101 protein-coding genes, 3 pseudogenes and 1 riboswitch (1 of these 105 running past the window's edge) are annotated in these 112304 nt (G+C 65.4%); of the genes and pseudogenes, 47 read left to right on the top strand and 57 right to left on the bottom strand.

The features are described 5' to 3' along the window. The 5 genes from G0A00_RS11685 to G0A00_RS11665 form a co-directional block, all read right to left on the bottom strand. On the bottom strand, window positions 1-144 hold the 5' portion of the coding sequence (locus tag G0A00_RS11685; protein WP_066109941.1) for a hypothetical protein. The gene continues 141 nt to the left of window position 1, outside the view; only the first 144 of its 285 coding nucleotides appear in the window; the start codon lies at window positions 142-144; the stop codon falls past the left edge of the window. Window positions 145-240: 96 nt separating this feature from the next. After that, a complete protein-coding gene (locus G0A00_RS11680) occupies window positions 241-876 on the bottom strand; it encodes an ABC-type transport auxiliary lipoprotein family protein (RefSeq protein WP_164180394.1) in 636 nt (211 codons plus the stop codon). 6 nt (window positions 877-882) lie between these two features. After that, complete coding sequence (locus tag G0A00_RS11675; protein WP_164180396.1) at window positions 883-2601, bottom strand: MlaD family protein; 1719 nt, start codon at window positions 2599-2601, stop codon at window positions 883-885. Between the two features lie 2 nt (window positions 2602-2603). Next, the gene (locus G0A00_RS11670) at window positions 2604-3416 is read right to left on the bottom strand and encodes an ABC transporter ATP-binding protein (protein ID WP_164180397.1); all 813 of its coding nucleotides are present in this window, start codon (window positions 3414-3416) and stop codon (window positions 2604-2606) included. Further along, a complete protein-coding gene (locus G0A00_RS11665; protein ID WP_164180398.1) occupies window positions 3413-4537 on the bottom strand; it encodes an ABC transporter permease in 1125 nt (374 codons plus the stop codon). Before G0A00_RS11665 ends, G0A00_RS11670 begins: the two co-directional genes overlap by 4 nt. 300 nt (window positions 4538-4837) lie before the next feature. Between G0A00_RS11665 and G0A00_RS11660 the strand changes: the two genes are divergently transcribed. The 7 genes from G0A00_RS11660 to G0A00_RS11630 all read left to right on the top strand — a co-directional run bounded on the left by G0A00_RS11660 (window position 4838) and on the right by G0A00_RS11630 (window position 12319). After that, entirely contained in the window at window positions 4838-5836 is a 999-nt protein-coding gene (locus G0A00_RS11660) for a LacI family DNA-binding transcriptional regulator (RefSeq protein ID WP_164180399.1), read from the top strand. Between the two features lie 5 nt (window positions 5837-5841). Further along, window positions 5842-6858, top strand: coding sequence for a PotD/PotF family extracellular solute-binding protein (locus G0A00_RS11655; protein WP_164180400.1), 1017 nt, complete (start codon window positions 5842-5844; stop codon window positions 6856-6858). Window positions 6859-7033: 175 nt separating this feature from the next. Further along, entirely contained in the window at window positions 7034-7858 is an 825-nt protein-coding gene (locus tag G0A00_RS11650; RefSeq protein ID WP_164180401.1) for an ABC transporter permease, read from the top strand. Between the two features lie 4 nt (window positions 7859-7862). Next, on the top strand, window positions 7863-8651 hold the full coding sequence (locus G0A00_RS11645) for an ABC transporter permease (RefSeq protein ID WP_203595350.1): 789 nt from the start codon (window positions 7863-7865) through the stop codon (window positions 8649-8651). Then, window positions 8644-9657, top strand: a complete 1014-nt coding sequence (locus G0A00_RS11640; protein ID WP_164180402.1) for an ABC transporter ATP-binding protein — start codon at window positions 8644-8646, stop codon at window positions 9655-9657. Before G0A00_RS11645 ends, G0A00_RS11640 begins: the two co-directional genes overlap by 8 nt. Then, complete coding sequence (locus G0A00_RS11635) at window positions 9654-10544, top strand: nucleoside hydrolase (protein ID WP_164180403.1); 891 nt, start codon at window positions 9654-9656, stop codon at window positions 10542-10544. The genes G0A00_RS11640 and G0A00_RS11635 overlap by 4 nt, the downstream gene beginning before the upstream one ends. Continuing rightward, complete coding sequence (locus G0A00_RS11630; protein WP_164180405.1) at window positions 10541-12319, top strand: adenine deaminase; 1779 nt, start codon at window positions 10541-10543, stop codon at window positions 12317-12319. The genes G0A00_RS11635 and G0A00_RS11630 overlap by 4 nt, the downstream gene beginning before the upstream one ends. Before the next feature lie 15 nt (window positions 12320-12334). On the opposite strand, the gene G0A00_RS11625 is transcribed toward G0A00_RS11630, so the two are convergent. Continuing rightward, window positions 12335-13339, bottom strand: coding sequence for an ROK family protein (locus tag G0A00_RS11625; protein ID WP_235952967.1), 1005 nt, complete (start codon window positions 13337-13339; stop codon window positions 12335-12337). 174 nt (window positions 13340-13513) lie between these two features. Continuing rightward, the gene (gene katG / locus G0A00_RS11620) at window positions 13514-15688 is read right to left on the bottom strand and encodes a catalase/peroxidase HPI (protein ID WP_164180408.1); all 2175 of its coding nucleotides are present in this window, start codon (window positions 15686-15688) and stop codon (window positions 13514-13516) included. Between the two features lie 189 nt (window positions 15689-15877). Here katG (G0A00_RS11620) and G0A00_RS11615 point away from each other — a divergent pair, with 189 nt between their 5' ends. Further along, on the top strand, window positions 15878-16783 hold the full coding sequence (locus tag G0A00_RS11615; RefSeq protein WP_164180410.1) for a formate/nitrite transporter family protein: 906 nt from the start codon (window positions 15878-15880) through the stop codon (window positions 16781-16783). Between the two features lie 2 nt (window positions 16784-16785). On the opposite strand, the gene G0A00_RS11610 is transcribed toward G0A00_RS11615, so the two are convergent. The 6 genes from G0A00_RS11610 to G0A00_RS11585 all read right to left on the bottom strand — a co-directional run bounded on the left by G0A00_RS11610 (window position 16786) and on the right by G0A00_RS11585 (window position 21647). Next, window positions 16786-17415, bottom strand: coding sequence for a YitT family protein (locus tag G0A00_RS11610; RefSeq protein ID WP_164180412.1), 630 nt, complete (start codon window positions 17413-17415; stop codon window positions 16786-16788). A 179-nt stretch (window positions 17416-17594) separates the two neighbouring features. Beyond that, window positions 17595-18020 (bottom strand): YbaN family protein, encoded by a 426-nt coding sequence (locus G0A00_RS11605; protein WP_203595349.1) that lies wholly within the window; start codon window positions 18018-18020, stop codon window positions 17595-17597. Window positions 18021-18291: 271 nt separating this feature from the next. Next, complete coding sequence (locus tag G0A00_RS11600; RefSeq protein WP_164180414.1) at window positions 18292-18600, bottom strand: hypothetical protein; 309 nt, start codon at window positions 18598-18600, stop codon at window positions 18292-18294. A gap of 273 nt (window positions 18601-18873) precedes the next feature. After that, window positions 18874-19455, bottom strand: coding sequence for a DUF1190 domain-containing protein (locus tag G0A00_RS11595; RefSeq protein WP_164180416.1), 582 nt, complete (start codon window positions 19453-19455; stop codon window positions 18874-18876). 28 nt (window positions 19456-19483) lie between these two features. Beyond that, complete coding sequence (locus tag G0A00_RS11590; RefSeq protein WP_164180418.1) at window positions 19484-20698, bottom strand: glutathionylspermidine synthase family protein; 1215 nt, start codon at window positions 20696-20698, stop codon at window positions 19484-19486. A gap of 157 nt (window positions 20699-20855) precedes the next feature. Then, window positions 20856-21647: an META domain-containing protein gene (locus G0A00_RS11585; RefSeq protein ID WP_164180420.1), complete on the bottom strand. Its 792-nt coding sequence runs from the start codon at window positions 21645-21647 to the stop codon at window positions 20856-20858. A gap of 311 nt (window positions 21648-21958) precedes the next feature. Between G0A00_RS11585 and G0A00_RS11580 the strand changes: the two genes are divergently transcribed. Then, a complete protein-coding gene (locus G0A00_RS11580; RefSeq protein ID WP_164180422.1) occupies window positions 21959-22429 on the top strand; it encodes a hypothetical protein in 471 nt (156 codons plus the stop codon). Between the two features lie 73 nt (window positions 22430-22502). Here G0A00_RS11580 and G0A00_RS11575 read toward each other — a convergent pair whose 3' ends face one another. Further along, the gene (locus G0A00_RS11575; RefSeq protein ID WP_164180424.1) at window positions 22503-23882 is read right to left on the bottom strand and encodes a YncE family protein; all 1380 of its coding nucleotides are present in this window, start codon (window positions 23880-23882) and stop codon (window positions 22503-22505) included. A 293-nt stretch (window positions 23883-24175) separates the two neighbouring features. Here G0A00_RS11575 and G0A00_RS11570 point away from each other — a divergent pair, with 293 nt between their 5' ends. The 3 genes from G0A00_RS11570 to G0A00_RS11560 all read left to right on the top strand — a co-directional run bounded on the left by G0A00_RS11570 (window position 24176) and on the right by G0A00_RS11560 (window position 27022). Beyond that, window positions 24176-25195: a TRAP transporter substrate-binding protein gene (locus G0A00_RS11570; RefSeq protein ID WP_164180426.1), complete on the top strand. Its 1020-nt coding sequence runs from the start codon at window positions 24176-24178 to the stop codon at window positions 25193-25195. 75 nt (window positions 25196-25270) lie between these two features. Next, the gene (gene denD / locus G0A00_RS11565; protein WP_164180428.1) at window positions 25271-26236 is read left to right on the top strand and encodes a D-erythronate dehydrogenase; all 966 of its coding nucleotides are present in this window, start codon (window positions 25271-25273) and stop codon (window positions 26234-26236) included. 18 nt (window positions 26237-26254) lie between these two features. Continuing rightward, entirely contained in the window at window positions 26255-27022 is a 768-nt protein-coding gene (locus G0A00_RS11560) for a FadR/GntR family transcriptional regulator (protein ID WP_164180430.1), read from the top strand. A 159-nt stretch (window positions 27023-27181) separates the two neighbouring features. Here the strand turns inward: G0A00_RS11560 and katG (G0A00_RS11555) are convergent, their stop codons facing one another. The 3 genes from katG (G0A00_RS11555) to G0A00_RS11545 all read right to left on the bottom strand — a co-directional run bounded on the left by katG (G0A00_RS11555) (window position 27182) and on the right by G0A00_RS11545 (window position 32131). Continuing rightward, on the bottom strand, window positions 27182-29356 hold the full coding sequence (katG, locus tag G0A00_RS11555; RefSeq protein WP_164180432.1) for a catalase/peroxidase HPI: 2175 nt from the start codon (window positions 29354-29356) through the stop codon (window positions 27182-27184). Between the two features lie 279 nt (window positions 29357-29635). Then, on the bottom strand, window positions 29636-31045 hold the full coding sequence (locus G0A00_RS11550) for an alkaline phosphatase D family protein (protein WP_164180434.1): 1410 nt from the start codon (window positions 31043-31045) through the stop codon (window positions 29636-29638). Between the two features lie 93 nt (window positions 31046-31138). Further along, window positions 31139-32131: an asparaginase gene (locus G0A00_RS11545; RefSeq protein ID WP_164180436.1), complete on the bottom strand. Its 993-nt coding sequence runs from the start codon at window positions 32129-32131 to the stop codon at window positions 31139-31141. A gap of 609 nt (window positions 32132-32740) precedes the next feature. Beyond that, a riboswitch (cobalamin riboswitch) is annotated at window positions 32741-32942 on the top strand. 96 nt (window positions 32943-33038) lie between these two features. Between G0A00_RS11545 and nrdH the strand changes: the two genes are divergently transcribed. The 7 genes from nrdH to G0A00_RS11510 all read left to right on the top strand — a co-directional run bounded on the left by nrdH (window position 33039) and on the right by G0A00_RS11510 (window position 41179). Continuing rightward, the gene (gene nrdH / locus G0A00_RS11540; RefSeq protein WP_066110033.1) at window positions 33039-33260 is read left to right on the top strand and encodes a glutaredoxin-like protein NrdH; all 222 of its coding nucleotides are present in this window, start codon (window positions 33039-33041) and stop codon (window positions 33258-33260) included. 19 nt (window positions 33261-33279) lie between these two features. Further along, window positions 33280-33693, top strand: a complete 414-nt coding sequence (nrdI, locus tag G0A00_RS11535) for a class Ib ribonucleoside-diphosphate reductase assembly flavoprotein NrdI (RefSeq protein ID WP_066110035.1) — start codon at window positions 33280-33282, stop codon at window positions 33691-33693. Next, the gene (nrdE, locus tag G0A00_RS11530) at window positions 33678-35801 is read left to right on the top strand and encodes a class 1b ribonucleoside-diphosphate reductase subunit alpha (protein ID WP_164180438.1); all 2124 of its coding nucleotides are present in this window, start codon (window positions 33678-33680) and stop codon (window positions 35799-35801) included. The genes nrdI and nrdE overlap by 16 nt, the downstream gene beginning before the upstream one ends. A 112-nt stretch (window positions 35802-35913) precedes the next feature. Then, window positions 35914-36888 (top strand): class 1b ribonucleoside-diphosphate reductase subunit beta, encoded by a 975-nt coding sequence (nrdF, locus tag G0A00_RS11525; protein ID WP_066110483.1) that lies wholly within the window; start codon window positions 35914-35916, stop codon window positions 36886-36888. A 450-nt stretch (window positions 36889-37338) separates the two neighbouring features. Further along, window positions 37339-38040 (top strand): gluconate 2-dehydrogenase subunit 3 family protein, encoded by a 702-nt coding sequence (locus G0A00_RS11520; RefSeq protein ID WP_164180440.1) that lies wholly within the window; start codon window positions 37339-37341, stop codon window positions 38038-38040. Window positions 38041-38042: 2 nt separating this feature from the next. Then, on the top strand, window positions 38043-39812 hold the full coding sequence (locus tag G0A00_RS11515) for a GMC family oxidoreductase (RefSeq protein WP_164180442.1): 1770 nt from the start codon (window positions 38043-38045) through the stop codon (window positions 39810-39812). 11 nt (window positions 39813-39823) lie between these two features. After that, a complete protein-coding gene (locus tag G0A00_RS11510; RefSeq protein ID WP_164180444.1) occupies window positions 39824-41179 on the top strand; it encodes a cytochrome c in 1356 nt (451 codons plus the stop codon). Window positions 41180-41359: 180 nt separating this feature from the next. Here G0A00_RS11510 and G0A00_RS11505 read toward each other — a convergent pair whose 3' ends face one another. From G0A00_RS11505 to glpD, 9 genes are all read right to left on the bottom strand, one after another. After that, a complete protein-coding gene (locus G0A00_RS11505) occupies window positions 41360-43630 on the bottom strand; it encodes a FepA family TonB-dependent siderophore receptor (protein WP_164180447.1) in 2271 nt (756 codons plus the stop codon). 198 nt (window positions 43631-43828) lie between these two features. Continuing rightward, window positions 43829-45358, bottom strand: coding sequence for a glycerol kinase GlpK (glpK, locus tag G0A00_RS11500; protein WP_164180448.1), 1530 nt, complete (start codon window positions 45356-45358; stop codon window positions 43829-43831). A 367-nt stretch (window positions 45359-45725) separates the two neighbouring features. Further along, window positions 45726-47429 (bottom strand): ABC transporter substrate-binding protein, encoded by a 1704-nt coding sequence (locus G0A00_RS11495; protein ID WP_203595348.1) that lies wholly within the window; start codon window positions 47427-47429, stop codon window positions 45726-45728. Between the two features lie 70 nt (window positions 47430-47499). Next, complete coding sequence (locus G0A00_RS11490) at window positions 47500-47772, bottom strand: DUF2160 domain-containing protein (protein WP_164180450.1); 273 nt, start codon at window positions 47770-47772, stop codon at window positions 47500-47502. 12 nt (window positions 47773-47784) lie between these two features. Beyond that, window positions 47785-48636: a carbohydrate ABC transporter permease gene (locus G0A00_RS11485; RefSeq protein ID WP_066110055.1), complete on the bottom strand. Its 852-nt coding sequence runs from the start codon at window positions 48634-48636 to the stop codon at window positions 47785-47787. Between the two features lie 219 nt (window positions 48637-48855). After that, entirely contained in the window at window positions 48856-49725 is an 870-nt protein-coding gene (locus G0A00_RS11480; RefSeq protein WP_164180452.1) for a carbohydrate ABC transporter permease, read from the bottom strand. Continuing rightward, window positions 49725-50807 carry an ABC transporter ATP-binding protein gene (locus G0A00_RS11475; RefSeq protein ID WP_164180454.1) on the bottom strand — a complete coding sequence of 361 codons (1083 nt, stop codon included), beginning with the start codon at window positions 50805-50807 and terminating at the stop codon, window positions 49725-49727. The genes G0A00_RS11480 and G0A00_RS11475 overlap by 1 nt, the downstream gene beginning before the upstream one ends. Before the next feature lie 12 nt (window positions 50808-50819). Then, window positions 50820-51908 carry an ABC transporter ATP-binding protein gene (locus G0A00_RS11470; protein ID WP_164180456.1) on the bottom strand — a complete coding sequence of 363 codons (1089 nt, stop codon included), beginning with the start codon at window positions 51906-51908 and terminating at the stop codon, window positions 50820-50822. Window positions 51909-51944: 36 nt separating this feature from the next. Beyond that, window positions 51945-53540 (bottom strand): glycerol-3-phosphate dehydrogenase, encoded by a 1596-nt coding sequence (gene glpD, locus G0A00_RS11465; RefSeq protein ID WP_164180458.1) that lies wholly within the window; start codon window positions 53538-53540, stop codon window positions 51945-51947. Between the two features lie 235 nt (window positions 53541-53775). Between glpD and G0A00_RS11460 the strand changes: the two genes are divergently transcribed. After that, on the top strand, window positions 53776-54537 hold the full coding sequence (locus tag G0A00_RS11460) for a DeoR/GlpR family DNA-binding transcription regulator (protein WP_164180460.1): 762 nt from the start codon (window positions 53776-53778) through the stop codon (window positions 54535-54537). Window positions 54538-54549: 12 nt separating this feature from the next. Here the strand turns inward: G0A00_RS11460 and G0A00_RS11455 are convergent, their stop codons facing one another. From G0A00_RS11455 to G0A00_RS11445, 3 genes are read right to left on the bottom strand one after another with little or no spacing between them, the layout of a single operon-like run. Further along, complete coding sequence (locus G0A00_RS11455; protein WP_368667693.1) at window positions 54550-55635, bottom strand: ABC transporter substrate-binding protein; 1086 nt, start codon at window positions 55633-55635, stop codon at window positions 54550-54552. Continuing rightward, window positions 55632-57044: a sensor histidine kinase gene (locus G0A00_RS11450; RefSeq protein WP_164180462.1), complete on the bottom strand. Its 1413-nt coding sequence runs from the start codon at window positions 57042-57044 to the stop codon at window positions 55632-55634. The genes G0A00_RS11455 and G0A00_RS11450 overlap by 4 nt, the downstream gene beginning before the upstream one ends. Continuing rightward, entirely contained in the window at window positions 57037-57708 is a 672-nt protein-coding gene (locus tag G0A00_RS11445; protein WP_164180464.1) for a response regulator transcription factor, read from the bottom strand. The genes G0A00_RS11450 and G0A00_RS11445 overlap by 8 nt, the downstream gene beginning before the upstream one ends. 192 nt (window positions 57709-57900) lie before the next feature. On the opposite strand from G0A00_RS11445, the gene G0A00_RS11440 reads away from it, so the two are divergent. From G0A00_RS11440 to G0A00_RS11430, 3 genes are all read left to right on the top strand, one after another. Next, window positions 57901-58890 (top strand): tripartite tricarboxylate transporter substrate binding protein, encoded by a 990-nt coding sequence (locus G0A00_RS11440; protein WP_164180466.1) that lies wholly within the window; start codon window positions 57901-57903, stop codon window positions 58888-58890. An 89-nt stretch (window positions 58891-58979) separates the two neighbouring features. Then, on the top strand, window positions 58980-59411 hold the full coding sequence (locus G0A00_RS11435) for a tripartite tricarboxylate transporter TctB family protein (protein WP_164180468.1): 432 nt from the start codon (window positions 58980-58982) through the stop codon (window positions 59409-59411). Window positions 59412-59423: 12 nt separating this feature from the next. Then, the gene (locus tag G0A00_RS11430) at window positions 59424-60962 is read left to right on the top strand and encodes a tripartite tricarboxylate transporter permease (protein WP_164180469.1); all 1539 of its coding nucleotides are present in this window, start codon (window positions 59424-59426) and stop codon (window positions 60960-60962) included. An 81-nt stretch (window positions 60963-61043) separates the two neighbouring features. Here G0A00_RS11430 and G0A00_RS11425 read toward each other — a convergent pair whose 3' ends face one another. Continuing rightward, window positions 61044-62177, bottom strand: coding sequence for an alanine racemase (locus tag G0A00_RS11425; RefSeq protein WP_164180471.1), 1134 nt, complete (start codon window positions 62175-62177; stop codon window positions 61044-61046). A 236-nt stretch (window positions 62178-62413) separates the two neighbouring features. Here G0A00_RS11425 and G0A00_RS11420 point away from each other — a divergent pair, with 236 nt between their 5' ends. The 4 genes and pseudogenes from G0A00_RS11420 to G0A00_RS11410 all read left to right on the top strand — a co-directional run bounded on the left by G0A00_RS11420 (window position 62414) and on the right by G0A00_RS11410 (window position 66180). Continuing rightward, window positions 62414-63382, top strand: coding sequence for a TRAP transporter substrate-binding protein (locus G0A00_RS11420; RefSeq protein WP_164180473.1), 969 nt, complete (start codon window positions 62414-62416; stop codon window positions 63380-63382). A 96-nt stretch (window positions 63383-63478) separates the two neighbouring features. Continuing rightward, window positions 63479-63976, top strand: a pseudogene (locus G0A00_RS26520) (TRAP transporter small permease); the annotation flags it as partial. A gap of 138 nt (window positions 63977-64114) precedes the next feature. Then, entirely contained in the window at window positions 64115-65440 is a 1326-nt protein-coding gene (locus G0A00_RS11415; protein ID WP_235952973.1) for a TRAP transporter large permease, read from the top strand. A gap of 50 nt (window positions 65441-65490) precedes the next feature. After that, the gene (locus G0A00_RS11410; RefSeq protein WP_164180476.1) at window positions 65491-66180 is read left to right on the top strand and encodes an aspartate/glutamate racemase family protein; all 690 of its coding nucleotides are present in this window, start codon (window positions 65491-65493) and stop codon (window positions 66178-66180) included. A 2-nt stretch (window positions 66181-66182) separates the two neighbouring features. On the opposite strand, the gene G0A00_RS11405 is transcribed toward G0A00_RS11410, so the two are convergent. After that, complete coding sequence (locus tag G0A00_RS11405) at window positions 66183-66896, bottom strand: TetR/AcrR family transcriptional regulator (protein WP_164180477.1); 714 nt, start codon at window positions 66894-66896, stop codon at window positions 66183-66185. Window positions 66897-67026: 130 nt separating this feature from the next. Between G0A00_RS11405 and G0A00_RS11400 the strand changes: the two genes are divergently transcribed. The 5 genes from G0A00_RS11400 to G0A00_RS11380 all read left to right on the top strand — a co-directional run bounded on the left by G0A00_RS11400 (window position 67027) and on the right by G0A00_RS11380 (window position 72775). Continuing rightward, complete coding sequence (locus G0A00_RS11400; protein WP_164180478.1) at window positions 67027-67929, top strand: shikimate dehydrogenase; 903 nt, start codon at window positions 67027-67029, stop codon at window positions 67927-67929. 11 nt (window positions 67930-67940) lie between these two features. Next, the gene (locus tag G0A00_RS11395; RefSeq protein ID WP_164180479.1) at window positions 67941-68951 is read left to right on the top strand and encodes a DctP family TRAP transporter solute-binding subunit; all 1011 of its coding nucleotides are present in this window, start codon (window positions 67941-67943) and stop codon (window positions 68949-68951) included. A gap of 114 nt (window positions 68952-69065) precedes the next feature. Further along, window positions 69066-69593, top strand: coding sequence for a TRAP transporter small permease (locus tag G0A00_RS11390; protein ID WP_164180480.1), 528 nt, complete (start codon window positions 69066-69068; stop codon window positions 69591-69593). A gap of 4 nt (window positions 69594-69597) precedes the next feature. Beyond that, window positions 69598-70872 carry a TRAP transporter large permease gene (locus tag G0A00_RS11385; RefSeq protein ID WP_066110091.1) on the top strand — a complete coding sequence of 425 codons (1275 nt, stop codon included), beginning with the start codon at window positions 69598-69600 and terminating at the stop codon, window positions 70870-70872. A 13-nt stretch (window positions 70873-70885) separates the two neighbouring features. Further along, the gene (locus G0A00_RS11380) at window positions 70886-72775 is read left to right on the top strand and encodes a bifunctional sugar phosphate isomerase/epimerase/4-hydroxyphenylpyruvate dioxygenase family protein (RefSeq protein WP_164180481.1); all 1890 of its coding nucleotides are present in this window, start codon (window positions 70886-70888) and stop codon (window positions 72773-72775) included. A 78-nt stretch (window positions 72776-72853) separates the two neighbouring features. Here G0A00_RS11380 and G0A00_RS11375 read toward each other — a convergent pair whose 3' ends face one another. From G0A00_RS11375 to dapA, 7 genes are all read right to left on the bottom strand, one after another. Continuing rightward, on the bottom strand, window positions 72854-73756 hold the full coding sequence (locus tag G0A00_RS11375) for a nucleoside hydrolase (RefSeq protein ID WP_164180483.1): 903 nt from the start codon (window positions 73754-73756) through the stop codon (window positions 72854-72856). Between the two features lie 114 nt (window positions 73757-73870). Next, on the bottom strand, window positions 73871-75358 hold the full coding sequence (locus G0A00_RS11370) for a class I adenylate-forming enzyme family protein (protein ID WP_164180485.1): 1488 nt from the start codon (window positions 75356-75358) through the stop codon (window positions 73871-73873). A 7-nt stretch (window positions 75359-75365) separates the two neighbouring features. Then, complete coding sequence (locus tag G0A00_RS11365) at window positions 75366-75779, bottom strand: DUF3830 family protein (protein WP_066110098.1); 414 nt, start codon at window positions 75777-75779, stop codon at window positions 75366-75368. A gap of 20 nt (window positions 75780-75799) precedes the next feature. Next, complete coding sequence (locus G0A00_RS11360) at window positions 75800-77086, bottom strand: TRAP transporter large permease (RefSeq protein ID WP_164180487.1); 1287 nt, start codon at window positions 77084-77086, stop codon at window positions 75800-75802. Beyond that, window positions 77086-77598, bottom strand: coding sequence for a TRAP transporter small permease (locus G0A00_RS11355; protein ID WP_164180489.1), 513 nt, complete (start codon window positions 77596-77598; stop codon window positions 77086-77088). The genes G0A00_RS11360 and G0A00_RS11355 overlap by 1 nt, the downstream gene beginning before the upstream one ends. An 83-nt stretch (window positions 77599-77681) precedes the next feature. Further along, window positions 77682-78659, bottom strand: a complete 978-nt coding sequence (locus G0A00_RS11350) for a TRAP transporter substrate-binding protein (protein WP_164180491.1) — start codon at window positions 78657-78659, stop codon at window positions 77682-77684. Window positions 78660-78724: 65 nt separating this feature from the next. Further along, the gene (dapA, locus tag G0A00_RS11345; protein WP_164180493.1) at window positions 78725-79603 is read right to left on the bottom strand and encodes a 4-hydroxy-tetrahydrodipicolinate synthase; all 879 of its coding nucleotides are present in this window, start codon (window positions 79601-79603) and stop codon (window positions 78725-78727) included. A 143-nt stretch (window positions 79604-79746) separates the two neighbouring features. Between dapA and G0A00_RS11340 the strand changes: the two genes are divergently transcribed. From G0A00_RS11340 to G0A00_RS11325, 4 genes are all read left to right on the top strand, one after another. Further along, window positions 79747-80112: a DUF1904 family protein gene (locus tag G0A00_RS11340; RefSeq protein WP_066110110.1), complete on the top strand. Its 366-nt coding sequence runs from the start codon at window positions 79747-79749 to the stop codon at window positions 80110-80112. A gap of 66 nt (window positions 80113-80178) precedes the next feature. Beyond that, window positions 80179-81321: an acyl-CoA dehydrogenase family protein gene (locus G0A00_RS11335; RefSeq protein WP_164180496.1), complete on the top strand. Its 1143-nt coding sequence runs from the start codon at window positions 80179-80181 to the stop codon at window positions 81319-81321. Beyond that, the gene (locus G0A00_RS11330; protein WP_164180498.1) at window positions 81318-81761 is read left to right on the top strand and encodes a MaoC family dehydratase; all 444 of its coding nucleotides are present in this window, start codon (window positions 81318-81320) and stop codon (window positions 81759-81761) included. The genes G0A00_RS11335 and G0A00_RS11330 overlap by 4 nt, the downstream gene beginning before the upstream one ends. Before the next feature lie 14 nt (window positions 81762-81775). Next, window positions 81776-82447, top strand: a complete 672-nt coding sequence (locus G0A00_RS11325; RefSeq protein ID WP_066110114.1) for a GntR family transcriptional regulator — start codon at window positions 81776-81778, stop codon at window positions 82445-82447. A 60-nt stretch (window positions 82448-82507) separates the two neighbouring features. On the opposite strand, the gene G0A00_RS11320 is transcribed toward G0A00_RS11325, so the two are convergent. The 5 genes from G0A00_RS11320 to G0A00_RS11300 all read right to left on the bottom strand — a co-directional run bounded on the left by G0A00_RS11320 (window position 82508) and on the right by G0A00_RS11300 (window position 87741). Next, on the bottom strand, window positions 82508-83101 hold the full coding sequence (locus tag G0A00_RS11320; RefSeq protein ID WP_066110116.1) for an outer membrane protein: 594 nt from the start codon (window positions 83099-83101) through the stop codon (window positions 82508-82510). A gap of 267 nt (window positions 83102-83368) precedes the next feature. Then, complete coding sequence (gene hydA / locus G0A00_RS11315; protein WP_164180500.1) at window positions 83369-84778, bottom strand: dihydropyrimidinase; 1410 nt, start codon at window positions 84776-84778, stop codon at window positions 83369-83371. A 76-nt stretch (window positions 84779-84854) separates the two neighbouring features. Further along, on the bottom strand, window positions 84855-85817 hold the full coding sequence (locus G0A00_RS11310) for a TRAP transporter substrate-binding protein (RefSeq protein WP_164180502.1): 963 nt from the start codon (window positions 85815-85817) through the stop codon (window positions 84855-84857). Window positions 85818-85873: 56 nt separating this feature from the next. After that, window positions 85874-87151 (bottom strand): TRAP transporter large permease, encoded by a 1278-nt coding sequence (locus G0A00_RS11305; protein ID WP_164180504.1) that lies wholly within the window; start codon window positions 87149-87151, stop codon window positions 85874-85876. Then, the gene (locus G0A00_RS11300; protein WP_164180506.1) at window positions 87148-87741 is read right to left on the bottom strand and encodes a TRAP transporter small permease; all 594 of its coding nucleotides are present in this window, start codon (window positions 87739-87741) and stop codon (window positions 87148-87150) included. The genes G0A00_RS11305 and G0A00_RS11300 overlap by 4 nt, the downstream gene beginning before the upstream one ends. Window positions 87742-88007: 266 nt before the next feature. Here G0A00_RS11300 and G0A00_RS11295 point away from each other — a divergent pair, with 266 nt between their 5' ends. Then, window positions 88008-88745, top strand: coding sequence for an HpcH/HpaI aldolase/citrate lyase family protein (locus G0A00_RS11295; protein ID WP_164180508.1), 738 nt, complete (start codon window positions 88008-88010; stop codon window positions 88743-88745). 20 nt (window positions 88746-88765) lie between these two features. Here G0A00_RS11295 and G0A00_RS11290 read toward each other — a convergent pair whose 3' ends face one another. The 8 genes from G0A00_RS11290 to G0A00_RS11255 form a co-directional block, all read right to left on the bottom strand. After that, complete coding sequence (locus G0A00_RS11290) at window positions 88766-89695, bottom strand: LysR family transcriptional regulator (protein WP_235952970.1); 930 nt, start codon at window positions 89693-89695, stop codon at window positions 88766-88768. Window positions 89696-89792: 97 nt separating this feature from the next. Then, window positions 89793-90080: a DUF4286 family protein gene (locus tag G0A00_RS11285; RefSeq protein WP_066110124.1), complete on the bottom strand. Its 288-nt coding sequence runs from the start codon at window positions 90078-90080 to the stop codon at window positions 89793-89795. Beyond that, window positions 90077-91000 carry a dihydrodipicolinate synthase family protein gene (locus tag G0A00_RS11280; protein ID WP_164180510.1) on the bottom strand — a complete coding sequence of 308 codons (924 nt, stop codon included), beginning with the start codon at window positions 90998-91000 and terminating at the stop codon, window positions 90077-90079. The genes G0A00_RS11285 and G0A00_RS11280 overlap by 4 nt, the downstream gene beginning before the upstream one ends. Next, window positions 91000-91929, bottom strand: a complete 930-nt coding sequence (locus tag G0A00_RS11275; RefSeq protein WP_164180512.1) for a dihydrodipicolinate synthase family protein — start codon at window positions 91927-91929, stop codon at window positions 91000-91002. The genes G0A00_RS11280 and G0A00_RS11275 overlap by 1 nt, the downstream gene beginning before the upstream one ends. Next, entirely contained in the window at window positions 91926-92360 is a 435-nt protein-coding gene (locus tag G0A00_RS11270) for a MaoC/PaaZ C-terminal domain-containing protein (protein WP_164180514.1), read from the bottom strand. Before G0A00_RS11270 ends, G0A00_RS11275 begins: the two co-directional genes overlap by 4 nt. A 2-nt stretch (window positions 92361-92362) precedes the next feature. Beyond that, a complete protein-coding gene (locus tag G0A00_RS11265) occupies window positions 92363-92761 on the bottom strand; it encodes a MaoC family dehydratase (RefSeq protein ID WP_164180516.1) in 399 nt (132 codons plus the stop codon). Between the two features lie 79 nt (window positions 92762-92840). Next, a complete protein-coding gene (locus G0A00_RS11260; protein WP_164180518.1) occupies window positions 92841-94001 on the bottom strand; it encodes an acyl-CoA dehydrogenase family protein in 1161 nt (386 codons plus the stop codon). Between the two features lie 44 nt (window positions 94002-94045). Continuing rightward, window positions 94046-95248 (bottom strand): CaiB/BaiF CoA-transferase family protein, encoded by a 1203-nt coding sequence (locus G0A00_RS11255; protein ID WP_164180520.1) that lies wholly within the window; start codon window positions 95246-95248, stop codon window positions 94046-94048. 1020 nt (window positions 95249-96268) lie between these two features. Here G0A00_RS11255 and G0A00_RS11250 point away from each other — a divergent pair. The 4 genes from G0A00_RS11250 (at window position 96269) to G0A00_RS11235 (ending at window position 99341) form a co-directional block, all read left to right on the top strand. Then, window positions 96269-96994, top strand: coding sequence for a molybdopterin-binding protein (locus G0A00_RS11250; protein ID WP_164180522.1), 726 nt, complete (start codon window positions 96269-96271; stop codon window positions 96992-96994). A gap of 89 nt (window positions 96995-97083) precedes the next feature. After that, complete coding sequence (locus G0A00_RS11245) at window positions 97084-97809, top strand: N-acetyltransferase (RefSeq protein ID WP_164180524.1); 726 nt, start codon at window positions 97084-97086, stop codon at window positions 97807-97809. Between the two features lie 4 nt (window positions 97810-97813). After that, entirely contained in the window at window positions 97814-98383 is a 570-nt protein-coding gene (locus G0A00_RS11240; protein WP_066110144.1) for a peroxidase-related enzyme, read from the top strand. Continuing rightward, entirely contained in the window at window positions 98355-99341 is a 987-nt protein-coding gene (locus tag G0A00_RS11235; protein ID WP_164180526.1) for an OmpA family protein, read from the top strand. Before G0A00_RS11240 ends, G0A00_RS11235 begins: the two co-directional genes overlap by 29 nt. A 27-nt stretch (window positions 99342-99368) precedes the next feature. Here G0A00_RS11235 and G0A00_RS11230 read toward each other — a convergent pair whose 3' ends face one another. Next, the gene (locus G0A00_RS11230; protein WP_164180528.1) at window positions 99369-100274 is read right to left on the bottom strand and encodes a LysR family transcriptional regulator; all 906 of its coding nucleotides are present in this window, start codon (window positions 100272-100274) and stop codon (window positions 99369-99371) included. Between the two features lie 102 nt (window positions 100275-100376). Between G0A00_RS11230 and G0A00_RS11225 the strand changes: the two genes are divergently transcribed. Continuing rightward, on the top strand, window positions 100377-101063 hold the full coding sequence (locus tag G0A00_RS11225) for a TetR/AcrR family transcriptional regulator (protein WP_164180530.1): 687 nt from the start codon (window positions 100377-100379) through the stop codon (window positions 101061-101063). Window positions 101064-101148: 85 nt separating this feature from the next. Here G0A00_RS11225 and G0A00_RS11220 read toward each other — a convergent pair whose 3' ends face one another. The 3 genes from G0A00_RS11220 to G0A00_RS11210 form a co-directional block, all read right to left on the bottom strand. Further along, window positions 101149-102054, bottom strand: a complete 906-nt coding sequence (locus G0A00_RS11220; protein WP_164180532.1) for a LysR family transcriptional regulator — start codon at window positions 102052-102054, stop codon at window positions 101149-101151. Between the two features lie 255 nt (window positions 102055-102309). Next, on the bottom strand, window positions 102310-103035 hold the full coding sequence (locus tag G0A00_RS11215) for a response regulator transcription factor (protein WP_066110153.1): 726 nt from the start codon (window positions 103033-103035) through the stop codon (window positions 102310-102312). Then, window positions 103032-104261, bottom strand: coding sequence for an ATP-binding protein (locus G0A00_RS11210; RefSeq protein WP_164180533.1), 1230 nt, complete (start codon window positions 104259-104261; stop codon window positions 103032-103034). The genes G0A00_RS11215 and G0A00_RS11210 overlap by 4 nt, the downstream gene beginning before the upstream one ends. 211 nt (window positions 104262-104472) lie before the next feature. Between G0A00_RS11210 and G0A00_RS11205 the strand changes: the two genes are divergently transcribed. The 5 genes from G0A00_RS11205 to G0A00_RS11185 are packed head-to-tail and all read left to right on the top strand — an operon-like array spanning window position 104473 to window position 109744. Continuing rightward, entirely contained in the window at window positions 104473-105495 is a 1023-nt protein-coding gene (locus G0A00_RS11205) for an ABC transporter substrate-binding protein (RefSeq protein WP_164180535.1), read from the top strand. A 6-nt stretch (window positions 105496-105501) separates the two neighbouring features. Next, the gene (locus tag G0A00_RS11200; protein WP_164180537.1) at window positions 105502-106932 is read left to right on the top strand and encodes a sugar ABC transporter ATP-binding protein; all 1431 of its coding nucleotides are present in this window, start codon (window positions 105502-105504) and stop codon (window positions 106930-106932) included. 1 nt (window position 106933) lies between these two features. After that, window positions 106934-107863: an ABC transporter permease gene (locus G0A00_RS11195; protein ID WP_368667692.1), complete on the top strand. Its 930-nt coding sequence runs from the start codon at window positions 106934-106936 to the stop codon at window positions 107861-107863. A gap of 10 nt (window positions 107864-107873) precedes the next feature. Beyond that, window positions 107874-108809 carry an ABC transporter permease gene (locus G0A00_RS11190; RefSeq protein ID WP_164180539.1) on the top strand — a complete coding sequence of 312 codons (936 nt, stop codon included), beginning with the start codon at window positions 107874-107876 and terminating at the stop codon, window positions 108807-108809. Beyond that, on the top strand, window positions 108806-109744 hold the full coding sequence (locus tag G0A00_RS11185) for an SMP-30/gluconolactonase/LRE family protein (RefSeq protein WP_164180541.1): 939 nt from the start codon (window positions 108806-108808) through the stop codon (window positions 109742-109744). Before G0A00_RS11190 ends, G0A00_RS11185 begins: the two co-directional genes overlap by 4 nt. Before the next feature lie 253 nt (window positions 109745-109997). Here the strand turns inward: G0A00_RS11185 and G0A00_RS11180 are convergent. Both G0A00_RS11180 and istA read right to left on the bottom strand, forming a co-directional pair. Then, window positions 109998-110874 (bottom strand): annotated as a pseudogene (locus G0A00_RS11180) (ATP-binding protein). Further along, a pseudogene (gene istA / locus G0A00_RS11175) lies at window positions 110858-112304 on the bottom strand (IS21 family transposase); the annotation flags it as partial. The pseudogenes G0A00_RS11180 and istA, both read right to left, overlap by 17 nt.

Raw genomic sequence — 112304 nt, 5'->3', positions numbered from 1 at the left:
GCGATTGCCAATGTGCACGAAGAGATGCTGCCGCGCGCTTGGCACCAAGTCCGCCACGCGGCGCTGTGCAAGCCGAAAGGCCTCGTCCGCCTCAAGCCAGGCGCGATAGGATTTCAGTAGAAGTCGTCGTGATGCAGTTGCCATGCCTCTCCTCCCAAGGAATGCAGCGGTCCCGACAGACTCGAAGTATAGCCCGAGGGCCCGCAGCTGTCAGCCCGGCATGGCGTCGCAGCCGGTCCCTTAGGCGCCGCCGCGCGTCGCGCCGACGACCCAAGGCAGCACCTCGGCCAGAATGCGCGAGGTGCCGCGATCGAAGGCGGCCACCAGCGTGTCGGTCTCGGTGTCTGCGGCGGGTTCGGTCACCTCGAAGGTGCGCGCCGCCACGACAGAGGCGTCGCGTTCCCGCACGAGCCGCAGCATGATCCGGATGCGCACGGCGGCACCGCTCTCGGCTCCCTGCGCCTGAAAATCAGTGAGCTCTCCCAGCAAGGCGTAGTCGCCCTGCGCCCCCAAGGGTGCCCGCCCGACCGAGGCGAAGGCGCCGGTCTCGGACAGGCTGCGCACCAGCAGGGTCTGCAGCATCGCCGGGGCCTCATCCGACCAGCGCACCCCGGGCAGATATTGCGCCTGCAGCGGTGCCGGGCGGATCATGATCCGCTCGGTCGAGAGCGCACCGCTGGCGATCGGCGGCTCAACCACCAACTCCAACCGCCCGCGCGCCGTCGAAGGCTGGATCGGCGGGGTCTGCAACTCGTAGATCTCCAGCGGCGTCGAGGCGTCGTCGAGCGCGGCAATGGCACCGCAGCCCGAAAGCCCGAGCGCAAGCAGCAAGGCGGGCAGGCGGGAGGGCAGGGATCGCGGGGACAGCTGGAACATATGGGGCTACCTTCGATATTCTGGGGCGCGCGGGTCGAGGAAGAAGCGGCTCGGATCGCGGCGGATCTGCGTGGTCAGCGCATCGAGATTGTCGATCAGCGCGCGCGCCTCGGCGGCCAGCCGCCCGAACTGGGGCAGGGCGGTGGCGGAGAACTCGCGCAGCGCCGGGCGGGCATCGCCCACCGCGCCTTCGAGCCCCGAGAAGGCCGAGGCCGCCGAGCGGCTGGCGCTGCGCAGCTCGCTGGTGATTTCGGGGATCTCTCCGGCCACCGTGCCGATCGCGCTTTCGAGGCCCGCCAGCGTCTCGCGCAGCTGCGCGGTGATCTGGCCCACCTCGTCGCGGATCACCTTGTCGGCTCCGTCAAAGGCACGCTCGGCGGCGACAAGCGCGCGGTCCCCGGTCTCCAGCGTGCCGTTGATCGCCGCGAGCGTCTCATTGGCATTGGCGAATGTGGTCCGCGCCGCCTCCAGTGTTTCGGAGGCATTTTGCGCCAGCCCATCGAGCTGGCCAGAGGCAGAGGTCAGATCCGCGCCCACCGTGTCGATGGTCTGCGCGGCGGAGCGGGTGGCGCTGCGGATGTCCTCGAAGATGGCGGTCAGATCGCCGCCCGCGGTTTGCCCAAAGTCGCGGATGACCGCTGTGGCCTCGGCGGTGGCGGTGCGCAACTCGGCGACAAGGGCACTGGTGTCGCCCGCGATCAACCCGTCGAGCCGCTGCGCCGCGCCATCCACGCTGCGCGAGGTCTGCGTCAGCTCGGCGATCAGCGCATCGACCGAAGCCAGGGTCTGCTGCGCCTCAGCCAGGCGCTGCGTCGCGGTCTCTCCGGTGGTGGTGAAGGTGCTGGCGAGCGTCTCGGCCCGGTCGCTGAGCGCGGCAAAGCGGCTCTCGATCTCTGCAACCGACCGCTGCACCTGTTCTGTCGCCGGGCCGAGCTGCGTGGTGATGTAGTCCTCGGCCACCTGCACGCTTCCAGAGCCTTGCGCGATCAGCCCGCGCGCCTCTTCCGAGAGCGCCTCGACCGAGCGCATGGCGGCGCTTGCGTCCTGCAGCGTGGTGCCCGCCTCACGGCTCAGCGTGTCGATGCTTTCGGTGATCGTCCCGACACCCTCGGCAAAGCCATTCACCGAGTCCGCCACCGAAGAGATCGCATCAAGCGTGTTTGTCAGATCCGCAGAGGCCCGCTCGACGTTTTCCAAGATATTCTGCACCCGCGCCTGCGTCTCGCCCCCGATGAGGCCGCGCAACTCGCGCACCAGTTCCAGCGTTTCCGACAGGATCTCGGGGCCTTCCTCGGTCAGCGACTGCAGCGCGGATTGTCCGGCCTCGATCATCGGCACGTCGCCCTCGGCCTGATCCGACAGCAGCCGCGCGCCGGGGCTGCCCGCGGTGATGCCCACATAGCCGACGCCGGTCACCCCCTGCGCCTCGATCGTCGCCAAAGAATTGCTGCGCACCGGCGTTCCGGCGGTCACCTCGGCCCGCACCCGCACCGAGCCGTCGCCCTCGGGGGAGAGGCCAAGGCTCACCACCTGTCCGACGGGGAGGCCGGAAAAGCGCACCTCCGAGGCGATGCTCAGGCCTGATACTGACGGGAAGTCGATGTCGTAATAGTCAAACTGCTTGTCGAGTTCGACATTGGCGAACCACAGCAGGAAGCCCAGAAGGCCGATGAAGCCCGCGATGGCGAAGGCTCCGACAAGGACGTAATTGGCGCGCGTCTCCATGATCACTCAGCCCCGGCCTGTGGCCCGGCGGCGCCGGGCTTTGCCGCAGCAGCCTGCGCGAGGCGGGCGCGCGGTCCGGTGAAATACTCTTGGACCCAAGGGTGATCGACCTCCAGCATGTCCTGCAGCGAGCCGGTGACAAGAACGCGCCGCTCGGCCAGCACGGCGATACGGTCGCAGGTTGCGTAAAGCGTGTCGAGGTCATGAGTGACGAGAAACACCGTAAGTCCCAGCGCCGTTGTAAGATTGTTGATCAGCTGATCGAAGGCCGCGGCCCCGATCGGATCGAGCCCGGCCGTGGGCTCGTCGAGAAAGACGATCTCGGGGTCGAGCGCCAGCGCCCGTGCCAGCCCCGCACGTTTGCGCATCCCGCCCGACAGTTCCGATGGGTAAGCATCGCCCGCGCGATAGGGCAGGCCGACCATCGAGATCTTCAGATCGGCCAGTGCGCGGCGCAGCGGCGCAGTCAGCCCCGGCACCCGCTGCAGCGGCACTTCGACATTCTCGCGCACGGTCAGCGACGAAAACAGCGCGCCATCCTGAAACATCACGCCCCAGCGGTCGTCGAGCCTTTCGCGTGCGTCGCCGCGGGCGGTGAGCACCTTGGTGCCAAAGGCCTCGATGTCTCCGGCGGCGGGCGTCTCCAGCCCGGTGATCGCCCGCAGCAGCACCGACTTGCCGGTGCCCGAGCCGCCGACAACGCCCAGCACCTCGCCGCGGTAGACATCGAGATCGAGATCCTCATGCACCACATGGCTGCCGAACTGCGTGCGCAGCCCGCGCACCCGGATCACCGTCTCACGCGGCGCGCTCATAGCCCCAGCTCCGCGAAAAAGACCGAAAACAGCGCATCGGCGACGATCACCGCAAAGATCGCCGTCACCACCGCGCTCGAGGTCATCCGGCCCAGAGATTCCGCGTCGCCCTTCACCTGCATCCCCGCGTGGCAGCCCACCACGCCGATGATCAGCGCAAAGACCGGCGCTTTCACCAGCCCGACGATCACATGCGACACATCGGTGCCCTCGATCAGCCGGGTGCGGAACATCGAGGGCGAGATCCCAAGCTCGATCCACGACATCAGCGCGCCGCCGAACAGCCCCATGATGTCGGCCACCAGCCCGAGGATCGGCAGCATCAGCAGCAGCGCAAGGATGCGCGGCACAAAGAGCACGGTCACCGGGTCGAGCCCAAGGGTGCGCATGGCGTCGATCTCCTGCCGCATCTTCATCGAGCCGATGGCGGCGGTGAAGGCCGAGGCGGTGCGACCGGCGACGATGATCGCGGTGAGCAGAATGCCCAGTTCGCGCAGCACCGAGATGGCGATGAGATCGACCACGAAGACCTCGGCCCCGAACTGGCGCAACTGGCTCGCGCCCTGAAAGGCCAGCACCACGCCGATCAGGAAGGCCATCAGCGACACGATCGGCACGGCGCGCAGGCCCACATCGTCGCAATGCGCGACCAGCGAGGTGAAGCGGAACTCGCGCGGATGGGTGATCACCCGCAAGAGCCCGGCAAGAAAGAGCCCGAGATACGCCAGCAAGCCGCGCACGAAGGCAAAGCCGCCGATGACCCGCTTGCCCGTGGCCTCGAGGAACGCCTTGGGGCCATGCGGGGCGGGATCTGCGGCATCGGGCTGCGGCATGGCGCTGCGCACGGTGTCGAGCAGCAGCGTCGCCGTTTCGCTGGCGTTTTCAAACCGGACGCTGCCGCCTGCCTGCGCCACGCGCTGTTCAAAGGCGATGAGTGCCCAAGCCCCGGCGGTGTCCATGCGGGTGACACCGGCCAGATCGACGCTGACGTCCCCGCCGTGCATTTCGCCAAGCGCCGTTTCCAACGCGCCGACCTCCTGCACGCTCAGCGGGCCGGAGAGGGTGATCCGCCCGCCTCCGACTGATTCTTCGTGCTGAACCTGCATATGCTCGGCGCTCATGCGCGGGACCCTCCCGGCCTATGCTGCTCATTTTTAAAGGCTTTGCTTGGCGGCGCCAGCGCTATTCACCCGGCCAGCCCGGCGCTGTTGCCGCAGGGGCGCGCTTTGCCACAGGTGCCGCCCGGCACAGGAAGCTGCCGCTTTGCGCGCATCAAAGCCTCAACAGAACGCCTCATGCGGGAGCTCGCGCGCAGATTTTGGGCAAACACGAGTAGGCCGCCTTCTCTCGTGATTAATCGTTTAATTAGGCGTTGACCGACGCGAAATGCCCTGATTAATCGTTTCACCAAAGAGGACATCATGGCCAGCATCAAGCAGATCGCACAGGATATCGGCGTCTCGACCGCCACCGTCTCGAACGCGCTCTCCGGCAAGGGGCGGGTGTCGAAGGATCTGGTGGCGCGCATTCAGGCGCGCGCGGCAGAGCTTGGCTATCAGCCCAGCAGCGCGGCGCGTGCGCTGAAAACCGGGCAAAGTGGTATCCTTGGTCTTGTCATGCCCGATCTGACCAATCCGCTGTTCCCGCGCATCGCGCAGAACCTCTCGGTTGCCGCCGAGGCGCGTGGCCTTGGCATCCTCATCGCCGACTCCCGTGGCAGCGAGGCGCGGCAGGCCGAAGCCTTGCAGCGGCTCATTGGGCGCGGCGTCGACGGGGTGGTGATCGTGCCACAAAAAGGCACCTCGCCAGAGGCGCCGGGCCTTCCTTCGGTGACCATCAATACGGTCTCGGATCCGCGCAACACCGTCTCGGCCGACCATGCCGGGGGCGGCGCGCTGCTGGGGCGGCATATCCGCGATCTGGGCCACCGCCATGTGGTGCTGCTGGGCGGCGACAGCGTGTCGGACGTGCAGCGCGACCGGATGCGCGGCATGACCGAGGGTTTGGGAGAGGGTGCGCGCTTTGAAGCCGTATGGGGTGAACCGGGTCTGGAAGACCTGCCGGGCCTCGTGCGTCAGGGCGCCACGGCGATCCTTGCAACCTCGGACCTACTGGCGCTGGCCGCGCTGTCGCATCTTTCGCGCGCGGGGCTTTCGGTGCCCGGTGACGTCAGCCTCACCGGCTTTGACGATCTGCCCTTTGCCACCGCCATGCATCCGGCGCTGACCACAACCGCGCAGGACATGGCAACCATCGCCGAGCGCGCGCTCGAAGTGCTCACCGGCATGATCGCCGGCGGCGCCGCGCCAACTGCAGGCCATGCGGTGCCCATGCGCCTTGTGACGCGCGCCTCTGCCGCCGCGCCGCGCACGCATAAGATCAACGAAGACCCAACCAAGACCCCGACCAACACGGAGTGACTGCCATGAAGACCTCGCTTTCCATTCTCGCGCTCGCCAGCGCATTCGGCACGGCGGCGCATGCCGCTGACAAAACGCTGACCATCTCGGTCTATTCCTTCGCGCAGGACGAATACAAAGAAGCGCTCTACGATCCCTTCGAGGCGATCTGCGGCTGCGATCTGGTGGTCGAGACCGGCAACAGCGTCGAGCGTATGGCAAAGATCGAAGCCAATGCCGCCGACCCGGTGATCGACATGGCCGTGATCTCGACGCAGGACGCGCTGGCGCTGGCGCGCAAGGGGCTGATCCAGCCGCTCGACAGCAGCAAGCTCAGCAACTTCGACAAGCTCTACGACAGCGCCAAGGATCCGATCGGCGACAACATGGCCGTGGGCTACACCTTCTATGCCAGCTCCATCGTCTACCGCTCGGATCTGGTGGACATCCAAAGCTGGGGCGATCTGATGGGCGACGAGCTGGCCGGTCAGGTGGCGCTGCCCAATGTGACCACCACCCAAGGCCCGCTGACGCTGATGATGCTGGGCAAGGCGATGGGCCACGAAGAGGACTTCGGCCCGGTGATCTCTGAAGTCGGCGCGCATGCGAATGACATCGTGACCTTCTTCTCGCGCTCCTCCGAGCTGGTGCAGCTGATGAACCAGCAAGAAGTGATCGCCGCCCCCGTGGGCCGTTTCGCATGGGCCAGCTTCAAGGACGCGGGCCTGCCATTCGCATGGGCCGAACCCAAAGAAGGCCAGGCCGGCGGCATGAACGTGATGATCATGACCAAAGACAACGGCAACGAGGATTTGGCATATCAGTTCATGGACTACTGGCTCTCGACCGAGGTGCAGACCAAGATCGGTGAGATGCTGATCGACAGCCCGGCCAACAAAGAGGTTGAGCTGAGCGAAGAAGCCGCCAGCAACCTCACCTATGGGGCCGAGGTGATCGACGCGCTGAACATCCTGCCGGCGGCAGAGGTGCTCGACAACCGCGAAGGCTGGGTCGAGCAGTGGAACGCTGAGGTCATCCAGTAACCGCATCGCCGGGGGCACCCTCCCTCCCTTGCAGCCCCCGCGAATGGCCATGGACGTCACTTATTTCCCGGCGTCCATGGCCCCCGAATACGCCTGATCGCACGCGATCCGCGCGCTCCGGCCAGCAGGCCGAACGCGTTCCGACATAAGCCCCAGACAGAGGGGAACACGCATCATGTTTCGCAACACCCGAGAGGGGCTGGCGCTGGCGCTTCCGGCGGCCATCTTCTCGACGCTGCTCTTCCTCGTGCCGGTGGGCATCCTGCTTTCCGAAGCCTTCCGCGGCGACGGCAGCGGCTGGTCGCTGCAGGGCTACATCGATTTCTTCTCCACGCCGCTCAACCGCACGGTCTTTCTGCGCACGCTGAAACTGGGCGTGCTGGTCGCGGGCACGGCGGCGGTGATCGGCTATGCCGCCGCCTTCTGCATCGTGAACCTTGGCCCGAAGTCGCGCGGCAAGGTGTTCGGCATGGTGGTGCTGCCGCTGATGATCTCGCCCGTGGCCCGGACTTACGCATGGATCGTCATTCTGGGCCGCACCGGCATCGTCAACGAGGCGATCACCGGGCTGGGCCTGTCGGACACGCCGCTGCGGCTGCTGTTTACCGAGACCGCCGTCTTCCTCGGGTTGCTGCAACTGTTCCTGCCGCTGATGATCATCAGCCTCGTGTCGGCCATGGAGAACATCCCGCGTGACGTGGTGCCCGCCGCCCGCGTGCTGGGCGCAAGCTGGATCGCCGTATTCTTCAAGGTGATCCTGCCGCTGACCAAGGAAGGGCTCGTCATCGGCGGCACGCTGGTCTTCACCGGGGCGCTGACCGCGTATATCACCCCGGCGATCCTCGGCGGCTCCAAGGTGCTGATGCTGGAAACGCTGCTCTACCAACGGGTTAACGTCTCCAACGATTTCGTCTCGGCCAGCGTCATCGCCATGATCCTCATCGTCATGTCCTTCTCGGCGAACCTGCTGCTGAAGCGCATCGCCACCGCCCGGAGCTGACCTCATGAACACCTCCATGCGCCACCTCGCCAACTGGTCCATCTTGGGCCTTACGCTGACCTTCCTGATCGGGCCGTTCCTGATCATCATCCTCGCCGGGGCGTCGGATACCGAATATCTCGCCTTCCCGCCCGAAGGGCTGACCCTGCGCTGGTATCTCAAGGTCTTCACCGTCGAGAGCTTCCGCGCCTCCTTCCTGCTGTCGATGGCGTTGGCGGTTTTCGGCACCCTCGCGGCGCTGCTGCTTGGCGTGCCCGCCGCCTATGCGCTGAACCGCTACGACCTGCCGATGGCCGAGACCGTGCGCACCATCGTCGCCGCGCCGATCATCGTGCCGGGCATCATCGTCGGCCTTGCGCTCCTGCGCTACATGGTGGTGCCCACCGGGGTCACGGTGACGCTGGCGCTCTTCATGGCGCATACCGCGCTGGTGCTGCCCTATGCGGTGCGCGTGGTCAGCTCGTCCATGCACAACCTGCGCGCCGATATGGAAGAGGCCGCCGTGCTGCTCGGCTGCACGCGCCTGCAGGCCTTCACCAAAGTGGTGCTGCCGAACATCCGGGGCGGGGTGCTCGCCGCTTTCATCCTCGGCTTCGTCACCTCCTTCAATCAGGTGCCGGTCTCGCTGTTCCTCTCGGGGCCGGGCGTCCGCACCCTGCCCATCGACATGCTCGCCTATATGGAGATCACCTTCGATCCCTCCGTCGCCGCGCTTTCGGCGCTGCTCGCCTTCATGTCGCTCGCCATCGTCTTCACCGCCGAACGCCTGCTGGGATTCTCTCGCTATGTCTGACGCTTTCGTCCAACTCTCCGACCTCACCCTCAGCTACGGCAAATCGGTCGCCGTGCCGAACCTTGATCTGTCGATCCGCGAGGGCGAACTGATCGCGCTGCTCGGGCCGTCGGGCTGCGGCAAGACCACCACCATGCGCGCCATCGCCGGGCTGCTGTCGCCCACTGGCGGCAGCATCACCATCGACGGGCGCGACGTGACCCGCGTGCCCGCCAACAAGCGCGGCATCGGGCTGGTGTTCCAGAGCTACGCGCTTTTCCCGCACCTCACCGCCTACGAGAACGTCGCCTTCGGCCTGCGCCTGCAGAAGCTGCCCGAGGCCGAGATCAAGCAGCGCACCGAGGAAGGGCTGGCGACCGTCGGCCTCACCGGGTTCGAAAAGCGCAAACCGGCTGAAATGTCGGGCGGTCAGCAGCAGCGCGTGGCGCTGGCGCGCAGCCTTGTCATGCGGCCCAAGGTGCTGCTGCTCGACGAGCCGCTGTCGAACCTCGACGCCCGGCTGCGCCTCGAGATGCGCACCGAATTGCAGCGGGTGCAGAAAGAGACCGGCATCACCATGGTCTTCGTCACCCACGATCAGGCCGAAGCGCTGGCGCTCGCCGACCGCATCGTGCTGATGAAGGATGGCAAGATCGAACAACTCGGCACGCCCTCCGATCTCTATGCGCGCCCGCAGACGGCATTTGCGGCGGAATTCATGGGGTTCGAGAATATCTTCAAAGTAGAGGGCGAGGAGATTGTGACAACCAAAGGGCGGCTTTCTCTGGCCTCCCGTCCCGATGCTCCGATCCTTGCATGGCGCCCGGGAGCGGTGACCGTGGGCAGCGGCCCGCATCAGGGCCGCGTCGCCGCCTGCAGCTTTGCGGGCGCGCACCGCGAATATGTCATCGACAGCGCGGTCGGCCCGATCAAGGCCGATGCCGCCATCGACCTGCCCGAGGTGGCCTTGGGCGAGACCATCGCCTTTGATCTGCCGCTCGCGACCGCGCGGGGCCTTGCCGCATGAGCCTCTGGGTCGATACGGATTACGGCTTTGACGATCTCTGGGCGCTGCTACTGCTGCGCCGCTATGGGGCAACCGTCGAGGGCATCTCGCTGGTCGCCGGCAACTCGCCGCTGCCGCAGGTCATCGCCAATGCGCTCGGCGCGGCGCAGGCCTATGGGTTCGACGCACCGCTGCACGCGGGGGCCCACCGCCCGCTGAAGCGCGAGCCCGAGACCGCACAGGCGATCCTCGGGGAGCGCGGCATGGACAGCCGGGGCCGTTTTCTGCCCGACGTGGACGGCCCGCAGCCGCCCGCCGACGCCATCGAGGCGCTGGCCGATTGGCTGATGCAGGGCGGCCCGCGCGAGGTGCTCGCGCTTGGCCCGCTCACCAATATCGCCCTACTGGTGCAGGCGCACCCCGAGGCCGCCGCCCGGATCACGCGGCTGGTCTGGATGGGCGGCAGCAACGGGCCGGGCAACCATTCGCCGCTGGCCGAGTTCAACGCGCTCTGCGATCCCGAAGCGGCCGACGTGGTGGCGCGGGCCGGGCTGCCGCTCGACGTGATCGACCTGATGATCTGCCGTCAGGCCCGCTTCGGTGCCGCCGACATGCCGCAGACCGATCCGCTGACCGCCGACCTTCTGGGCGGCTACCTCGACATCGGCCTCAGCCGGGGCCGCGACGGCATGGCGATCTACGATCCCGTCGCCGCGCTGGCGCTGGTCCGCCCCGAGGCCTTCGACTTTGCGCGCCAGACGCTGCAGGTCTCGGTGGCCGCGGATGACACCTACGGCGCGACGACCTTCACCGCCGACGCGGCGGGGCTGACCCGTCTGCCGACCGCCCCGCGCGAGGATATTGCCCGGCTCTGCCTCGACGCGCTGCGGCAGGAGGACGCGCAATGAGCTTCCCGGCCGATCTCAACGACCCCGATCTGCGCGCCCGTGCGGTGCGCGCCGCGCGCGGCGAGGTGCCTTTCGATCTGCTGATCGAGGGCGGCGAGCTGCTCGACATGGTCACCGGGCGCACGCGCCACGCCGACATCGGCCTCATCGGCCCGCTGATCGCCAGCGTCCATGCGCCGGACCCGAGCCGCGACGCCACGCAGCGCATCAGCGCCCATGGCCAGACCATCGTGCCGGGCTTCATCGACAGCCACATGCATGTGGAAAGCTCGATGATCACCCCGGCGGACTATGCCGCCGCAGTGGTGCCGCGCGGCGTCACGACAGCGCTGTGGGATCCGCATGAGCTGGCCAATGTGGTGGGCGAGGCGGGGCTGGACTACGCCTGCGCCGCCGCCAAAGGGCTGCCGCTGCGCCTGCTGCCGCTGGTGCCGACCTGCGTGCCCTCGGCCCCCGGGTTCGAGGCCAGCGGCGGCGATTTCACCCCCGACACCGTGGCTCGCTGGCTCGACCGAAGCGACACCCATGGCGCGGCGGAACTGATGACCATGCAGCCGCTCTTGGAGGGCGATCCGCGCGTGTCGGGGATCGTTCAGGCCGGGCTGCAAAGCGGCAAGCGGGTCTGCGGCCACGCCCGTGGCCTTACGGGCGGCGATCTGGCGGGATTCGCGGCGGCAGGGGTCGAGACCGACCACGAGCTGACCGGCGCGGCGGATCTGATGGCCAAGCTCGAAGCGGGGTTCACCATCGAGCTGCGCGGCTCGCATCCGCATCTGCTGCCGGAACTGGCAGAGGCGCTGCTGGAGCTTGGCGAGTTGCCGCAGACGGTCACGCTCTGCACCGATGATATCTTCCCCGACGATCTGGCGGCCAAGGGCGGGCTCGACGGGGTGATCCGGCTGTTGATCTCCTGCGGCCTGCCGCCGCTCTGGGCCTATCGCGCGGCGACGCTCAACGCGGCCAGCCGGATCGGGCGGTCCGATCTGGGCCTTGTCGCGCCGGGACGCCGCGCCGATCTGGTGCTGCTGTCGGATGTCGAGGCGGTGACGGCCCGCGCGGTGATCGCAGACGGGCGCCTTGTGGCGGAACGCGGCGAGCTTGCCGCGCCGCCCGCCGCTGTGCCCGTGCCCGCGACGCTCGCCCAGACGATGCGTCTGGACCCGATCACGGCAGAGGATTTCGAGATCCCCGCGCGCGGCCCGCAGGCGCGTATCGCGACGCTGTCGAAACCCCGCTTCCCGGTCTGGGGAGAGCGCCGGGTGGAGGTCGCGAACGGGCGGCTCGTGCTGCCTGACGACATGATCCGCATGGGCATCGTCAACCGCCACGGCGCGGGCACGCCGATGCGCACCGCGTTCCTCGAGAACTGGGGCGACTGGCGCGGCGCGTTTGCCAGCAGCGTCTCGCATGACAGCCACAACCTCACGGTCTTCGGGCGAAACCCCGAGGATATGGCCGCCGCCGCAAATGCGGTGCGCGCGGCGGGCGGCGGGCTCGCGGTCGCGGCGAAGGGCAGGGTGCTCAGTTGCCTGCCGTTGCCGGTTGCCGGGCTGATCAGCGAAGCGCCGCTGCCGCAGATGGCGCTCGACTTCGCGGCGCTGCGCGCGACGCTCGACGGGCTGGTGACATGGGAGCCGCCCTATCTGGTGTTCAAGGCACTCTTCGGGGCTTCGCTGGTCTGCAACGCCGGTCCAAGGCTGAGCGATCTGGGGCTGGTCGAGGTCTTTGAAGGCACCGTGCTGGAAAGCTGCGTGCTCGAAGACGGGCTGGGCTAAGCGCCCGACCCCAAGTCAGACGTCGCGGGCCTGCGCCAAAGCGTGCAGGGCCGCGCCGCGCGCACCCGAGCTGTCGCCATGCTGCGCGATGGCGATCTTTGGCGCGCGCATGCTGCCGAGCCGCACCCGCTCCAGCGCCGCCGCGAGCCGCAGCTCGACGCCCGGTATCTGCGACAGGCCGCCCCCCAGCACGATGCAATCCGGATCATGCGCCAGCTGCAGCGTCAGCAGCAACTCGCCCGCCAGATGCGCCCAGATCTGCAGAACCACCTCGGCGGCGCGTTCGCCGTCGCCAGCGCGCTGCGCAAGATCCGCGGGTTCCAGTTCAGCGCCGAGATACTGCCGCGCCAGCCACGACAGGCCGGGACCAGACAGACAGGTCTCAAAGCAGCCGCGCCGTCCGCAACCACAGTCGCGCAGGGCCAGATCGACGCCCAGCCGGTCGCGCAACTCCTGAAGCGCGTGGGCGGGAAGCCCGATATGACCAATTTCCACAGCCGAGCCATTGGCGCGATAGCCCGCACGCCCGTCCTGCGCCAGCCCCGCGCCGATCCCCGTGCCCATGATCAGCCCGATCACCCGCCGCGCCCCGGTGCCCGCGCCGCCGTGGGCCTCGGACAGCGCAAAGGCCTGACAGTCGTTGAGCAGCGGCACCGGGCGTCCCAGCGCCTCGGCCAGCGCGGCGGGCAGGTTATGGCCGGTGATGGGGATGTTCGCGGCAAACCCAAGGCCGCTTTCGGGGTCGATAAGACCGGGCAGGCCGATGCCCACCGGCAGCGCCGCGCCAAGCCCCGAGGTCTCTTCCAGCCAGCGCACCTGCGCGGCCGAAGCCTTTACGAAAGCGGTGAAATCCTCTGCGGGGGTCGGCAGGCGGCGGGTATCCAGCGTCTGCATCTGCGCATCGAAGAGCCGCGCCTCGATCTTGGTGCCGCCAAGGTCGATCCCGCCAGAGGTCGCGCCATTGGATGCGCGCGGCATATCCGCAGGCGCAAAGCGGGGCTGATCTGGCTGCGCGGGCATAGGCTCTCCTTATCCGTCGGCGTGGTGCGGCCTTTTCTGGCACGGGCATAGAGCCTGTCGCGGCGGCAAACGGCAAGGGGATTGCGCGCAATCGTGCGGCGGGCGTGATGCATAAAAACGAAAAAGGCCCGCACCTCAATGAGGTACGGGCCGATCTTCACCTAGGTGCCGCGATCACTTCAGATCGAAGCGATCGGCGTTCATCACCTTGGTCCATGCCGCCACGAAGGCCGGCAGGAAGGCTTCGGCACCGTCGTCCTGAGCGTAGATCTCGGCGTAGGCGCGCAGGATCGAGTTCGAGCCGAACACCAGATCGACGCGGGTCGCGGTCCATTTGGTCTCGCCGGTCTTGCGGTCGCGGATCTCGTAGAGGTCCTTGCCCACCGGAACCCACGAATAGGCCATATCCGTCAGGTTGACGAAGAAGTCGGTGGTCAGAGCGCCCGCCCGGTCGGTGAACACCCCGTGCTGGGTGCCGCCGTGGTTGGTGCCCATTGCGCGCATGCCGCCCAGAAGCACGGTCATCTCGTTCGCGGTGAGACCCATGAGTTGCGCCCGGTCGAGCAGCATCTCTTCGGCGGACACCACATAGGACTGCTTTTGCCAGTTGCGGAAACCGTCGGCGACGGGCTCGAGCGGATCGAAGCTTTCGGCGTCGGTCATCTCGTCGGTCGCGTCACCACGGCCCGGCGCGAAGGGCACCGAGATGTCATAGCCCGCGGCTTTGGCGGCCAGTTCCACACCGGTGTTGCCCGCCAGCACGATGGTATCCGCAAGGCTCGCACCGGCAGCGCTTGCCAGCGGCTCGAGCACGCTCAGCACGCGCGCCAGACGCTCGGGCTCGTTGCCCGCCCAGTCCTTTTGCGGCGCGAGGCGGATGCGCGCACCATTGGCACCGCCGCGCATGTCAGAGCCGCGGTAGGTGCGGGCGCTGTCCCATGCGGTCGAGACCATATCGGCGACGCTGAGGCCCGAGGCCGCGATCTTTGCCTTGAGGCCACCGATGTCGTAGCCGGTTGTCCCCGCGGGGACAGGGTCCTGCCAGATCAGGTCTTCGGACGGCACATCGGGGCCGACGTAGCGGGCTTTCGGGCCCATGTCGCGGTGGGTCAGCTTGAACCAGGCGCGGGCGAAGGTTTCCGAGAAATACTCCGGATCGGCCATGAACTTCTGGCAGATCGCGTTGTAGATCGGGTCAACCTTCATCGCCATGTCGGCATCGGTCATCATCGGCATGCATTTGATCGAAGCGTCTTCCACGTCGACCGGCATGTCCTCGTCGTTGATCTCGACGGGTTTGTACTGCCAAGCGCCTGCGGGCGATTTGGTCAGTTCCCACTCGTGACCAAAGAGCATCTCGAAGTAGCCCATGTCCCATTGGGTCGGGTTCTTCGTCCACGCGCCTTCGATGCCCGACACCACGGTATCACGGCCAATGCCGCGGCCCTTGGTGTTCATCCAGCCCATGCCCTGCGCGGTCACATCGGCGGCTTCGGGATCGGCCGAAAGGTCTTCGGCGTTGCCGTTGCCGTGCGACTTGCCGATGGTGTGGCCACCGGCGGTGAGCGCGGCGGTTTCCTCGTCGTTCATCGCCATACGGGCGAAGGTCTCACGCAGATGCGCGGCGGTCTTCACCGGGTCCGGCTGGCCGTTGACGCCCTCGGGGTTCACATAGATGAGGCCCATCTGCACGGCGGCCAGCGGGTTTTCCATGGTCGAGGGATCGGCCACATCGTCATAGCGGTTGTCCGACGCGGCGAGCCATTCTTTCTCGGCGCCCCAGTAGACGTCTTTCTCGGGGTGCCAGATGTCTTCGCGACCGAAGGCGAAACCAAAGGTCTTCAGGCCCGCGACCTCATAGGCGATGGTGCCCGAAAGGATCATCAGGTCGGCCCAGGAGATCTTGTTGCCGTATTTCTTTTTGATCGGCCAGAGCAGGCGGCGGCCCTTGTCGGTGTTGACGTTGTCCGGCCAGCTGTTGAGCGGGGCGAAACGCTGGTTGCCGGTGCCGCCGCCGCCACGGCCATCGGCCAGACGGTAGGAGCCTGCAGCGTGCCATGCCACGCGGGCGAACATGCCGACGTAGGAGCCCCAGTCCGCGGGCCACCATTCCTGGCTGTCCTTCATCAGCTGACGGAGGTCGTCTTTCAGCGCCTCGACGTCCAGCTTCTTGAGCTCTTCGCGGTAGTTGAAGTTCGGCGCGAAGGGCTGCGTCTTGCTGTCGTGCTGGTGCAGGATGTCGAGATTGAGGGCGTTCGGCCACCAGCTGGTCACCGAATTGGCGGTCGAGGTCTGACCGCCGTGCATCACCGGGCAGCCGCCCGTGGGTTTCACATCATTTCCGTCCATCACTGGCTCCGACATTCGCTGGGTTATCTGTTACCGGCGGGGCAGTTGCCGCCGCGCAGGAAAGACCTACATGCGCCGGGCAATAAAAAGAAATCGTAATTTTTTCGCATTGCGATAAGGCAAAGCTATCAATCTACGGAGGCAGGCGCCCGCAGCGGAACCCAATGCGCCGCCGGGTGTTGCCTGTGCATGAACAGCCCTGAAAGCCCGTCCCGCACCCAACCAGCCCAAAGCGAGGCCATGCATCGCCGCGCCGAGGAACGCTCGGTCCTGAGCGCCTCGCGCCTCTCCGCACGTCTGATCTATGAGGTCATCCGCCGCGACGGCGAGGAGGAGCTTAACCGCCCCGCGGTCTCATTGATCTGGTCCGGCCTCGCGGCGGGCATCCTGATCAGCCTGTCGGTGATCGCGCAGGCGGTGCTGAAAGCCTATCTGCCGAAGGCCGACTGGGCGTGGCTCATCGAGTGCTTTGGCTACTCGCTGGGCTTCATCGTGGTGATCTATGGGCGGATGCAGCTGTTCACCGAGAACACGATCACCACGGTGATGCCGGTGGTGGCGCAGCGCTCGGCGACCTGCCTGCGCAAGATGCTGCGGCTCTGGGGCATCGTGCTGGCGGCGAATGTGACCGGGGCGACCATCGCCTCGGCCTTCCTGCTGCTGCCCGGCGTGGTGCCGACCGAACTGGCCGACAGTCTGTTGGCCGTGGCGCGTCATGCGGTCGAGGGCACGGCCTCGGGCAACTTCTTCCGGGCGCTGCCTGCGGGTGTGCTGATTGCGGCGCTGGTCTGGGTGATGCCCGGCGCGCGCGGCGAGTCGCTGCTGATCGTGCTGGCGATGACGTGGCTGCTGGCCGCCGCTGGCTTTGCGCATGTCATCGCGGGCACGGTGGAGGCCGGGCTGCTGGTCTGGCACGGCGAGATCGGTGTCGGCCATGCGCTCTTCCGCTTCTTCCTGCCGGTGCTGGCGGGCAACGTCGCGGGCGGTACGGCGATCTTCACGCTGGTCACATGGGGGCAGGTGAAGAACGAGGTCGCGCAGGCCGATGAGGGCGGGCAGGAGATCGGCCTGCCTTCGGGCACCCGGCGCGCTTAGGCTTAGGCTTTGGGTTTGGGTGCGGCCTGATCAGGCGATGCGCCGCTCTGATGGATGCGGAAGTTCCACGCGATCACCGCGTTGAGCACCGCCGCCCCAAGCGCCGAGTAGAGGATCAGATCCAGCGGCAGTACGAAAAGCGCCACGCCAAAGACCACCGCGTCAAAACACATCTGGAACCAGCCGGTGCGAAAGCCCGTGCGCTCTTCGACGATGAGCGCAAGCACGCCCAGACCGCCCGCCGAGGCGTTGTGGCGGAAGAGGGCGATCAGCCCCGCGCCCGCGGTCGCTCCGGCAAGGATCGCCGCCAGAAGCGGCGGCAGACGCTCGAAGCTGATCCAGCTTTCCAGCAGCGGCGTGGTCACCGAGATGCCGACCACCGCCACCAGCGTGCGCAGGGTGAAGACCTTGCCGCGCCGCTTCCATGACAGCCACAGGAACGGCAGGCTCACCACGAGGAAGATCACCCCGAAATCCACCGGCAGCAGATAGCTCAGCAGCACCGAAGCCCCCGCGGTCTGGCCGGTGATCAGCCCGCAGGCCTTGAGCAAGACCACGCCGAGGCTGGCCATCAGGATGCCAAAGGCCAAGCCCTGTGCATCATAGAGCGAGATCGGGGAGCGGAGTTTCATCGGGGCAGGGGTCCGGGCTGGGAACAGGGGAATGCGGGCCTCTTGCCCCCCTTCGCGCGCTATCGCAAGCCGCAGATCAACCGGCGGGCGAAATTTCCGGGTCTGCCTGCGTGTCTGCCTGCGTGTCTGCCTGCGTGTCTGACGTCGCGTATGCTGCGTCGAGAACCGGCGGGCGGGTGTCAGACGCGAGGACGGCGGCCCGGTCCGTTCGGTCGGCTCAGCACGAAGATCGCCGCACCGCCCATGCAGACCAGCTGGATCAGCAGAACGCGTCCCGGCAGGTCGAGATACACGCTCAGCAGGAAAGCCGCGCTCATCATGCCCACCGCCATGGCCTTGTGCCGCGGCGCGATGGCGCCATTGGCGCGCCAGTCGGCAATCATCGGGCCAAAACGCGGATGCGATTGCAAATAATCATGCAGCCGCGGCGAACTGCGCGAGAATGCGAAGGCCGCAAGAAGCACCAGCGGCGTCGTCGGCAGCACCGGCAGCACGATCCCGACAATCCCGGTCACCAGAGAAATTGAGCCAAGCGCCAGCCACAAAAGGCGCAGCCCGCCGGTGGCGGTGCGCGGAGGATGCAGGTGAGGATCAGACTTGGTCATCGCGGCGTGCCGATTGCAGAAACGCCCCTCAGGGCCGTGCCTTCCAAGATAGGTCAAAACGGCGGGGGTTCAAAAGGCGCAAGCGGCAGTCGGCACGTTTCGGGCATTTATTTCGTCATGCGGCGACGGCAGCCAGAGAACCAGCCGAGGGCAGCGGAGGGCAATCTAAGACATGCCCTTAGGCGATCCATAGAACTCATAAGTAAGATTATGTTAATAAAACTTCCGTTCCGGGCAAGGCTTTCTAGCCGAGCGCCGACATCAGCCCACCTCATTCGACGGGCTGCTGGCGGCTGTCTTTCTTAGCTGCTGTGCCGGATTTCCCAGTCTTTAGAGGCGCTTTCTCTGGTGTCTTAAGGCTTTTGTCGCGGTCCTTGGGGCGCATGGCGACAAAGAGCCCGACGATCAGAACCGCCGGAAAGCCGAGATACGCCAAGAGCACGACGAGAAAACTTGCGTCCGATAGCCAAAGGATGATCCCGCCCACGACACCAAAGAGGCCCATCAGGCACCCGATGACAAAGCCTCCCCCTGGGCCGACGCGACCGGGCTGTTCGCCTTTTTTGGCGTCGTCTTCCATAGACTACTTCCCTCCCTGAAAAGCAGAATGTAGATGCCGAAAGTTGCGGAAGAATACTCCTGTGCTGAGGACAAAATTGGCTATTTCCAATAAATATAAAGCAACGGATATATTTGAAAAAGACAATTTTTGCGCGATTGAAATCCCCCGATTCCCCAAAGCGTATTTTAAGTAGAGTTCCATATCTTATTAGGTATTTCTAAGCCATTTAGCGCCGCACGACAATCTGGCGGTCGCTCTGATCCGCTCGCGCGGGATCACAACTTTAGGACGTTAACCGCCAAAACTGCTGCGCGCGCCGCCGGTACGACCGAAGCCACCGCGCGAGGCGACGCTGGCGCGGGTCATCGGCGCTTTGCCAGCGGTGGTCGGCGGTTTCGAGAACATGCTGGTGCCCAGCTTCGCGCGGCCCGAATTGCTGGAATAGGTGCTGGCGCCGGTGGCATTGGTGAAGCGCCCGTCGGGGGTGCGATACAGCGGCTGCGCGGCCGCCATGCCGGAACGCCCGCCGAGCATATTGCCAATCAGATAACCCGCCAGCAGCGGCATGAAGATACCGCCAGAGCCGCCCTGAACCTGCTGCGCTTCGCTGTCACAAGCGCCTTCGCCATGCTGCTCTTCGCAAACCTGCAGGCTGTCATAGCGCGGCGCGGATTCCACATGCAGCGTCTCGGCGTCGGCAAAAGCGGTCTCGCAATCCTGTGCCGAGAACATCCCGCCGTTGATCGCGGCGCTGCGGCAGCTTTCCAGATCGGGAAAGGCCTGCGCGTCCACCTGCTCCTCGCGGCAGCCCGCAAGGCTGAACGAGGCGGCGCCGACGATCGCCAGCGCGACGGTTCTGGAACGTTTTCTCATCGGTGTCTCTCCCGGTCGTCTGGATAAATCAGTCTCTAATGAAATGCGGCTTGAAGCGCGACAGATCCTGCGTGATCCGTGCGCGGTCTTCGCGGACGCCGATGCCAGCGCAGGTCTCGCCAATCACCCATGCGCCGATCACCGGGCGGAAGCCCTCAAAAACCGGCAGCGGCTGGTAGGCCTGCACCACACGCGCATGGTTTTCATAGCCGCCATCGGGCGCCGCTTCGAGCAGCGCGCCATTCTCGGTGATCCGCACCGAAGCGCCCTCGCGCGAGAAGATCGGCTTGCTCACATGGCCCCTCTGCAGCGCCTCTGCGGCGCGAGAGATCAGCGGGTCGTTCACCGCATCTCCAGCCAGCGCGCCGCTCACCTCATCCTCGAAGAAGGCAGGCAAAAGGTTCGGATGGCCCTCGAACATCCGCCACAGCACGGGCAGCAGACCCTTGTTCGACAGCACCGATTTCCAAGCGGGCTCCAGCATCAGGCAGCCGGCGGTGCGCAGGTGCTTGGCATAGTCGTCCCGCAGCAGGTCTTCCCAAGGATAGAGCTTGAAGAGCGTGCCGATCACCCGGTCTTCGGCGTCGAGGAACTGCCCCTCGGTGCTGACGCCGAGCTTTTCGAGATCGCTGTAATGCGCGCCAAGCTCCGCCTCGCGCGCGGCCCAGCCCATGGTCTCGACGGTGCCGTAATCCTCGGCATTGCCACCGGCGGCGGTGAAATGCAGATCTGTGCCCGGCTCGAACAGCGCGCGGAAACGCTCGACCAGCGCCTCATGGATGCCGTTGAACTGGTCGTCGCCTTCGCGCAGCACGCCCGCTTCGATCTGGTCTTCGAGCCACAGCCATTGGAAAGACGCGCTCTCGTAAAGAGAGGTCGGCGTATCGGCGTTATATTCCAGCAGCTTCGCGGGCCCCTGCCCGTCATAGGCGAAATCGAAGCGGCCATAGATCTCGGGATCGCCGCGCTGCCAGCTTTCGGCGACAAGGTCCCAATGCTCGGCGGGAATGCCGAGCCGGGTCATCAACTCTTCGCTGGCGGTGATCGCAGCGGCGGCCTCGCGGCACATGCCATGCAACTCGGTGGAGGGATCCTCAAGATCATCCTCGATCTCGCGCAGCGTGAAGCGATAGGCCGACGTTTCGTCCCAATAGGGCTCGCCATGCATGTCAGCAAAGCTGAAGCCCAGTTCTTCGGCCTTGTCGCGCCATCCGGCGCGCTCGGGCAGATTGATCTTTTCCATCGCCTCCTCGGGGGCCGTCTTCGCCCTCCCCTTGCCAGAGATGGTGGGGGAACTGAAGGGCGGATCGGCCGGTCGAGTGTATATAGGCGCGCGCGCTTGAAATTGAATTGCCGGAGGTGCCGCCGCGCCGGGGTGACGCAGCGGCACTTCATGTGGTTTATTCGGGCCGTTCCATCAGCCGCAGCACGGTCACCCCGGCGGCATTGGTGAGGCTGAGGCGGTTGCCGCTGCGCAGATAGCCCGATGCCTGTTCGAGCGCGGCGACCATGTCCTGATCAAGCTTCATGCGCGGCTCCGGGCAGGCCCGGCGGGTGCCCGCGAAGGGCTGCACGAAGCTGATCGTTCCGGCGCCGATCTCGGCCCGTCCGGAAAAGCGGTTGCAGCCGCCGTACATGGAGAACCTGCCGTCCTCGTCAAAGGCGATGCTGGGCGGATCCTCGGTCACCAGAAGCCGACCGCCAATCTCGGAGGCCGCCCATTCGACACCGGTGATGCGCATCGGCGCGGCAGCCGGGTCTTTGGGCGTCTCGGCCGCGGGCACCGGCGCGATCTGTTCAAGCGTGATCTCGGGACGTTCGGGCGCATCGCGGGTCAGCGCGGAGAAAGCGGTGGTGGTGCGCAGGACCGTGGTGGCGCCCGAGGCGACCTTGCCCGACACGACATAGCTCATGCGCGGATCGATTTGCGCGTCGTCATAGGGCAGCCGGATCTGCACCGGCAGCGTCTCGATACGATAGCTGCGCTCGGCGATCACGATGGACGGAGCATCGGCCCGCGACACGTCAAGCAGCGAGACCTCGAGCAGCGCCTCGGGCGGCAGCGTGGCCCCCTCGGCGAGATGGACCACCACGGGAAGATCTACGGTCTCGGCCATCAGCGGCGCTCCTCCAAAGGCCAGCAGCAGGCTGGCGAGGCCAAGACGACGGGCCAGACCTTGCAAAGGGTTCATGTGATACCTCCCTGTAAACAATGCGTTTTGCGCAATTTTCCTCGCCGCAGCCTGTGGGCGTTCAACCAGTTTTCAACCGCTCCGGCTGCAGTTGCGCCCATGATGGCCTATGCCCGCTTGACGGGCAAGCGCCGCACGCCCTCAGCCCTTTGCGTTCGCGGAATTCCCCTGCCGCACCAATGCGATGAGGCCCGCATCCGGCAAGTCTGAGGGGGCGACGGGTGCAAATGCCTGTGCTAGGCTCGCCGTCGATTACTCTCCCGGTGGTGCGCGCCGCCGGGTCTCCGCATTTGAAAAGGTAGGGATTTTGGATGGCTCCGCACGCACGCACCGCGCGATTTGTCACGACTTTCATGATGGCCCTCGTTGGCGGGCTGCTGTTCTTCGCGTTCCTCTATGAGGACGCGGTGGCGCTCGGCCCGGAGCGGGCGGTGGCCGAGCCGCGCGGCCTGCAGATACGCTATCTCATCGCCATGGTGCTGGGCGGCGCGCCTTCGGGCTGGCTGCTGTCGGGCCTTTACGGGCGGCGCGGGATCGGGGGCTATCTGCTGGGCTTCGTCGGCTCGATCGTGGCGCTGATGGTGGCGGGGCTGTTTGGCAGTGCCGTGGGTCTGCTCCCCGACATCCTGCGCCAAGGCTGGGACGCATCCGATCTGATCCCGATCCTCTTTGGTGCCGTAGCGCTGCCGCTCTCTTTCGCCGGAGCGCCACTGCTGTTCGTGGGCTGGCTGGTGATCAGCCTCGCCACGCATCTCTGGGCCAAGCGGGTGCGCAGCGCCTGAGGGGGCCACTGAGCATGGGGCGGGCGCCAGTGAGGCACCCGCCGCCGGGTCGGCTGCCCGGTTAGCTGCCCGGTTAGCTGCCCGGGGTCACGTGGCTGATGTGATCGCCGCTTTCATCCTCGGCGCCGCGCGCCTTGTTGACCACAAAGACGCCGCCGTCTTCGGCGGTTGTCAGGTGGTTGGGGTAGCTGCCGATCTCGGTCTTCGCCACCACGTCGCCCTCGGGCGAGACGGCGACCAGCGAGTCCGAGCCGCGCACGGCGACCCACGCCAGATCGTTCACCGCGTCATAGGTCACGTTGAGCGGCCCCGAGCCCACCGGCACGTCATGCAGCGCCTCGCCGGTCTTGGCGTCGAGGATCAGCAGGTTGTCGGTGTTCATGCCGGTGGTGAAAATCAAACCGTCCTCGGCGTCATAGGCCACGCCGATGGTGCGCTTGGACAGCGGCAGCGCATGCACGGAGGTCTGCGTGCCGGTGCCCAGATCGACCGTCGCCACCTCGTCGGTGGTCAGGCTGACCACGACCAGCGTGGCGCTCTCGGCGTCGATGTCCATGCTGGCGGTGCCAAAGCGCTCGCCGCGCTTGCCCGAACTCAGCTCGATCGGGGCCAGCTCTTCCAGCGTCGCGCTGTCAAAGACATGGATCACCGGCTCGAAGGTGGCGCTGACGTAGACCTTGCCATCCAGCACGAGCGCATCGCGGGGGTGCGGCACCGCGCCGGGCTCGAACTGCTTGATCAGCGACAGATCGTCGGCGCTATAGACTGCGACGGTGTTCTGCCGCGTGTTGGTCACCCAGACCTGCCCCTGCGCCACGTCGACGCCAACGCCGTAGACCGCGAAGACACCGCCATCGCGGCCATTGTCGCCATCCGGCGCGTCTGCGGGGGTCACTTCAGCCAGCACTTCCAGCGTCGACGGATCAAGCTTCATCAGCTTGCTTTCGGTCACCGGCGGACGGCCCACGGCGGAGGTCACATAGAGCGCATCCGGGGTTTGCGCCACCTGATAGAGCCCCGACGCCAGCTTCTGCGACGTGACGCTCAGCCCGCCGCTTTCGGGCAGCACCGGCGAGACCTTCAGGTCCACGGTCATGGCAAAGGCCGGATCGGCGATCTCGGCAACCACCGGGTAAAGCCCCGGCTCGGCGCCTTCGGGGATGGTGATCTCGGTGCTGAAGGCGCCTTCGGCATCTGCCACGATCGGCGCGCCCTCGTTCAGCGCGACGCCATTCTGCCGCAGCACGACGCTCTGACCGGGCGCGAAGCCCTTGCCGCGGATCTCGGCGGTGCTTCCGGCGGTGATCGGCGCGCGGTTCAGCCCCTCGGCGATCATCTGGCCCTCAAAGCCCTTGGCAAGGCCGGTGAACGGATCGGAAAGCGCAGCGCCAGCCATCAGCGCGGAAAGCGCGAGGCCGCAAACGCCAGTGCGGAGTGCCGTGGCAAGGGACATGAGTGTCCTCCTTTGGAGGCGGCCGGGCGGGCCGCTGAAAACTGAAAGCAATAGCTTGGGCGCAGCGCCGTGGCTCTGCGGCGAGGGGCGCGCAGGTACCATCTGACTAGAATGACCGACTTTTCCAGTCAAGTATTTGGCGTGTCACATGACATGGCCGTGATCTCGCCCCGACCCAGCGCCCGATCTGCGGATACCCGCAAACGCGCAGGGTGATTGACGGATTGTCTGGCAATCGGTCAATGCCCTTGCTACGCATTTCCCCGGAGGACGATTCACAGGGAGGAGAATTCATGTCCAAGACCTTTACCGCCGCCGTTGCCGGCGCGATCCTGCTGGCGGGTGCCGCCAGTGCCCAGACCACGCTGCGCATCCAGACCCACCAGTCGCCGGAATCCGTCGCAGGCCAGCTTGTGCGCGAGTTCGCCGAGCAGGTGGAAACCATGTCGGGCGGCTCGCTCGACCTCGAGATGTTCTACAGCTCCGCCGTCGTCGCCTCGGCCGAGACCTTCGGGGCCGCCGCCAACGGCATCCTCGATTGCGACATGACCAACCCGAGCTATCAGACCGGGCGCAACCCGGCGTTCCAATTCGTCGCCGACACCATGGGCGGCTACGACACGCCGCTGCAGTACCTGAGCTGGATCTCGCAGGGCGGTGGCCGCGAGGCGATCAACGAGCTGTACCACGAAAGCGGGATGGAATTCGTCGGCGCCTATCTGGGCGGTCAGGAGTCGATGAACTCCACCGCGCCGCTGGCCGGGATCGAAGACCTCAAGGGCTGGAAATTCCGCTCGCCGCCGGGCATGGAATCCGAGATTTTCGCCGAACTGGGCGCCACCCCGGTGGTGATGGATTTCACCGAGATCTTCACCGCGCTGGAAACCGGCATCATCGACGGGGCGGATGCCTCGACGCTGGCCAACAACGTGGGCCTTGGCATCTACGACATCGCCAAGCACACCACCTACCCCGGCTTCCACTCGATGAGCTCGGACCATCTGGCCTGCAACAAGCAGGTCTGGGATGGGCTCGAGCCGGCGCAGCAGGCGATCCTGAAAGCGGCGGTGGATGATCTGGCGCTGAACCTGATGATGCGCACCATCGTGCAGAACGGCGAGGCGCTGACCGCCCTGCCCGAGAAAGGCGTGACGATCTACGACTGGTCCGCCGAAGACCGCGCCGCCTTCCGCAAGGCCGCGATCAGCCGCTGGGACGTCTGGGCCGAGAAATCGCCCGAGGCCAAGGTCATGGTCGACAGCCACAAGGCCTTCCTCAAGCGCATCGGCCTTGGTCAGGACAGCGACAGCTGATCCCGGCCCCACATCTGAGCGCGCGGCCATCCCCGGCCGCGCGCGTCCCTCCATTGCTACGGAAAGACACTTAGGATGAACGTTCTGATCATCGGCGGCGGCGGTTTCGTCGGCCGCAAGGTTGCCCAAAGCCTCGCCGCGCGCGGCGACCTGCGCGACGCGCCCATCGACAAGATCACGCTGGCCGACATTGTGGTGCCCGACCCCATCGAGGCCCCCTTCCCCGTCGAGACCCGCGCCTGCGACATCACCGACCGTGCCTCGGTGGACGCGCTGATCGACGACGAGACCGACGTGATCTTCCATTTCGCCGCCGTCGTCTCGGCCCATGCCGAGGCCGATTTCGAGGCAGGCATGAAGGTCAACCTCGACGGCACGCTCAACGTGCTGGAGCGCTGCCGCGCGCTGGAGAGCTGCCCGGTGGTGGTCTTCACCTCCTCGCTGGCGGTCTTCGGCGGAGAGGTGCCCGACCCGATCACCGATTACACCATTCCCAACCCGCAGACCTCCTACGGCATGCAGAAGGCCATTGGGGAACTGCTGCTCAACGACTATTCGCGCAAGGGCTATGTGGATGGCCGCGGCTTCCGCCTGCCGACCATCTCGGTGCGTCCGGGCAAGCCCAACCGCGCCGCCTCGTCCTTCATGTCCTCGATCATCCGCGAGCCGCTGAACGGCGAGCCGGCGATCTGCCCGGTGGACGAAGGGCAAGAGCATTTCTACCTCTCGCCGCGCCGCTGCGTCGAAAACCTGATCAAGGGCGCCGAGCTTGATGCCGAAGACCTCGGGATGCAGCGCTGCATGACCATGCCCGGACAACGCCTGTCGATCCGCCAGATGATCGACGCGCTGACCGCCGTGGCCGGGCCGGAACCCGCGAAGCTGATCAAATGGGAAGAACAGCCCGAGATCGCCGCGATCGTGCGCGGCTGGCGGTTCGACTACCGCTTCGACAAGGCGCTGGCGCTGGGGCTTGAAGCCGACGCGAGCTTCGAGGAAAACGTGCGCTACTACATGGAAGACGACATGCCCAAGGCCTGACGGGCCGAAAGAGACGCGATGCTGACCCCGATTGTCCAGACCCCGCGATACCGGCTGGTGGCCGAGGAGATCGCCGCGCGCATCCGCGCCGGTGACTTCGCGCCCGGCACCAAGATGCCTGCCGACAAGGATCTGGTCGCAAAGCTCGGGGTCAGCCGCACCACCGTGCGCGAGGCGATGATCGCGCTGGAGCTTATGGGCTATGTGGTCACCCGCTACGGCGCCGGGGCCTTCGTCGCCGACACGCTGCCCGCCGCTCCGCCTGAGGTGAAGGGCGAACCCAGCGGCCTGCCGGGCTTTTTCGAACTGGTCGAGGCGCGCGCCGTCTTCGAGCCCGAGATTGCCGCCATCGCCGCCGGGGCGATCTCGCCCGAAGAGATCGCGGCCCTCAACGCCTGCATCGAGGGCATGTGCGACACCGCCCTGCCCTTCGACCGGATCGAGGCGCATGACCGCGAGTTCCATCTGATCGTCGCGCGCTCCACCGGCAATTCGGTCTTCGTCTCGGTGGTCGAGGAATTCTGGCGCGTGCGTCAGCGCTATCCGGAATGGACCCGCCTCAACAACCGCCAGAGCGCCGAGGACATTGCGCGGTTCTCACGCGACGAGCATGTGGCCATCGTCGACGCTCTCGCCGCGCGCGACGCCGGTGGCGCGCGTGCCGCCATGGCGCACCATTGCCGCAACTCGGGCCAGCCGCTGCTGGAGCGCTGGCAGCTTTTCGAAGGTGACGGCGGCGGCGAGGAAGTGCTGCACCGGCTGAAGGCGCGGGCAGGTCAGAGCTGAATGACGAAGGGCGGAGGGGGCGCTGCCCCCGTCGCGCGATGCGCGACTCCCCCGGCGTATTTTTAAAGAGAAGAAGCCCGGGGAGTGGTTTGGTTGCGCGCAGAAGAAAAGGCCCGCGCGCCATAGGGCTGCGGGCCTTTACTCAACTTATGCGAGAGTTCACTTCAGATCGAAGCGGTCGGCGTTCATCACCTGGGTCCAGGCGGCGGCGAAATCCTCGACGAATTTCCCGGCGTTGTCGTCTTGCGCGTAGACCTCGGCATAGGCGCGCAAGATCGAGTTGGAGCCGAAGATCAGGTCCATGCGGGTGGCGGTCCATTTGACCGCGCCGCTCTGGCGGTCGCGGAACTCATAGAGCCCCTCTCCCACCGGCACCCAGCTGTTGGCCATGTCCACGAGGTTGACCAACACGTCATTGCTGAGCGCGCCGGGGCGGTCGGTGAAGACCCCATGCGCGGTGCCGCCGTGGTTGGTGCCCATGGCGCGCATGCCGCCGAAGAGCGCCACCATCTGCGGCGCGGTCAGCCCCATCAGCTGCGCACGGTCGAGCATCAGTTCCTCGGCGGAAACGGCGTAGTCCTGCTTGAGCCAGTTCCGGAAGCCGTCGGCCAGCGGCTCGAGCGGATCGAAGCTTTCGGCGTCGGTCATCTCATCGGTGGCGTCGCCGCGGCCCGGCGCGAAGGGCAGATCAAGATCGACGCCCGCGGCCTTGGCCGCCTGCTCGACCCCGAGATTGCCCGCCAGCACGATCACATCGGCAATGGAGGCACCGCTTTCGGCGGCGATGGGCTCCAGCACCGAAAGCACTTTGGCAAGACGCTCGGGCTCGTTGCCCGCCCAGTCCTTCTGCGGCGCCAGCCGGATGCGCGCGCCATTGGCGCCGCCGCGCATGTCGGAGCCGCGGTAGGTGCGGGCGCTGTCCCAGGCCGTGGCGATCATGTCGGCAGGGCTGAGGCCGGATGCAGCGATCTTCGCCTTCACCGCCGCGACGTCGAAATCGGGTGTCCCCGCGGGGACAGGGTCCTGCCAGATCAGATCCTCGGCGGGAACGTCCGGGCCGAAGTAGCGCGATTTGGGGCCCATGTCGCGATGCGTCAGCTTGAACCACGCGCGGGCGAAAGTGTCGGCGAAATAGGCGGGGTCGGCCATGAACTTCTGGCAGATCGCGTTGTAGGCCGGGTCCACCTTCATCGCCATATCGGCGTCGGTCATGATCGGCATGGTCTTCATCGACGGGTCTTCCACGTCGGCGGGCATGTCCTCTTCCTTGATGTCCACCGGCATCCACTGCCATGCACCGGCGGGGGATTTCTTCAGCTCCCACTCGTAGCCGAAGAGCATGTCGAACCAGCCCATGTCCCATTGCGTGGGGTTGGAGGTCCATGCGCCCTCGATGCCCGAGACCACCTGATCGCGGCCAATGCTGCGGCCCTTGGTGTTCATCCAGCCGATGCCCTGATACTCGGGCTCGGCGGCTTCGGGATCGGCGCTGAGGTTCTCGGCGCGCCCATTGCCGTGGCATTTGCCGATGGTGTGCCCGCCTGCGGTGAGCGCGGCGGTTTCCTCGTCATCCATCGCCATGCGCTTGAAGGTCTCGCGGACCTGCTCGGCGGTCTTCTGCGGATCGGGCTGGCCGTTCACCCCCTCGGGGTTCACGTAGATCAGGCCCATCTGCACGGCCGCCAGCGGGTTCTCCATGGTCGCGGGGTTCGACACGTCGTCATAGCGGTTGTCGGAGGCGGCGAGCCATTCCTTCTCGGCGCCCCAGTAGACGTCTTTCTCGGGGTGCCAGATGTCCTCGCGGCCGAAGGCGAAGCCAAAGGTTTTCAGCCCCGCGACCTCATAGGCGATGGTGCCCGAGAGGATCATCAGGTCAGCCCAGCTGACCTTGTTTCCGTATTTCTTCTTGATCGGCCAGAGCAGGCGGCGGCCCTTGTCGGTGTTGACGTTGTCCGGCCAAGAGTTCAGCGGTGCAAAGCGCTGGTTGCCGGTGCCACCGCCGCCGCGGCCATCGGCGAGACGGTAAGAGCCTGCCGCGTGCCACGCGACGCGGGCGAACATGCCGACGTAGGACCCCCAGTCGGCGGGCCACCACGCTTGGCTGTCCTTCATCAGCTGACGGAGGTCATCCTTCAGCGCCTCGACGTCGAGCGATTTCAGCTCTTCTTGATAGTCGAAGTCCGGCCCCATCGGGTTGGTCTTCAGGTCGTGCTGGCTGAGGATGTCGAGGTTGAGGCTCTTGGGCCACCAGCTGGTGACCGACTGGCCCCGCTCGGTCAGGCCGCCATGCATCACCGGGCATTTGCCTGCGGTGCTGATGTCGTTTCCGTCCATGTCAATTCTCCCATAGGATGGTCATCCTTGCGCGGGACGAAGGCAGGGCGCGGGGCGCTGGCGCGGGTCTTTGGCGGACCCTGCCCGGCTCGACGCCGTCTTCCCTCCTGCACGGGCAGTCTAACCAGACGGGCCGGACGGGTCAGGTGATTCGTACCACCTGACGTTGCGCCTGCGTCATTCCGCCCCGGAAGAAATTATGAGTTTCACATGCTGCATTTATGTCACGTGCCGGTTACATGGCGGCGTCATAGCACCAGGCGAGCCGTCACAGTGCAATCACAGTGCCATGGCCGGGGTCGGGCCGCTGCCTTCTAACTCCCAGATCGCGCGCCACTGCCCGCTGCGGCGCTCCAGCCGCAGGTAGTTGCGCTCTGCCGCGTAGCGCGTGCTTTGGCCGGGCAACGGGCGGATGCGGATCGGATGCTCGGGCAGCGGTGCCTCGCCCAGTCCTGCCAGCGTGCCCAGCCCCAGCGCATAGGCGCGCGGCGGCGCGCGGTGCGAAATGCCAGAGGCGACCAACTGGTGGATGAGATGCGCGCCCGCCCCCATCTCGGCGCGAGTGGCGAGGTGGATCTCGCCCGACAGCACGGTGACCGGCCCGGCGCGGCGCATTCGCAGCACTTCGCTCAGCATCCGCCGCCATTCGTCGCGATGCGCGCGGCTCTGCCATTGGTCGCGCAGATCGTCCTCGTATTTCTGCATCTTCGGGATCGCCATCATCAGCCCCTCGATCAGCGACAGGCGCGGGCCGAGCAGCGGCACAGAGGAGACGAGGAACGTATGCGGGCCGCCTTCGGTTTCGGTGACGCCCTGCCAGCCCGGCGCGCCCATGACTTGCCGGCGCCCCCGCTCGGATCGCAGGTCGGGGCCAAAGAGCGTCAGACCGGGCAGCTCGTGGCGCCATGACAGGCTGCGCCCCTCGGGGTCGAGGAAAAGCTGCGGCACATCCTCTTCGCGCGCCGCATGTTGGAACAGAAGATAGGTCTCGCGCGCGACGCGAAACAGCAGCTGCCCCACCGCCGAGCGGGTGGCGTCGCGGTGCAGCGAGCCCCAGCCGTCGCAGATGTCGTGATCGTCCCAGACGCAAAGCGCGGGCACTTCGGCGGAGACCTCGGAAAATCCGGGGGCCGAGAAGGTGCTGAGGTAGCGCTCGTAGAAGCGGGCGCGCAGGTGGCGTTCGAGATCGGCAAGCTGCGCGGGCGTGGGGGTTTCGGGAATATCGTCCGGCCACTCGTCGCTGAGCGGATGGCCGTCGGTCGCTTCGTCGGCATAGATCTGGTCGCCGCCCATGAGCATGAGGCCAAAGGCGCTGTCCCGGTGCTGGCCAAGCAGGCGCTGCCACATGGCGTTGCGCTCTTCGGCGTCGCGGCCAAGGTCGCCATGCTCTTCGCCGTTGCAGGAGACGAAGGCGATGCGCAGGTCGCCGGAGAGATCGGCCTGCACCCGGCGCTCGGTGCCCTCAAAGCTGTAGTGCGGCGCGTCCTGCGGCAGCGTCAGATCATAGCGCCAAAGCTGGCGGCCCTCGCAGGCGGCCAGAGGCAGCGGGGCGACACTTATGCCGCCCGCCAGCATCTCGCCGGGCGGCTCGCCCTCGGGGCGCACCACAAGCGCGGCGACGCGCAGCGCATCTGCCTCTGCGGCACGAAAATAGAGGATCGGGCCGATCCGATCGGGGAAACTGCTCATCTGCGGGGTCCTGCTGTCTCTTGCCTTCGCTAGAGATAGGCATCCGCCGCGGAAATGCCCGTGCCCGCGCGGAAAATCGCGCGAGAGGGTCTGTCAGACCTTGGCGATGGCCTCGGCAATCGCCGCCATACGCCCGGCACCTGTGGGCAGGGTTGGCAGCAGCGCAGCCAGCAGCAGCCGGGCCTTGGCGGCGCTGAGGTCCCCGGCGAGCAGTGCGCCCGCCTCCACCATGGTGACGCCGCCGCTGTCGGAGCCATAGATGGCGCGGGTGCGCCCCTCGGGGCAGCGCGTGGCGAGGATCACCGGGATGCCCGCCGCCACCAGATCGCGCGTGGCATCCGCAAAGCCCTTGGGCGCATTGCCACGGCCAAAGGCCTCGATCACCGCGCCGCTGGCGCCATTGGCCCCGGCCCATTGCAGATAGCGCGGCGTGCTGCCGAGCCCCAGCGCCACCAGTTCGACATCGGGATCGAGCGCGGGCGTGTCGATGACAAACCGCGGGCGTGCCGGGCGGGAGTAGAGATGCACCTCGCCCTCGTCGATCTCGCCAAGTTTGCCGTGGCCGTTCGAGCGGAAGGTGTCGACGCGCGAGCTGTGCACCTTGCTGACGTAGCGCGCGCCGTGGATGTCGCCCTCGAAGACGATCACCGCGCCGACGCCGGTCAGGTCGGGCGTGGCGGCGGTGAGCAGCGCGTCGCGCATGTTGCGCGGCCCGTCGGTGTCGGGCTGGCCCGCGTGGCGCTGCGCCCCGGTAAAGACCACGGGCTTGTCGGATTTGACCAGCAGGCGGGCGAGGAAGGCGCTTTCCTCCATCGTGTCGGTGCCATGGGTGACGACCACCCCATCGACGCCCGGCTCGGCAAGGCGCGCGTCGATATGGCGGCAGAAGCTATGGACCGTCTCGAGTGTCAGCGCGTTGCTGCCCGCCGCAGGAAGGTTGTCGACGGTGACTTCGATGCCGGGCAAAGGGGCGTGCAGGTTTTTCAGCAGCGCGTCGCCGGTGAGCCCGGCGGTTACGGGGCCCCCTTCGGTCTGGGCAAAAGAGGCGATGGTGCCTCCGGTCGCGACGAGAACGATATGGGGCATGCGAAACTCCTATGGCACGGGATGCGCGGACCATGAGGCCCGACGGCGTCTGCGCGAAAGGATCAGTACAGCGCCACCCACGCGGGGTCAGCCACAAAGGGATGCTGTCGATATGGGGAGGATCGCGTTTGGGGAAGATACGGGAGGAAGGCGGCGACCCAAGGGAGGAGGAGAAGGGTCGCCGCCGATTTCCGGGGCTTGAGGGAGGAGGAGTAAACCCCGGGAAATCCCGTAACGCGTTTCAGCGTTGTGAGCAGAAGATAGTAAGCCTGACTTTTGCTCGCAATGGCAAAGGCTGCATTTCTGCTTTGCCCTCCGTGCATGGCGGCCTCAAAGTCTGACTGGGGCGTCGGGACATCGGCGATTTTGCCGCGAATTCCGCACCATATTCGACCGCACACGGCGGGCCCAACCGTCCACCCCTCAATGATGCAAGGGCGGGCTCGGATCGCGGCGTCTGGCGCTGCGGTGGCGGATGTGGTCTCTGGACCGCAGGCTTTCCGTAGCGCCACCTGCGCCGCGTGTCTCATCTGCCTCATTCCACATCATCTTGCGTTTTCCGATCCGCCCACCGCTAACTGTATGTTGACGGCCTATTGGTGAACTGATCTACATGTAGTTGCTTTCGGTTCATCGAGTCGGGTGACGGCCCGGCGCGGCGCTAAGAGGGAAACCGGTCTGATTCCGGTGCTGCCCCCGCAACTGTAAGCGGCGAGTGAAGGCCCTGAGAGCCACTGGGATATCCCGGGAAGGCGCGGCCGGAACCACGACCCGCAAAGCCAGGAGACCTGCCGGAAGCCGGATAGAATTTACCACGAACGGAGGGTTCGGGGCGTGATCAGACGGCGGCAGGCAAAAGGCCTGTCCGGCGGCGCGCCCTCCCCTTCACAGCTGAGGACGCAAGAGCATGATCACCGTCTACTCGAAACCGGCCTGCGTGCAGTGCACCGCAACCACCCGCGCGCTCGACGCCAAGGGCATCGATTACAACGTGATCGACCTGACCGAGGACGCCGACGCCATGGCTCGCGTCACCGAGATGGGCTACCGCCAGGCGCCCGTGGTCACCTCGGGCGAGGACCACTGGTCGGGCTTCCGCCCCGACCTGATCGCACGCATCGCCTCCTGATCATTCGAGGGGATCGGCCATGTCCGGGCTCGTCTATTTTTCTTCTGCCAGCGGCAACACCGCGCGCTTCATCTCTGGCCTTGGCCGGGCGGCGCTGCGCATCCCGGTGTCGCCGAAAGAGATGACGCCCGAGACCGCCGACCCCTTCGTGCTGATCTGCCCGACCTACGCCGATGGCGAGGGCCGGGGCGCGGTGCCGAAACAGGTGATCCGCTTTCTCAATGACCCGTCCCGCCGCGCGCTGCTGCGCGGCGTGATCGCTGGCGGCAACCGCAACTTCGGCGAGACCTTCGCCCTTGCGGGCCGCGTCATCGCGCAAAAATGCAATGTCCCCCTGCTCTATTCCTTCGAGCTGGCGGGAACGACCAAGGATTTCGCCCGCGTCAACGACGGGCTCGACGCTTTCTGGGGGACCCCATGCTTGACCGCCTGAACGAGACGCTGGATTACCACGCGCTCAACGCGATGCTGAACCTCTATGACGAGGCCGGCAACATCCGCTTTGAGGCGGACCGCATGGCCGCGCGGCAGTATTTCCTGCAGCACGTGAACCAGAACACGGTGTTCTTTCACTCGCTGACCGAGAAACTGGGCTATCTCGTCGACGAGGGCTATTACGAGGCCGAGGTTCTCGCGCAGTATGAGCAGAGCTTCCTGCAGAAGATCTGGGACGCGGCCTTTGCCAAGAAGTTCCGCTTCCCGACCTTCCTCGGCGCGTTCAAATACTACACCTCCTACACGCTGAAGACCCGCGACGGGAAACGCTTCCTCGAACGCTACGAGGACCGTGTGGTGATGGTGGCGCTGGCGCTGGCGCGCGGCGACGAAGGGCTGGCGATGTCCTTCATGGAAGAGATCCTGTCGGGCCGCTTCCAGCCCGCCACGCCGACCTTCCTCAACGCGGGCAAGAAGAGCCGGGGTGAGCTGATCTCGTGCTTCCTGCTGCGCATCGAAGACAACATGGAAAGCATCGGCCGCGCGATCAACTCGTCGCTGCAGCTGTCGAAGCGTGGCGGCGGCGTCGCCCTGATGCTGACCAACATCCGTGAGGCCGGTGCGCCGATCAAAGGCATCGAGAACCAGTCCTCGGGCGTCATCCCGGTGATGAAGCTGCTCGAAGACAGCTTCTCCTACGCCAACCAGCTTGGGGCCCGTCAGGGCGCGGGCGCGGTCTATCTGAACGCGCACCACCCCGATATCCTGAAGTTCCTCGACACCAAGCGCGAGAACGCCGACGAGAAGATCCGCATCAAGACCCTCAGCCTTGGCGTGGTGATCCCCGACGTGACCTTCGAACTCGCCAAACGCAACGAGCCAATGTATCTCTTCTCGCCGCATGACGTGCAGAAGGTCTATGGCGTGCCCTTCTCGGAAATCTCGGTCACCGAGAAATACGAGGAGATGGTCGAGGACAAGCGCATCCGCAAGACCAAGATCAACGCCCGCGCCTTCTTCCAGACGCTGGCCGAGATCCAGTTCGAGAGCGGCTATCCCTACATCATGTTCGAGGACACGGTGAACGAGATGAACCCGGTGGACGGGCGCATCACCATGTCGAACCTCTGCTCGGAGATCCTGCAGGTGGCCGAGGCGTCGGAGTTCAACGACGACCTGAGCTACTCGAAGCTGGGCACCGACATCTCGTGCAACCTCGGCTCGATGAACATCGCCAAGACCATGGACGGCCCCAACTTCGGCACGTCGATCGAGACCGCGATCCGCGCGCTGACCGCCGTGTCGGAAATGTCGGCGATCGACAGCGTGCCCTCGATCCGCCGCGGCAACGACGAGAGCCGCGCGATTGGCCTTGGTCAGATGAACCTGCATGGCTATCTCGCGCGCGAGCATGTGCACTACGGCTCGGACGAGGGTGTCGAGTTCACCTCGGTCTATTTCGCCGCCGTGGCCTATCACGCGCTGCGCGCCTCCTGCGCCATGGCGCGGGAAAAAGGCATGACCTTCAAAGGCTTCGAGAAGTCGAAATACGCCGAAGGCAGCTTCTTCGAGAAATATGTCACCCGCGACTGGCTGCCGCAGAGCGACACCGTCAGCAAGCTGTTCGACGGCATCACCCTGCCGACGCGCGCTGACTGGGAGCAGCTGAAGGCCGACGTGATGGAGCACGGGCTTTACAACCGCAACCTGCAGGCGGTGCCGCCCACCGGCTCGATCAGCTACATCAACAACTCGACCTCCTCGATCCACCCGATCGTGTCGAAGATCGAGATCCGCAAGGAAGGCAAGATCGGCCGCGTCTACTACCCGGCCGCCTTCATGAACAACGAGAACCTCGAGTATTACCGCGACGCTTATGAGATCGGTCCGGAGAAGCTCATCGACACCTATGCCGCCGCCACCGAACACGTGGATCAGGGCCTGTCGCTGACGCTTTTCTTCCCCGCCGAGGCGACCACGCGGGACATCAACCGCGCGCAGATCTACGCGTGGAAGAAGGGGATCAAGACGATCTACTACGTGCGCCTGCGCCAGACCGCGCTGGAGGGCACCGAGGTGCAGGGCTGCGTGTCCTGCACGCTCTGAGGCGGCCGCGGGGGCTCTGCCCCCGCACCCCCGGAGTATTTTTGGAAAGATGAAAGGGGCGCGGGGCGCTCTGGATGATAGAGGGCCGATGGCCCGCGAATGGGATGATCCGATGAAGGACAGTGTCACCTCCCCCGCCGTGCCGCGGGCGATCAACTGGAACCGGCTGCAGGACGAGAAGGACCTCGAGGTCTGGAACCGTCTGACCGTCAACTTCTGGCTGCCCGAGAAGGTGCCGCTGTCGAACGACGTGCAGAGCTGGGCGACGCTGACCGAGGCCGAGCAGCGGCTGACCATCCGGGTGTTCACCGGGCTCACGCTGCTGGACACCATCCAGAACAGCGTCGGCGCGCCGGCGATGATGCCCGATGCGCAGACCCCGCACGAAGAGTCGGTGCTGACCAATATCGCCTTCATGGAAGCGGTGCACGCGCGCAGCTACAGTTCGATCTTCTCGACGCTCTGCTCGACCCGCGAGGTCGATGAGGCCTTCCGTTGGTCGGAAGAGAACCCGCATCTGCAGGCCAAGGCGCGCGCGGTGCTCGAGACCTATGCCGCGGGCAGCGATCCGCTGAAGCGCAAGGTCGCCTCGGTGTTCCTTGAGAGCTTCATGTTCTACTCGGGCTTCTACCTGCCGATGTATTGGTCCAGCCGTGCCAAGCTGACCAACACCGCCGACCTCATCCGCCTGATCATCCGCGACGAGGCGGTGCATGGCTATTACATCGGCTATAAATTCCAGCGCGCGCTGGAGCGCGAGAGCGAGGAGCGCAAGGCCGAGCTGAAGGAATACGCCTTCTCGCTGCTGTTCGAGCTTTACGACATCGAGGCGCGCTATACCGAAGAGCTGTATGACGGCATCGGGCTGACGGAAGAGGTCAAGGCCTTCCTCCACTATAACGCGAACAAGGCGCTGCAGAACCTTGGTTTCGAAGCGCTTTTCCCGCCTGAAGCTGCCGAGGTGAACCCCGCTATTCTGGCCGCGCTGAGCCCGGACAGCGAGAACCACGACTTCTTCTCGGGCTCGGGCTCGAGCTATGTGATCGGCAAGGCCGTGGCCACCGAGGACGAAGACTGGGACTTCTGACGCCAGCCTTCATTGTGAGAGATTTCCGCGCCGCGGTCAGCCCTGCTGACCGCGGCGTCTGCTTTTCCGAGCCAATATGCCGCAGTGATGCGCTGCCGCAGGGGGACGCTGCGTGCCGGATCGGTGAACGCGGCGGTCACGCCAAGGAAACGCGACCTCTGCATTTCCGCACACCGAGTGTGCGCGGGAATCCTACCAGAGTGGTTTAGCGCTAAACAATTGTGTCATGCTGCCCGGTGCAGAGGCCCTCATTTTGAAGGATTATCCCCTCGCGCCGCGCTATGTCACGTTTTCGTGGCGTATGTTCAGCACCTTATGACCTGACAGCATAGCGGCTTTGCGCGGGGTGCGGTCGTCTTGAAAGTCAAAGTGACGCGGCGTAGGGCGGCAAAGTGTCGCTCCGCGCGAGCGCACATTTGTTCCACCTAATCCCGGCAGGACACCCCCAAAATGACCGATCTACCCGGATACCCGAGCCGCCGGGGCTTTCTCAAAGCCTCCGCCGCCGGTGTCGCCCTTTCGGGTCTCGCCGCCTCTGCCTCTGCGCAAGAAGCCCCGGCGCCCGTCTCCCTCGACCAATACGAACGCGAATATCTCAGCGCCGATGAATGGGCCTTTGTGATGGCTGCGACCGCGCGGCTCATCCCCTCCGAAGGCGATGGCCCCGGCGCCATCGAAGCGCGTGTGCCGGTGTTTATCGACCGCCAGCTTGCCGGTGATTATGGCACCGCCGACGATTGGTACATGGAAGGCCCGCATGACGCCGCCGCCGAGCCCGCGCGTGGCTGGCAGACGCCGCTGAACCCCGCCGAGGTTTATCGTCAGGCGATCCCCGCGTTCAACGCGTGGTGTGAAGAGACCCATGGCGCGGCCTTTGCCGATCTTTCGCCCGAGCAGCAGGACGCCTCGCTCACCTCGCTGCAGAACGGCGACGTCGCGCTGGCCAACGAGCTGCGCGAGTTTTGGGGTCTGCTGCTGAGCAACACCAAGGAAGGCTATTTTGCCGACCCGCAATACGGCGGCAACGCAGGCATGCAGTCGTGGGTCTACATCGGCTTCCCCGGCGCCCGCGCGGCCTATCGGGAATGGCCCGAGCGCCACAACGTGAAATACCCGCTTGGTCCGGTCTCGATCAGCGGCGAAAGGGCATAAGAATGGCACGTCAGGAAAAAAAGAAGGACGTGGTCATTGTCGGCCTCGGCTGGACCGGTTCGATCGCAGGCATCGAGCTGGCGCAGGAAGGCCTCGACATCGTCGCGCTGGAGCGCGGCCATGACCAGAGCACCGTCCCCAACTTCGAATACCCGCAGCAGATCGACGAACTGAAATACGGCGTGCGTCTGAAGATGATGCAAAAGCCGAGCCAGCAGACCGTCACCGTGCGCCGCGACGGCGGCGAACGCGCGCTGCCCTACCGCTCGCTTGGATCCTTCCTGCCCGGCAATGGCGTTGGCGGTGCTGGCACGCACTGGAACGGCCTCAACTGGCGTCCGCAAGAGGTTGAGCTGAAACTGCGCAGCCACGTGCGCGACAACTGGGGCGAGCAGATCATTCCCGAGGGCATGAACCTGCGCGACTACCCGGTAAGCTACGACGAGCTCGAGCCGTTCTTCACCCAGTTCGAGAAGGTCGCGGGCATCTCCGGCTACGCGGGCAACCTCAACGGCGAGATCCGCGAAGGCGGCAACCCGTTCGAAGGCTGGCGCTCGGAAGACTTCCCGATGCCGCCGCTGCCGACCACCTACGACTCGGCAAAGTTCCAAGAAGCCGCAAAGGCAATGGGCTACCACCCGTTCCCGGCCTCGGCAGGCATCGCGTCCGCGTCCTATGTGAACCCCTATGGGATGCAGATGGGGCCGTGTAACTTCTGCGGCTTCTGCGAGCGCTACGGCTGCTACCAATACTCCAAGTCCTCGCCGCAGACGGCGATCCTCGGCGCGCTGAAGCGCATGCCGAACTTCGAGTATCGCACCAATTCCGAGGTGCTGCGCGTGGAACTGGCCGAGGACGGCAAGACCGCGACCGGCGTGACCTACTGGGACGAAGCGGCGCAGGAAGAAGTGTTCCAGCCCGCCGATATCGTCATCCTGTCGAGCTACCAGCTCAACAACGTGCACCTGATGCTGCTGTCGGGTCTCGGCGAGGCCTACAACCCGCTGACTGGCACCGGCACGCTGGGCAAGAACTACGCCTACCAGATGAACGGTGGCGTCTCGATGTTCTTCAAGGACGCCGAGTTCAACCCGTTCGTCGGCCATGGCGCCAACGGTATGGTCATCGATGACTTCTCGATCAGCCAGAACGATTTTGGCGCCGAAGGCTTCATCGGCGGCTCTTACTGGCGCGCGGGCACGTTCAACGGTCAGCCGATCCGCAACATGCCGCTGCCCAAGGGCACGCCGAGCTGGGGCGCGGGCTGGAAGGAAGGCATCGGCGAGTGGTACGGCCACGCGATGTCGATCGGCTCGCACGGCTCGCATATGTCCTATGCGAACAACCACCTCGACCTCGACCCGACCTACACCGACCGCCACGGCCGTCCGCTGATGCGCATGACGTTCAACTGGCAGGACAACGACCTGAAGATGAACCAGTTCATGAAGTCGAAGATGGAGCCGCTGGCTGCTTCGATGAACCCCGACATCATGCAGGCGGGCTTCAAGGACATCGGTGCGCAATACGACGTGCGTCCCTATCAGACGACGCACAACACCGGTGGTCACATCATGGCCGAGAACGCGCAGGAAGGCGCGGTCAACCGCTACTCCCAGACCTTCAAGGCGCACAACGTGTTCGCCATGGGCGCGGGCAACTTCGTGCAGAACACCCAGTACAACCCGACCGGGCTTGTGGGCGGTCTGGCCTATCACACGGTGCACGCGATCCGCACGCAGTACCTCTCGAACCCCCGTCCGCTGGTCTGAGGAGAACGTAAATGAAGACCTTTCTCCGCATTATCGGCGGCCTCGTGGTTCTGGGCATCGTTTGCCTGCTCGCCTTCATCTTCGTGCCCGTGCAGCGTAGCGCACCGGCTGAGGAACTGGCTGCCAACTGGGAGCCCGAACCCGGTCAGGGCGAATATGTGATGCATGCCTCGGACTGTGTGGCCTGCCACACCGCCGAGGGTGGCGAGCCGCTTGCCGGTGGCCGCGCCATCGCCTCGCCCATGGGCACCATCTGGTCCACCAACATCACCCCCGACGCCGAGACCGGCATCGGCGAGTGGTCCTATGACGACTTCCGCGCGGCCATGGTCGACGGCATCGCCAAGGGCGGCACCCATCTTTATCCGGCGATGCCCTACGAGAACTATCGCCTGATGAAGGAAGAGGACATTCGTGCCCTCTATGACTACCTCATGGCAGAGGTCGAGCCGGTGTCGAACGAGGTGCAGGAAACGCAGCTGAAGTTCCCCTTCAACCTGCGCTTTGGCATCCGCGCGTGGAACTGGCTGGCGCTGACCCATGACGCCGGGTTCAACCCGGTGGGCGCGTCCGAACTGCAGGACCGTGGCCAGTATCTCGTCGAAGGCCCCGGCCACTGCGCCGCGTGCCACAGCCCCCGTACGCCCTTCATGTCGCAGGACGGTGTGACGGCGGATGAGGACAGCTTCCTCACCGGCGGCGTCATCGACGGCTGGAACGCGCCGGCGCTGCGCGGCGAAGGCTCTGCTCCGCAGGCGTGGAGCGTGGGCGAACTGGCGGACTACCTTGCCACCGGCCGCAACGCGCATTCCGCCGCCAACGGCGAGATGGGCCTCGTGGTCGAACACTCGCTGCAGTATCTGACCGATGAGGACAACCTCGCCATGGCCGCCTTCCTCAAGGGGATGGATGGTGCAAAGGTCGAGACCCCCGAGACCGTCGCTGATGCGGGCCCGATCGTGACCCCGGATCCCGAAGCGGATGATGCGGGCCGCGAGACTGCAGAGATGCTGATCTCGGCGGATCCCGAAATGCCGCTGGGCGCACGTCTCTACACCGACAACTGCATCGGCTGCCACTTTGCCACCGGCAAGGGCGCTCCGGGCATCTTCCCGGAACTGCAGGACAACCATCTGGTGACGGGCTCGGAAACCAAGCCGCTGATCTCGGTGATCCTGAACGGTGCCGAGGTGCCGGGCACGGCCAAGCGTCCGATGACGCTGCGCATGCAGGGCTATGCCGACCGTATGTCGGATGACGAAGTGGCCGAGCTGGCGACATGGCTGCGCAAAGCCTGGGGCAACGACGCCGGTGCGGTAAGCGCAAGCGACGTGGCCGCAGTACGCGGCGCTGACGCGACGCACTGATCGCAGTCATCTTCAACGCATCAGGCGGGCCGGATTTCCGGCCCGCCTTTTTTGTGTCCCGCGCATGGGGGACGAGGGGGGGGTGACGGCCCGCCTATGCAAAGCGCCGACACCAGAGCGCCAACAAAAAGCGCCGCCCGGACGGACCGGACGGCGCTCTATCTTGGGAACTGAGCAAGCTCAGAAGGTCTTGGTCAGACCGAAGTAATAAGCCCGCCCCGGCTCGTTGTAGGTGTTGGCCCCGTCGCCCGAGCGCAGGATTTCGGTGTCGCAGAGGTTGGTCACCCCGGCCTTCAGGTTAAAGCCGTTGTCGAACTGATAGGTCACGCCGAGATTGACCAGCGTGTAGGGATCGCGGTCCTCGCTGTCATCCTCTTCATAGCCCGTGGTGGCGCTGTAGCTCGTGGCCTCGATCTTGCCGTAGTGGGTCAGCGAGGGCGTCACCGTCATGCGCTCGTTCGCTTGCCAGTCCAAGGCGGCGTTGATCGTGTACTCGGGCACCAGCGACAGCGGCACTTCGACCGAACCACCACCCTCAAGCTCGAGCTGCTGGACCGACTCGATCATATAGGTGCCGTTGACGCGAAGGTTGAAGTCCTCGCCGATCGGGGTGGCAAAGCTGCCCTCCAGACCCTGCACGCGCGACTGGGGAATGTTCTCCCACTGGTACAGGCGCCCATCCCGCCACGCGCCGCGCTGATAGACCGATGCCGTGCCGACCTGTTCGGTGCCCGACTGGATCTTGTCGCGGTAGTCGTTGTGGAAGTAGGTCAGCGTGGCGTTCATCCCGTTCATGCCGGTGTACTGAATGCCGATTTCCTTGTTGATCGAGGTCTCGGGCTTCAGGTCCGGGTTCGACAGCACATAGCACGGCCCGTTGCGGTAATAGGGATAGGGGCAGCCATTGCCCGAGGTCACATAGACGTAGTTGTCGGCCAACTGGTAGAGCGTCGGCGATTTGAACGCTTTGGCCACACCGCCCTTGATCGTCCAAGCGGAGTTGATCGCATAGGACGCGTTGAGCCCGCCCGACCAGTTGTAGCCAAAGGTGTCGGCGTAATCGAGGCGAACCGAGGGGGTCAGCGTCAGCTTGTCGGTCCACTCGATGTTGTCTTCGAGATAGAGGCCAAGCGTCGCCTGTTCGGTGAGCTCGTCGCCGCTGGCCGGATCGAAGTCGTCGGATTCAACCGTGGCAAACGAGTTGTAGCCGCTGAGGTCCAGCGTCTCATAGCGCGCCTCGGCCCCCAGCGTCAGCGCCGACGGGCGGCCCAGCGTGCTGTGGTTGAGATAGCTCTCGTGCTTTGCCGTCAGGGCGTTCAGGGTCACGATGTCCCAGTCGCTCTGCGAGTTGATCGCGCCTTCGCCACCGCCTGCGCCGCCTTCGGTCAGGCGCTCGTTGATCGTGCGCTCGAACTGCAGATAGCTCATCGTCTCACCCCAGCCGTAGCTGCCGTTGTGGGTGACGCCGAAGGTGTAACGCTCCATGGAGTTGGTCTCGGAGCCATCCTCGGCCAGTTCGTTCACATCCTCGCGCGAGTCGTTGCCGATGCCATTGCCGAGCAGCGTGTCGCCCGCATAGATATTGCCCTGACGCGACCAGCCCAGATCGACGTCGAAACGGTTGATATCGCTGGGCTCCCAGCTGAGGCGCAGCGAGGCGTCCTTGTTGATCACGCCCTCGTTGCCGGAGTCGGAATAGCAGCTTTCCTCGCCGGTCTCCTCATCCGTCTCACATTCGGCTTCGGCCTCGTTGATGTCGGTCTCGTCGCCATCGGTCTTGCTGTAGCTGGTCGAAAAGCGCAGGCCGAGCGTGTCGGTCAGACGCTTTGCCCAGAGCAGGTTGTAGCGCTGGGTCATGCCCTCGCTGCTGCTTTCGGGCACATCGAAGAAGGTGCTGAGCTGCAGCAGATCTTCGTCGGGTTGCTTGGTGATGATGTTCACCACGCCGCCTGCCGCGCCCGAGCCGTAGCGGGCCGCCGCCGGGCCACGGATCACCTCGATGCTTTCGACCATTTCGGCGGGCACCCAGTTGGTGTCGCCGCGGGTGTCGCGCTCGCCCGAGCGGCCCTGCTTGACCGAGGTGCGCGACAGCACCGGCTTGCCGTCGATCAGGATCAGCACGTTCTCGGGGCCCATGCCGCGGATGTCGACCTGCCGCTGGTTGCCGCGCTGGCCCGACGGCGAGGTGCCGCTGAGGTTGACGCCGGGCATTTTACGGATGATCTCGGCCACATCGTTGACGACCGGCTGCTTTTGCAGGTCGTCCTCGGTGATGGTCGAGGTGCCCAAGGCCTGTTTGATCTGTTCCTCGGCGGTCAGAACGATGGTCCCAAGCTCGAAGCTCGCGTCGTCGCCGAGGATGAAGTCCTGTGCCAGTGCCGGGGTCAGCGGGACGGCGGACAGAAGAAAGACGGCTGTGCCAGAGGCCAGCCGCGCACGTGCGGATGCCATAAGCGATCCTCTCTAGGCGTTTGATGTTACTCGGATGTCTGGGAGTCGCTGGCAAAAGCTGGCCATCGTCTCGAACCACTTTCCCATAGGTAACTCAATCGTGGCGCTCGCACGGCGTCGCGGGATGTTACAATTACGCAACATGAAGCCGCCCCAGAGAATGCCTCCGGGGCGGGAAGGTAAAACTGCTCGGTGGGGTTATTCGGCGGGTGCCGTTCCCTCGCCCGGTGCGCCGAAATCCATGGTCGCCGCAACCGCGCGCCGCCATGCGGCGTATTTGCGCTCGCGCAGCGCCGCCTCCATCTGCGGCTCGAACCGCGCCTCGCGCGCCCATGCCTCTGCAAAGGCTTCCATCCCCGGCATGAGACCCGCCTTCTGCCCGGCCAGCCACGCCGCGCCCATGGCCGTGGTCTCAAGCACCGTTGGCCGTTCGACCGGCGCGTCGAGGATATCCGACAGATACTGCATGCCCCAGTCCGACGCGCTAAGCCCGCCGTCGACGCGCAGCGCCGCCATCTCCACGTCGCCATGCGCCGCGCTCCAGTCGGCCTTCATCGCTTCGATCAGATCGCGGGTCTGATACCCGACGCTTTCCAGCGCAGCGCGGGCGAACTCGGCGGGGCCGGAGTTGCGGGTGAGCCCATAGATCGCGCCCCGGCAGTCGGCATTCCAATAAGGCGCACCAAGGCCGGTGAAGGCGGGCACCAGCACAAGCTCTTGCGCCGGGTCTGCCGCCTCGGCCAAGGGCTGGCTTTCGGCGGCATGGCGGATCACTTGCAGCCCGTCGCGCAGCCATTGGATCACCGCGCCAGCCACGAAGATCGAGCCTTCGAGGGCGTAGGTGGTCTTGCCGCCGATGCGATAGGCGATGGTGGTCAGCAGCCGGTTTTGCGAGACCACAGGCGTGTCGCCGGTGTTGAGCAAGGCAAAACAGCCGGTGCCATAGGTGGATTTGACCATGCCGGGCTGGAAGCACGCCTGCCCGATCGTCGCCGCCTGCTGATCGCCCGCGATACCGAGGATCGGGATCGGGCGCCCGAAGAGATCGGCGCGGCACTCGCCGAAGTTTGCGTCGCAATCGCGCACTTCGGGCAGCATCTTGGTGGGAATGTTCAGCCGCTTGCAGATCGCCTCGGACCAGCGGCCCTCGCGGATGTTGTAGAGCATGGTGCGGGCGGCGTTGGTGGCGTCGGTGGCATGCACCGCGCCGCCGGTCAGTTTCCACACCAGCCAGCTGTCGACCGTACCGAAAAGCAGCTCGCCCTTCTCGGCCCGTTCGCGCGCGCCTTCCACCCGGTCGAGAATCCACGCCAGTTTGGTCGCCGAGAAATAGGGGTCGAGCAGCAGGCCGGTCTTTTCGGTGACCGTTTCTTCAAAACCCTCTTCGCGCAGTTTGCGGCACATCTCGGAGGTGCGGCGGTCCTGCCAGACGATGGCGTTGTGGATCGGCTTGCCGGTGTCCTTTTCCCACACCAGCGTGGTCTCGCGCTGGTTGGTGATGCCGATGGCCGCGATGTCATCCGCGCCGACGCCCGCTTTCTCGACCACCGCGCGGCAGGTGGCGGCGGTGGTGGACCACAGATCGAGCGGATCATGTTCGACCCAGCCGCTTTGCGGGAAATGCTGCGGAAACTCCTCCTGCGCCGAGGCGGTGACCTGCAGCTTGTCGTCAAAGAGGATCGCGCGGGTCGAGGTGGTGCCTTGGTCGATGGCGAGGATGAGGGTCATGGGGTCTGCTGGCCTTTTGTCTGCGTCTGTCCGTGACTTCGTTGGTGAGTGCTGGGTGCGTCCTGAGCGGGGCGGGCGCCGGCCCGTGGGGTGGCGCATCGTCTTCTGGGGTCTTCCTTTTATCCCGGCCAGGTCCGGACGACACCCGAGCGCCGAGCACCGGTGCAAAAGCGCCAGCCCGCTGGGACGGGCAGGCGCTCGCCCGGCGGCCTTCGGCCTTGATCCCGGGCGGGTCCGCGGCGTCGATGCACGAGCATGTCCTCCAAATCAGTCTCTTACCCAACTCGTATCGGCGATGGGGCCGCGGCGCCATGGCGAAGACGAGAAGAAGGGGGCGGGCATAGGCCCCGCCCCCTTCACATCTAGGTCACTGCCACGAGGCGACGAGTTCGTCGTAGGACACCGTCTTGGGCTCCTCACGCTCGTTCTCGATCTTCGGCTTCGGCGAGCCTTCCATCGAGAGCCACTCTTCGGCGTCTTTCTCCTCGTTCATCACCGGGCCCAGATCTCCCTGAATACCGGCGCGCTCGAGGCGCTCCATCACCTTCTCCATGTCAGAGCAGAGGCTGTCGAGCGCGTCTTGCGCCGATTTCGCACCGGACATGGCGTCGCCGATGTTCTGCCACCACAGCTGCGCCAGCTTGGGATAGTCCGGCACGTTGGTGCCCGTGGGCGACCAGCGCACACGGTCCGGCGAGCGGTAGAACTCGACGAGGCCGCCCAGCTTCGGCGCGCGCTCGGTGAAGCTCTCGTCCTGGATCGAGCTTTCGCGGATGAAGGTCAGGCCAACGTGGCTCTTCTTCACATCCACGGTCTTGGAGGTGACGAACTGCGCATAGAGCCATGCGGCCTTGGCGCGGTCTTCGGGGGTGGATTTCATCAGCGTCCACGAGCCCACGTCCTGATAGCCGACCTTCATGCCGTCTTCCCAGTAGACGCCATGCGGCGACGGGGCGAGACGCCACTTGGGCGTGCCATCCTCGTTCATCACCGGCAGGCCGGGCTCGACCAGCGACGCGACGAAGGTGGTGTACATGAACATCTGCTGCGCGATGTTGCCCTGCGCCGGAACCGGCCCTGCCTCGGAGAAGGTCATGCCCATGGCCGAGGGCGGCGAGTATTTGTTGAGCCACTCGATCGCCTTGTCGACGGCATAGACCGCCGCCGGGCTGTTGGCCGCGCCGCCGCGCGACATGCAGGCGCCCACGGGCTGCGAGTTCTCGTTCACCCGGATGCCCCACTCGTCGACCGGCAGGCCGTTCGGTTCGCCCTTGTCGCCCATGCCGGCCATCGACATCCACGCGTCGGTGTAGCGCCAGCCAAGCGAGGGGTCCTTCTTGCCGTAGTCCATCGAGCCGAAGATGTCCTGCCCGTCGATGTTCCGGCCGGTGAAGAACTCGGCGATGTCCTCATAGGCCGACCAGTTGACCGGCACACCCAGCTCGTAGCCATATTTCTCTTTGAACTCGGCCATGATCTCGGGATCGGTGAACCAGTCGTAACGGAACCAATAGAGGTTGGCGAACTGCTGGTCGGGCAGCTGGTAGAGCTTGCCGTCGGGCGCGGTGGTGAACTGGGTGCCGATGAAATCCTCGAGATCGAGCGTCGGGCTGGTCACCTCGGCACCCTCGTTCTCCATCCAGTCTGTGAGGTTGCGCACCTGCTGATAGCGCCAATGGGTGCCGATCAGATCGCTGTCGTTGACATAGGCGTCATAGATGTTCTCGCCCGACTGCATCTGCGTCTGCAGCTTCTCGACCACGTCGCCCTCGCCGATGAGGTCATGGGTGATCTTGATGCCGGTGATCTTCTCGAAGGCCGGGGCAAGCACCTGGCTTTCGTATTCATGCGTGGTGATCGTCTCCGAGACCACCTTGATCTCCATGCCCTGGAACGGCTGGGCCGCGTCGACGAACCACTGCATTTCGGCTTCCTGATCCTCACGCGAGATCGCCGACAGATCGCCGATCTCCGCATCGAGGAAGGCTGTGGCCGCCTCCATGTCGGCAAAGGCCGGCCCGCTCAGCAGGCCAAGCGCCAGCGCCATGGCTGTCGTTGTTTTCAGGTTCATGGTTTCCTCCCTTATTGAACCATTTTCGTATGCGGTGGCGGTCCGGGCCTCCTCTGCCCGGGCCGGGGTCTCAGACCCAGCGAAAGACCGCCGCCGCGTAGATCAGGCAGACGACAAGCGCCGCCGGCTGCGCCTGGCCGACAAGGCCGAGCCAGGCGAGATTGATGAAGGCCGAGCCGAGCAGCGTGATGAAGAGCCGATCCCCGCGCGTGGTCTCTATACCCAGAACGCCGTGCCGCGGCGTCTCGGGGAAGCGGATCGCCAGCACGGTGAAGATCACCAGCAGCGCCGCGATGGTCAGAAAGAAGGCCGCGGTGGGCCATGTCCATGCCATCCAGTCCATTGCGCTCTCCTCTCAGACGCGGCCCAGGGCAAAGCCCTTGGCGATGTAGTTGCGGACGAACCAAATCACCAGCGCGCCCGGAATGATGGTGAGCACCCCCGCCGCCGCCAGCACGCCCCAGTCGAGCCCCGAGGCCGAGACGGTGCGGGTCATGGTTGCGGCGATTGGTTTCGCGTCCACCGTGGTCAGCGTGCGCGAAAGCAGCAGCTCGACCCAGGAGAACATGAAGCAGAAGAAGGCGGCGACGCCGATGCCCGACGAGATCAGCGGCATGAAGATCTTCACGAAGAAGGCGCCAAAGCTGTAGCCGTCGATATAGGCGGTCTCGTCGATCTCCTTGGGCACGCCGCGCATGAAGCCTTCGAGGATCCAGACCGCCAGCGGCACGTTGAACAGGCAATGCGCCAGCGCCACGGCGATATGCGTGTCGAAGAGGCCAATCGAGCTGTAGAGTTGGAAGAACGGCAGCGCAAAGACCGCGGGCGGCGCCATCCGGTTGGTGAGCAGCCAGAAGAACAGGTGCTTGTCGCCGATGAAGTGATAGCGCGAGAAGGCATAGGCCGCCGGGAGCGCCACGGTGAGCGAGATCACCGTATTCATCACCACATAGATCAGCGAGTTGATGTAGCCGGTGTACCAGCTCGGATCGGTGAGGATCGTGGCGTAATTGGCGAAGGTCAGATCGCGCGGCCAGAGCGTGAAGTCGCCGAGGATCTCGGTATTGGTCTTCAGGCTCATGTTCAGCAGCCAGTAGATCGGCAGCAACAGGAACAGCAGATAGAGCGCCATGACGATGGTGCTGCCCTTCACGCGCGGCAGGCTGCGCGCGCGGCTGGCGGCGGGGGTGAGAGTTGCGTCGCTCATGCGGGGCTCCTTGCTGCGCCCGGAGCAGAGGCCGAAGGCCGCCGGGCGAGCGCCTGCCCGTCCCGGCGGGCTGGCGCTTTGTCATTGTTGCGCGCGAGGTCGAGGTCATCCGGATTTGGCCGGGATAAAGCGCCAACCTCGAACGTGGAGGCGCCATCCCACGGGCAGGCGCTCGCCCGGCTTGCACCCTGTGGCCTGTCTCGAAAGGTCATGCTCATCTCACATCCCCTTTTTGTCGAGGTTGGTCATCACGGTGTAGAAGACCCATGAAATCAGCAGGATCACGAGGAAATACATGATCGAGAAGGCCGCCGCGGGACCAAGGTCGAACTGCCCCAGCGCCATCTTCACCAGATCGATCGACAGCAGCGTGGTGGCATTGCCCGGACCGCCACCGGTGACCACGAAGGGCTCGGTATAGATCATGAAACTGTCCATGAAGCGCAGCAGGATGGCGATCATCAGCACCCCCGCCATCTTCGGAAGCTCGATGTAGCGGAACACCTTCCAGCGGCTGGCCTGATCGATCTTCGCCGCCTGATAGTAGGCGTCGGGGATGGATTTGAGACCGGCATAGGCCAGCAGCGCCACCAGCGAGGTCCAGTGCCAGACATCCATCACCACGATGGTGATCCATGCCGCGACCGGGCTTTGCGTGTAGTTGTAATCGATGCCAAGGCTTTCCAGCGTCCGGCCCAGAAGGCCGATATCGACGCGGCCAAAGACCTGCCAGATGGTGCCGACCACGTTCCAAGGGATCAGCAGCGGCAACGACATGAGCACGAGGCAGAAGGACGCCCAGAAGCCGGACTTCGGCATGTTGAGCGCGACGAAGATGCCCAGAGGCACCTCGATGGCGAGGATGATGCCCGAGAACATCAGCTGCCGCCCAAGCGCATTCCACATGCGTTCGGAATGCAGCATCTCTTCGAACCATTCGAGCCCGGCCCAGAAGAACTGGTTGTTGCCGAAGGTGTCCTGCACCGAATAGTTCACCACCGTCATCAGCGGGATCACCGCCGAGAAGGCGACCAGCAGCAGCACCGGAAGCACCAGCAGCCACGCCTTGTTGTTGAAGGTCTTGGTCATCAGGCCGCCTCCCCCTGCGGTGCCACGCGCCAGTCGTCGCGGTAGACGTTGACATGCGCGGGGTCAAAGCTGACCCGGTTCATGTCGGGGCTGACGCGCTCGTCCTCGCCGGCGATGATGTTGATGTCATGGCCGAAAAACTCGGCGCGGATGATCTTGTGGCGGCCCGCATCCTCGACCCGGCGCACCTTGACCGGCAGCCCCTCTGTCTGGCTGAGCCGCGCGAACTCGGGGCGGACGCCGATCTCGACCTTGCCGTCCATCGCGCGATAGCCCGCGCCGAGGTCGAAATCCGAGCCGTTGATATAGGCGCGGCTGCCCTCGACCTTGGCCGGGATGACGTTCATCCCCGGCGAGCCGATGAAATAGCCCACGAAGGTGTGCTCGGGCCGCTCGAAGAGTTCCTCGGGCGTGCCGATCTGCACCACGCGCCCGTCGTACATCACCACCACCTTGTCGGCGAAGGTCAGCGCCTCGGTCTGGTCGTGGGTGACATAGATCATCGTGTGGCCGAAATCGCGGTGCAGCTTCTTGAGCTGGGTGCGCAATTCCCACTTCATATGCGGGTCGATCACCGTCAGCGGCTCGTCGAAGAGCAGCGCGTTGACGTCCTTGCGCACCATGCCGCGCCCGAGGCTGATCTTCTGCTTGGCGTCGGCGGTGAGCCCGCTGCACTTGCGGCGCAGCTGGTCCTCCATGCCGATCATCCGGGCGATCTCCTGCACGCGCTCGGCGACATAGCTCTCATCGCGGCCACGGTTGCGCAGCGGGAAGGCGAGATTGTCGCGCACGGTCATCGTGTCGTAGACGACGGGGAACTGGAACACCTGCGCGATGTTGCGCTCTGCGGTGGGGGCGTGGGTCATGTCCTGACCGTCGAACAGCACCCTGCCCTGCGACGGCGTCAGCAGGCCCGAGATGATGTTGAGCAGCGTGGACTTGCCGCAGCCCGAGGATCCGAGCAGCGCATAAGCGCCGCCGTCGTCCCAATCGTGGGTCATTTCCTTCAGCGCAAAATCCGCCTCCGAGCCGGGGTGCGGCAGGTAGCTGTGCGCGAGGTTGTCGAGCGTGATTTTTGCCATTCTCGCCCCTCCTCAGGCAGCCAGCGCATAGGCGGCGGGGGCGACAAGCTCGCCCTCTTCGCCAAAGACGTAAACGTGGCGCGGGTCGAGCCAGACATCGAGCGGCGCTCCGAGGTCCAGATCGTGCACGCCGTGCACCAGCCCCACCCAGCGCGCGCCATGATGGTCGAGATGCACGAAGGTCTCGGATCCGGTCAGCTCGGTCACCTGTAGCGTGGTGGTAAAGCGCAGGGCGTCGGGCGTGTGCTGCAGGATCTCCAGATGGTTGGGACGGAACCCGGCGGTGTAGCGCCCGTCGGGCAGCTCGGAAAGCTTGCCGGCGGCGGGTGCGCTCTGGCCATCGCCGAACATCAGCCGATCGCCGGTCTTGGAGATCTGCAGGAAGTTCATCGGCGGGTCGCTGAACACGCGTGCCGTGGTGGCATCGGCAGGCTGGCGGTAGACCTCGGGGGTCGGGCCGAACTGGGTGACGCGCCCCTCCCACAGCGTGGCGGTATTGCCGCCGAGCAGCAGCGCCTCTTCGGGTTCGGTGGTCGCGTAGACGAAGATCGAGCCGGAAGCCTCGAAAATCTTTGGGATTTCCACCCTCAGCTCTTCGCGCAGTTTGTAATCGAGGTTGGCCAGCGGCTCGTCGAGCAGCACCAGACCCGCGTTCTTCACCAGCGCCCGCGCCAGCGCGCATCGCTGCTGCTGCCCGCCCGAAAGCTCCAACGGCTTGCGCGTCAGCATCGGCGTCAGCTTCATCAGTTCGGCGCTTTCGCGCACGCGCCGGTCGATCTCGGCCTTGCCCACGCCCATCAGCTTCATCGGCGAGGCGATGTTGTCGTAGACGGTCATCGACGGGTAGTTGATGAACTGCTGGTAGACCATCGCCACCTTGCGGTCCTGAACCCGCATCCCGGTGACGTCCTTGCCTTCCCAGTAGATGCGCCCGGTGGTCGGCGCATCCAGCCCCGCCATCAACCGCATCAGCGTCGTCTTGCCCGAGAGCGTCGGGCCAAGCAGCACGTTCATCGTGCCGTTCTCGAGCGTCAGATCCGTCGGGGCAATATGCACCTGCCCCTCGACGTTCTTTGAAACGCCCTTCAATTCCAGCGACATAAGGTCCTCCTCCCCGCGCCGTATGTCTCCGCCGTGCTATTCGGCGGCGTCGGCCCTTTCGCGGCGGGATGTCATCCAGCCGTCCAGTGCCGAGATCTCCTCCTCGCTCAGGCGCAGCCCGAGCTTGGTGCGTCGCCACACCACATCTTCGGCCGTGCGGGCAAACTCATGCCGCATCAGCCAGATCACTTCCGCCTCTGTGAGCGTCGCGCCGAAATCCCTCCCAAGATCCTCCGCGCCTTTTGCCTTTCCCAGCAGTTTCTCCGCCTCGGTGCCATAGGCGCGCACGAGACGCAGCGCCCAAGTGTCACTGAGGAATGGATATTTGCCGCGCAATCCTTGCACCAGCGCCGCGACGCCGTCGACCGGGAAATCACCCCCTGCGAGCGGAACGCCAGCGGTCCATGCGCCCTTGCTTAGCGAGATATGCTCGCCGATCTTTTCCAGCGCGCTTTCGGCCAGACGGCGGTAGGTGGTGATCTTGCCGCCGAAGACATTGAGCACCGGCGCGCCGTCCTTGGCGTCGACCTTCAGCGTATAGTCGCGGGTCGCCGCCGTGGCGCTCGAGGCGCCGTCGTCATAGAGCGGGCGCACGCCGGAATAGGTCCAGACCACATCGTCCTTCGAGATCGACTTGGCGAAATAGCGGTTGGCGAAATCGATCAGGTAGTCGCGCTCTTCCGGCGTGCAGACCGGGCGCTGCGCCGGATCCTTGTGCTCGGAGTCGGTGGTGCCGATCAGGGTGAAATCGCGCTCATAGGGGATGGCGAAGATGATCCGCCCGTCGGTGCCCTGAAAGAAGTAGCACTTGTCATGATCATAGAGCTTGCGCGTGACGATATGGCTGCCGCGCACCAGCCGCACGCCTTCGCGCGACGGCAGGTCGATCTTGTCATGAATGATGTCGCCGACCCACGGCCCGCCCGCATTGATCAGCATCTTGGCGTAATGCGTGGCGGTCTTGCCGGTCTCGGTGTCTTCGGTCTCGACCCGCCACAGATCGCCCTCGCGCTGCGCGTGGGTGACCTTGGTGCGGGTCATGATCTTAGCACCGCGCGCCTCGGCGTCGCGGGCATTGAGCGCTACCAGACGGGAATCCTCGACCCAGCAATCGGAATACTCATAGGCGCGCTCGAACCGCTCTTGCAGCGGCGCGCCCTCTTTCGTGCCCTTGAGCGACAGCGTGGAGGTGCCCGGCAGGATCTTTCGCCCGCCGAGATTGTCGTACATGAACAGACCCATGCGGATCAGCCACGCCGGGCGCCGCCCCTTCATCCAAGGCATGACCTTGCTCAGCATCTTCGAGATCGGCGTCTCGCTCTCGAAGCGCATGTCGGGGTGGTAGGGCAGCACGAAGCGCATCGGCCAGCTGATGTGGGGCATGGCGCGCAGCAGTACCTCGCGCTCGATCAGCGCCTCGCGGACAAGCCGCACCTCGAGGTATTCAAGATAGCGCAGGCCGCCGTGGAACAGCTTGGTCGACGAGGACGAGGTGGCAGAGGCCAGATCGCCCATTTCCGCCAGCACCACAGAGGCGCCCCGCCCCGCAGCATCGCGCGCGATGCCGCAGCCGTTGATGCCGCCGCCGATCACGAAGAGATCGCTGGGGGATGTGCTTTGGCCGTCGGTCACGAGAGTCTCCTGCTGGTTGGCGGCAGGCTAAACCCGGAGCGCGCATTGACGCAAGTCAAATGTTTTCGTTTTCGTTCGGATTGCGCGCCCCTCGAAATTTTCCCGCAAGACACCATGTTTTCATGGAAGTTTTTCTTCCACGTTTGCATGTGCAGCATAATTTGTGCTGGAAAACCTCTGCGTTTGCGCGTTTCTATGGGTCCAATCCGCGCAAAGCGAAAGAAACCGAACACGCATGTCCCAATCCTTCCGCCACCCCGAGATTCTCGAGATCGCCCGCCGCGACGGCAAGGTCACCGTCGAGGGGCTGGCGCAGCATTTCGGCGTGACGCTGCAGACCATTCGCCGCGACCTTACCGAGCTGGCCGACGCCGGGCGGCTCGAGCGGGTGCATGGCGGCGCGGTGCTGCCGTCGGGCACGATGAACATCGGCTACGAGGAACGGCGCCATCTCAATATGGACGCCAAGACCGGCATCGCCCGCGCCTGCGCCGAGCGCATCCCGCATGGCATCTCGCTGTTTCTCAACATCGGCACCAGCACCGAGGCGGTGGCGCGCGAGCTTTTGCACCACAAGGGGCTGATGGTGGTCACCAACAATATGAACGTCGCCACGATCCTCGCCGCCAATCCCGATTGCGACGTGCTGCTCACCGGCGGTAGCCTGCGCCGCACCGATGGCGGGCTCATCGGTACGCTGGCGACCGAGAGCATCCGGCAGTTCAAGTTCGATCTTGCGGTGATTGGCTGCTCGGCGCTGGATCTGGAGGGCGACATCCTCGATTTCGACATTCAGGAGGTCGGCGTGAGCCGCGCCATCCTGCGCCAGTCGCGGCGGACCTTCCTTGTTGCGGATCACTCGAAGTTCAAGCGCAGCGCCCCGGCGCGGATCGCCTCGCTGTCCGAGATCGACATGTTCGTCACCGACAGGCCGCTTGAGCCGAGCTTGGCCGAGGCCTGCGCCGGATGGGGCTGCGAGGCGGTGGTGGCGCGCTGATCGTCCCGCCCTTCAGGGGCCAAATCCCGGCCCCTCGGTGTCGGGCGCAAAGGCTTCGCCCCACAGCGAAAACAGCCGTGCCCGTGTGCTGCCGTCCAGCGCCAGCAGCAGCGGCGGTGCCAGCGCGATCAGACGCCGCGCGCTGGGAAGCAGGCTGGTCTCATCCGGGTCGCTCGGGGTGACCAGCCCAAGCTCCGAGAGCATCGCCTGCGCTTCGGCGGTCAGCAGAAACTCGAGCAGCCGCTCGCCGCCTTCCACATGCGGGGCATTCTTGGGGATCATGTAACTGCGCGAGACGATGAGAGTGTAATCCTCGGGCAGGATCACCCCCACTCTGCCCCCTTCTCCGTCGCGCGCGGCAGCGGCGGCATAGGACCCCAGCACATTGTAAGCGATGAGATACCGCTCCTTGGCCACGCCGTCGATGATTGCCGCCGAACAACAGGTGGCGATTGCGCCGACGCGAGAGAAGGCTTCGAGCATCGCGCCGAACGTGGTCGCCTCGAGGCTGTCGGCATGGGCAAAGAGATACCCAAGCCCCGAGGCCTCGATGTCATAGGTGGCGATCTTGCCGCGCAGCAGGTCGGGCCGGTTGCGCATCAGGTCGAGCAATTCGAAGCGGCTGCGCGGCACGTCTGATCCGCGAATGGCGCCGGTGTTGTAGATGATCACCGCGGGCTCTTCGGTGATGCCCCAAAGCTCGTCGCGCCAGCGGCGCGAGGCGGGCAGCGCATCCGTGCGCGGCGACTGGTAGCGATGCGCGCAGGCGGCGTTGACCAGCCATGTCATCTGATGGGCGCCCGAGGAAAACACTGCGTCTGCCGAAGGGGCCGCCCCTTCGCAGGCCGCGCGGCTGTTTTCGAAAAGATTGTTCGAGCCCCATTGCTCATAGCGCACCGACAGATCCGGATTTCGCGCGGTAAAGCGCTCGATCACCGGGCGGATGATCGACAGATCGGTGGTCGAGCGCAGGACTAGCTCGGTGGGTGCGCTGCCGATGACGTCGATCCGCTCCTGCGCCGCGGCGGCCAGTGGCACCACAAGGGTCCCCACAAGCGCGATGAGCGCCAGAGAGAGGCGAAACAGCAGAGCGATCACGGGTCCTCCTCCTCGCTGGGCGGCTCTGCCGGGAGCAGCAGAGAGATGCGAAAGCCGTTCTCGGGATGCTCGAGCGCAATCCGCCCGCCAAAGGCCGCGGCCACAGCGCTGACGATCGCCAGCCCCAGCCCGGCGCTGTCCTCGCGGGAACTGCTGCTGCGCTCGAAACGCTGGCCAAGCCGGGCGGCGACCTCGGGGGTTGGCCCGGCGCCGCTGTCCTGCACCCAAAGCGCGGCCTCGGTCCCGCGCAGCTCGGCGCCGACGGCGATGGGCGGGGTGCCGTGCTTGAGCGCATTGGCCAGAAGATTCTTGGCCGCCTCTCCCACCGAAAACGCATCGGCACGCACCATCACCGGCTCTTCGCCGATCTCCAGCCGCAGGTCCGCGCCCGGTGCGAGCAGCGCGTGGTCGGAACGCTCCATCAGGTCCAGCGCCACCTCACGCAGATCGAGCGGCGTGCGCGGCGCGCTTTCGGTGCGGTGAATGACCAGCGCGCGGGACAGAAGCTGATCGAGCAATGCCCCCAGCGACCGCGTGCGGGTCAGCAGCCGCGCCAGTGCCCGCTGCCGCGCGGCTTCGTCCTCCAGATCCTGAATCGATTCGGCCTGCACCCGAATCGCCGCCACCGGCGTGCGAAGCTGATGCGCCGCGTCCGAGATCAGGTTGCGCATCCCCTCCATCTGCCGGTCGAGCCGTCCCATGAAGCGGTTCATCGACTCCAGCATCACCGTCAGTTCGCGCGGCAGCCGGTCGGTGGGCACCGGGGTCAGATCATAGGGATCGCGCTGCAGCAGATCCTCGGACAGCGCCTCCAGCGGTCGCATGGCCGAGCGGGTCACCACCCAAGACATCACCAAAAGCGCCATTCCAGCCAATAGCATAGGCAGCAAAGCGTCGAGCGTCAGATCGAGCGCCATCGCCTGCCGCGCGCGCAGGGTCTGGCCCACGGTGACAGAGATGCCGCCGGAAAAATCGCGCTCGGCAAAGCGCCGGGTGAGACGGACGAAACGCGCCTCCTCGCCATTCAGCCGGGCATCGAAGAACTCGGGTGCCCCACCTCCGCTGCGCCGTCCCTGCGGCGCAATCAGCGTCTCGTCGAGCCCGGTGATCAGTTCTTCGCCGGGGCCGCGCACCGAGTAGTGGATCCGGTCCTCGGGCGCCTGCGCCAGCAGTTCAAACGCCGAGACCGGGAGATCGACCAACGGCGCGCCGCCCTGAATGCGGATCGAGGCGGCGATGTCCTGCGCCGCGCCCAGCAGGATCCGGTCGTAGGATTGCCGCGCCGCCAGCCGCCCGTTGTAAAGCGTCGAGGCCGCCACCAGCAGGCCGCCGACCAACAGAATCAGCACCACCGCCCCCAGCACGCGCGCCGACAGGCTGGACGGCAGCCGCGCCGCGCCCTCAGCCATCGAGGCCGATCCGGTAGCCCACGCCGCGCTGCGTGACGATGCCGACACCGCTGCCCGCGAGCTTTTTGCGCAGACGGGCGATGTAAAGCTCGATCGCATTCACCCCGACGTCAGCGTCGCCGAAACCGTAGAGGGAATCGTAAAGGCGCGTTTTTCCCAGATAATTTCCCTGATGCCGCAGCAGAACCCCGAGCAGCGCGGCCTCACGTCCGGTCAGATCGAGCCGCTTGCCATCCAGCGTGGCGCTCTGCCCCGCCGGGGAGAAGGCCAGCGGGCCAAGCACGATCTCGGACCCCTTCTGGTCCGCTTCGCGCCGAACCAAGGCGCGCAGCCGCGCCTCAAGCTCGCGCTGGTCGAAAGGTTTGCCAAGATAGTCGTCCGCGCCAAGGTCGAGAGCGCTCACCCGGTCGTCCACCGAGACCAGCGCGGTCAGCATCAGCACCGGCGTGCGGTCGCCCGCGGCCCGCATGTCGCGCAACAGCCGCAGCCCCGATCCGTCGGGCAAATTGATGTCGAGCACCATCGCGTCATAGCTCTGCACGGCGCGGAAATCTTCAGCCGCTTCAAGGCAATCGGCCACGTCGCAAACGATACCGGACTGCGCCAGACGCGTACTGACCCCCTCGGCAAGATCGCTGGCATCCTCGACCATAAGGACACGCATGGCACTGGTACTCCTCTTCGCTGACGAAGCCTTTGTGTGCGCTAACAGGTCTCTGACAGGTTCGCGACAGCTTCGTGGCTTAGAGACACGTCTTAACCCGCAACCGGGGAGGCTGCAAAGCGCAGTCGGGTTCTGCGGGGAACTGACGGGGTCGCGTTCGGTACGCGCGGCGTCGACCATGAGGAGGATACCATGTTTATCAATGCAACCCGCGGCCTCATTGCCGCTACCGTTCTGGGTGTTTCCGCCCTTGCCGCTCAGGCGCAGGACTATACTCCCGAGAACCCCGAGTGCATCGCACCGGCAAACCCCGGCGGCGGCTGGGACTTCACCTGCCGTCAGGTCGGCAAGACCATGCAGGATCTCGGGCTGATCTCGAAGACCATGCAGGTGGTCAACCTTGCAGGCGGCGGCGGCGGCGTGGCCTTCGCCGAAGTGGTCAACAAGCGCAGCGACGACAACGATCTGATCGTTGCGGCCAGCTCGGCCACCGCGACCCGTCTGGCGCAGGGTGCTTACCCGGGCAACACCACCGATCAGGTGCGCTGGCTGGCGTCGATCGGCGCGGATTACGGCGTGCTTGCGGTGTCCGCTGACAGCGACATCGAAACGCTTCCGCAGCTGCTCGACATGATCAAAGAAGACCCGCGGTCGGTCTCTGTGGCGGGCGGCTCGGCCGTTGGCGGCTGGGACCACCTGAAGGTGCTGATCGCCGCGTCCGCCTATGGCATCGAAGACGTGCGCAAGGTGAAATACGTGGCCTTCGACGGCGGCGGCGAAGCGGTGACCCAGCTGCTCGCAGGCTCGGTGCAGGCCTTCACCGGTGACGCATCCGAAGCCAAAGGCTTTGTCGACTCCGGCGACATCAAGGTCATCGCCGTGCTTGCGCCCGAGCGTCTGGAAGGCGACTTCGCCGATTTCCCGACCGCCAAGGAGCAGGGCGTCGATGCCATCGGTGCCAACTGGCGCGGCTTCTACGCCCCCGAAGGCATGAGCGACGAAGCCTACAACGCGTGGTCGTCCAAGATCGGTGAGCTCTACGCCTCCGACGAGTGGAAATCGATCATGTCGGCAAACGGCCTCGCCCCGCTCGACCTGCAGGGCGAAGAGTTCGAGAAGTTCGTCTCGGACAGCGTGAGCGAGATCCAGAACATCTCGCGCGAGATCGGCATCATTAAGTGACCTGATCCCACGCTCGGCGCGGCGGGCCCTTTCCTCCCAGAGGGCCCGCCGCTTCTTACTATCCTTTCACCCAAACCAAGGGGGATCCCATGAGTGACCGCATCTTCGGCCTCTTCGGCCTGGCGCTCGCCATCTTCTTTGCCTGGGCGGCGCTGCAGATCGAGGAAAGCTTCCTCTCTGACGAAGTCGGCCCCAAGGCCTTCCCGCTGATCATCGCGACCATCCTCGGCATCTCGTCGATCTTCATCGCGCTGAAACCCGATGCCGAGCCGCAGTGGCCCGCGCTGCCCCGCCTCGTCGAGATCCTCGCCGCCATCGTGGTGATGATCCTCTACGCCGAGTTCCTGCCGATCGCAGGGTTCGTCATCGCCACCGCCGTTGCCGCCGCCTATCTGACGTGGCGCCTTGGCAGCGCGCCGCTGCAGTCGCTGCTGATCGGCGTGCTGACCTCTGTCGGCATCTACGTTGTCTTCCATCTGGCGCTGGGGCTGTCGCTCGCCCGCGGCCCGCTGGGCTTCTGAGGAGGGGCTGAAATGGACGTTTTCGCAAGTCTCGGCGACGGTTTTGCCGTTGCCTTCACCCTGCAGAACCTCGGCCTTGCGCTGCTGGGCTGCTTTCTGGGCACCATCATGGGCGCGCTGCCGGGCCTCGGCCCGTCGAACGGCGTGGCCATCCTGATCCCGCTCGCCTTCACCCTCGGCCTTGGCCCGACGCCGTCGCTGATCCTGCTGACCTCGGTTTATTACGGCGCCATGTACGGCGGGCGGATCAGTTCGATCCTGCTTGGCATTCCCGGTGACGAACCGGCGATGATGACCGTGCTCGACGGCCACCCGATGGCCAAGAAGGGTATGGCCGGCGAGGCGCTCTCGCTGTCGGGCATCGCTTCCTTCGTCGGCGCGTTCCTTGCCACTTGGGGCCTGATTTTCCTTGCGCCGCAGCTGGTGAAGATCGCGCTGCTGTTCGGACCGGCGGAATATTTCGCCCTCTTCGCGCTGGCCTTCGCCACGCTTGGCGGCGTGTCGTCGAACAATCAGGCGAAATCGGCCTTCGCCGCCATGCTGGGCCTTGGCCTTGCGATGATCGGCGTCGACACCCAGACCGGCGTGCCGCGCTTCACCTTCGGCGAAGTGCACCTCTATGACGGTCTCGATTTCCTCGTGGCCATCGTCGGTCTGTTCGCCCTGTCGGAAGTCTTCATCTTCCTCGAGCACCGCCACGGCAGCGCCGATGCGTCCTCGACCCAACTGAAGCTGGGCCGCCTCACCCCGCCGATGTCGATGATCAAGCAATGCACCCCCACCATGCTGCGCACCTCGGTGCTGGGCTTCATCGCGGGCGTTCTGCCCGGCGCGGGGGCTTCGCTGGGCTCGTTCATCTCCTACTCGATGGAAAAGCGGCTGGTCGACAAGGAAGGCACTTTCGGCACCGGGGATCCGCGCGGCGTCGCCGCCCCCGAGGCGGGCAACAACGCCGCCGCCGGTGGCGCGCTGGTGCCGATGCTGGCGCTGGGTGTGCCGGGCTCGGGCACCACGGCGGTTCTGCTGGCGGTGCTGCTGTCGCTCAACATCACCCCCGGCCCGCTGCTGTTTGCTCAGAACCCCGATGTGGTCTGGGGCCTGATCGCCGCGCTCTTCATCGCCAACATCATGCTGCTGGCCCTGAACATCCCGATGGTGGGCATCTTCACCCGCGTACTGATGGTGCCGCCGCGCATCCTGATGCCGATCGTCGCCATGGTCAGCTTTGTCGGCATCTACGGCATCTCGGGCTCGAGCTTCGATCTGCTGATCATGATCGGCTTTGGCGTGATGGGCTGGGTGCTGCGCAAGCTCGACGTGCCGCTGGTGCCGATCATCCTCGGGACGCTGCTTGGCAACACGATGGAGAACAACCTGCGCCGCGCGATCACCATCGACAACGGCGATTGGTTCACCCTGATCGACAGCCCGCTGTCGATCGCACTCTGGGCCATCGCGATCCTCGGCTTCATCATGCCGCTGATCGTGGGCCGCGTGGTGCGCGCCAAGATGCACCGCCGCCGGGACGAGGAAGGCGTGCTGAGCGACTGACCCCTCGCCCTCTGCTCAGCACTCCACGGCCCCCGCTTCGGCGGGGGCCTTTTTCATTTGACCAATCGCGCTCGGACCGGCTTACCAGCCGCCGAAGCGTGCCCAGCTTTGCAGCGGGCCGGGGCGCGCGGGGATCACCGAATAGCCGCCGTGCTGCGCTGCGGTGGCACAGGCATGGTTGGGCAGGATGCGCAGCAGCGTGCCCACCGGCAGATCGGGCATGGGACCGGCCGCGCCGTCGCGCCGCGCGATGATGCCATGTTCCTGATTGGCCGCGGTGACGATCAGATCGGGGATCACCCGCCCCTCGGCGTCGCACACAATGCCATAGCCCTGATCCACCGCCTGCGCCGCCGTGCCGCGATCGCGTGACATCGCCATCCAGCCCGCGTCGATCAGCACCCAGCCCTTGTCGGGCTGATGGCCGATCACCGACGCCAGCACCGACAGCGCGATATCATCGGTCGTGCACACACCGATGCCCGCCATCACCAGATCGAAGAACATATAAACCCCGGCGCGCAGTTCGGTGACCCCGGTGAGGTCTTGCGCCGCATGGGCGGTGGGCGTCGAGCCGACGCTGACCACCGGGCAGGCCATCCCCGCCGCGCGCAGCGCCTCTGCCGCCGCCACGGTGGCGGCGCGCTCGCGCTCGGCAAATTCGGCATGGGCCTTTGCGCCCGACACGCCATAGCTTTCGCCCGCGTGGGTCACCACGCCGCGCAGCGCGCCTGCATCCGCCAGAATGCGCGCAATCTCAAGCAGGCTCGGGTCTTCCGCCGAGAGCCCGCCGCGATGGCCGTCGCTGTCGATCTCGATCAGCGCCGGGATGCCCGCCTCGGCCACTGCCTGCGCCTGCGCGACGCTGTCGAGGATCACCACCAGATCGCAGCCCCGCGCGCGCAGCGCCTGTACGCGCGGCAGCTTTCCGGGCGCGATCCCAACCGCATAGAGGATGTCGTTGTACCCGGCAGCGGCAAAAACCTCGGCCTCGGCCAGCGTCGAGACGGTGATCGGCCCCGGAGTGCCGCCGCTCATCCGCTCGGCCACCTCCAGCGATTTCGCGGTCTTCATATGCGGGCGCAGGGCAACGCCCAGATCCGCCGCATGCTGCGACAGGCGCGCGAAGTTGCGCAGCATCCGCGCCTCGTCAAGGATCAGCGCCGGCGTGGTCAGCCCTTCGAAAATGGCGGGATGTGTGGACGTGGGCGACATGGGCGGCTCTCCTTGCATTCTGGCCTGTCACGGCTTTGCGCGCTTTTTACCCGTTTCGCCCGGTTTTGACAGGCACCCGCCCGCCCTCAGCATTTGCGTAGCAACGATGCGGCAAATCCCGATGCGGCGTTCCAAAGGCGAAAAACTTCTGCAAACCTCGTTGCAAATGACTCGCCGATCAACATTGATGGCGGGACAGAACAATAAAAACCAATGCAACCACAGAGAGGTACACCATGAAGTTCACCGCAGCCGCGTTCCTGACGCTGACCACCGCGCTCGCTGGCGCCGCCTCGGCCGAGACCTGGGACATGCCGATGGCCTACCCGGCCAGCAACTACCACACCGAGAACGCCCAGATGTTCGCCGACGCCGTCAAAGAGTGCACCGGCGGCGAGCTGGAGATCGTGATCCACGCGGGCGGCTCGCTGTTCAAGGGCGACGAGATCAAGCGCGCCGTGCAACTGGGCGAAGCCCAGATCGGCGAGCGTCTGCTGTCGGCCCATGCCAACGAAGACCCGGTCTTCGCCTACGACTCGATCCCCTTCCTCGCCACCTCCTTCGAGGCCTCCGAAAAGCTGCGCGCCGCCGCAGAGCCGACGCTCGCCAAGGTGCTCGGGGCGCAGAACATCGTGCCGCTCTACTCGGTGCCGTGGCCGCCGCAGGGTCTGTATTTCTCCAAGCCGGTCACCACGCCCGAAGAGATGGAAGGCGTGAAGTTCCGCGCCTACAACTCGATCACCGCGGAAGTCGCCGAACTCGCGGGCATGGTGCCGACGCAGGTTGAAGCCGCCGATCTCAAGCAGGCGCTGGCCACCGGCGTCGTCTCGGCGATGATCTCTTCGGGCGCCACCGGCGTGGACGAAAGCGTCTGGGAAGACATGACCAACTTCTACGACGTGAAGGCTTGGCTGCCGCGCAACACGGTCTTTGCCAACAAGGATGCGCTTGACGGTCTGTCGGACGAAGCCCGCACCTGCGTGATGGACGAGGCCGAAGCCGCCCAGACCCGCGGCGCCGAGAAGGCAGCCGAACTGGCAGGCGGTTTCGTCAAGACGCTGGCCGACAACGGCATGGATGTGAACCCGCCCGCCGAGGCGATCACCGCCAAGCTACAGGAGATCGGCAAGACCATGACCGCCGAGTGGAAAGAGAACGCCGGCGAGAACGGCGCCGCGATCATCGACGCCTACGACGCCGAGTAAGGACAAGGCAACGCTGATACGGGGCGTCCCGGTCTTGCCGGGGCGCCCCTGCGCCATCCGCACCCGCGGTGTGGTGCCGGTGTTGCGGGCCCCGATATGACCTCTCAAGAGACCCTAGAAAAAGACCAAGAGACCACAGGAGGGCAGCCCATGCGCCGCATCTTGGACGGGATTTATGCCACGTCAGGTTATGGCGCCGCGCTGGCGCTGATCGCCATCCTCTGCCTTGTCGTGGCGCAGATGGTCACCCGTTGGCTCGGCATCCTGCTGCCCGGCGGCGCCAATTACGCGGGCTACGCCATGGCCGCGGCCTCTTTCCTCGCGCTGGCCGACACCTTCCGCCGCAACGAGCATATCCGCGTCGGCATGCTGGTCGAACGCGGCGGCGCTTGGCGGCGCGGCATCGAGATCTGGTGCTATACCGCCGCCGCCGTGGTGGCGCTCTTTTTTGCGTGGTACGCGGTACAGACGCCGATCCTCAGCCACAAGATCAACGACGTCAGCCAAGGGCAGGACGGCACGCCGCTGTGGATCCCGCAGATCGTCATGGCGGTGGGCGCGGTGCTGCTGGCCGTTGCGGTGATCGACAGCCTGATCGGCCTTCTATTCACCCCCAGCATGGGCGTCGACGCTCCCCGCGAGCCGCTTCTGCGCGACGCGCTCGGCTCGGTCAAAGCGCGGCTGATCCTTTTCGCGGCCTGCGCGCTGGTGCTCTATGCCGCCGTCCACCTGATGACCGGCTTCGACCGAGACGCGGTGGGGCTCAAGATCGGCGTCTTCCTCTTCGTGCTGTTCTTCCTGCTGGGCTCGGGCCTCTGGGTCGGGCTGGCGCTGATGGGGGTCGCCTATATGGGGATGATCGGCTTCACCCCGCGCAATCCCGGCAGTTCGATGAGCATCACCGTCTGGACCTCGGCCTCGAGCTGGACGCTGACCTCGTTGCCGCTGTTCATCTGGATGGGGGAAATCCTTTATCGCACAAGGCTTTCCGAGGACATGTTCAAGGGGCTCGCGCCGTGGCTCTCGCGCTTTCCCGGGGGCTTGCTGCACTCCAACGTGGTGGGCTGCACGGTCTTCGCGGCGGTCTCGGGCTCCTCGGCGGCGACGCTGACAACGGTCGGCAAGATGTCGATCCCCGAGCTGCGCAAGCGCGGCTACCCCGAGTTCATGATCGTCGGCACGCTGGCGGGCGCCGCGACGCTGGGTCTGATGATCCCGCCCTCGCTGACGCTGATCGTCTACGGCGTGACGGTGAAACAGAGCGTCACCGGCCTGTTCATGGCGGGCGTCTTTCCGGGGCTGGTGCTGGCAACCATGTTCATGGCCTATATCGCGATCTGGTCGGTGGTCCGCCGCGATCAGGCGCCCGATCCCGAGCCTGCGATGTCGTTTAGCGAGAAACTCCGCGCTTCGACCCTGCTGATCCCGGTGATCGCGCTGATCATGGTCGTCATCGGCTCCATGTACCTTGGCATCGCCACGGCGACCGAGGCCGCGGCCTTCGGGGTGATCGGCGCGCTGGTGCTGGCGCTGCTGCAGGGCTCGCTCAGCTGGCAGGCGTTCCGCGAGAGCCTCTTTGGTGCCACCCGCACCTCGGCGATGATCGCGCTGATCCTGATGGGCGCGAGCTTCCTGACGCTGGCCATGGGCTTTACCGGCGTGCCGCGCGCGCTGGCCGGGGTGATCGCCGCGTGGGACCTCTCGCCGGTGGCACTGATCGCAGCGCTGACGGTGTTCTACATCATCATCGGCATGTTCCTTGACGGGATCTCGGCGGTGGTGCTGACCATGGCGATCATCGAGCCGATGATCCGCGCCGCCGGGATCGACCTGATCTGGTTCGGCATCTTCATCGTGGTGGTGGTCGAGATGGCGCAGATCACCCCGCCGGTGGGCTTCAACCTCTTCGTGCTGCAGGGGATGACCCGCCACGATATGAGCTACATCGCCCGCACCGCGCTGCCGATGTTCCTGATCATGGTGCTGATGGTCGGCGTGCTGGTGGCCTTCCCCGGCCTTGCCACATGGCTGCCAGAGACGGTACAGGCCGCGCAGTGATCCCACGGGGGCCGGTGCGCCGGCCCCTGACCAACCGACAGGCTTCGCGCATGACGCCCTTTATCGGCATCCTCAGCCTCGACACGCAGTTCCCGCGCATCCTTGGGGACGCGGGCAATCCCGGCAGCTACCATCTGCCCGCCCGCGTGCGCGTGGTTCCCGGCGCGGGCAGCCCGGATATCGTCCGCAACGGACGCCCGGCACCGCAGCTGGTGGATGCCTTCCGAGAGGCTGCCGAAGAGCTGGCCGCGGAAGGCGCCTGCCTGATCACCTCCACCTGCGGCTTCCTGATCTCGGTGCAGCGTGAGATCGCCGCTGCCCTGCCCGTGCCGGTGGTGCTCTCGGGGCTGTGCCTGCTGCCGATGGTCCGGCAGATGACCGGCGGGCGCCCCATCGGCGTGCTGACCGCCTCCGCCGCCGCGCTGGGACCAGAGGCAATCCGCGCCGCCGGTGCCGCGCCCGAGGAAGTGCGGATCGGGGGCCTTCAGGACAGCGCCCTTTTCGCCAAGACCTTTCTTGCCGCGAAGTTCAGCCAGAACGCCAGCTTCGACCGGGCGCAGATGCAGGGCGAGGTCTGCGCCGCGGCAGAGGCGCTGATCACCCACGCGCCCGAAGTCGCGGCCATCGTGCTGGAATGCGGAAACCTGCCGCCCTATGCGGATGCGATCCGCCGCACCACCGGGCGACCGGTGTTCTCGATCCTCGACGCGGCACGGCTGGTGGTGCCTGCGCAGGCCTGAGGTCAGCCCGCGCTTTCCGAGCCACCCGGCGTTGCGGGACAGAGGCTGTCGATCCGCGCGGGATCCTTCAGCACTGCCGCCAGAATACCGCGCACCGCCGAACGGCGCAGCAGCGCCTGCCCCTCCTCGGTAAAGAGCGCCGGACCGAAGTTGGTCGAGAACGTCGCTTGGTTCGCCACGTTGAAAAAGCTCATGGCGCTGATCTGCCAGTGCAGCGCCACCGGCGAGATGTCCGGCAGGAACAGCCCCGCCGCGCAGCCCGCGCGGCAGATCTTCTCGACCACGCCGATCGCCCGTTCGTTCTTTGCCGCCAGCGCCTGCATCTTCTTCATGTGCCGCGCTTCGTGGATGTTTTCGATCATCACGAGCCGGATGAATTCGGGATTGCGCCGGTGATGGTCGAAGGTGAACTCCAAGAGCGCCTTCAGCGCCGCATCCGGCGGCAGCCCTTCGAGATCAAGCTCCGCCTCGCCGCCGCGCACCTCGGCATAGCACTCTTCGAGCACCGCCTCGTAGAGCGATTCCTTGTCCCCGAAATAGTAGAAGATCATCCGCTTCGAGGTCGTCGTCTGCGCGGCGATGTCCTCGATTCGGGTCCCCGTGAGGCCACGGCGGGCAAATTCTATCCGCGCGACACGCAGAATGTCGGCCTTCACCGCTTCGGGGTTCTGTTTCCAGCCCCGTGACTTTTCTCGATTTTCCGCAGGCTTTGCCATGCGCCCTCCTCGCGTCGTCTCTGCGTCCATCCTACATTTTTAACCCGCCGGTTCAATTCTCTTGACAATTTAACTGTTGAGTACAATTCTGCTGCCACTTGTGAGGCAAGCGAAGTTGGGGGAGGCCATCTTGGAGATCGCGCAAACACGAGAAGACAGCCTGCTTGCTGGCCTGATCGGTCAGGGCATCGCGCTGTCGCGCACCCCGCTGATGCAGATGGAAGAGGCACGCGCACAGGGCCTTTTCACCACCTATAAAAAGCTCGACATGGACGCGCCGCAGCGCAAGGACATGACGCTGGCGCAGATGGTCTCTGCCGCCGAGGCCGCTGGCTTTGACGGGCTGAACATCACCTATCCCTATAAGATCGACGTGATCGACCTGCTCGACGAGCTGTCCGAGAGCGCCCGCGCCGTGGGTGCGGTGAACACCGTCGTCTTTGAGAACGGCAAGCGGACCGGCCACAACACCGACATGTGGGGCTTTGCCGAAAGCTTCCGCCGCGGCCTCGATGGCGCCGATACGCGCCACGCGCTGCTGCTCGGTGCAGGGGGCGCAGGTGTCGCCGTGGCCCATGCGCTGGCCGATTGCGGCGTCGAGACGCTGTCGATCTTCGATACCGATCCGGCGCGGGCCGAGGGGCTTGCCAAGCTGGTCGCCAGCAACCGCCCCGGCACCAAGACGCAGGCGGTCAGCGATATTGCCGCGCTCTTTGCCGAAGGCCGTCCGAACGGTGTGGTCAACTGTACGCCCATGGGCATGGCCAAGCTGCCGGGCATGGCAATCGACGAAGACCTCATCGACGCCGATCTGTGGGTCGCGGACATCGTGTATTTTCCGCTCGAGACCCAGCTCATCGCGACCGCGCGCGCCAAAGGCTGCCGCGTCCTGCCCGGCTCGGGCATGGCGGTGTTCCAAGCGGTGCGCGCCTTCGAACTCTTTACCGGTCGGCCCGCCGATCCGGTTCGCATGAAGGCGACATTCGACGCCTTCGACCAGCCCGCGCAAGACGCGGCCGACACGAAACGCTGAGGGAGGAATTCATGCGTTCTATCACCAAGTCTCTGCTTGCCGTCACCGCACTCTGCGGCAGCCTCGCCGCAACCACCGCAGGCGCTCAGACCCTGCGCGTCGCGCACGTGGATCCTGACGAATGGACCGGCTCGAAGAAAGGCGCCGCGGCGCAGATCTTCAAGAACATCGTCGAGGGCGAGTCGGACATGACCGTCGAGCTGTTCCCGGCGGGCGCGCTCGGCAACGAAGACGAGCTGATCGCGCAGGTGCAGGACAACCTGACCCAAGTCGCACTGGTTTCCGGCGCCATGTCGAAGGTCTGCCCGGCGGCATCGGTGCTGGACATCCCCTACACCTTCTCCTCGGCCACCGTCGCATGGGACGTGCTGGACGGCGAGTTTGGGGACGCGCTGGCGCAGCACTGCCTCGAAGAGACCGGCCTGCGCACCCTTGCCTACGGCGAGACCGGCTTCCGCAACTTCACCAACAACACCCGCGAGATCAAATCGCCCGCGGATATGGAAGGCCTGAAGTTCCGCGTGCAGCCGATCCCGCTGTATGTGGAGATGGTGAAGGGTCTCGGCGGTGAGCCGACCCCGATCGCATGGACCGAACTGCCCAACGCGCTGTCGACCGGCGTGGTCGACGGTCAGGAAAACCCGGTTGGCGTGATCTACAACAACGGCCTGCACAAGCTGCAGAAATACATGACCCTCGACGGTCACGTTTACGCCGCCGACTTCATCGTGATCTCGGACGAGTTCTACGACATGCTCGAGCCGGCGCAGCAGGAAGTGGTCCGCAAGGCCGCCCGTATCGCAGGCACCATGGGCCGCGCGATCCAGCAGTGGAACACCGCGCAGGGCGTCGGTGCCGTGCAGGACGAAGGCATGGAGGTCTACGCGCCGACCGCCGACGAGATTGCGGCCTTTGCTGAAAAGGCGCAGCCTGCGGTTGTTGAATACCTGCGCGGCGAACTGGGCGACGACGCCGAGTGGATCGACCGTCTGCAGACCGCCGTTTCGGACGCTTCGCAGTAATCTGCGCCCCCTTTGGCCGGGCTGCAGTTTCGCGGCCCGGCTTCTCTTTTCGGCCTGCCCGGCAGGTCCGCCTTTTGGCCCGTGCGCTCGGGCCTTGTCTTCGGAGGAGCCACGATGGATCGTCTCACCCGTGCCGCCCGATGGGTTTTTGCCTTCGGCGCCGGCCTCAGCATGGCGCTGGTCTTTCTCATCATTTTCGTCAACTCGATCCGGCGCTACGCCGTTGGCCGCTCGGTTCCGTGGGGCGAGGAGTTGCCGATCTACCTGACGATCTACGGCGTGATGTTCGGCCTCGCGCTGGCCTATCTGAGCGACAGCCACATCCGCTTCACCGTGGTCTCCGACATGATGCCCAAGCGTGTGCGCCACTGGGTCTTTGCTGCTGCCGACGTCATGGGCATCGCCGCGGGCATCGGGCTGGCCTATGCGGGCCACGTCTTTGCCCTGCGCCGCGGCAGCGTCGACTCCTCGGGGCTGAAAGCGACCGCGGACGCGCTGGCGCAAAGCACCGGCATCGAGGCGTTGGTCTGGCTCGGCAAGGTCGGCCCTTACCAATATGCCGTTGCGTTCGGCGGGGCGATCCTTGCCATCGCGGCCACCCTGAAACTGATCCAGCGGCTGACCGGCCGCACGGAGGTCTGAGCCAATGGTCTATCTCATCCTGATCGGCGGCCTGCTGGCCGGTGCCCCCATCGCCATCGCGATCATCGCGGCGCTGCTTTATTTCATGGCCACCGGCGAGGCGCCCTATACGCTGCGCATCGTGCCGACCGAGATCTACAAGGGTCTTAACTCCTTCCCGCTGCTGGCCATTCCGCTGTTCGTTCTGGCGGGCGAGCTGATGAACGAAAGCGGCATCACTGGCCGTATCATCGCTTTTGCCAACGTGCTGGTGGGCCGCATGCGCGCCGGCCTCGCGCTGGTGAACATCTGGGCCTCGGTGATTTTCGCAGGCCTTTCCGGCTCGGCTGTGGCCGACACTTCGGCGATTGGCCGGGTGTTCATCCCCGAGATGGAAAAGCACGGCTATGACCGCAGCTTCGCCGCCGCGCTGACCGCCGCCTCTTCGGTGATCGGCCCGATCATCCCGCCGTCGATCCCGGTGATCATCTACGCGCTGATCGTCTCTGGCGTGTCGGTTCCGGCGCTGTTCCTCGCGGGCGTGATCCCCGGCATCCTGCTGGCGGTGTTCCTGTCCGCCTATGTCATGCTGACCGTGAAGGTCGACAAGGGCGACCAGACCGGAGATCTGGGCGGGCCGTCGAACGGACAGGCGCTGCTGCAGGGCATCTTGCCGCTGTTGATGCCGGTGCTGGTGGTCGGCTCGATCCTGCTGGGCATCGTGACCCCGACCGAGGCCGCGAGCTTCGCCGTCGGCTACGCGCTGATCCTCGGCCTTTTCGTCTACCGCAACATCCGCCTCTCGGCCCTGCCCCGGATCTTCTCGGGCGCCATGCGCGACAGCGCGGTGATCCTGATCATCATCGCCGCCGTTTCGGCTGCCAACTGGCTGCTCACCTACAACCGCGTGCCGAACATGCTGACCGACTGGGTGCTGACCAATGTCGACAGCAAGACCACCTTCCTGCTGGCGGTGATCGTACTTTTCCTCTTCGTGGGCCTGTTCCTCGAAGGCATCGCGGCGATGCTGGTGCTGGTGCCGATCCTGCACCCGATCGCCGTGTCGATGGGCGTCGATCCGACCCACTTCGGCATTCTGGTCATCTTCAACCTGATGATCGGCCTGATCACCCCGCCGCTTGGCCTGTGTCTCTTCGTTGCCGAAGGGGTCGCCAATGTGGGCATGGCGCGTCTGATCCGCTCGATCATGCCGTTCTTCTTTGTCGAGGTGCTGGTCTTGTTCATCCTGACCTTCGTGCCCGAAACGGTGATCTGGCTGCCGCGCGTGCTCGGCTATTAAGGAGGGACGACCCATGAAGACCGCGATCGCCACCGTCTCGATCTCGGGTACCCTGCCCGAGAAGCTCGAGGCCATCGCCGCCGCCGGGTTCGACGGGGTGGAAATCTTCGAGCAGGATTTCATCGCCCATGACGGCGGCGCCCGCGAGGTCGGCCGGATGATCCGCGACCACGGGCTGGAGATCCCGCTGTTCCAGCCCTTCCGCGACTTCGAGTGCCTGCCCGAGCCGCTGCGCTCGAAAGCTTTCGACCGTGCCAAGCGCAAGTTCGACGTGATGCAGGAACTGGGCACCGATCTGATCCTGATCTGCTCGTCCGTGCACCCGCGTTCGCTGGGCGGCATCCAGCGGGCGGCGAATGACCTTGCCGAGCTTGGAGAGATCGCCAAAGAGCGCGGCATCCGCCTCGGCTATGAGGCGCTGGCGTGGGGCCGCCACATCAACGATCACCGCGACGCATGGGAGATCGTGCGGCAGGCCGACCACTCCAACGTCGGCATCATCCTCGACAGCTTCCACACGCTGGGCCGCAAGCTTGACCCGGAATCGATCCGCGCGATCCCCGGCGAGAAGATCTTCTTCGTGCAGCTGGCAGATGCGCCGGCGATCGAGATGGACCTGCTCTATTGGTCGCGCCACTTCCGCAACATGCCCGGCGAGGGCGATCTGGACGTGAAACGCTTCATGCAGGCGGTGATGGCGGCGGGCTACAAGGGACCGATTAGCCTCGAGATCTTCAACGACCAGTTCCGCGGCAGCAACGCCCGCGCCACGGCGCAGGACGGCTATCGCTCGCTGATCGCGCTGATGGACGATGTGCGCCGCGCCGAGCCCGAGACCAAGATCGACATGCCCGCCATCCCGCCGCGCGTGCGCGCCGAGGATGTGAGCTTTGTCGAGTTTGCCGCACGCGACGGCGAGGTCGAGACGCTCACCGACATGCTGCGCACCTTGGGTTTCCGCAACGCCGCCAAGCACCGCAACAAGGCGATCACGCTTTGGCAACAGGGTGATGTGCGGATCGTGGTGAACTCGGAAACCGAGGGCCATGCGGCGCATGTGTGGAACACGCGCGGCCTGTCGGTCTGCGACATCGGCCTGCAGGTGTCCTCCGCCCATGACACGGTAGAGCGCGCCACCGCGCTTGGCTCGCCGACCTTCTCGCAGCCCACCGGGCCGGGTGAGCTGGCAATTCCGGCGATCCGCGGGCTGGGCGGTTCGGTGATGCATTTCATCGACGGAACCAGCGGCCTTGGCGAGGTCTGGGACGTGGAATTCGAAGCCACCGGCGAGGCAAAGGCGCCCGGCGCGGGCCTGACCCATGTGGATCACCTCGCGCAGACCATGTCGTATGAGGACATGCTGAGTTGGACGCTGTTCTACAGCACGCTCTTCGACATGGAAAAATCCCCCATGGTCGATGTCATCGACCCCGATGGTCTGGTGCGCAGTCAGGTGGTGGAAAGCGCCGCGGGTCGGCTGAAGATCACCCTCAACGGCGCCGAGACCCATCGCACCTTGGCCGGGCGCTTCCTTGCCTCCACCTTCGGGGCGTCGGTGCAGCATATCGCGCTTTCGACCGACGACATCTTCGCCTCGGTCGCGCAGATGCAAAAGCTGGGCTTCCAGCCGCTGCCGATCCCCGGGAACTATTACGACGATCTGGCGGCGCGCTTCGACATGCCCGACGGGCTGCTCGAGCGTCTGCGGGCGGGCAACATCCTCTATGACCGTGAGGGCGAGGCCGAGTTCTTCCAGGTCTACAGCCGCGCCTTCGCGGGTGGCATGTTCTTCGAGATCGTGCAGCGCGGACCGGGCTACAAGGGCTTTGGCGGGCCCAACGCCCCCTTCCGCATCGCCGCGCAAAAGCGCCTTGGGCCGAGCAAGGGCATCCCGCAGTCCTGAGCCACCACAAAGCAAAAAACCAAACGCCCGCCGGTTCCATCCGGCGGGCGTTTGCTTTGCAGCGGTGATCCTTAGGCGTCAGCCGCCGAAGGTCTCCATGAACAGCCGCTTTACCTCGACCGGATCGCAGGAGAGCGCGATCTCCACCTCGGGTCGCCCGGTGCAGCGCAGCGTGTTGCCGATCTCGGGGCCGTCCAGCGTCACCTGCAGAGGCGCGCGTTCGGTGCCGACGATCTGCGGCATGATGCAGGCCATCACCGCCAGCGGATCATGCAGCCCGCAGCCTTCGACCCCGACCGAGCGGTAGAAATCCAGATAGAAATGGCTCATCTCGCGCAGGAAAGCCCCATGCTCGGGGTCGCGTCGTTCCAGTTCGGCGAAGTCCTCGGCCCGCAGCAGCACCTGCATCGTCACATCGAGCCCGACCATGCAGATGTTCGCCCCGCTCTGCAGCACGATGTCGAGCGCATGCGGGTCGTGATAGGTATTGGCCTCGGCGTGGGGCGAGATATTGCCGGGCGCATCCAGCGCCCCGCCCATGAAAACGATGCGCTTTACGTTCTGGGCAAACTCGGGATCAAGGCGGATCGCGTCGGCGATATTGGTGATCGGGCCGATCGGGCAGAGCACAAGCTCGCCCTTATGCTCGCGCGCCATATGCACAAGGAACTCTGCCGCGGTCTCGTCCAGCTTTGCGCCCCTGTGCGTCATCTCGGGCAGGCTGCCAAAGCCTTCGGGGCCGTGCACGTGATGGCTCGGCGTCGCGGGCGGCAATTCCAGCGCCTTGGCCGCGCCTTCGGCCACCGGGATGTCGAGCCCGGCGCGCTCGACCAGATAGAGCGCATTGCGGGTCGCCTGCGCGACGGTGACATTGCCAAAGACCGTGGTCAGCCCCAGCAGGTCGATCTGCGGATGCGCCGCGGCGTAAAGGATGGCAAGGGCGTCGTCGACGCCGGGGTCGGTATCGATGATGAGTTTCATGCGTCGGTCCAAGGTCATGGGCGCCGGGAGGCGTCTCCACTTCCCGGCGAAATCCATACCGCTCTACCCCGCGGCACGGCGCAGGGGAACCGGGAAAACGGGCGTGCCACTGTCTCAGGCGGCGGCGTACTCAGCCCGCAGCGCCTTGCGGCGGATCTTGCCAAAGCCGTCGCGGGGCAGCGCCTCGCAGATGTGGAAGCGTTTCGGCACTTCCTGCGGGCCAAGGTGCTCGTGGCAGAAAGCGCGCAGCGCCGCCTCGTCGAGGGCGCTGCCCTCCTTCGGCACGACGCAGGCGAGCACCTTCTGGCCCCACTCCCGGTCGTCCACGCCAAAGACCACCGCGTCACCCACCTGCGGTGCGCGCAGCAGCACGGCCTCGACGGTCTCGGGGTGGACCTTCACGCCGCCAGTGTTGATCACATCGTCGCGCCGTCCGCCGAGGTAAAGGTACCCTTCCTCATCCAGCCAACCGACATCGCCGATGCTCTGAAAGCCGTCGGCATCGCGTTCGGGGGCCGGGGCGTCCGGGCCGGTGTAATGGCTGCGTCCCGACAGATCATCGGGGCGCATGAAGATCTCGCCCGGCGCGCCCGCCGGCTGCAGCTCCCCATCCGCGTCATAGATGCGGATTTCCGTCTCGAAGCCGCGCCCGACCGAGCCCTGATGGGTCAGCCACTCGGCGCCAGTAATGGTGGTCTGGCCGGTGTTCTCGCCCGAGCCGTACATCTCTGTCACGCGCTCCGGACCCAGAACCTCGATCCACGCCTGTTTGAGCCAACCCGCGCAGGGCGCGCCGGTGTGATAGAGCGCGTGCAGGCTGGCAAGGGTCGCGCCGCTGTCCTCCAGCCGGTCATACATGCGCACCATCATCGTCGGCACCAGCATGGCAAAGCCCACCTCATGGGTGTCGATGGCCTGCAGGGCGCGAACCGCATCAAAGCGTTCCATGAGCACCAGCCGATTGCCCTCGAAAAGGCCGTTCTGCGCCCATGTGAAGGGCGCGTTATGCGACATGGCCCCGCAGACCAACTGCGTCTGATCGCAGCGGAACCCCAGACGCGGCGCCACCCGTCCCCAGCTCGCGCCGGGCACACGGGTGAAGGGGCGGTCGTCGCACATCATCTTGGGCAGGCCGGTGGAGCCGCCAGAGAGCACGATCTTGCCCGGCAGCGGGATGCGATCCTCGACCGGCGTGGCGGGCAGGCCTGCCGCCAGCGCCTCGAAGTCGGCCAGCGAGATATCACCCAGCCCCTCGGGCTGCCCGATCACCAGCGCCGCGCCGCTGCGCGCTTTCATGGCGGCGGCGGTCTCGGGCCGGATGCCGGGATCGAGAACCATGGTCGTCGCGCCCACCCGCCAGACCGCGACGGCCAGCGCCAGATGCGCGGGGATGTTGCCAAGGGCGAAGGCGACCACATCGCGCTGCCCCACGCCGCGTGCGATCAGCGCGCGGGCGAACCCGTCGGCCATGGCATTGAGCCCCGACCAGCTCAGCGATTGCGCCTCGCCGCGCGCGGGCAGAAAGCACACCGCTTCGGCATCGCCGCGCTCGGCGGCCAGTTGGCGCAGCCGCGCGCCATAGCTGATCGGGGTTTGGGTCATGGATGCCTCAGACTTCCTCGAAGTGGATGTCCTGCGCCCCGTCCCACAGAACCTTGGGGCCGATCTCGGCCAGCTTGTCGAGGTTCGAGGTCAGGGTGATGAAATGGTTGCCCGCAAGCTGCCCCATCTTCGAGGCGAAATGCACGCCGCCGTAGGCCAGCAGGATCTCGGTCTCCGAAATACCGCCCGGATAGAGGATAAACTGCCCCGGTGCCGGATAGCTGGTGTGGTTTTCATACTCGACGCCGAAATCGGTCTCGCCGAGCGGGATCCACACGCCCTCGCCGCTCCAGCGCACGTGCACCACCTTGCTGGTATAGGGCATCTGCGCGCGGAAGGCGGCGACGGTCTTGGGCGCGGCCTCTTCCTCGAAGCGCGCGTCGAATTCGATGCCCGCGATGGTGACTTTGAGTTTGGTCATGGGATGGTCCTTGAAAGAAGTCAGTCGATGAGGCCGAAGAGCCGCGGCAGGAACAGCGACAGGTCGGGAATGAAAGTCACCGCGATCAGCATGGCAAAGAGCCCGGCGAGCGGCCAGCCGAGGCGGCGCGACACCTGCAGCACCGTGCGGCCCGCGACGCTGGACGACACGAAGAGCGACACGCCGTAGGGCGGCGTCACCGTGCCGATGGCGCAGTTGAGGATCACCAGCAGCGAGAAATGCAGCGGGTCCACGCCCATCTGCGCCGCGATCGGCGAGAGCACCGGCACGATGATCAGGATCGCCGCGATGGTCTCGAGGAACATGCCGACGAAGAGGAACAGCAGGTTGGCGATGATCAGGAAGATCACTTGGCTGCTGGACACGCTGGCGATCCAGTTGCCGAGAATCTGCGGCACATTGGCATTGGCGATGAGCCACGAGAAGACGCTGGCGGTGCCGATGATCAGCATGACGGCGGCAGAGAGAGAAGCGGTGCGCAGGATCAGCCCCGGCAGCGCCGAAAGCTTCAGATCGCGATAGACGAAGGCCCCAACGAGCAGCCCATAGAAGCCCGAGACCGCGGCAGCTTCGGTCGGGGTGAAGATGCCTCCGAGGATGCCGCCAAGGATCAGCACCGGCATCCCTGCGGCAGGCAGCGCGGCCCAACCGGTGCGGCCAAGGCGCGCCATGGTGAAAGGTTCGGCGTCGCGGTAGGTCTCGCCGCCCTTCTTGGCTTGGAAGTAAGCGATGAGCATCAGCATCACGATGCACATCAGCCCCGGCAGAACGCCCGACACGAAGAGCGCGCCGATCGACACATTGGACACCACGGCGAGGATCACCATGGTCAGGCTCGGCGGGATGACCTGCGCGATGGATCCGGCGCAGGCGATCAGCGCCGCGCCGAAGTCCACGTCATAGCCCCGGCGGCGCAGCTGCGGCTGCATGATCGCCGAGATCGCGGCGGTGTCCGCCGAGCCAGACCCCGAGATCGCTGCAAGACCGGCCGCGGCGACGCAGCTCACCTGATAGAGGCTGCCGACCACCCAGCCGATCAGCGCCGAGGCGAAATCCACGATGCGGCGCGAGATGCCGCCCGCGTCCATGATCACCCCGGCAAAGACGAAGAAGGGAATGGCCATCAGGGTGAAGGAGTTGAGCCCCGCAAAGACGCGCTGGCTGACGATGGCGACCGGCACATCGGTGGTGGTGACCAGCGCCAGCACGGCAGAGGCGCCCAGCACAAAGACCACCGGGACACCGAGGGCGAGAAGGAAAACGAAGGCGGCAGCGATCACGATCATCAGAGCGCCTCCTCGGCGTCGGGTTCGGGCGGCGGAAACGGATTGTCCCAACGCTGGATGACCGAAAGCAGCAGTTCCAGCACCATGTAGCCCGCGCCGAACGGCAGGCAGAGATAGACGTATTTCATCGGCATGCGCAGCGCAGGCGAGCTTTGGAAGGTGCCCATCTTCAGCAGCGGCAGGCTGCCCCATGCGAGCGCCGCCAGAAAGGCGGTGATGACCAGCGCGATGGCGATCAGCGCGACGCGCGCCATCGGCAGCGGCAGCTGCGCGGGCAGCATGTCGATCGCCACGTGCTGGCCCTTGGCCACGGCCACGCCCGCCCCCATCAGCACCAGCCAGATCTGGCTGAAGGTGGCGATCTCGGTGGCCTGCGCGATCGAGTAGTTGAAGACATAGCGCCCGCCGACCTGCACCAGCACCGAGATCATCATCACCGTGAAGAGCAGGATCACCACGCCCGAGACGACACGGCGCAGGGCAAGGCAGAGGCGTTCGAGAAGTGCGAACATGGGCGGGCTTTCTTGCGGCAGTCAGAGGAGAGGCCCGGCCACGGGGAGGACATGGCCGGGCAGTTGGGTCGAGCTCGGGGAGCTTACTCGACCGATTTCACCAGATCGAAGATCTTCTTCTGGGCGTCCGTCTCGAGGTACTTCTGCTGCACCGGAGCGGCGGCTTCGCGGAAGGCTTCGACGTCGGGGTGGGTGATGTTCACGCCAGCTTTTTCCAGGTCACCGAAGCGGGCATTGTCGGAGGCGAGATAGGCAGCGCGCTCGGCTTTGCCGGCTGCGAGGCCCGCTTCGTCGAGGGCTTTCTGGGTGTCTGCGTCCAGCGCCTCATAGGCAGCCTTGCCCATGATCACCGGCGCGACCAGTTCCAGCCAGCCAACCACGGCCCAATCGGGCGCGACCTCATAGAACTTCTGCGAGTAGAAGTTGGTGTTGGCCGCTTCCGCACCGTCGACCACGCCGGTCTCGATGGCACCGTAAAGCTCGGTGTAGGCGATCGGGGTGGCATTGGCACCGAAGGCGTTGAACGTGTCCACATGGGCCGGGTTCTGCATGGTGCGGATCTTCAGGCCCGCCATGTCGTCGAGCGACTCGATCGGCTTTTTGGTCATGATGTGACGAGTGCCCGCCGAGAAGACCGACAACAGGTGGAAGCCCTGCGCGTCCAGCGCCGAGCCAATGGCGTCCAGCACTTCGGGATCGCTCAGCGCGCGGTCCATCTGCTCGGCATCGTCAAACAGGAACGGCAGCGAGAAAACCGACAGGTCGGGCACGAAGTTGGCCAGCGTCGAGTTGGCGGTCACGGCGATGTCCACGGTGCCCATCTGGGTGCCTTGGATGCTTTCCATCTCGTCGCCGAGGGTGGCGTTGTCATAGACCTCGATGGTCGCCTTGCCGCCCGACTTCTCTTCGAGGATCTCGGCCATCTTGCGCATGCCGACGCCATAGGGCTCGTCAGCGTTGGCGTTGTGGCTGGCCTTGAGGGTGATCTCCTGCGCGAAGGCCGGGGCGGAGACGAGCGTTGCGCCAAGCGCGACGCAGAGGGCAAGGTTGGTGAGTTTCATCTGTTTATTCCCTGTTGGGTTTCTCTCTGTTGGGGCGGAAATTTTCCCCCGGCACGGGGCCGGGATCAGGCCTCCGCCAGCAGCCCCAGATCGGTCATGATGGTTTCCAGCTCGGCGCGCTTGGCCTGCGGCAGAGGCAGGCGCGGCGGGCGCGGCTCGCCCATGGGGCGGCCGATCATCTGCATCGCGGCCTTGGTGGCCGAGACATAAAGATCACCTGCCAATGCGTTGATCAGCGGCAGGCTTTTGACATAGAGATCGCGGCCCTCTCCGGAGCCGTCGACCGTCCGCTCGAAGGTCTGCGCCGAAAGTTTCGGTGCGATGTTGGACACCACCGAGCTGTAGCCCTCGGCGCCTGCCAGATAGCTTTCCCAAGGATAATACCCGGCAAAGACCGTCATCCGGCCCTTGCAGGCCTCCAGAAGCTCGGTCACCCGGTGCACGTTCTTTGACGTGTCCTTGATGTAAGAGATGTTGTCGACTTCCGAGAGCCGCCCGACCAGCGCTGCGCTGAGATCGACATTGGCGGTGAACGGGTTGTTGTAGAGCATCACCGGGATCGACAGCGCCTCGGCGACGCGGGTGAAATGCACCACCAGTTCCTCGTCGGTGGGCGAGGAGTAATAGGGCGGCACCAGCATCACGCCATCAGCGCCCAGCAGTTCGGCCTCGCGGCTCAGCGACACCGCCTCGTCGGTCCATTCGGCGGCGGTGCCGATCAGCACCGGCACCCGGCCCGCGGCCTGCTGGATCACCGCCTCGGCGACCGCGGTGCGCTCTTCGCGGGTGAGCGACAGAAACTCGCCGGTGCTGCCCAGCGGGATGAGCCCGTGCACGCCTTCCTCGATCTGCCAGTCGACATAAGAGCGCAGCGCATCGAGATCGACGCGGCCCTGCGCGTCGAACGGTGTGACGCAGACGGTGTAGCTGCCCTTGAAGGTCATTGCGGTCCTTTCCGACTTCCTTGGCTCGGCAGCGGGTCGCCGATCCAAACCTCTTGCAGCCACGTTCGATCTGATCAGATAATGTGTCAACTCACAGAGCCAACACCGCGCCCCTCGGCGCCGCTTCCCCAAGGAGACTGACCATGCCCTTCATCGAAATCATCGACCGCGACGCGACCGAAGAAATACGGGAGGTTGCGACGAAAGACATGACTGATGGTCTCTGCCAGGCCTTCGGGATCAAGCCGGAAATCGTCACCTGCTATTATTTTTCAGCACCTCACTATTCCTACGGACATGCTGGAAAATATGGCAAAAATGCTGAAAACTTCCGCATCTTCATAAAAGTACATGCCTTCCCGCGACCCCAGGAGGCCAAGGAAACCGCCGCCCAAGCGATCACCGAGGCGGTGGCGTCTGCCTATGGGGCGAGCCCGAAGGACGTGATCGTCTACTTTTTCGACCGCAGCCCCACCGACGCCTTCCACGCCGGGAAAGCCTCGGCTTGACCGGGCGGCATCCGGCTGTGTAGCTGATGATCAGATCAAATCTCAAATTCATGAACGGAGATCACATTGGATCAGTTCTATACTGAAGAGCAGCGCATGGTGCGCGAGACCGCGCGCCGCCTCTCGGATGACGTGGTCGCCCCCGCCGCTGCCGCCATCGACCGCGACGACGTGTTTCCTCGCCCGATCTACGAAGCGCTGGCCGAGCAAGGGCTTTTCGGCGTCGCACTGCGCGAGGAAGCGGGCGGCGTCGGGCTTGATGCCATGGCCGCCTGCATCGTCATGGAAGAGATCGCGCGCGGCTCGGGCGCGGTCGGCAATGCCTTTGCGATCCCGGTCGAAGCGGCGCTGTTTCTCGACCACCACGGCTCGGAGCAGCACAAGGCGCTGATTCCCGGCATCCTCGAGGGCAAGGTGATTCCGGCCACCGCTGTGACCGAACCCGACCACGGCTCGGATGTGGCGGCGATGAAGACCACCGCCCGCCGCGACGGTGATGAATATGTCATCAAAGGCACCAAGGCGTGGGTCACTTTCGGGCAGGTGGCCGATGTGATCATGGTCTTTGCCAAGACCGATCCCGAGGCCGGGCACCGCGGCATTTCGTGCATTCTGGTGGAAACCGACCGCCCCGGCGTGATCCGCGGCAAATCCGAGGAACTGCTCGGGATGCACGGGCTCGCCGAATGCATGGTCAGCTTCGACGAGGTCCGCGTGCCGGTCACCAATCTGATCGGGCCGGAGCATGGTGCCTTCAAGATGGCGATGGAGAACTTCAACTTCTCGCGCCTGATGATGTCGTCCATGGCGCTTGGGATGGCGCAGGCGGCGATGGAGGATGCCATCGCCTACGCCGGTGACCGCAAGCAGTTCGGCAAGCCGATCTTCGAGCATCAGGCGGTGCAGTTCATGATCGCCGACATGGCCAAGGACATCGCCGCCGCCCGGCTGCTGATCCACAATGCCGCGAAACTCTATGACGCGGGCAAGCCGATCGCGCTGGAAGCGGCGCAGGCCAAGCTCTTCACCACCGACATGGCGCAGGTGCACATCTCGAACGCACTGCAGATCCACGGCGGCAACGGCTACTCGCGCGAGTTCCGGGTCGAGCGCCTGTTCCGCGACGTGCGGCTCAGCCAGATCTACGAGGGCACCAACCAGATCCAGCGCATGATCATCGCGCGGCAAGTGCAGAAGGCCTACGCATGAACCTCTTCTACGAAGACGTCGAGATCGGCCGGACCTATACCACCGGCACGCATGAGATCACCGTGGCGGATATCGCCGATTTCTGCCGCCTGACGCGCGACCACCACCCGCTGCACACCGACGAAGCCTATGCCAAAGAAGCTGGCTTCCCCGGCATCATCGCGCATGGGCTCTATGGTCTTGCGCTGATGGAAGGGCTGAAGACCGAGCTCAAGCTCTACGAGGAGACATCCATCGCCTCGCTTGGCTGGAACGATGTGCGCTTCAAGCATCCCATCGTGGCCGGCGACACGGTCTATGTGGAGATGGATTTCACCGCCAAACGCGAGAGCGGCTCGCGCCCTGCCGGAATTATCACCGAAGCGGTGCGGCTGATGCGCGATGACGGCACGTTGCTGATCGATGCCGAGCATATCAGCTTGATCCGCAAGAGCCCCTGACAGAAGGTCACGCCATGCCCAACGAAGCGCTTGCCCTCGACACCGCACAGAACTCCGTGGATCAGGCCACCCGCCTGATCCGCGAGGATATTCTTTCGGGGCGCATCGCTCCCGGCGAGCGGTTGAAGACCGCGGAACTGGCCAAGCGGCTGGGGTTCTCGACCATGCCGCTGCGCGAGGCGCTGCGCAAACTCGAGGGCGAAGGGCTGGTCGAGATCGAGCCCAACCGCGGCGCCACCGTGCGCCAGCTTGACCGCGCCTATATCACCGATCTTTTCGAGCTGAATACCGAGCTGCGCATCTTCGCCGTACGGCGCGGCATGATGGCCCTCACCTTGGAGCGGATCCGCGAGCTTGAGGCGCTGGCCGCCGAATACCGCGCGCATCTCGAGGCCGGTGAGGACATAGAGGCGATCGATACCAACCGCCGCTTCAACGCGCGGCTGGTGGAGTTTGGCGGCAATCGCGAGGCGCTGCGGGTCTTCCTGCGCGGCTGGGACACGATCTTTGCCTTCCGCCGTGGCTATGGCTACGGCACCGGGCGGCGACGGGTCATGGCCGAAGAGATGCAACTGCTGATCGACGCGCTGCGCAGACAGGATGCCACCACCGCCGAAGCGATCCTGCGGATGCAGAACGCGGCGATGATGGAAGACCTCGTCTCGCGGATCGCGCCGGAAGGCTGACCGCTTTTACTTCTTGAGACAAGGGATTGGCCCGGGCGGTATCGCCCGGGCTCTTGCGCATCAGTAGCGGTAGTTCAGCGAGATATTCAGCTGTGTCGTATCGAGCTTGAGGTCCGTTTTGTCGAAGTCTTCAAACTCGCTGTAGACGATCTCTGCGCCGATGGTCCACGTGTCCGACAGGAAGGTCTCGGACCCGAAACCGACGAAATACCCGTCGGAATCCCCCACCTTCAGGTCTCCGCCGTCGTGATAGGCACGGGCATAGCCCCCGGTGCCATAGATCATCGTATTGCCAGCATCATAGCCTGCACGGGCGCCGACGCGCAGAATGCCGGTCAGCTCTCCGGCCTCGCCAAATTCGGCGCCGATCCAGTCATACTGGACACCGCCGCCAACCACCCACGAGCCCAGATCGTAGTCGTAGTAGGCCTTGAGCCCGTAATCGCCGGTTTCCTCGTAATCGTCGTCGGCATTGCTGGTGTCAAACGCACCATAGCCAAGCTGAATGCCGACCGAGCCGCCGGTCCAATCGCGGGTCATGGGCACCGGCACGGGAACGGCAACAGGGGTGTAGACGGGCGCGGGCTCAAGGCTGCCTGCAAATGCGGGAGCGGCAGCCAGTGCGGCCAGCAGCGCGGTGCTTGCGAATTTCATGATCTCTGCTCCAATTTCAAATTATTCGAAAAGTCTTTGAGGCCCCGCCGAGGGGCATGAGAGCAGAGTAAGCCCGGCGCGAGATTCACCCCATACGTGTATCAAAAGGAAGCCGTCAGCCCGTGTCACAAGAGGCACGCTTTCTAGCCCTCTTGCGATGATCACAGGCGGCATTCAGCCTATAAGTGTGCTCTTTGAGCGGCATTCAGCCGTGCCGAACCTACTGTCACGAGAAAGGGGGCGATCCACGCCCGCCCCCTGCCCCTGTCATGCGCCGAAGGCTTGGCTTGTGCCGCGCTCGAGGTAGACGCCCGCGTCGCGCGCGCCGATCACCTCGCCCTCTTCAAAGATCGTCTTGCCGCGCAGGATGGTGCGCACCGGCCAGCCCGTCACTTCGAGCCCTTCGAAGGGCGTGTAGTCGCAGTCATGGTGCATCAGCGATTGCGAGATGGTCACTTCGCGCGCCGGATCCCACAGGGTGATGTCGGCGTCCGCACCTACCGCGATGGTGCCCTTTCGCGGGTAGAGCCCAAAGAGCTTGGCAGGGTTGGTCGCGGTCAGCGCCACGAAACGCTCGATCGGGATGCGGCCCTTCGAGACTCCCTCGGAGAAGAGGATCGGCAGCCGCGTCTCGATGCCGGGAATGCCGTTGGGCACCCAGCGGAACGAGGTGCGCGCGCCCTCTACATCCTTGCCCTTGTCATCCTCGAAGCGGAACGGGCAATGATCGGACGAGAAGATATCGAAGGTGCCGTCGCGCAGCCCCTCCCAGATCGCCTTTTGGCTGTCGGTGTCGCGGGGCGGCGGAGAGCAGACGTATTTCGCCCCCTCGAAATCCATGTTGAGCCCTTTGAGGTCATCAGCGGTGAGCGTGATGTACTGCGGGCAGGTCTCGGCCCAGATGTTCATGCCGCGCCGCTTGGCCCATTGGATCTGCTCCATCGGATCGCGGCCCGAAACGTGGACGATGGTGATCGGCACATCGGTCAGTTCGGCGTGGCTGATCGCGCGGTGGGTGGCCTCGCGCTCGACCGACTGCGGACGGCTTTCGGCGTGGTAATAGGGCGCGGTCTTGCCCGCCTCTTCCAGCCGCTTGGCCATGTAGCGGATCGCGTCGTAGCCCTCGGCATGGACCATGACCATGGCCTTCTCGCGCCGCGCCACATCGAAGACATCCAGCAGCTGCGCGTCGTTCAGCACCATGTCGTCATAGGTCATGAAGACCTTGAACGAGGTATAGCCCGCCTTGACCAGCGCCGGCAGTTCCTGTCCCAGCACCTGCGGCGTCGGATCGGTGATGATCAGATGGAACGAGGTGTCGACGTAGCACTTGCCCTCGGCAGCCTCGTGATAGGCCTGCACCGCTTCGCGCAGTGACTGGCCCTTCTGCTGCAGGGCAAAGGGCATGACGGTGGTGTTGCCGCCCGCCGCCGCGGAGCGCGTGCCGCTCTCAAAGCCGTCAGCCATGACCACGCCGCCGCCCTGATGCTGCTCGAGATGCACATGCGCGTCGATGCCGCCCGGAAGCGCCAAAAGCCCCGCTGCGTCGATCTCTTCGCGCGCTGGGCCGACGTCTTCGGCGATGGTGACGATGCGCCCGTCCCTTATGCCGATCTCCGCTCTGATGCGGTCGGCGGCAGTGACGATCTCGGCGTTGCGGATGGCAGTATCGAGCATGCTTCGGTCTTTCCTCAAATTCGGATCGGACCCGCGGCGGATAGGGAGGGAGACGCCGCGGGCCCGAAGGGCCTGCTTACTTGGTCAGCGCTTCGAACAGCGCCTTCTGACCTTCGGTGGTAAGCTGGCTTTCGTAAAGCGGCTGTGACGCTTCGATGAAGGGCGCGGTGTCCGGCTCGGTGATGGTCACCCCGTGCTCTTTGAAGCTGTCGAGCAGCGGCTGCTCTTGATCGACGACATACTGACGCTGCCACGCGGCGGCTTCCGAACCGGCGTCCATCAGCGCGGTCTGGATGTCCGCGGGCAGCGCGTCGAAGGCGTCTTTCTTCATGGTCACCGGCGCGGTCATGTTGAGCCAGCCGACCAGCGCGAAATCGGGTGCGACTTCATAGAACTTCATGCCGTCATAGCCGGTGGAGGCACCTTCGGCCCCGTCAACCACGCCCGACTGCAGCGCGCCGTAAAGCTCCGAATACGACATCGGCGTGGGGTTGGCGCCATAAGCGCGGAAGGCCTCGACGTGCACCGGGTTTTGCATGGTGCGGATCTTCATGCCGGCGAGGTCATCCATGCTCTCGATCGGCTTGGAGGTCATCAGGTGGCGGATGCCCGAAGAGAAGACGGCGAGCAGCTGAAAGCCCGAGCCATTGGCCGAGGTTTCCATCATGTCCCAATTGGCGTCGACTTTCTCGCCAAGCGCGGGGATCGAGGGAAAGAGGAACGGCAGATCGAAAACCTTATAGTCCTCGACGTAGTTCGAAAGCATGGCGTTCGAGGTCATGCCCATGTCGAGCGAGCCGAGCATGACGCCCTCGACGGTCTGCTGCTCGTCGCCAAGCTGGCCACCGGCATAGATCTCCAGCGTGGCGGCGCCGTCGGTCTTTTCTTCCAGCAGTTCCTTCATCTTCTGCAGGCCCATGTCCTGCACCTCGCCCGCGGCGTTGGTGTGGGCGACCTTGAAGGTGTAATCGGCGGCAAAGGCAGGCGCCGCGGCGAATGCGGCCAGCGCCGCGATTGTGGTGAGAACCTTGTTGGACATTGCTGTTTTCTCTTTCTTTTTTGGTCGGTGAGTGGTGGTAGGGCGGCGCCCCTCGGTCACAGCAGGACCGAGGGAAGCCAAAGGGAGACGGCGGGCACGAAAGTGACCAGCAGCAGCGCCACGAGCATGCAGCCAAGCGGCAGCCAAACCTTGCGCGAGACCTGCTCGATGCGCCGTCCCGCAACGGTGGAAGCGACGTAAAGGCAGATGCCATAGGGCGGCGTGATCAGCCCGATCGAGAGGTTCAGAGCGGTGATCACTCCGAACTGCACCGGGTTGATGCCGTAGCTTTGCGCCATGGGCAGCAGGATCGGCAGCAGGATCAGCACCGCCGAAATGCTCTCCATGAACATGCCGACGACGAGCAGCAGCAGGTTCACGATCAGCAGAAAGACGATGGGGTTGTCGGTCACCCCGGTCAGCCAGTCCTTGAGCATCGCCGGGAAGCCCTGCGTCGCGATGATCCACGTAAAGACCGAAGCGGTGGAGATGATGATCAGCACCGTGGCCGAAAGACTGATCGCCTTGAGGAAGATGCGCGGCAGATCGCGCGGCTTCAGCTCGCGGTAGATGAACATGGTCACGATCAGCGTGGTAAAGAGCGCCACGCAGGCCGCCTCGGTGGCGGTGAAGATGCCGCCGACGATGCCGCCGATGATCACGATGGGCACCAGCAGGCCGGGGGCCGCGTCGATGAACCCGGCGCGCAGGCGCTTGAAGGTGAACGCTTCCTGATCGCGGTAGGCATCGCCGCCGCGCTTGGCGTAAAGCCAGCAGCCGACCATCAGACCGATCATCACCAGAAGGCCCGGCACGATGCCGCCAAGGAACATGGCTCCGATCGACTGGTTGGCGGTGATGGCGATGACGATCATCACGATCGACGGCGGGATGATCGAGGCGAGCGAGCCCGAGGCCGCGATCACCGCCGAAGCAAGGTCGATGTCATAGCGCCGCTTGCGCATCTCCGGGGTCATCACCGCGCTGATCGCAGCCGTGTCCGCCGAGCCAGAGCCCGAGATCGCCGCGAGGCCGGTGCCGGTGACAATGGACACCATGTAGAGCGAGCCGGTGATCCATCCCACAAGCGCGCTGGCGAGGTTGACGAAGCGCCGCGCGATGCCGCCCGCCTCCATCAGCAGCCCCGAAGCCACGAAGAAGGGGATCGCCATCAGGGTGAAGGAACTGATGCCGCCGTAGACCCGCTGCGCCACGATCGAGATCGGCGCGGTGGTGGTCAGTTCGATGGCCAGCAGGGCCGCGATGCCAAGCGCCAGAACGATGGGCGTGCCCGAGATGAGAAGTACGAGGAAGCCGCCGCCTGCCCAGATCATGCCGCCGCCTCCGCGTCCTGCGCCTGTTCGGCGCTCTGATCAACGCGGCCCGGGTGCAGCACCTTGGGCAGCGAGGTCACAGCAATTTCGATCAGGAAGTAGCCAAAGCCCACCGGCAGCGCCATGTAGGGGATCGCCATGGGAATGCGCAGCGCCGGGGATTTCACCACGAAGCCGATGGCCAGCATCGACAGCGAGCCCACCACAACCACGCCGAGGAACCACAGCCCCAGCAGCAGGCTCGCGCCATTGCAGAGGCGCTGCACCGGCAGCGGCGCCTTGCGGATCAGCACGTCGACCCCGACGTGCTGGTTGTAGCGCATGGCGATCCCGGCCCCCAGAAGCGTCAGCCAGACCTGCGCGAAGGTGGCGGTCTCCTCGCTCCAGGCGATCGAGTAGTTGAAGAAGTAGCGGCCGATGATCTGTGCGGCGATGGCGCAGGCCATATAGGCCAGCAGCAGCGGCGCCACCCCATCGACCAACCGGCGCAGCAGGGTCAGGCAAAATTGCAGAAATCTGATCAGGTTCGGGGTCGGCGCGCCTTGCTGCGCGCCTGCCGTTCCGCCGTTGCTGGTCGTCCGATCGTGCATGGACGCACCTCCTTTTGTCTCGGTGGTGCCGCGGGTATCCAAGGGCGGACCCAGCGTCACCGTCGCCGGTTTTCATAGGAGGTTACCGCCAAGCGGACGGCACGGAAGCTATCGGACTATAAATATCGTGATAGGAAGTATTTAACGCGCCGCTTTTTCTAATATTCCGCAGAAATTCGATCTAGCCTCCAGATGACACAAAAACGTGCAGATCAAAAATCGGTCTAAATATGAGTATCAGATCAAATATGATGCAGGATGAAAACATGGCAACCCCGAAGTTCGGCCTCGCCTTCTGTCTTCTGGGCCGCGCCGAGGCGGTTCTTCTGGCCCGCGGCGCGGGATTCGATTTTGCGGTGATCGACATGGAGCACGGCCCGCTCGGCATGAGCGAGCTTGGGCAGGCCGCGGCGGCGGGCGTCGCGGCGGGTCTGCCGGTGTTCGGGCGGGTCACCGGCCCCGGCTCGCCGGATATCGCGCGGGTGCTGGACTGCGGCGCAAGCGGGGTGATCGTGCCGCATGTGGACAGCGCCTCGGACGCCCGCCGCATCGCCGAGGCCTGTCGCTTTGCACCGCGTGGCACGCGCGCGCTACCTGGCCCTCTTCCTGCGCTGGATTATCGCGTGGTGCCCGCGGCAGAGTTGACCGAGGAAGCCGAAAAAGCGGTCAAAGTCATCGCGATGATCGAAAGCGCCGCGGCGCTGGCCGCGGTCGAAGACATCGCCGCCGAGCCCGGCATCGACATGCTGATGATCGGCAGCAACGATCTGGCCGATGGCATCGGGCGGCGCGGTCAGCTCGATCACCCGGATGTGGCCGCAGCCTTCGCAAGGATCGCGGCGGCAGCGACGGGCAACGGCTGCGCTTTTGGTGTGATGGGGCTGCCGCTGGCGCTGCTGCAGAGCCACGCGCTGGACCTTGGGGCGAGCCATATCGTCGCCACCAACGAGACCAATCTGATTGCCGAAGGAGGCGCCGCGCTGCTGCGCCAGATGCGCGGTTAAGGTCTGAGGCCCGTCCCGGCTCAGACCTGAGCCGGGCGCTGGCTTTCCGCCCTGACCTCGGCGAGCCTCAGCGCCACACGCTCGCGGAACGCCTTGATGAAGCGCTGGGTCTGGCGCGAAGGGGTCTTGGTCTTCAGCATGGCCGCCGAAAGACCAAAGCTCAGCTCGGCGGCATAGGGGCGCACCACCAGACCGGGCCGCATGGCGCTATGGGCCGAAAGCTCGTCGATCAGCGCCACGCCCCAGCCCTCGCGGACAACACGGGCGGCGGCGTTCATAAAGCGGGTCTCGATCGTCGGACGATAGTCGAGCCCCTGCGCGCGGAAACTGTCGGCGAGCATGAGCCCGATGCGGTTGGCCACCTGCGGGCCGACCATCGGGCGCTCGGCCAGATCTTTGGGGCTCACCGCGTCGAGCTTCGCCAGCGGATCGCTTTCGTCGCAGAGCACCACCGCGCGCAACTCGTCCACTTTTTCGTAGGTCAGCGCCTGCCGCTCGTAGGGCGAGAGCATGAAGGCCACGTCGGCCACCCCGTTCTCGACCACCTGCAGCACGCTGTCGAGCAGTCGGGTTTCGAGCGAGACCTGAATGCGCGGGTAGTCGCGGGCATAATCGGCGATCACCCGCGGCAGCACCCCTTCACTCAGCTCGGCGGTAGAGGCGATGCGGATGCGCCCGATCCGCCCCATCCGCAGATCCGCCGCGCGCTGGTTCACCGCGTCGCGTAGCAGGAACAGCGGCTCGGACTCTTCAAGCAGGATCAGCGCCTCTTCGGTGGGCGACAGGCGATTGCTGACCCGCTCGAAGAGCGGAAAGCCCAGCACGGTTTCGATGTGCCGGATGGTGTTGGAGATCGAGGGCTGGGACATGCCGAGGCGCTCCGCGGCGCCGACGGTGGTACGATACTGCACCACGGCGCGGAGAATCTCGAGCTGACGAAGGTTCAGCATGTCGCCGATGGGATACCCCTGTCGTTGCTTTGCCTTTGCCGGTTTCTCTTGACCTGACTTTGCCAGTCCCGGCTTTCCCAGTCCCATACGGGCCGCCTCAGCTTTGCGTCAGACGGATGCGGTGAAAGTTGCGCACCTTGTCAGTGAACGGCCCGAAGCCTTTGATAGCATTGAATTCGGGCGTTTCATAGGCCTCGGGACCGGTGATCGTGTAGATCGCCACATGGCGCGGTCCGCCCTCGATGCATTTCTCGCGGCGCGCGTCCAGCCAGCCCGGGCAAGCAAGAATGTCGGGCAGATGGGTCTTTTCGTACCACTCGTCGAAGGCGGCCTCATCCTCGGGGTCGATGTCGACAAAGACGATATGGGTTTGCAGTTGGGTCACAGGATCAGCTCCAGACAGGGACAAAGGGCGGTCATCAGCGCGGCAAGCTCCGAAGGCTCGATGCGCGGCGTGGGGGCGCGGCAGGCCGGGCTGTCGATCCGTCCCAGTTCGGCAAGGCAGGCCTTGAGGCGCGCGGCGGCCAGATGGCCGGGCGCGGCATAGACCAGCTTGGCCAGCCCAAAGAGCGCCTCGTGGATCACCCGCGCCTCTTCGATCTCGCCAGCGCGGACATGGGCGTCGAGCCCGGTGATCAGTTCCGGCACCAGCGCCGAAAGACTGACCGCCGAACCGTCGCTGCCAAGCATGAAACAGGGAAAGAGATGCTCGTCGCCCGAGGCCATGACGGCCACGTCGGGGCGCATCTCGCGGGCGATGCGGCGGGTGACCTCATAGGCTTTGGTCTCCCAGCTGCCTTCCTTGATGCCGACCACGCTGTCGATCTCGAGCAGCTGGCGCAGCACATCCGGCGTATAGGCCAGCTTGAAGGAGCCGACCGAGCCCTGAAACAGGTAGACCGGCGCGCCGGTCGCCTCGGCGATGCCGCGGTGATGCGCGACGATGGCGCGCGGATCGGCCCCCAGCGCCCAAGAGAACGGCGCGAAGACCATGATCGCATCGGCCCCGGCGCGCAGCGCGGCCTGCGCATCGGCGGCGGCGGTGGCGGTGGTCTCGGCACTGACCGCGGCGAGGATGCGGCGCTTGCCGGCCACCTCGCGCGCGATGCGCACCACCTCGGCCTGCTCGGCGCGGGTCATGTGAATGCCCTCGCCCGCATGGCCGTTGAGCAGCAGACCCGCCTGCCCCGGATCGGACAGCACGGTCTGGAAGTGCCGCTCGAGGCTGGCGCGGTCAAGCGCGCCCTCCTCGGTCATCGGGCAGATCGTCGCCGCGTAGAGACCGCCATGCGCCGCCGCACTCATCACAGCACCTCGGCGGCGATCAGCGCCTTGCGCACGCCCTCGCGCACGGCCTCGGACTGCGGCAGCAGCGGCAGACGCGGCGCGGCGTTCTTGATCACGCCCATCATCTGCAGCCCGTCCTTCATGCGGGTGTGCATGTCGATCACCGGCGCCGGGCCGTAGATCGCCCGCACCACCGGATAGAGCCGGTCGTTGGCGGCGCGCATCTTGGCCAGATCCATCTCTTCCGACGCCTGCCACAGATCGGCCAGCAGGCCGGGCACGAGGCTGGCAAGGCCCGACAGGATACCGTCACCCCCCAGAGCGACCTGCGCAAAGAACCAGTGGAAGTTCGACGGCAGGATCGCGGTGTCGGGGCCTGCGGCCTTCACCGCGCGGCGGTTCTCGTCATAGGCCAGCAGCGTCGCCGAGCCTTCCTTGATCGCGATGACCTCGGGGATCTGCGCGATCTCGGCCAGCACCGGGGTCGCGAGGCCAAAGCCCGAGCCGATGGGGAACTGAAAGTGCGACAGCGGCATCTGGATCTCGCGCGCCAGAAGCTCATACATTTTCACCGCCGCCGACGTGTTGGCATTGCCGCCGCCAAGCGCCTCGGGCGGGAAGATCACCGCCACATCAGCGCCCGCCTCGCGCAGCATCTCGGCCTGACGCAGCGCGTCGGGGATGCCGGTCGGCACGATGCCCGCAAGCAGCGGCTGGTCCTTGTGGATCTGGTCGCGGGTGCGCTTGATCACCTCGACCTTCTCGGCGTCGGTGAGCGCGGTGGCCTCGCCCGCGTGGCCGTTGACGAAGACGCAATCGGTGGTCTCGGGCTTGGCGCAATGGTCGAGCACGGCGGAATAGCCGTCCCAGTCGATCGCGCCCGCCTCGTCGAAGGGCAGCACGGTGGCAACGGTGATGCCGCGAAGATCCTTACCGGTCAGGGTCATGCGATTACTCTCTTTCTCGGAAATTTCAGCGTGGCGTCGACTTTCAGTACCTCGACGCCCTCTTCGTTTTTCGCGCTGGCCTGCCAGTCGACGGTGCGGTTCTCTTCGTCCTTGCCGGAGATCCAGATGTCGAAGGTGATCGTGTCGCCGTAACGCACAGCGCCGGTGAACCAAAAGCAGTCGCGGATCGACACACCGACGGTGCCCACCAGCTCGGCGGTCAGCACCGAGGTGCAGATGCCCGCCACCAGAATGCCCGGCGCCAGCCGTTCGCCAAAGCGGGTGGTCGAGGCATAGCCCTCGTCCACATGCACCGGGCCGAAATCGCCGCTGGCGGCGATATACATGGCGCCATCGGCCTCGGTGATGGTCTTCGAGACGCTGACGCGGTCGCCCACCTCCAGCTCGTCGATATTGCGGATGTCATACATGCTCAGGCCCCCAGCGGCAGCATGCGCGCGCTGCCAGTGATCACCTCCTCGCCCTCGACCAGAACCGACAGGCTGCAGGAGATAGCCTCGGGCGAGGCCTCGGTGACGGTCGCGGTGGCGGCGAGCGAGCTGCCCACCGGGAAGGCGCGGGAGAAGGAGACCGAGAAGTCGCCGATGCGCCATGCGGGGCCTGCGAGGCGGCCAAGCGCGGTGGTCAGCAGGCCGGAGGCGGCCAGCTCGAAGACCGACATATCGGCAAGGCCCGCGCTCTTGGCATGGGCCCGGTCGACGTGGGTCTTGGTCATATTTCCGGTGATGCCGGTGAAAAAGCCCTGCTCGGCCACGGTCATCGTCTTGCGGAAGGTGATGGCGGCCCCGGTTTCGGGAAGATCCTGTGTCATCGCTGTCTCGTCTGTTGCGCCGGGCCGGGGGCCAGCCCCCGGACCCCCGGCGTATTTGGGGAACAATGAAGGGGGCGGCTCAGAGCGTCAGGCCGCGCTTGATCACCGAGCGGGCGATCAGCATGCGGTGCACTTCCGAGGTGCCGTCGTAAATGCGGGTGACGCGGGCGTCGCGGTAGATGCGCTCGAGCGGCAGTTCCTTGGTGAAGCCGTAGCCGCCAAAGACCTGAATGCCGCGGTCGGCGACGCGGCCGAGCATTTCCGAAGCCTGCACCTTGACCATCGACACTTTGTCGCGCGGGTCGAGGCCCTGATCGACTTCCCATGCGGTGTTGAGCACCATCATGCGGGTGGCGAAGATCTCCATGGCGCTGTCGGCGATCATCTGCTGCACCATCTGGAAATCGCCGATCGGCTGGCCGAACTGCTGGCGGGTGGCGGCATGCTCGCGCATCATCTCGAGCACGCGGCTCGCCATACCCACGGCGCGCGCGCCGATGTGGCCGAGGCGGATGCCGCCGACATTGGCCATCATCACCTTGAAGCCGTTGCCGACCTCGCCCAGCACATTGCCCTTGGGGATGCGCACATCGTCGAAGTTGAGCTCGGCATGGCCGTAGCCGCGGTGGCCCATCATCTTCTGGTTCCGTGCCACGGTGAAGCCGGGGGTGCCCTTGTCGACGATCAGCAGGGTGATGCCGCCGCGGGCGCGCTTCTCGGCGTCGGTGACCGCCATGACGATCACGTAGTCGGCGATATCGCCGTCGGAGATGAAATGCTTGGTGCCGTTCAGCACCCATTCATCGCCGTCGAGATAGGCGTTGGTCTTGATCGCCGCCGCGTCCGAGCCGGCGCCGGGCTCGGTGATCGCCATGGCGCAGATCTTGTCGCCCTTGACTGTGGGGTAGAGGTATTTGTCGCGCAGATCACCCTCGAAGGCCTCCAGCATCGGGTAGACCTGCCCGAAGATGCGCCGGATCAGCGCGTCGGAAGTCTGGCCGAGCTGCTCTTCGACGAGGCACATGTCCATCACGCCGAGGCCCGCGCCGCCGACCTCTTCGGACATGTTCATCGCGTAAAGGCCCAGCTCCTGCGCCTCGGCCTTCACCGCCGCCAGCTTCTCGGGCGGGATCTGCGCGTGCTCTTCCGTCTCCTGCTCGAGCGGCTGGACCTTTTCGCGAACGAAACGGCCAACCGCGTCGGTGATCATCTTCATCTCGTCGGAGATCGTGAAATCCATCTGTCTTGTCCTGCTGGGTATCTTGCTTGGGAGGGTGGCGCGGCTCAGCTGCGCATCTTGTCGGTTTCGACCACGGCGCCCGAAGCGATCAGCGCCTCGATCTCGTCTGCGGAGAGACCTGCCTCGGCCAGCACCTCGCGGGTTTGCCCGCCGAGCGCCGGGGGCGCACGGCGCACGGGCGGGGTCTCGCCGTCGTAGCGCACCGGATGCGAGAGCATGACCATGGGCGTGCCCTTGCCGCTTTCGACCTCGGTGAAGGCATTGAGGTGCTGCACCTGCGGGTTGCTCTTCAGCCCATCGTAATCCTGCACGACCTCGTGCCAGACCCCGGCCTCGGTCAGCTTGGCCACCGCCTCTTCGGTGCTCAGCGCCGCCATGCCCTCGCTCACCATGCGGGAGATCTCGCCGCGCTTGGAAAAGCCTTCGTCGGCGGAGAGCTCTGCCAGTTGCGGCAGGCCGAGCGCACCCGACAGCTGCGGCGGCGTCGACATGGAGATCATCACGTGGCCATCTTTGGTGGCGTAGATGCCGTAGGGCGCGGGGCTGAACCATGTGGCCATACCGTCCGAGCCGCGCGGCCCGGCGCGATCCGCGCCATTCATCCATGCGGTGATCGACTCGCCCTGCAGATCCATCGCGGCCTGCAGCATGTTCACCTCGACGCGGCGGGCGGTGCCGGTGCGCTCGCGCTCGAAGAGCGCCGCGACGATGCCTGCGACCGTCAGCGCGGCCGCGTGGTGGTCGATCGGCACCGAGCCGACCGCGACAGGGCCGCTTTCCATGCTGCCGGTATGCGCGGCGAGCCCGGCCATGGCCTGCAGCAGCACGTCCTGCCCCGGGCGCTTGGCATAGGGGCCATCGGCGCCGTAGCCGGTGGTTGTGGCGTAGATGATGCGCGGGTTCACCTTGCGCATCTCAGCCTCCGACAGGCCCAGCTTGTCGAGCGTGCCGGGGCGGAAGTTTTCCATCACCACATCGGCGGTCTCGATCAGCCGCTTCACCGCCGCGATGCCCTCGGGCGACTTGAGGTCCACGGCGATCGACCGCTTGTTGCGGCCAGTGGTGATATGGTTGACCGACGTGTCATCGACAAAGCGGTTGGCCACCGCCCAATTGCGCTGGAAGGCGCCATTCAGCGGCTCGACCGTAATGACATCGGCACCGATGTCGCCAAGGTGCTGCGCGGCCGCCGGGCCGGACAGGAAGTGGTTGAAGCTCAGTACTCGGATGCCATCAAGCGCGCCCATGTCGGTCCCTCTGGTTGTTTCGAGAGAGACCCTAGGTCAGATGCGGAGGCCTGAGAATATATCTGACTATGATAACTCAGCCGCCGAAAATTCGAAAAACGAATAGACTGGGGAGAGGCGAGTGATGCGCTTGCTGTTGCCTTGTCAGAAACGCGAACAGGCCCATGCCGAGAACGTTCCCGGTGGGTCTATCAGGCCTTTAAGTGCTGATTTGTCAGGAGAGGGGAGCAGCGGCGATCCCAGGGAGGAGGAGAGGGATCGCCGCCAATTTCCGGAGCTCAGGGAGGAGGAGAGAGCCCCAGGAAACCCGTTGACGCATCGCTGCGTCGTGTCTTGAAGTTAGCCAATGCTGCAGCGCCGCACAATGGTCAGCTTTGCAGACCTGTCTTGCCGTGACGTCATAGCAACAGGCGCGCGATGCCTCTGCTCAAAAGGTGAGCAATAGAGGGCATCTGCTGTTTCTGGAATGAGGGAAGTTTGCGAACTGAGTGCACGACCCGAAACATTTGCTCATACATTGAGCAAATGCGCCGAGCGACCCACAGAATGATCGGCCCGGTACAAAATTTTCTATGCGCCGGTTGCGCGCTGGTAAACGATGCTTAGCTGAAGGGGTATCCGGCCGCCCCAAACCCTCCCGAAGGGGCGACCGGATCGTTGCAGATGGCTACTCCTCCCAAAGCGCCATCATGCTGGTCGATCTGCTGAGCGCCTTGCGCCAGTGGGTCGACCGGAATGTCGTGTCGTGAACACAACACATGAAGAATTGGTGACTGTCCAGTGATTTCTCACCGGCAGACGTTGCGTCACAGCCTCCATTTTAGGCAAGCGGCTGACTGTGAAGGCACCCCGCGCACGCATAAGGAGAGCGCACGTCGCATCCAGCAGCCCGACCGACGCTCACAAAAGCCGGCATTCCCTTTGACTGCAGGGGTTTGAAAGCTCCGCGCCGGGGCCTATACCATGGGCAAGCCGCGATCAGCGCGCCCTACCCCAAAAGCCCTGCGAGGAGCCCGGACCATGCCCAATCCCACCGCCGCCATGCTGGTCATCGGAGATGAAATCCTCGCCGGTCGCACGCGCGATTCGAACATGCACTATCTGGCGCAGGAGCTGACGAAGCACGGCATCGACCTGCGCGAGGCGCGGATGGTGGCGGACGAACATGATGCCATCGTCGCGGCGGTGACCGCGCTCAAAGACGCCCATGATCACCTCTTCACCTCGGGCGGGATCGGCCCGACCCATGACGACATCACCGCCGACGCGGTAGCAGGCGCCTTTGGCGCGTCGATCGGCGTGCGGCAGGACGCTTATGACCTGCTGGCCGCGCATTACGAGCGGTCGGGACGCGAGTTCAACGAGGCGCGCCAGCGTATGGCACGCATCCCCGAGGGCGCGACGCTGATCGACAACCCGGTCTCCATCGCGCCCGGCTTCACCCTTGGCAATGTGCATGTGATGGCCGGTGTGCCGTCGGTGTTCGAGGCGATGGTGGCCTCGGTGCTGCCAAAGCTGACCGGCGGCGCGCCGCTGCTCTCGCAATCCCTGCGGATCGAACGCGGCGAAGGCGAGATTGCCGGACCGCTGGCGCAGCTCGCGGCGGATTTCCCCGATCTGTCGATCGGATCCTACCCATTCCAGAAAGATGGGATTTACGGCGCGAACATCGTCATCCGCGGCGCCGAGGGCGCGCGGGTCGATGCGGCAATGACGCGCCTCGCCGCGCTCTTTCCCGCAAGCTGACCGGGCCGATTGCCCTCGCCCGCCACAGCCGCCATAGATGATGGCAAGGATGTAACCCGTACCGGCCGCGCCGCCGGCAGAGTGCCAAGATGACGCCAGACCTTCCAAGCCTCTACGCCACGATCGACACCACTTGGCCCGCCGCCTCAAAGGTGGCCGCGGGTCCGTGGCTGCTGCGACAGGGCGCGGGCGGCGGCAAGCGGGTGTCGTGCATCACCGCCGAGGATGGCTGGAGCCCCGACGATCTGCAGGCCGCCGAACAGGCGCAGCGCATGATGCAACAGCAGCCGCTCTTCATGATCCGCGCCGGAGAGACGGCGCTGGACGTGGCGCTCGACTCCCGCGGCTATGAGCTGATCGACGAGGTCAACCTCTGGGCCTGCCCGATTGCCCGGCTGACGCAGACGCCGCCGCACCGGATGAGCGCCTTCTCGCTCTGGGAGCCGCTGGCGGTGATGCGCGAGATCTGGGCCAAAGGCGGCATCGGCCCGGCGCGCGTCGGGGTGATGGAACGCGCCGAATGCCCCAAGACGGCGCTCTTCGGGCGCGTCTCCGACAAGCCTGCCGGGGCGGGCTATTGCGGCATCCACGACGGCATCGCCATGGTGCACGCGCTGGAGGTTCTGGGCGCGCACCGCGGCAAGGGCGTTGGCAAGGCCATGATGCGCCGCGCCGCGATCTGGGCCGAGGACCGGGGCGCGAAATGGATGTCGGTGGTCTGCCTGCGCGACAACGAAGCGGCCAATGGCCTCTATGCTTCCCTCGGGATGGTGCTTGTGGGACAGTACCACTACCGCATCAAACCCGGGACATGAGCGCATGACCAAGGACAGACCCACCGCCCTCGATCTGCCGATGGTCGACCCGCTTCCAGAGCGCACCCAGAAGTATTTCGACGTCTGCGAGGACAAGCTTGGGATGGTGCCCAACGTCCTGAAAGCCCATGCCTTCGACATCGCCAAGCTCGACGCCTTCACCGGGCTCTACAACGAGTTGATGCTGGCGGACTCGGGCCTGTCCAAGCTGGAACGCGAGATGATCGCCGTGGTGGTCTCGTCGATCAACCGCTGCTTCTACTGCCTGACCGCCCATGGCGCCGCCGTCCGCGACTTGTCGGGGGATCCGCAACTTGGCGAGATGCTGGTGATGAACTGGCGTGTCGCCGACCTGCCGCACCGCCAGCGCGCGATGCTGAGCTTTGCCGAGAAGATGACCAAGGCCAGCGCCGAGATCGCCGAATATGACCGCGAAGCCCTGCGCGACGCGGGGTTCTCTGAGCGCGACATCTGGGACATTGCCAATGTGGCGGGCTTTTTCAACATGACCAACCGGGTGGCCAGCGCCACCGATATGCGGCCGAATGACGACTACCACACGCAGGCGCGCTAAGCGCCTTCTCCCTGCCCTCGCGCTGTCGCTTCTCTGTGCAGCGCCAGTTGCGGCGCTCGACCTTTCGCTGCCCGCAACCGCCCGGCTGGCGGAAGAGCGCATCACCGATCCCGGCAGCTACGCCGTGCCGATCGCGCCGTGGACCGAGATGGAAGGGCTGCCCACCACCACCATTGAGGGCCGCGTGCAGCGACAGGCGTGGCGGCTCGACGCCTCGGGGCTCACGGTCCTGCAGATCATCGACCCGCTGCGCGCGCAGTTCGTCGATGCGGGCTGGGACATCTTGCTCGACTGCGAAGCGCACAGCTGCGGCGGCTTTGACTTCCGCTTCGCCACCGAGGTGATGCGCGCGCCGGCGATGTATGTCGACCTCACCGCCTACCGTTTTCTCTCGGCGCGCGGACCCGGCGGAGAGGTTCTCACCGTTCTTGCCAGCCGCAGCCCTGCGGCGGGTTTCCTGCAGGTGGTCCGCGTCACGCCAATTACGCCCGCGACCGTCGCGCCTGAAGTGCCCGGAGCCTCCGAGGCCGAAAGCAGCGAAGACGCCAACGCAGCGCCCGTGGTTGCCAGCGCCGAGCGCGACCTGATCGACACCCTGCAAGAGAACGGCCATGCCATCCTGCGCGATCTCGCCTTCGCGTCCGGCGCCGATGAACTCGGAGAGGGGCCGATCGACTCGCTCGACCGGCTGGCCAGCTTCCTGCGCGAGGATCCCGCGCGGCGCGTGCTCTTCGTGGGGCACACCGATGCGACGGGTTCGGCTGAGGCCAATGTGGCGATCTCGCGCAAGCGGGCCGACGCCGCGCGCAGCTATCTGCGGCAGCGCCACGATATCCCGGCGGCACAGATGGAGGCCGATGGCGCGGGCTATCTCGCGCCTGTGGCAAGCAATCTTGTCGAGAAAGGCCGGAAAGAGAACCGCCGTGTCGAGGTCGTGCTGCTGCCAGCGGTGGAGTGACCACCGACTGATCTCAGCTTTGACGCCTCAGGGGACCAGATCGCCGATCCGTCCCGAGATCGGAGCGCCCTGCTCGCGCAGCACCGTGTCGAGATAGGCCTCGAACTGCATCGCAAGCTCGCGCGCCGGGCCGCCCACTTCGGTGCGCGAGACGACCACGCGCCGTTCGGTGTCGTAGTCGGGCAGCACGCGGGTCAGGCGCCCTACCCCCAGATCCCGCGCCACCACGAAATCCGGCAGGCAAGCGATGCCCAGACCGGCAAGGCAAGCCTCAAGCACGGTGCGGGTGTCGGAAAGCTCGATCCGCCGCTCGGTGGTCACCGGGGTGTCCGCGCCGCGCCGGTCGGTCAGCGTCCAGATCACGCTCTCCTGCTCGGACGGCAGGTGCAGCAACCGATGCGAGGCCAGATCGCTGGCGCTGTTGGGGCGGCCCTGCGTCGCGAGATAGAGCGAGGAGGCCACCACCACATGGGTGCTCACTGCCAGCGGGCGCCCGTCCATCACGTCGCCTGTCTCGGTCGAGATGGACATATCGCAGCCCTCGGTCCCGGCGGGCTCGAACACCACCGACCCATCGGGATGCGACGCCAGAAAGCGACCGAGCCGCGGCAGGATCATATGCTCGACCAGTTCCGCCGGCGCGGCGATGCGCAGCGCGGCCTCTTGCGGCTCTGCAAGCGCGCGCGCACAGGTGTCGGCCCAGTCGGCCTCGGCCAGCAGTTGCCGGGTCCAGCGGTAGTAGTGATTGCCTTCGGTGGTCGGGCGGACCTGCCGGGTGGTGCGTTCAAAGAGCTTCAGGCCAAGCCGCCGTTCCAGCGCAGCAACATTCTTTGAGACCGCCGCTTTCGACATTCCGAGTGCTTCTGCCGCAGCGGTGAACCCGCCGTGATCCATCACATGTGTGAACGCACGCAACTCGGCAAACTTGTCCATTCCGACTCTCCAAAGACCTTACTGGGTAGTGCCCCGCCGCGGCTTATGTAGTCCATTAGACAGTTTTTCAACATTGTTAATTACACTGTTACTGACAATGTCATGGACTTTCCTCAAATGTGCCGTAATCTCAGCCACATGACCCCAAAACCTTTCCGCCATCGCACCAAAGAGGAAAAGAGTGCCGCCACGCGCGCCCGGCTGATTACCGCCGCCCGGCGCCTATTTGATAAGCATGGCTACCACAATGTCTCGGTTACCGAGATCGCCCGCGCCGCCGGTGTCACGCACGGGATGATTCACGTCTACTTTCATTCCAAGGCCGGGCTGCTCTATGCGCTCATTCAAGACAACAATGCGGCGCAAATCGACAGGCTGTCGGGATCTTTGCAGGCCTTTACGACGTTTGAGGAAAAGCTGCGCCATATCGTGACCGTCTTCGCCGAAGATGATCTGTCCGACCCGCAACTGATGGCCGTGATGCAGGCTTATTTCTGGCAATGGCCCGCAGAGACCGAAGCCGAGAATCGACAGCAGCTGCGGCAGGCGCTTGCGCCGCTTTGGCAGGCGCTGCGCGATGAGCCCCGCTTTGCGCACCGCAGCGACACGGAAATCGACGATGCGGTCGAGGCATTCTACGGTATCTACAGCCACGGTCTGCGCCCGGCGGTCTACACCGGGGCCAGCGCGGCAGACTGCGCTGACCGGATTGTTTCCCGCAGCATGATGCTCTTTGCTGGATTGTCTCAGCCCGCGAGCGGCGTGGGCACCATCGCAGCCGCCATCTAGAAGGCACCCTGCCCCCAGACAAAAAAACACCCCGGTCGCGCCGGGGTGCAGGTTGGCTTGGATCGAACAGCCTGAGGAAAAACGTTTACCAGGCCTGCGGGCCCTTGTCGGCGAAGGCATGGACGAGGAAGTCGATGAAGGCGCGGACCTTCGGTTGGGTGAAACGGCCCGGCGGATAAACCGCATAGATGCCCTGCGTCTCGACCGGCAGATCCGGGATCGCATCTTCGACAAGCCCCTGCTTCATCGCATCGGCGTAAAGATACGACGGCAGATAGGCGATCCCGAGACCCGCGATACAAGCGTTGAGCAGCGACTGCCCATCGTTGACCGAAAGCCAGCCAGCGGTGCGCACCTGACGCTTTTCGCCCGACGGCGCGGTCACCTTCCAGACGTTGCCCGACGACTGGTTGGAATAATGCAGCAGCTTGTGCTCGTTGAGATCGTCGATCCGCATCGGACGCCCGAACTTCTGGAAGTACGACGGCGAGGCGATCATCCGCTTGGTGGTATCGGTGAGCTTGCGGGCGCGCAGCGTGCTGTCTTCCAACTCGCCGATGCGCACAGCCATGTCGAAGCCTTCCGAGATCAATTCGACGTAGCGGTTGTTGAGCACCATGTTGACGGTGATGTCGGGAAATTCGGCAAGGAACTCGCCCAGAACCGGGCTCAGATGGTTCACTCCGAAATCCGTCGCAACCGAGATGCGCAGCAGTCCCGAAGGGGCCGATTGCATGGAAGTGACCAGCGCGTCGGCTTCGCCTGCGTCGTTCAGCACACGGCGGGCGCGGTCGTAATAGGCAAGCCCGATCTCGGTCGGCGAGACGCGGCGCGTCGTGCGGTTGAGCAGGCGCGCACCCAGCCGGGCCTCCAGCGAGGAGACATGTTTCGAGACGGCCGACTTCGAGATCCCCATCTTCTTTGCCGCGTCTGTGAACCCTCCTTGGTCCACGACCATGGCAAAGGCCTCCATTTCGGTCAGTCGATCCATACCCATACCCTCACAATCGCTCGTCTGATATCGGTATCGTCCCGGAATGGGGCAGGACTTGGACGGAGCGGAGACAATATCGGGGTTTCAATGGGCACTGTGCTTGAGCGCGAAACCCGAAGGTAAAATGTGCTGAAGAACTGTTTCCGCCCTTCAAACGACCCTGCCTGCCTCAGACCTCCGTCCGCCTTTGCCGCCGCCCTATGGTCACAATTAGGGCCCTGCCCGCCTTTCAGACCCCGAGCCAGACCGCACCTAGTGCACCGCCCGCGCACGCCCGGCGAGCCAGCGTTCATACTCGCGCTGCGCGCTTTCCAGCGTCTCGACGTTGAGCGTGCGGGTGGTGAAGGCGCGTGACAGCGCCTTGACCCGCTTGTTCAGGGCCGGCCCCATGTCCTCGCCCTCGACCCCAAGCTTGTCATAGAGCGACAGCAGCCGGTTCTGAACGGTGCGCAGCGACATGCCGCGGCGCTCGGCGATCAGCTTGTCCTGCAGCCCAAGCGCAAGATCGAGCAGCACCGCATATTCGCTTTCGTCCAGCGCATTGCGCGGCGAGGCGGTGCGACGCTGCAGCCGGTGCACCTCGCGGTCGACCATGATCTGCCCCTCCATCAGCACCGCGCGCAGCGCCAGTTTCAGACGCTCGCGGGTGGCGGTCTTCAGCACGTAGCCATAGGCGCTGTCCTCGGGCACGATGCGCGAGATGCCCCGAAGATAGGCCTCGTCGGAGTAATTGGACCAGAACAGAATGCGCGTGCCGGGGCGCTCGGCCCAGATCGCGCGGGCAGCTTCGATGCCGTTGCGCCCGTCCATCTGCAGATCCATCACCACCGCCTCGATGCGGCCGTCACGGGCCTCGGCCTCGCCAGCGGCACCATCGGAGGCATGCAGCATCTCGGTCACCTCGGGCAGAGCCTCGGCAAGCGCGTCCTGCAGATAGGAGGCGTGAAACTGGTCGTCCTCGACAAGCAAGACTTTCATTCTTCGTTCTCCGGAAGGGTGACGGTCACGCGGGTGCCGCGATCGGCCACAATTTCAAGATCGGCGCCAATCAGCTGGGCGCGGGTACGTAAATGAGAGAGCCCGGACCGGCGGCCGACCTCGGGGCCGATGCCCCTGCCGTCGTCGCTGATCGTGACGCGCAGGCGCCGGGCGGGTTCGGAACTCACCGAGACGAGGATGCGGCGCGCGCCCGAATGACGCGCGGCGTTGTTGATCGCCTCTTGTGTGATGCGAAAGAGCGCGGTGCGCGCAGTCGAGCCAAGCCGGTCCGGCGCGCCATCGGTCTCATCCTCGACGTCCACTTCCACCGGCTCGGCACCCACCGCGCGCTCCAGATGGACGCGCACCGCATGGGCGTAACCAAAAAGATCGAGCAGCGTCGGCACGGCGGTGTCGATGAGCGCGCGCAGATCGTCGATCGTGTCGGTGACGCGCTCGGCAAGCAGATCGCGGTCCAGCGGCGCATCCCCGGTCAGATCCCGCAGGATCCGCGTCAGGTCGGCGAGCGTCTGGTCATGCAGATCCATGCCGATGCGCTGGCGCTCCTGCTCGAGGGTTTGGGTCAGTTCCAGAGCCCCCTGCCGCAGCCCCTCGGCCTCGTCCCGCGCGGCAGCACGGAAATGCGCCGCCTGCTGCGCCTTGCGCGCCGCATGCAGCGCGTGGAACCACGGGGCGAGCAGATTGCCGAGGTGCTGAAGCCGCGCGGCGTCACCCTTGTCGTAAAAGCCTTCGGTCTCATGCGAGATGTTGAGCGTGCCGGTCACCTTCCCCATGACCCGCAGCGGCACATTGATCCGCGCGCGCAGGCGATGGTTGAGGATCGGCTCGCAACAGGCGCCGGGGAACGTATAGCGCGGGTCCTCCATGGCATTGGCACTGATCATCAGCTCGCAACGGCCCTGCAGCAGATCGCGTACCGGCGAGTAATGCACCCTCGTGCGGCGGTGCGACCAGCGGGTCTCGATCCCCGCCTCATAGCTGACCACCCAGCCGGGGCTGTCGTGCAGGCAGATGTCGGCATGGGTGAAGGGGATCACCTCGGCGATAAGCGGCGCGATCGCCGCAAGCGCGGCGCTTATCTCGACCTCTTCGGACAGCCGCGCGCTGATCGCGTCGAACACGGTCTGTCTGCCAAGCCCAGCGGCGGCCTGCGCTACGGGCGCAGACCTGCCTTGCGCGGCACGGGCCGCTTGCGGTGAATTCATGATGCCTCCCCACGCGCCTCCTCTTGCGCGTCTCCGCAAGATGGCGCGTTACGCTGCAGAAGAAAACACCTTTTCCCGCAGAGATCTTGCGGCTTTCCGCAAGCGATCTGCGGGCCGCACACTTTACGGGCAGCTGCCGCAGGGGCAGCATGGGCGTGCCCGTGGAGGACGGGCGACCAGTGAGCGCCCGCAAAGGGCGATGGGAGGGAGAATGACCAAGTTCCAATTCGGAACCCGGATGCTGCTCGGCGCGGCGGGGCTTGCCATGGTGGCAGGCGGCGCAATGGCCGACACGTCCGGCAAGCGCATCGCGCTGTCGAACAATTACGCGGGCAACTCGTGGCGTCAGGCGATGCTGCAGACCTTTCAGGAGGTCGGCTCCAAGGCTGTCGAGGAAGGAGTTGTCGCTGCGGCGGACGCCTATACCACCTCTGAGAACCAAGCGACCGAACAGGCCGCGCAGATCCAGAACATGATCCTGCAGGGCTATGACGCGATCATCCTCAACGCCGCCTCGCCGACCGCGCTGAACGGAGCCGTGGAAGAGGCCTGCAACGCGGGTGTCACCGTGGTCAGCTTTGACGGCATCGTCACCGCGCCCTGCGCGTGGCGGATCGCGGTGGACTTCAAGGCGATGGGCAAGGAGCAGGTCGAGTATCTCGCGCAGCGTCTGCCCGAAGGCGGCAACCTGCTGGAGATCCGCGGCCTTGCCGGGGTTTTCGTGGATGACGAGATCCATGCGGGCATCGAGGAAGGCGTCAGCGAGAACAGCCAGTTCGAGATCGTCGGTTCGGTGCATGGCGACTGGGCACAGGACGTGGCGCAAAAGGCCGTGGCGGGCGTGCTGCCCTCGCTGCCCGATGTCGTGGGCGTGGTGACGCAGGGCGGCGACGGGTACGGCGCGGCGCAGGCGTTCAAGGCCGCGGGCCGCGACACGCCGCTGATCGTACTTGGCAACCGTCAGGACGAGATGCAGTGGTGGGCCGAGCAACGCGATGCCAACGGCTATGAGACCATGTCGCTGTCGATCGCGCCGGGCGTGGCTTCGCTGGCCTTCTGGGTGGCGCAGCAGGTGCTGGACGGTGCCGAGGTGCCCAAGGATCTGACCGTGCCCTTCCTGAAGGTGACGCAGGACACGCTCGACGAAGCGCTCGAGACCACGCCCGAAGGTTCGGTGGCCAACACGGTCTACACGCTCGACGACGCCAAGTCCGTCATCGCAGGGGCCATGTAACCCCCGATGAGTACCGCAGCCCAAGCGGCTGCGCCGATCGTCGCCCTGACCGATGCCGCCAAGCATTTCGGTCCGGTCAGGGCGCTCGACGGCGTGAGCCTGTCCATCTCTCCGGGAGACTGCCTTGGCCTTGTCGGCCACAATGGCGCCGGGAAATCCACGCTCGTCAACGTGGTCAATGGCGGGCTCGCGCCCTCCTCGGGCACCGTCACCTTTCCCGCCTCGGGAGCGGCAAACGCGCTGACCGCCGGGGTGCGTTCGGTGTTTCAGGAACTTTCGCTCTGCCCGAACCTGACGGTGGCAGAGAACCTCCGCATTTCGCATTCCGCGCTTCGCGGGCTGAACTGGCGCCCCCCTGCGCGCGCCGAGATCCGCGCCGCGCTGGATAAGGTTTTTCCCGGCCATGGCATCGACGCCGACGCGCCGGTCGACACGCTGACCATCGCCGAGCGGCAGATGGTCGAGATCGCCATCGGCTTTGCCCCGCGCGGCACCGAAGCGCGGCTGGTCATCCTCGACGAGCCCACCTCGTCGCTCGACGCGGGCATCGCCGAGCAGTTGCTCACCCACATCAAGACCTTCTGCGCGCAAGGCGGCGCGGTGATCTTCATCTCTCACATGCTGGGCGAGATTTTCGAGGTTGCGACCCGCATCCTCGTGATGAAGGACGGCAAGGTCGTCGCCGAGAAGCCCGCCGGAGGCTTCACCCGTCAGGGGCTGGTGGACGCCATGGGCCATGTGGCCGCCGAGGGCACGGCGGCGCAGGCGGCGCGGGTGCAGGGCGCGGAAGTCGTGCACACGCCCGAAGGGCTCTGCGCGCGCGAAGGAGAGATCGTCGGCCTCTCGGGGCTCGCGGGCCATGGGCAGGCCGAGGCGCTGGCCCGGCTCTACCTTGGGGCCACCTCCTCGTGGCGCAGCCCGCGCGAGGCGGGGATGGTCTTTGTCGCCGGGGATCGGGGCCGGGATGGCGTGCTGCCGCTCTGGTCGATCCTGCGCAACGCGTCGATCTCGATCCTGCCGCAGATCGCCAAACGCGGCATGGTCGACCGCCCCCGCGAGGCCGAGATCATCGCCGAGTGGAAAAAACGCATCGGCATCCGCACCGATGACGTGACCAACCCCATTCTGTCGCTCTCGGGCGGCAACCAGCAAAAGGTGCTCTTTGCCCGCGCGCTGGCGTCCTCCGCCCCGGTGGTGGTGATGGACGATCCCATGCGCGGCGTCGACGTGGGCACCAAACAGGACGTCTACGCCATGATCCGCGCCGAGGCCGCCAAGGGCCGCACCTTCCTTTGGTATTCGACCGAAACCGAGGAGGTCTGCCAATGCGACCGCGTCTTCGTGTTCCGCAACGGCGAGATCTCTGCCGAATTGACCGGCGACGAGATCACCGAGGAACGTATCCTCGAAGCCTCTTTCGAGATGGAAGGGGCGTGACGTGAAGCTTTTTGCGAAATACCGGATCCTGCTGCCTGTGGTCTCGCTGGCGGTGCTGCTGGCGGCGACCTTCTACATGCAGCCGCGGGCGATGAGCTATTTCGGGCTCAACCTGCTCTTCAACCTCGCGGTGCCCATCGCGCTGGCGACCATCGCGCAGATGATGATCATCATGGTCAATGACATCGACCTGTCGCTTGGTGCCTTCGTGTCGCTGGTGGCCTGCGTGACCGCGACCTTCCTCAATGACAGCCCCATGCTGGGTGTTCTGATCCTGCTGGCGCTGGTGCTGAGCTACGCCGCGCTTGGCGCGGTGATCCACGCGCTCGACCTGCCCGCCATCGTGGTGACTTTGGGCATGTCCTTCGTCTGGGGCGGGCTGGCTCTGTTCATCCTCCCCTCGCCCGGTGGCGCGAGCCCCGGCTGGCTGCGCACGCTGATGACCGTCAAGCCGCCCTATGTGCCCATGGCGGTCTGCGCCTCGGTGCTCATCGCGGCGGTGACGCATGTGCTGATCATCCGCTCGGGCATCGGCACGGTGCTGCGCGGGGTCGGCGGCAACGCCCGCTCGGTGCAGCGCGCGGGCTGGCCGGTGGTGCGGCTGAAGGCGCTGGCTTACGGGCTGGCGGGGCTCTTCGGGGTGTTTGCCGGGATGGCCTTGGTCGGGCTGACCACCTCGGCCGACGCCAATATCGCGCTGCGCTACACGCTGCTGAGCATCGCGGGGGTGATCCTCGGCGGCGGCGAGTTCACCGGCGGCAAGGTCAGCCCGGTGGGCGCGGTCATCGGCGCGCTCACCCTGACCCTCGCCGCGTCTTTCCTGAGCTTCTTGCGGCTCTCGCCCGATTGGCAGATCGGCGCGCAGGGGGCGATCCTGATCCTTGTCCTGACGGCGCGGCTGCTCTTCACCCGCCGCGACGCGCAGGCTTGAGGAGGCGCGCATGAAACTCATCTCGAAACCCTGGATCTGGTCCTGGGTCGCCGCCGCCGCCGCCTTCGCGCTGACCGTCGTGCTGACCGAGGGGCGCGGCGCCGGAGAACTGGCCTATGCCGCGCTCAGCTTCGGGGCCTTCGCCGCCATCGTCGGCCTCGGGCAGATGCTGGTGATCACGCTGGGGCCGGGCAATGTGGACCTGTCGATCCCGGCCACGATGACGCTCTCGGGCACGCTGGCGCTAAAGGCCATGGGCTCGGATCCGGGCACGGCGTGGATGGGGCTTGGCGTGGCGATCCTCGTGGGCTTCGGCACAGGTCTGGCCAATTTCGCGCTGATCTACCTGCTGCGGCTGCCGCCCATTATTGCCACGCTGGCCGCCTCGCTGGTCTATCAGTCGCTGGCGATCTGGTCGAACCGCGGGTTGCGGATCAAGCCGCCCGCCGGGCTCGCCGACTTCGCCACCGGGCGCACCATGGGCATTCCCAATGTGGCTCTGGTCGGGCTCGGCCTGTCGCTGCTGATTTGGGTGCTGCTTGAACGCTCGGTCTGGGGCCGCTGGCTGCTGGCCTCGGGACAGAACCTGCGCGCCGCGCGGCTCGCCGGGGTGCCGGTGGAGGCGGTGCGCGCCGCGACCTATGTGGCCGTCACCGTCTTTGCCGCCATCGCGGGCTACCTGCTGGCCAGCTTCTCGGGCGGCGCGGCGCTCAACATGGGGGCGGAATACCTGCTAATGTCGATCGCCGTGGTGGTCATCGGCGGAACCTCCATCGCCGGGGGCTTTTCCAATGTGCCGGGCGTCTGGGGCGCCTCGCTCTTCATGTTCCTCGTCGTCTCCATGCTCAACTCTTACGGCGCCGGCGCCGGGGTGCGCATGGTGCTGACCGGTCTCATCATCATCGGCATCGTGATTGCCGCCAGCACGAGGAGGGTCCAGCGATGATCCGCACGCCCGAACATCTGGAAATCCTTGACGCGCGCTTTCGCCGCCTCGTCCATCCGATGGGCAAGCTCGAACGGCTCTGCACCGGTTTCACATGGACCGAGGGGCCGGTCTGGTTCGGCGACCGGAACGCGTTGATCTTCTCCGAGATCCCCTCGCAGACGCTGTACCAATGGACCGAAGGGCCCAGCGGCGGGCTCAGCACCTTCCGCGCGCAGAGCCAGTTCAACAATGGCAACACCCGCGATCCTTTGGGCCGGCTCGTGGGCTGCCGCCATGGCACGCGCGACGTGGTGCGCACCGAGCACGACGGATCGCTGACCGTGCTGGCCTCCGAGCACGCGGGCAAACGGCTCAACTCCCCCAATGACGTGGTGGTCAGTTCTGATGGCGCCGTGTGGTTCACCGACCCGACCTACGGCATCATTTCGAATTTCGAGGGCAACCGCGCAGAGCCCGAGCAAACCGCCCGCCATGTCTTCCGCATCCCGCCCGAGGGCGGCGCGCCGGTGCCGGTGATCTCGGACTTCGCGCAGCCCAATGGCCTGTGCTTCTCGCCGGACGAGAGCCTCCTTTACGTGGCCGAAAGCGGCTCGAGCCATGACGACAGCGTGCCCTCGGTGATCCGCAAATACGCGGTGGAGGGCGCTGCGCTCACGCCGCTCGGCGATTTCGCCACGCTCGACTGCGGCCTGCCCGACGGGATGCGCTGCGACATCGAGGGCAACCTCTGGTCCTCGGCGGGGGACGGCGTGCATTGCTTCGCGCCGGACGGCACGCTGCTGGGCAAGATCCTCGTGCCCGAGGTGGTCGCCAATCTCTGCTTCGGCGGGCCCGACGGCCAGCGCATGTACATCACCGCGACAAGCTCGGTCTACCGCGTCTTCGTCGACGTGAAAGGCGCCGAGCCCTGGACCCGCAGCACCCGCGCCTGACCCGACTTTCATTGTTCCTCAAATACGCCCGCCGGAGGCGATCCCCCGCCTCCGGTTCCCCCGCCGCCTTCAAAAACCCGTGTCAGGAAAACCCGGAACAGCGGGCGGGTGAATCGCGCCGGATTTGCCGGAGGCTGTCAATCGGCAGCGAACTTTGACCCCCTATCGGCGTCCAATAATGACCCCCTCGTTTGGCACAGCTTGCCCGGGGCGGCGTAGCCCCCAAGTCGCGCAGCCGGCTCGGGCAAGCTGATCAGGCGCGTGTCTTAAAGCGCCAGCTCTCGATGCCGGTTTCGATGATGCGAGCAAGCCGCAGGCGCGGTGGGTGAGGCGATCCAGAAGCGCGGTCGTCATCTTTGCATCGCTGAAGGTGAGCCTTGTCGCGCCATTGGTCCGAGTGACATTGGCGAACGGGCCATTCACCGAAGTCCAGATTGGTGGTGACGATGATCGAGGTGCGTTCGTAGAGGCGACTGATCAGGTGGAACAGCGGTTGCCCGCCTGTCTGGGCGAATGGCAGGTAGCCAAGCTCGTCGAGGAGTGAGCCATCGCGTCGCCATGCGTTCGAGACCGATGGCGAACAAGTCCATCCGGCAGAGGAGATCGGCGATGCGTCCTTGCCTGTCGTCGCGTGCCTCGGCATCGAGCTTGTTCACCAGGTCGACGACGTTGAAGAAGCGGCCCCTCTTGCCGCTGCGGATGCAGGCCCGGGCAATCCCGACAGCCAGATGCGACTTGCGGGTCCCGGTGCCAGCCCTCTCGGGACATTGCTCCGCAATGCCCGGCCGGGCAGTGGATGAGCACGACGTTGCGCTGCTGCTCGAGGAACTCCGCGCTGACGAGGTCGCGCACCAGCGTCTCATTGACCGGGCCGTCCATCGGGCTCGAACCGATGGCGCCTCGATGAACGGCCCTCGAAGTCGAACTCGTTGACTTCCTTGGCAAGTGGCAGCTTCGCGATGGTCATCTGGTATTTGATCGAGCGTGCGTTCGCCATTGTGCTTGAACCAATGGCGCACACATGGCTCACTCTCGTTGATCTCGGCATGCAGAAGGTCGCCCACGATCTGCTGAGGTTCGTGTTGGCGCTTCACCCCGGTCGCGATGATCTCGTCATATGCCGCCCTCATTCCGTAGAGCTTGAGCTGGCTCGTCGGGCCGCAGGCACGCCTCTGGCGTGACGCGTCCAAAACCTTGATCTTTCCATGATCTCGTCTCCTGAGGCTGTCGTAGCGGGTGCAATCGGCAACCGGCTGGCAGCGTAGGCGTCGTGCCAGAGGCGCGCCTGCGGCGTGACGCGTCCGGCGTGGTGATTGTCAGGGGTGGCGCGGGTTCCCGACGGCGCGCCAGAATGTTGAGAACAACGGCGGAGGAATGCACGCCTTCCTCGAGCGCTTCAGCGCACGCTGCTTCGACAGCATCCAGCCCATCCGTCAGAACCGCGCTGAGAACATCCACCATCTGCCGATCGCCATTGGGTGCTCTCCCCAGCTTGCGTTGGACCCGCCGCATAGCAGGTGGCAGCTCCCACTCCTTGAAGGGGGCACCATTCCGCAGGGCACCGGGCTTCCGTGCGAGCACGGGGATGTAGTGCAGCGGGTCGTAGACATCTTTGCCGCGTCCGAAGACGCGCGCATGCTCACCCACGAGCTTTCCATCCTGCCAGAGCTCGACGCGTTCAGCATAGGCGCGGATCTCGACGGGACGGCCGACGGCATGAGCCTCGACCGAGTAGCGGTTGTTGTCGAACCAGACGAGGCAGGTCTTCGAGACCGAGGCCGGCACCGCATGGTATCCGTCGAAGGGGCCAGCATAGGGCACAAGGCTTGGGCGCTCAGCCTCGAAGACGTCCCAGGTCGATCGCTCGCGCAGCTCGGGGTGCGGGTGGGACTTGGCCCAGGCCAAGCAGCGATCTCGCAGCCAAGCATTCAGTTCGGCAAGGCTTTTGAAGCGCGGTCGCGGCACGAAGAAGCGCCGACGCACCACACCGACCTGGTTCTCGACCTGGCCTTTCTCCCATCCCGATGCAGGCGTGCAGGCCACCGGATCGACAAGATAGTGCCCGCACATCTGCTGGAAGCGGCGATTGTAGGCACGCTCCCGGCCAACGAAGATCGTCTCCACCGCTGTCTTCATATTGTCATAGATGCCCCGCGCACAGGCGCCACCGAAGAACGCAAATGCCCGGTCGTGTGCGTCGAAGACCATCTCTTGCGTCTCGCGTGGATAGGCCCTGACGAAGAGCATTCGACTATGGCACAGCCGGACATGAGCGACCTTCACCGTCATGGTCACACCATCGATCAGGACGATCTGTTCGTCGGGGAAACGCGCCACCGGCGCCTTTCCTGATCCTCCTCACCTCCAGTCGAACTGGTAGGCTTCTCCAGGCGCGAAGGTCAGCGGCACATAGGCCGAGGCTGATGCCTCGCGTTCCGACTTCGCCCACGCCGCAGCATAGCGCCGCACCGCATCGTATCCGCCTGCGTAGCCGAGGACCTGCAACTGATAGTGCCCCCGCGCGTGGTGTAGGAGCGTCGACCTTCGGAGAGGTCCGGGT

The sequence above is a fragment of the Salipiger sp. PrR002 genome (assembly GCF_010500775.1).
Lineage (GTDB): Bacteria > Pseudomonadota > Alphaproteobacteria > Rhodobacterales > Rhodobacteraceae > Salipiger.
The sequence above is the reverse complement of the archived record's forward strand: the minus strand, read 5'-3'. Positions and strand labels throughout refer to the sequence as shown.

Excerpts from the sequence above, each read along its gene's own strand:
- G0A00_RS11470 (WP_164180456.1), bottom strand. The coding sequence starts at position 51,908 with ATGTCGCTGGAATTGAAGGGCGTTTCAAAGAACGTCGAGGGGCAGGTG.
- G0A00_RS11360 (WP_164180487.1), bottom strand. The coding sequence starts at position 77,086 with ATGATCGTGATCGCTGCCGCCTTCGTTTTCCTTCTCGCCCTCGGTGTC.
- G0A00_RS11490 (WP_164180450.1), bottom strand. The coding sequence starts at position 47,772 with ATGGACTGGATGGCATGGACATGGCCCACCGCGGCCTTCTTTCTGACC.
- G0A00_RS11310 (WP_164180502.1), bottom strand. The coding sequence starts at position 85,817 with ATGTCCAACAAGGTTCTCACCACAATCGCGGCGCTGGCCGCATTCGCC.
- G0A00_RS11265 (WP_164180516.1), bottom strand. The coding sequence starts at position 92,761 with ATGACACAGGATCTTCCCGAAACCGGGGCCGCCATCACCTTCCGCAAG.
- G0A00_RS11255 (WP_164180520.1), bottom strand. The coding sequence starts at position 95,248 with ATGGGCGCGCTTGATGGCATCCGAGTACTGAGCTTCAACCACTTCCTG.
- G0A00_RS11260 (WP_164180518.1), bottom strand. The coding sequence starts at position 94,001 with ATGGATTTCACGATCTCCGACGAGATGAAGATGATCACCGACGCGGTT.
- G0A00_RS11650 (WP_164180401.1), top strand. The coding sequence starts at position 7,034 with ATGTTTCGCAACACCCGAGAGGGGCTGGCGCTGGCGCTTCCGGCGGCC.
- G0A00_RS11625 (WP_235952967.1), bottom strand. The coding sequence starts at position 13,339 with ATGCCCGCGCAGCCAGATCAGCCCCGCTTTGCGCCTGCGGATATGCCG.
- G0A00_RS11585 (WP_164180420.1), bottom strand. The coding sequence starts at position 21,647 with ATGAACCCTTTGCAAGGTCTGGCCCGTCGTCTTGGCCTCGCCAGCCTG.
- G0A00_RS11445 (WP_164180464.1), bottom strand. The coding sequence starts at position 57,708 with ATGCGTGTCCTTATGGTCGAGGATGCCAGCGATCTTGCCGAGGGGGTC.
- G0A00_RS11560 (WP_164180430.1), top strand. The coding sequence starts at position 26,255 with ATGCTGACCCCGATTGTCCAGACCCCGCGATACCGGCTGGTGGCCGAG.
- G0A00_RS11475 (WP_164180454.1), bottom strand. The coding sequence starts at position 50,807 with ATGGCAAAAATCACGCTCGACAACCTCGCGCACAGCTACCTGCCGCAC.
- G0A00_RS11590 (WP_164180418.1), bottom strand. The coding sequence starts at position 20,698 with ATGGAAAAGATCAATCTGCCCGAGCGCGCCGGATGGCGCGACAAGGCC.
- G0A00_RS11510 (WP_164180444.1), top strand. The coding sequence starts at position 39,824 with ATGAAGACCTTTCTCCGCATTATCGGCGGCCTCGTGGTTCTGGGCATC.
- G0A00_RS11215 (WP_066110153.1), bottom strand. The coding sequence starts at position 103,035 with ATGAAAGTCTTGCTTGTCGAGGACGACCAGTTTCACGCCTCCTATCTG.
- G0A00_RS11430 (WP_164180469.1), top strand. The coding sequence starts at position 59,424 with ATGGACGTTTTCGCAAGTCTCGGCGACGGTTTTGCCGTTGCCTTCACC.
- G0A00_RS11325 (WP_066110114.1), top strand. The coding sequence starts at position 81,776 with ATGCCCAACGAAGCGCTTGCCCTCGACACCGCACAGAACTCCGTGGAT.
- glpK (WP_164180448.1), bottom strand. The coding sequence starts at position 45,358 with ATGACCCTCATCCTCGCCATCGACCAAGGCACCACCTCGACCCGCGCG.
- G0A00_RS11395 (WP_164180479.1), top strand. The coding sequence starts at position 67,941 with ATGCGTTCTATCACCAAGTCTCTGCTTGCCGTCACCGCACTCTGCGGC.
- G0A00_RS11630 (WP_164180405.1), top strand. The coding sequence starts at position 10,541 with ATGAGCTTCCCGGCCGATCTCAACGACCCCGATCTGCGCGCCCGTGCG.
- G0A00_RS11200 (WP_164180537.1), top strand. The coding sequence starts at position 105,502 with ATGAGTACCGCAGCCCAAGCGGCTGCGCCGATCGTCGCCCTGACCGAT.
- G0A00_RS11320 (WP_066110116.1), bottom strand. The coding sequence starts at position 83,101 with ATGAAATTCGCAAGCACCGCGCTGCTGGCCGCACTGGCTGCCGCTCCC.
- G0A00_RS11375 (WP_164180483.1), bottom strand. The coding sequence starts at position 73,756 with ATGAAACTCATCATCGATACCGACCCCGGCGTCGACGACGCCCTTGCC.
- G0A00_RS11550 (WP_164180434.1), bottom strand. The coding sequence starts at position 31,045 with ATGAGCAGTTTCCCCGATCGGATCGGCCCGATCCTCTATTTTCGTGCC.
- G0A00_RS11495 (WP_203595348.1), bottom strand. The coding sequence starts at position 47,429 with ATGAACCTGAAAACAACGACAGCCATGGCGCTGGCGCTTGGCCTGCTG.
- G0A00_RS11190 (WP_164180539.1), top strand. The coding sequence starts at position 107,874 with ATGAAACTCATCTCGAAACCCTGGATCTGGTCCTGGGTCGCCGCCGCC.
- G0A00_RS11460 (WP_164180460.1), top strand. The coding sequence starts at position 53,776 with ATGTCCCAATCCTTCCGCCACCCCGAGATTCTCGAGATCGCCCGCCGC.
- G0A00_RS11605 (WP_203595349.1), bottom strand. The coding sequence starts at position 18,020 with ATGACCAAGTCTGATCCTCACCTGCATCCTCCGCGCACCGCCACCGGC.
- G0A00_RS11645 (WP_203595350.1), top strand. The coding sequence starts at position 7,863 with ATGAACACCTCCATGCGCCACCTCGCCAACTGGTCCATCTTGGGCCTT.
- G0A00_RS11670 (WP_164180397.1), bottom strand. The coding sequence starts at position 3,416 with ATGAGCGCGCCGCGTGAGACGGTGATCCGGGTGCGCGGGCTGCGCACG.
- G0A00_RS11300 (WP_164180506.1), bottom strand. The coding sequence starts at position 87,741 with ATGCACGATCGGACGACCAGCAACGGCGGAACGGCAGGCGCGCAGCAA.
- G0A00_RS11595 (WP_164180416.1), bottom strand. The coding sequence starts at position 19,455 with ATGAGAAAACGTTCCAGAACCGTCGCGCTGGCGATCGTCGGCGCCGCC.
- G0A00_RS11440 (WP_164180466.1), top strand. The coding sequence starts at position 57,901 with ATGTTTATCAATGCAACCCGCGGCCTCATTGCCGCTACCGTTCTGGGT.
- G0A00_RS11450 (WP_164180462.1), bottom strand. The coding sequence starts at position 57,044 with ATGGCTGAGGGCGCGGCGCGGCTGCCGTCCAGCCTGTCGGCGCGCGTG.
- G0A00_RS11580 (WP_164180422.1), top strand. The coding sequence starts at position 21,959 with ATGGCTCCGCACGCACGCACCGCGCGATTTGTCACGACTTTCATGATG.
- G0A00_RS11660 (WP_164180399.1), top strand. The coding sequence starts at position 4,838 with ATGGCCAGCATCAAGCAGATCGCACAGGATATCGGCGTCTCGACCGCC.
- G0A00_RS11220 (WP_164180532.1), bottom strand. The coding sequence starts at position 102,054 with ATGGATCGACTGACCGAAATGGAGGCCTTTGCCATGGTCGTGGACCAA.
- G0A00_RS11245 (WP_164180524.1), top strand. The coding sequence starts at position 97,084 with ATGACGCCAGACCTTCCAAGCCTCTACGCCACGATCGACACCACTTGG.
- G0A00_RS11425 (WP_164180471.1), bottom strand. The coding sequence starts at position 62,177 with ATGTCGCCCACGTCCACACATCCCGCCATTTTCGAAGGGCTGACCACG.
- G0A00_RS11380 (WP_164180481.1), top strand. The coding sequence starts at position 70,886 with ATGAAGACCGCGATCGCCACCGTCTCGATCTCGGGTACCCTGCCCGAG.
- G0A00_RS11365 (WP_066110098.1), bottom strand. The coding sequence starts at position 75,779 with ATGACCAAACTCAAAGTCACCATCGCGGGCATCGAATTCGACGCGCGC.
- denD (WP_164180428.1), top strand. The coding sequence starts at position 25,271 with ATGAACGTTCTGATCATCGGCGGCGGCGGTTTCGTCGGCCGCAAGGTT.
- G0A00_RS11225 (WP_164180530.1), top strand. The coding sequence starts at position 100,377 with ATGGACTTTCCTCAAATGTGCCGTAATCTCAGCCACATGACCCCAAAA.
- G0A00_RS11250 (WP_164180522.1), top strand. The coding sequence starts at position 96,269 with ATGCCCAATCCCACCGCCGCCATGCTGGTCATCGGAGATGAAATCCTC.
- G0A00_RS11635 (WP_164180403.1), top strand. The coding sequence starts at position 9,654 with ATGAGCCTCTGGGTCGATACGGATTACGGCTTTGACGATCTCTGGGCG.
- G0A00_RS11270 (WP_164180514.1), bottom strand. The coding sequence starts at position 92,360 with ATGTATGACATCCGCAATATCGACGAGCTGGAGGTGGGCGACCGCGTC.
- G0A00_RS11235 (WP_164180526.1), top strand. The coding sequence starts at position 98,355 with ATGACGACTACCACACGCAGGCGCGCTAAGCGCCTTCTCCCTGCCCTC.
- nrdE (WP_164180438.1), top strand. The coding sequence starts at position 33,678 with ATGCTTGACCGCCTGAACGAGACGCTGGATTACCACGCGCTCAACGCG.
- G0A00_RS11505 (WP_164180447.1), bottom strand. The coding sequence starts at position 43,630 with ATGGCATCCGCACGTGCGCGGCTGGCCTCTGGCACAGCCGTCTTTCTT.
- G0A00_RS11410 (WP_164180476.1), top strand. The coding sequence starts at position 65,491 with ATGACGCCCTTTATCGGCATCCTCAGCCTCGACACGCAGTTCCCGCGC.
- G0A00_RS11275 (WP_164180512.1), bottom strand. The coding sequence starts at position 91,929 with ATGACCCTGACCGGTAAGGATCTTCGCGGCATCACCGTTGCCACCGTG.
- nrdI (WP_066110035.1), top strand. The coding sequence starts at position 33,280 with ATGTCCGGGCTCGTCTATTTTTCTTCTGCCAGCGGCAACACCGCGCGC.
- G0A00_RS11370 (WP_164180485.1), bottom strand. The coding sequence starts at position 75,358 with ATGACCCAAACCCCGATCAGCTATGGCGCGCGGCTGCGCCAACTGGCC.
- G0A00_RS11280 (WP_164180510.1), bottom strand. The coding sequence starts at position 91,000 with ATGAGTGCGGCGGCGCATGGCGGTCTCTACGCGGCGACGATCTGCCCG.
- nrdF (WP_066110483.1), top strand. The coding sequence starts at position 35,914 with ATGAAGGACAGTGTCACCTCCCCCGCCGTGCCGCGGGCGATCAACTGG.
- G0A00_RS11640 (WP_164180402.1), top strand. The coding sequence starts at position 8,644 with ATGTCTGACGCTTTCGTCCAACTCTCCGACCTCACCCTCAGCTACGGC.
- G0A00_RS11330 (WP_164180498.1), top strand. The coding sequence starts at position 81,318 with ATGAACCTCTTCTACGAAGACGTCGAGATCGGCCGGACCTATACCACC.
- G0A00_RS11655 (WP_164180400.1), top strand. The coding sequence starts at position 5,842 with ATGAAGACCTCGCTTTCCATTCTCGCGCTCGCCAGCGCATTCGGCACG.
- G0A00_RS11545 (WP_164180436.1), bottom strand. The coding sequence starts at position 32,131 with ATGCCCCATATCGTTCTCGTCGCGACCGGAGGCACCATCGCCTCTTTT.
- G0A00_RS11485 (WP_066110055.1), bottom strand. The coding sequence starts at position 48,636 with ATGAGCGACGCAACTCTCACCCCCGCCGCCAGCCGCGCGCGCAGCCTG.
- G0A00_RS11480 (WP_164180452.1), bottom strand. The coding sequence starts at position 49,725 with ATGACCAAGACCTTCAACAACAAGGCGTGGCTGCTGGTGCTTCCGGTG.
- G0A00_RS11420 (WP_164180473.1), top strand. The coding sequence starts at position 62,414 with ATGAAGTTCACCGCAGCCGCGTTCCTGACGCTGACCACCGCGCTCGCT.
- G0A00_RS11185 (WP_164180541.1), top strand. The coding sequence starts at position 108,806 with ATGATCCGCACGCCCGAACATCTGGAAATCCTTGACGCGCGCTTTCGC.
- G0A00_RS11415 (WP_235952973.1), top strand. The coding sequence starts at position 64,115 with ATGACCGGCTTCGACCGAGACGCGGTGGGGCTCAAGATCGGCGTCTTC.
- G0A00_RS11680 (WP_164180394.1), bottom strand. The coding sequence starts at position 876 with ATGTTCCAGCTGTCCCCGCGATCCCTGCCCTCCCGCCTGCCCGCCTTG.
- G0A00_RS11520 (WP_164180440.1), top strand. The coding sequence starts at position 37,339 with ATGACCGATCTACCCGGATACCCGAGCCGCCGGGGCTTTCTCAAAGCC.
- G0A00_RS11615 (WP_164180410.1), top strand. The coding sequence starts at position 15,878 with ATGAACAGCCCTGAAAGCCCGTCCCGCACCCAACCAGCCCAAAGCGAG.
- G0A00_RS11290 (WP_235952970.1), bottom strand. The coding sequence starts at position 89,695 with ATGCTGAACCTTCGTCAGCTCGAGATTCTCCGCGCCGTGGTGCAGTAT.
- G0A00_RS11405 (WP_164180477.1), bottom strand. The coding sequence starts at position 66,896 with ATGGCAAAGCCTGCGGAAAATCGAGAAAAGTCACGGGGCTGGAAACAG.
- G0A00_RS11600 (WP_164180414.1), bottom strand. The coding sequence starts at position 18,600 with ATGGAAGACGACGCCAAAAAAGGCGAACAGCCCGGTCGCGTCGGCCCA.
- G0A00_RS11390 (WP_164180480.1), top strand. The coding sequence starts at position 69,066 with ATGGATCGTCTCACCCGTGCCGCCCGATGGGTTTTTGCCTTCGGCGCC.
- dapA (WP_164180493.1), bottom strand. The coding sequence starts at position 79,603 with ATGACCTTCAAGGGCAGCTACACCGTCTGCGTCACACCGTTCGACGCG.
- G0A00_RS11210 (WP_164180533.1), bottom strand. The coding sequence starts at position 104,261 with ATGAATTCACCGCAAGCGGCCCGTGCCGCGCAAGGCAGGTCTGCGCCC.
- nrdH (WP_066110033.1), top strand. The coding sequence starts at position 33,039 with ATGATCACCGTCTACTCGAAACCGGCCTGCGTGCAGTGCACCGCAACC.
- G0A00_RS11350 (WP_164180491.1), bottom strand. The coding sequence starts at position 78,659 with ATGAAACTCACCAACCTTGCCCTCTGCGTCGCGCTTGGCGCAACGCTC.
- G0A00_RS11515 (WP_164180442.1), top strand. The coding sequence starts at position 38,043 with ATGGCACGTCAGGAAAAAAAGAAGGACGTGGTCATTGTCGGCCTCGGC.
- G0A00_RS11355 (WP_164180489.1), bottom strand. The coding sequence starts at position 77,598 with ATGTTCGCACTTCTCGAACGCCTCTGCCTTGCCCTGCGCCGTGTCGTC.
- G0A00_RS11610 (WP_164180412.1), bottom strand. The coding sequence starts at position 17,415 with ATGAAACTCCGCTCCCCGATCTCGCTCTATGATGCACAGGGCTTGGCC.
- G0A00_RS11340 (WP_066110110.1), top strand. The coding sequence starts at position 79,747 with ATGCCCTTCATCGAAATCATCGACCGCGACGCGACCGAAGAAATACGG.
- G0A00_RS11240 (WP_066110144.1), top strand. The coding sequence starts at position 97,814 with ATGACCAAGGACAGACCCACCGCCCTCGATCTGCCGATGGTCGACCCG.
- G0A00_RS11435 (WP_164180468.1), top strand. The coding sequence starts at position 58,980 with ATGAGTGACCGCATCTTCGGCCTCTTCGGCCTGGCGCTCGCCATCTTC.
- katG (WP_164180432.1), bottom strand. The coding sequence starts at position 29,356 with ATGGACGGAAACGACATCAGCACCGCAGGCAAATGCCCGGTGATGCAT.
- G0A00_RS11570 (WP_164180426.1), top strand. The coding sequence starts at position 24,176 with ATGTCCAAGACCTTTACCGCCGCCGTTGCCGGCGCGATCCTGCTGGCG.
- G0A00_RS11305 (WP_164180504.1), bottom strand. The coding sequence starts at position 87,151 with ATGATCTGGGCAGGCGGCGGCTTCCTCGTACTTCTCATCTCGGGCACG.
- G0A00_RS11295 (WP_164180508.1), top strand. The coding sequence starts at position 88,008 with ATGGCAACCCCGAAGTTCGGCCTCGCCTTCTGTCTTCTGGGCCGCGCC.
- katG (WP_164180408.1), bottom strand. The coding sequence starts at position 15,688 with ATGGACGGAAATGATGTGAAACCCACGGGCGGCTGCCCGGTGATGCAC.
- hydA (WP_164180500.1), bottom strand. The coding sequence starts at position 84,778 with ATGCTCGATACTGCCATCCGCAACGCCGAGATCGTCACTGCCGCCGAC.
- G0A00_RS11205 (WP_164180535.1), top strand. The coding sequence starts at position 104,473 with ATGACCAAGTTCCAATTCGGAACCCGGATGCTGCTCGGCGCGGCGGGG.
- G0A00_RS11230 (WP_164180528.1), bottom strand. The coding sequence starts at position 100,274 with ATGGACAAGTTTGCCGAGTTGCGTGCGTTCACACATGTGATGGATCAC.
- G0A00_RS11575 (WP_164180424.1), bottom strand. The coding sequence starts at position 23,882 with ATGTCCCTTGCCACGGCACTCCGCACTGGCGTTTGCGGCCTCGCGCTT.
- G0A00_RS11665 (WP_164180398.1), bottom strand. The coding sequence starts at position 4,537 with ATGAGCGCCGAGCATATGCAGGTTCAGCACGAAGAATCAGTCGGAGGC.
- G0A00_RS11675 (WP_164180396.1), bottom strand. The coding sequence starts at position 2,601 with ATGGAGACGCGCGCCAATTACGTCCTTGTCGGAGCCTTCGCCATCGCG.
- G0A00_RS11385 (WP_066110091.1), top strand. The coding sequence starts at position 69,598 with ATGGTCTATCTCATCCTGATCGGCGGCCTGCTGGCCGGTGCCCCCATC.